This window comes from Vibrio chagasii, from assembly GCF_002954585.1.
Lineage (GTDB): Bacteria > Pseudomonadota > Gammaproteobacteria > Enterobacterales > Vibrionaceae > Vibrio > Vibrio chagasii_A.
In genome coordinates this window covers 116,608-231,950 of sequence record NZ_MSCI01000002.1, presented here as the reverse complement: position 1 = coordinate 231,950, position 115,343 = coordinate 116,608, and the positions used below count along the sequence as shown (strand labels likewise).

The 115,343-nt window shown below is 45.6% G+C and carries 93 protein-coding genes, 1 other RNA gene and 1 other annotated feature (2 of these 95 only partly in view); of the genes, 32 read left to right on the top strand and 62 right to left on the bottom strand.

What is annotated here, in order from left to right:
• The 3 genes from recJ to xerD all read right to left on the bottom strand — a co-directional run.
• Nucleotides 1-1,385, bottom strand: partial view of a single-stranded-DNA-specific exonuclease RecJ gene (recJ, locus tag BTO10_RS09150; RefSeq protein ID WP_105024356.1) — the 5' portion only. The gene continues 352 nt to the left of window position 1, outside the view; 1,385 of the gene's 1,737 nt are visible here — the first part of the coding sequence; its start codon is at nucleotides 1,383-1,385; its stop codon lies off the left edge, out of view.
• Nucleotides 1,386-1,498: 113 nt separating this feature from the next.
• A complete protein-coding gene (locus BTO10_RS09145) occupies nucleotides 1,499-2,278 on the bottom strand; it encodes a thioredoxin fold domain-containing protein (protein WP_004739556.1) in 780 nt (259 codons plus the stop codon).
• A gap of 26 nt (nucleotides 2,279-2,304) precedes the next feature.
• Complete coding sequence (gene xerD, locus BTO10_RS09140) at nucleotides 2,305-3,219, bottom strand: site-specific tyrosine recombinase XerD (protein WP_004739557.1); 915 nt, start codon at nucleotides 3,217-3,219, stop codon at nucleotides 2,305-2,307.
• Between the two features lie 150 nt (nucleotides 3,220-3,369).
• Here xerD and fldB point away from each other — a divergent pair, with 150 nt between their 5' ends.
• Nucleotides 3,370-3,891, top strand: a complete 522-nt coding sequence (gene fldB, locus BTO10_RS09135) for a flavodoxin FldB (RefSeq protein ID WP_105024355.1) — start codon at nucleotides 3,370-3,372, stop codon at nucleotides 3,889-3,891.
• A 123-nt stretch (nucleotides 3,892-4,014) separates the two neighbouring features.
• Here the strand turns inward: fldB and brnQ are convergent, their stop codons facing one another.
• On the bottom strand, nucleotides 4,015-5,328 hold the full coding sequence (gene brnQ / locus BTO10_RS09130) for a branched-chain amino acid transport system II carrier protein (RefSeq protein ID WP_004739560.1): 1,314 nt from the start codon (nucleotides 5,326-5,328) through the stop codon (nucleotides 4,015-4,017).
• Nucleotides 5,329-5,642: 314 nt separating this feature from the next.
• Between brnQ and BTO10_RS09125 the strand changes: the two genes are divergently transcribed.
• On the top strand, nucleotides 5,643-6,371 hold the full coding sequence (locus tag BTO10_RS09125; protein ID WP_105024354.1) for a tRNA1(Val) (adenine(37)-N6)-methyltransferase: 729 nt from the start codon (nucleotides 5,643-5,645) through the stop codon (nucleotides 6,369-6,371).
• Between the two features lie 107 nt (nucleotides 6,372-6,478).
• Nucleotides 6,479-7,744, top strand: a complete 1,266-nt coding sequence (srmB, locus tag BTO10_RS09120; RefSeq protein ID WP_004739563.1) for an ATP-dependent RNA helicase SrmB — start codon at nucleotides 6,479-6,481, stop codon at nucleotides 7,742-7,744.
• A gap of 114 nt (nucleotides 7,745-7,858) precedes the next feature.
• On the opposite strand, the gene yaaA is transcribed toward srmB, so the two are convergent.
• Both yaaA and BTO10_RS09110 read right to left on the bottom strand, forming a co-directional pair.
• Nucleotides 7,859-8,635 (bottom strand): peroxide stress protein YaaA, encoded by a 777-nt coding sequence (gene yaaA, locus BTO10_RS09115; RefSeq protein ID WP_063523373.1) that lies wholly within the window; start codon nucleotides 8,633-8,635, stop codon nucleotides 7,859-7,861.
• Between the two features lie 223 nt (nucleotides 8,636-8,858).
• Nucleotides 8,859-10,286, bottom strand: coding sequence for an alanine/glycine:cation symporter family protein (locus BTO10_RS09110; protein WP_105025580.1), 1,428 nt, complete (start codon nucleotides 10,284-10,286; stop codon nucleotides 8,859-8,861).
• 711 nt (nucleotides 10,287-10,997) lie between these two features.
• Here BTO10_RS09110 and BTO10_RS09105 point away from each other — a divergent pair.
• Nucleotides 10,998-11,186, top strand: a complete 189-nt coding sequence (locus BTO10_RS09105) for a DUF3545 family protein (RefSeq protein ID WP_004739567.1) — start codon at nucleotides 10,998-11,000, stop codon at nucleotides 11,184-11,186.
• A 145-nt stretch (nucleotides 11,187-11,331) separates the two neighbouring features.
• On the opposite strand, the gene BTO10_RS09100 is transcribed toward BTO10_RS09105, so the two are convergent.
• The 3 genes from BTO10_RS09100 to nfo all read right to left on the bottom strand — a co-directional run bounded on the left by BTO10_RS09100 (nucleotide 11,332) and on the right by nfo (nucleotide 13,951).
• A complete protein-coding gene (locus BTO10_RS09100) occupies nucleotides 11,332-11,883 on the bottom strand; it encodes a hemerythrin domain-containing protein (RefSeq protein ID WP_105024353.1) in 552 nt (183 codons plus the stop codon).
• Nucleotides 11,884-11,969: 86 nt separating this feature from the next.
• Entirely contained in the window at nucleotides 11,970-12,650 is a 681-nt protein-coding gene (gene ung, locus BTO10_RS09095) for a uracil-DNA glycosylase (protein WP_004739571.1), read from the bottom strand.
• 392 nt (nucleotides 12,651-13,042) lie between these two features.
• Nucleotides 13,043-13,951, bottom strand: coding sequence for a deoxyribonuclease IV (nfo, locus tag BTO10_RS09090; RefSeq protein ID WP_181143971.1), 909 nt, complete (start codon nucleotides 13,949-13,951; stop codon nucleotides 13,043-13,045).
• Nucleotides 13,952-14,277: 326 nt separating this feature from the next.
• On the opposite strand from nfo, the gene grcA reads away from it, so the two are divergent.
• Nucleotides 14,278-14,655, top strand: a complete 378-nt coding sequence (gene grcA, locus BTO10_RS09085) for an autonomous glycyl radical cofactor GrcA (protein WP_004739575.1) — start codon at nucleotides 14,278-14,280, stop codon at nucleotides 14,653-14,655.
• 94 nt (nucleotides 14,656-14,749) lie between these two features.
• Here the strand turns inward: grcA and BTO10_RS09080 are convergent, their stop codons facing one another.
• The 4 genes from BTO10_RS09080 to thrA form a co-directional block, all read right to left on the bottom strand.
• A complete protein-coding gene (locus BTO10_RS09080; RefSeq protein WP_105024352.1) occupies nucleotides 14,750-15,409 on the bottom strand; it encodes an NADPH-dependent FMN reductase in 660 nt (219 codons plus the stop codon).
• 176 nt (nucleotides 15,410-15,585) lie between these two features.
• Nucleotides 15,586-16,872 (bottom strand): threonine synthase, encoded by a 1,287-nt coding sequence (gene thrC / locus BTO10_RS09075; protein WP_004739578.1) that lies wholly within the window; start codon nucleotides 16,870-16,872, stop codon nucleotides 15,586-15,588.
• The gene (thrB, locus tag BTO10_RS09070; protein WP_105025578.1) at nucleotides 16,869-17,825 is read right to left on the bottom strand and encodes a homoserine kinase; all 957 of its coding nucleotides are present in this window, start codon (nucleotides 17,823-17,825) and stop codon (nucleotides 16,869-16,871) included. The genes thrC and thrB overlap by 4 nt, the downstream gene beginning before the upstream one ends.
• Before the next feature lie 17 nt (nucleotides 17,826-17,842).
• Nucleotides 17,843-20,302 (bottom strand): bifunctional aspartate kinase/homoserine dehydrogenase I, encoded by a 2,460-nt coding sequence (thrA, locus tag BTO10_RS09065; protein WP_105024351.1) that lies wholly within the window; start codon nucleotides 20,300-20,302, stop codon nucleotides 17,843-17,845.
• A gap of 29 nt (nucleotides 20,303-20,331) precedes the next feature.
• Nucleotides 20,332-20,450, bottom strand: a sequence feature (Thr leader region).
• 317 nt (nucleotides 20,451-20,767) lie between these two features.
• On the opposite strand from thrA, the gene BTO10_RS09060 reads away from it, so the two are divergent.
• Entirely contained in the window at nucleotides 20,768-21,226 is a 459-nt protein-coding gene (locus BTO10_RS09060) for a ribonuclease regulator (protein ID WP_105024350.1), read from the top strand.
• A 28-nt stretch (nucleotides 21,227-21,254) separates the two neighbouring features.
• Here the strand turns inward: BTO10_RS09060 and BTO10_RS09055 are convergent, their stop codons facing one another.
• Nucleotides 21,255-21,740, bottom strand: coding sequence for a putative 4-hydroxy-4-methyl-2-oxoglutarate aldolase (locus BTO10_RS09055; RefSeq protein ID WP_004741535.1), 486 nt, complete (start codon nucleotides 21,738-21,740; stop codon nucleotides 21,255-21,257).
• Nucleotides 21,741-21,793: 53 nt separating this feature from the next.
• Between BTO10_RS09055 and BTO10_RS23945 the strand changes: the two genes are divergently transcribed.
• Both BTO10_RS23945 and arcA read left to right on the top strand, forming a co-directional pair.
• A complete protein-coding gene (locus BTO10_RS23945; RefSeq protein ID WP_105024349.1) occupies nucleotides 21,794-21,946 on the top strand; it encodes a ribonuclease activity regulator protein RraA in 153 nt (50 codons plus the stop codon).
• 372 nt (nucleotides 21,947-22,318) lie between these two features.
• The gene (arcA, locus tag BTO10_RS09045) at nucleotides 22,319-23,035 is read left to right on the top strand and encodes a two-component system response regulator ArcA (protein WP_004741534.1); all 717 of its coding nucleotides are present in this window, start codon (nucleotides 22,319-22,321) and stop codon (nucleotides 23,033-23,035) included.
• A 129-nt stretch (nucleotides 23,036-23,164) separates the two neighbouring features.
• Here arcA and BTO10_RS09040 read toward each other — a convergent pair whose 3' ends face one another.
• From BTO10_RS09040 to BTO10_RS09025, 4 genes are all read right to left on the bottom strand, one after another.
• A complete protein-coding gene (locus BTO10_RS09040; protein ID WP_105024348.1) occupies nucleotides 23,165-23,608 on the bottom strand; it encodes a hypothetical protein in 444 nt (147 codons plus the stop codon).
• 7 nt (nucleotides 23,609-23,615) lie between these two features.
• A complete protein-coding gene (gene arcB / locus BTO10_RS09035; RefSeq protein WP_105024347.1) occupies nucleotides 23,616-25,967 on the bottom strand; it encodes an aerobic respiration two-component sensor histidine kinase ArcB in 2,352 nt (783 codons plus the stop codon).
• A 150-nt stretch (nucleotides 25,968-26,117) separates the two neighbouring features.
• A complete protein-coding gene (locus tag BTO10_RS09030; protein ID WP_105024346.1) occupies nucleotides 26,118-27,869 on the bottom strand; it encodes a sensor domain-containing diguanylate cyclase in 1,752 nt (583 codons plus the stop codon).
• Nucleotides 27,870-27,960: 91 nt separating this feature from the next.
• Entirely contained in the window at nucleotides 27,961-28,914 is a 954-nt protein-coding gene (locus tag BTO10_RS09025) for a TIGR01212 family radical SAM protein (protein ID WP_105024345.1), read from the bottom strand.
• Nucleotides 28,915-29,444: 530 nt separating this feature from the next.
• Between BTO10_RS09025 and gltB (BTO10_RS09020) the strand changes: the two genes are divergently transcribed.
• The 11 genes from gltB (BTO10_RS09020) to BTO10_RS08970 all read left to right on the top strand — a co-directional run bounded on the left by gltB (BTO10_RS09020) (nucleotide 29,445) and on the right by BTO10_RS08970 (nucleotide 47,397).
• Nucleotides 29,445-33,992, top strand: coding sequence for a glutamate synthase large subunit (gene gltB / locus BTO10_RS09020; RefSeq protein WP_105024344.1), 4,548 nt, complete (start codon nucleotides 29,445-29,447; stop codon nucleotides 33,990-33,992).
• Nucleotides 33,992-35,461 carry a glutamate synthase subunit beta gene (locus tag BTO10_RS09015; RefSeq protein WP_102425685.1) on the top strand — a complete coding sequence of 490 codons (1,470 nt, stop codon included), beginning with the start codon at nucleotides 33,992-33,994 and terminating at the stop codon, nucleotides 35,459-35,461. The genes gltB (BTO10_RS09020) and BTO10_RS09015 overlap by 1 nt, the downstream gene beginning before the upstream one ends.
• A 426-nt stretch (nucleotides 35,462-35,887) precedes the next feature.
• Nucleotides 35,888-40,351 (top strand): glutamate synthase large subunit, encoded by a 4,464-nt coding sequence (gene gltB / locus BTO10_RS09010; protein WP_105024343.1) that lies wholly within the window; start codon nucleotides 35,888-35,890, stop codon nucleotides 40,349-40,351.
• A 16-nt stretch (nucleotides 40,352-40,367) separates the two neighbouring features.
• Complete coding sequence (locus BTO10_RS09005) at nucleotides 40,368-41,780, top strand: FAD-dependent oxidoreductase (RefSeq protein ID WP_105024342.1); 1,413 nt, start codon at nucleotides 40,368-40,370, stop codon at nucleotides 41,778-41,780.
• Between the two features lie 164 nt (nucleotides 41,781-41,944).
• Nucleotides 41,945-42,373: a DUF1499 domain-containing protein gene (locus BTO10_RS09000; protein WP_105024341.1), complete on the top strand. Its 429-nt coding sequence runs from the start codon at nucleotides 41,945-41,947 to the stop codon at nucleotides 42,371-42,373.
• A gap of 126 nt (nucleotides 42,374-42,499) precedes the next feature.
• On the top strand, nucleotides 42,500-43,195 hold the full coding sequence (mtnN, locus tag BTO10_RS08995) for a 5'-methylthioadenosine/S-adenosylhomocysteine nucleosidase (RefSeq protein ID WP_004741524.1): 696 nt from the start codon (nucleotides 42,500-42,502) through the stop codon (nucleotides 43,193-43,195).
• 10 nt (nucleotides 43,196-43,205) lie between these two features.
• Nucleotides 43,206-44,159, top strand: coding sequence for a cobalamin biosynthesis family protein (locus BTO10_RS08990; protein WP_105024340.1), 954 nt, complete (start codon nucleotides 43,206-43,208; stop codon nucleotides 44,157-44,159).
• 1 nt (nucleotide 44,160) lies between these two features.
• Nucleotides 44,161-45,015 carry a vitamin B12 ABC transporter substrate-binding protein BtuF gene (btuF, locus tag BTO10_RS08985; RefSeq protein ID WP_105024339.1) on the top strand — a complete coding sequence of 285 codons (855 nt, stop codon included), beginning with the start codon at nucleotides 44,161-44,163 and terminating at the stop codon, nucleotides 45,013-45,015.
• A 74-nt stretch (nucleotides 45,016-45,089) separates the two neighbouring features.
• Nucleotides 45,090-45,707: a TRIC cation channel family protein gene (locus BTO10_RS08980; RefSeq protein WP_032554377.1), complete on the top strand. Its 618-nt coding sequence runs from the start codon at nucleotides 45,090-45,092 to the stop codon at nucleotides 45,705-45,707.
• 200 nt (nucleotides 45,708-45,907) lie between these two features.
• Nucleotides 45,908-46,489 carry a flavodoxin family protein gene (locus BTO10_RS08975; RefSeq protein WP_105024338.1) on the top strand — a complete coding sequence of 194 codons (582 nt, stop codon included), beginning with the start codon at nucleotides 45,908-45,910 and terminating at the stop codon, nucleotides 46,487-46,489.
• Between the two features lie 62 nt (nucleotides 46,490-46,551).
• Entirely contained in the window at nucleotides 46,552-47,397 is an 846-nt protein-coding gene (locus BTO10_RS08970) for a LysR family transcriptional regulator (protein WP_105024337.1), read from the top strand.
• Here the strand turns inward: BTO10_RS08970 and BTO10_RS08965 are convergent.
• From BTO10_RS08965 to rsmI, 22 genes are all read right to left on the bottom strand, one after another.
• Nucleotides 47,348-48,127, bottom strand: coding sequence for a TSUP family transporter (locus tag BTO10_RS08965; RefSeq protein ID WP_105024336.1), 780 nt, complete (start codon nucleotides 48,125-48,127; stop codon nucleotides 47,348-47,350). The two genes, BTO10_RS08970 and BTO10_RS08965, sit on opposite strands and share 50 nt — an antisense overlap.
• 205 nt (nucleotides 48,128-48,332) lie before the next feature.
• Complete coding sequence (gene carB, locus BTO10_RS08960; RefSeq protein WP_102424575.1) at nucleotides 48,333-51,563, bottom strand: carbamoyl-phosphate synthase large subunit; 3,231 nt, start codon at nucleotides 51,561-51,563, stop codon at nucleotides 48,333-48,335.
• A gap of 16 nt (nucleotides 51,564-51,579) precedes the next feature.
• Nucleotides 51,580-52,719 carry a glutamine-hydrolyzing carbamoyl-phosphate synthase small subunit gene (gene carA, locus BTO10_RS08955; protein WP_004740731.1) on the bottom strand — a complete coding sequence of 380 codons (1,140 nt, stop codon included), beginning with the start codon at nucleotides 52,717-52,719 and terminating at the stop codon, nucleotides 51,580-51,582.
• A gap of 502 nt (nucleotides 52,720-53,221) precedes the next feature.
• A complete protein-coding gene (gene dapB / locus BTO10_RS08950) occupies nucleotides 53,222-54,046 on the bottom strand; it encodes a 4-hydroxy-tetrahydrodipicolinate reductase (RefSeq protein ID WP_026084086.1) in 825 nt (274 codons plus the stop codon).
• A 92-nt stretch (nucleotides 54,047-54,138) separates the two neighbouring features.
• Entirely contained in the window at nucleotides 54,139-54,537 is a 399-nt protein-coding gene (gene mutT, locus BTO10_RS08945; RefSeq protein WP_105024335.1) for an 8-oxo-dGTP diphosphatase MutT, read from the bottom strand.
• 296 nt (nucleotides 54,538-54,833) lie between these two features.
• Nucleotides 54,834-57,560 carry a preprotein translocase subunit SecA gene (secA, locus tag BTO10_RS08940; protein ID WP_105024334.1) on the bottom strand — a complete coding sequence of 909 codons (2,727 nt, stop codon included), beginning with the start codon at nucleotides 57,558-57,560 and terminating at the stop codon, nucleotides 54,834-54,836.
• 388 nt (nucleotides 57,561-57,948) lie between these two features.
• The gene (lpxC, locus tag BTO10_RS08935) at nucleotides 57,949-58,866 is read right to left on the bottom strand and encodes a UDP-3-O-acyl-N-acetylglucosamine deacetylase (RefSeq protein ID WP_004740735.1); all 918 of its coding nucleotides are present in this window, start codon (nucleotides 58,864-58,866) and stop codon (nucleotides 57,949-57,951) included.
• A gap of 96 nt (nucleotides 58,867-58,962) precedes the next feature.
• Nucleotides 58,963-60,192, bottom strand: a complete 1,230-nt coding sequence (gene ftsZ / locus BTO10_RS08930) for a cell division protein FtsZ (protein ID WP_004740736.1) — start codon at nucleotides 60,190-60,192, stop codon at nucleotides 58,963-58,965.
• 31 nt (nucleotides 60,193-60,223) lie between these two features.
• Entirely contained in the window at nucleotides 60,224-61,492 is a 1,269-nt protein-coding gene (ftsA, locus tag BTO10_RS08925; RefSeq protein WP_004740737.1) for a cell division protein FtsA, read from the bottom strand.
• Nucleotides 61,485-62,264, bottom strand: coding sequence for a cell division protein FtsQ/DivIB (locus tag BTO10_RS08920; RefSeq protein WP_004740738.1), 780 nt, complete (start codon nucleotides 62,262-62,264; stop codon nucleotides 61,485-61,487). Before BTO10_RS08920 ends, ftsA begins: the two co-directional genes overlap by 8 nt.
• 191 nt (nucleotides 62,265-62,455) lie before the next feature.
• A complete protein-coding gene (murC, locus tag BTO10_RS08910) occupies nucleotides 62,456-63,916 on the bottom strand; it encodes a UDP-N-acetylmuramate--L-alanine ligase (protein WP_105024333.1) in 1,461 nt (486 codons plus the stop codon).
• A 13-nt stretch (nucleotides 63,917-63,929) separates the two neighbouring features.
• On the bottom strand, nucleotides 63,930-64,991 hold the full coding sequence (murG, locus tag BTO10_RS08905; protein ID WP_004740739.1) for an undecaprenyldiphospho-muramoylpentapeptide beta-N-acetylglucosaminyltransferase: 1,062 nt from the start codon (nucleotides 64,989-64,991) through the stop codon (nucleotides 63,930-63,932).
• Nucleotides 64,992-65,003: 12 nt separating this feature from the next.
• Nucleotides 65,004-66,200, bottom strand: coding sequence for a cell division protein FtsW (gene ftsW / locus BTO10_RS08900; RefSeq protein WP_004740740.1), 1,197 nt, complete (start codon nucleotides 66,198-66,200; stop codon nucleotides 65,004-65,006).
• Between the two features lie 22 nt (nucleotides 66,201-66,222).
• Nucleotides 66,223-67,539 (bottom strand): UDP-N-acetylmuramoyl-L-alanine--D-glutamate ligase, encoded by a 1,317-nt coding sequence (gene murD / locus BTO10_RS08895; RefSeq protein ID WP_105024332.1) that lies wholly within the window; start codon nucleotides 67,537-67,539, stop codon nucleotides 66,223-66,225.
• A gap of 58 nt (nucleotides 67,540-67,597) precedes the next feature.
• Nucleotides 67,598-68,680 carry a phospho-N-acetylmuramoyl-pentapeptide-transferase gene (mraY, locus tag BTO10_RS08890; protein WP_004740742.1) on the bottom strand — a complete coding sequence of 361 codons (1,083 nt, stop codon included), beginning with the start codon at nucleotides 68,678-68,680 and terminating at the stop codon, nucleotides 67,598-67,600.
• Nucleotides 68,677-70,050, bottom strand: a complete 1,374-nt coding sequence (locus tag BTO10_RS08885; RefSeq protein WP_004740743.1) for a UDP-N-acetylmuramoyl-tripeptide--D-alanyl-D-alanine ligase — start codon at nucleotides 70,048-70,050, stop codon at nucleotides 68,677-68,679. Before BTO10_RS08885 ends, mraY begins: the two co-directional genes overlap by 4 nt.
• The gene (gene murE, locus BTO10_RS08880) at nucleotides 70,050-71,534 is read right to left on the bottom strand and encodes a UDP-N-acetylmuramoyl-L-alanyl-D-glutamate--2,6-diaminopimelate ligase (protein ID WP_105024331.1); all 1,485 of its coding nucleotides are present in this window, start codon (nucleotides 71,532-71,534) and stop codon (nucleotides 70,050-70,052) included. Before murE ends, BTO10_RS08885 begins: the two co-directional genes overlap by 1 nt.
• Before the next feature lie 18 nt (nucleotides 71,535-71,552).
• A complete protein-coding gene (locus BTO10_RS08875; RefSeq protein WP_008223684.1) occupies nucleotides 71,553-73,310 on the bottom strand; it encodes a peptidoglycan glycosyltransferase FtsI in 1,758 nt (585 codons plus the stop codon).
• Entirely contained in the window at nucleotides 73,307-73,624 is a 318-nt protein-coding gene (ftsL, locus tag BTO10_RS08870; RefSeq protein ID WP_004740746.1) for a cell division protein FtsL, read from the bottom strand. The genes BTO10_RS08875 and ftsL overlap by 4 nt, the downstream gene beginning before the upstream one ends.
• A 3-nt stretch (nucleotides 73,625-73,627) precedes the next feature.
• Nucleotides 73,628-74,578, bottom strand: coding sequence for a 16S rRNA (cytosine(1402)-N(4))-methyltransferase RsmH (gene rsmH, locus BTO10_RS08865; RefSeq protein WP_105024330.1), 951 nt, complete (start codon nucleotides 74,576-74,578; stop codon nucleotides 73,628-73,630).
• A gap of 228 nt (nucleotides 74,579-74,806) precedes the next feature.
• Nucleotides 74,807-75,246, bottom strand: an RNA gene (gene rnpB, locus BTO10_RS08860) — RNase P RNA component class A.
• A 250-nt stretch (nucleotides 75,247-75,496) separates the two neighbouring features.
• On the bottom strand, nucleotides 75,497-76,363 hold the full coding sequence (gene rsmI / locus BTO10_RS08855) for a 16S rRNA (cytidine(1402)-2'-O)-methyltransferase (protein WP_004740748.1): 867 nt from the start codon (nucleotides 76,361-76,363) through the stop codon (nucleotides 75,497-75,499).
• Between the two features lie 61 nt (nucleotides 76,364-76,424).
• On the opposite strand from rsmI, the gene BTO10_RS08850 reads away from it, so the two are divergent.
• From BTO10_RS08850 to BTO10_RS08835, 4 genes are read left to right on the top strand one after another with little or no spacing between them, the layout of a single operon-like run.
• Nucleotides 76,425-78,242, top strand: coding sequence for a penicillin-binding protein activator (locus BTO10_RS08850; RefSeq protein WP_105024329.1), 1,818 nt, complete (start codon nucleotides 76,425-76,427; stop codon nucleotides 78,240-78,242).
• Entirely contained in the window at nucleotides 78,229-78,627 is a 399-nt protein-coding gene (locus BTO10_RS08845; RefSeq protein WP_061033384.1) for a YraN family protein, read from the top strand. The genes BTO10_RS08850 and BTO10_RS08845 overlap by 14 nt, the downstream gene beginning before the upstream one ends.
• Before the next feature lie 2 nt (nucleotides 78,628-78,629).
• Nucleotides 78,630-79,220 carry a phosphoheptose isomerase gene (locus BTO10_RS08840; RefSeq protein ID WP_004729817.1) on the top strand — a complete coding sequence of 197 codons (591 nt, stop codon included), beginning with the start codon at nucleotides 78,630-78,632 and terminating at the stop codon, nucleotides 79,218-79,220.
• 16 nt (nucleotides 79,221-79,236) lie between these two features.
• Nucleotides 79,237-79,842 (top strand): BON domain-containing protein, encoded by a 606-nt coding sequence (locus BTO10_RS08835; protein ID WP_105024328.1) that lies wholly within the window; start codon nucleotides 79,237-79,239, stop codon nucleotides 79,840-79,842.
• A 97-nt stretch (nucleotides 79,843-79,939) separates the two neighbouring features.
• Here BTO10_RS08835 and sspB read toward each other — a convergent pair whose 3' ends face one another.
• The 8 genes from sspB to zapE all read right to left on the bottom strand — a co-directional run bounded on the left by sspB (nucleotide 79,940) and on the right by zapE (nucleotide 86,281).
• On the bottom strand, nucleotides 79,940-80,434 hold the full coding sequence (gene sspB, locus BTO10_RS08830) for a ClpXP protease specificity-enhancing factor (protein WP_032554311.1): 495 nt from the start codon (nucleotides 80,432-80,434) through the stop codon (nucleotides 79,940-79,942).
• 5 nt (nucleotides 80,435-80,439) lie between these two features.
• Nucleotides 80,440-81,075, bottom strand: a complete 636-nt coding sequence (gene sspA / locus BTO10_RS08825; RefSeq protein ID WP_004740754.1) for a stringent starvation protein SspA — start codon at nucleotides 81,073-81,075, stop codon at nucleotides 80,440-80,442.
• Nucleotides 81,076-81,172: 97 nt separating this feature from the next.
• Complete coding sequence (locus tag BTO10_RS08820) at nucleotides 81,173-81,910, bottom strand: cytochrome c1 (RefSeq protein ID WP_105024327.1); 738 nt, start codon at nucleotides 81,908-81,910, stop codon at nucleotides 81,173-81,175.
• Nucleotides 81,907-83,172: a cytochrome b gene (locus BTO10_RS08815; RefSeq protein ID WP_105024326.1), complete on the bottom strand. Its 1,266-nt coding sequence runs from the start codon at nucleotides 83,170-83,172 to the stop codon at nucleotides 81,907-81,909. The genes BTO10_RS08820 and BTO10_RS08815 overlap by 4 nt, the downstream gene beginning before the upstream one ends.
• The gene (gene petA, locus BTO10_RS08810) at nucleotides 83,172-83,762 is read right to left on the bottom strand and encodes a ubiquinol-cytochrome c reductase iron-sulfur subunit (protein WP_004740757.1); all 591 of its coding nucleotides are present in this window, start codon (nucleotides 83,760-83,762) and stop codon (nucleotides 83,172-83,174) included. The genes BTO10_RS08815 and petA overlap by 1 nt, the downstream gene beginning before the upstream one ends.
• Nucleotides 83,763-84,093: 331 nt before the next feature.
• Nucleotides 84,094-84,486: a 30S ribosomal protein S9 gene (rpsI, locus tag BTO10_RS08805; RefSeq protein ID WP_004740758.1), complete on the bottom strand. Its 393-nt coding sequence runs from the start codon at nucleotides 84,484-84,486 to the stop codon at nucleotides 84,094-84,096.
• A 15-nt stretch (nucleotides 84,487-84,501) separates the two neighbouring features.
• Nucleotides 84,502-84,930, bottom strand: coding sequence for a 50S ribosomal protein L13 (rplM, locus tag BTO10_RS08800; RefSeq protein WP_004740759.1), 429 nt, complete (start codon nucleotides 84,928-84,930; stop codon nucleotides 84,502-84,504).
• Between the two features lie 247 nt (nucleotides 84,931-85,177).
• Nucleotides 85,178-86,281, bottom strand: coding sequence for a cell division protein ZapE (gene zapE, locus BTO10_RS08795; RefSeq protein ID WP_105024325.1), 1,104 nt, complete (start codon nucleotides 86,279-86,281; stop codon nucleotides 85,178-85,180).
• Between the two features lie 219 nt (nucleotides 86,282-86,500).
• Here zapE and zapG point away from each other — a divergent pair, with 219 nt between their 5' ends.
• The 3 genes from zapG to degS all read left to right on the top strand — a co-directional run bounded on the left by zapG (nucleotide 86,501) and on the right by degS (nucleotide 89,664).
• The gene (gene zapG, locus BTO10_RS08790; protein ID WP_004740761.1) at nucleotides 86,501-86,956 is read left to right on the top strand and encodes a Z-ring associated protein ZapG; all 456 of its coding nucleotides are present in this window, start codon (nucleotides 86,501-86,503) and stop codon (nucleotides 86,954-86,956) included.
• A gap of 127 nt (nucleotides 86,957-87,083) precedes the next feature.
• On the top strand, nucleotides 87,084-88,439 hold the full coding sequence (locus BTO10_RS08785) for a DegQ family serine endoprotease (RefSeq protein WP_105024324.1): 1,356 nt from the start codon (nucleotides 87,084-87,086) through the stop codon (nucleotides 88,437-88,439).
• A gap of 160 nt (nucleotides 88,440-88,599) precedes the next feature.
• Complete coding sequence (degS, locus tag BTO10_RS08780) at nucleotides 88,600-89,664, top strand: outer membrane-stress sensor serine endopeptidase DegS (RefSeq protein ID WP_105024323.1); 1,065 nt, start codon at nucleotides 88,600-88,602, stop codon at nucleotides 89,662-89,664.
• Between the two features lie 118 nt (nucleotides 89,665-89,782).
• Here degS and parC read toward each other — a convergent pair whose 3' ends face one another.
• The 6 genes from parC to nudF form a co-directional block, all read right to left on the bottom strand.
• Nucleotides 89,783-92,041 carry a DNA topoisomerase IV subunit A gene (gene parC, locus BTO10_RS08775; protein ID WP_004740764.1) on the bottom strand — a complete coding sequence of 753 codons (2,259 nt, stop codon included), beginning with the start codon at nucleotides 92,039-92,041 and terminating at the stop codon, nucleotides 89,783-89,785.
• Between the two features lie 3 nt (nucleotides 92,042-92,044).
• Complete coding sequence (gene parE / locus BTO10_RS08770) at nucleotides 92,045-93,925, bottom strand: DNA topoisomerase IV subunit B (protein WP_004740765.1); 1,881 nt, start codon at nucleotides 93,923-93,925, stop codon at nucleotides 92,045-92,047.
• A 240-nt stretch (nucleotides 93,926-94,165) separates the two neighbouring features.
• Complete coding sequence (gene yqiA, locus BTO10_RS08765; RefSeq protein WP_004740766.1) at nucleotides 94,166-94,771, bottom strand: esterase YqiA; 606 nt, start codon at nucleotides 94,769-94,771, stop codon at nucleotides 94,166-94,168.
• Nucleotides 94,772-94,786: 15 nt separating this feature from the next.
• Nucleotides 94,787-95,611, bottom strand: a complete 825-nt coding sequence (cpdA, locus tag BTO10_RS08760; RefSeq protein ID WP_004740767.1) for a 3',5'-cyclic-AMP phosphodiesterase — start codon at nucleotides 95,609-95,611, stop codon at nucleotides 94,787-94,789.
• Nucleotides 95,612-95,670: 59 nt separating this feature from the next.
• Nucleotides 95,671-96,111, bottom strand: coding sequence for a DUF1249 family protein (locus BTO10_RS08755; RefSeq protein WP_004740768.1), 441 nt, complete (start codon nucleotides 96,109-96,111; stop codon nucleotides 95,671-95,673).
• Between the two features lie 4 nt (nucleotides 96,112-96,115).
• Nucleotides 96,116-96,745 carry an ADP-ribose diphosphatase gene (nudF, locus tag BTO10_RS08750; protein ID WP_105024322.1) on the bottom strand — a complete coding sequence of 210 codons (630 nt, stop codon included), beginning with the start codon at nucleotides 96,743-96,745 and terminating at the stop codon, nucleotides 96,116-96,118.
• Between the two features lie 227 nt (nucleotides 96,746-96,972).
• Here nudF and tolC point away from each other — a divergent pair, with 227 nt between their 5' ends.
• Nucleotides 96,973-98,292: an outer membrane channel protein TolC gene (gene tolC / locus BTO10_RS08745; protein WP_105024321.1), complete on the top strand. Its 1,320-nt coding sequence runs from the start codon at nucleotides 96,973-96,975 to the stop codon at nucleotides 98,290-98,292.
• Nucleotides 98,293-98,381: 89 nt separating this feature from the next.
• Here the strand turns inward: tolC and hldE are convergent, their stop codons facing one another.
• The 3 genes from hldE to BTO10_RS08730 form a co-directional block, all read right to left on the bottom strand.
• Nucleotides 98,382-99,812 (bottom strand): bifunctional D-glycero-beta-D-manno-heptose-7-phosphate kinase/D-glycero-beta-D-manno-heptose 1-phosphate adenylyltransferase HldE, encoded by a 1,431-nt coding sequence (hldE, locus tag BTO10_RS08740; protein WP_048658013.1) that lies wholly within the window; start codon nucleotides 99,810-99,812, stop codon nucleotides 98,382-98,384.
• Nucleotides 99,813-99,932: 120 nt separating this feature from the next.
• Nucleotides 99,933-102,782, bottom strand: coding sequence for a bifunctional [glutamate--ammonia ligase]-adenylyl-L-tyrosine phosphorylase/[glutamate--ammonia-ligase] adenylyltransferase (gene glnE, locus BTO10_RS08735; RefSeq protein WP_105024320.1), 2,850 nt, complete (start codon nucleotides 102,780-102,782; stop codon nucleotides 99,933-99,935).
• Nucleotides 102,783-103,155: 373 nt separating this feature from the next.
• Entirely contained in the window at nucleotides 103,156-104,412 is a 1,257-nt protein-coding gene (locus BTO10_RS08730; protein ID WP_004740773.1) for a methyl-accepting chemotaxis protein, read from the bottom strand.
• A gap of 96 nt (nucleotides 104,413-104,508) precedes the next feature.
• Here BTO10_RS08730 and BTO10_RS08725 point away from each other — a divergent pair, with 96 nt between their 5' ends.
• Nucleotides 104,509-105,258, top strand: coding sequence for a potassium channel family protein (locus BTO10_RS08725; protein WP_032498675.1), 750 nt, complete (start codon nucleotides 104,509-104,511; stop codon nucleotides 105,256-105,258).
• A 39-nt stretch (nucleotides 105,259-105,297) separates the two neighbouring features.
• Here BTO10_RS08725 and BTO10_RS08720 read toward each other — a convergent pair whose 3' ends face one another.
• A complete protein-coding gene (locus tag BTO10_RS08720) occupies nucleotides 105,298-106,815 on the bottom strand; it encodes a CYTH and CHAD domain-containing protein (protein WP_105024319.1) in 1,518 nt (505 codons plus the stop codon).
• A gap of 207 nt (nucleotides 106,816-107,022) precedes the next feature.
• On the opposite strand from BTO10_RS08720, the gene BTO10_RS08715 reads away from it, so the two are divergent.
• From BTO10_RS08715 to BTO10_RS08705, 3 genes are all read left to right on the top strand, one after another.
• The gene (locus tag BTO10_RS08715; protein WP_008222549.1) at nucleotides 107,023-107,703 is read left to right on the top strand and encodes a TIGR00153 family protein; all 681 of its coding nucleotides are present in this window, start codon (nucleotides 107,023-107,025) and stop codon (nucleotides 107,701-107,703) included.
• 128 nt (nucleotides 107,704-107,831) lie between these two features.
• Complete coding sequence (locus BTO10_RS08710; RefSeq protein WP_105024318.1) at nucleotides 107,832-109,094, top strand: inorganic phosphate transporter; 1,263 nt, start codon at nucleotides 107,832-107,834, stop codon at nucleotides 109,092-109,094.
• Nucleotides 109,095-109,299: 205 nt separating this feature from the next.
• Nucleotides 109,300-109,911, top strand: a complete 612-nt coding sequence (locus BTO10_RS08705) for a TIGR04211 family SH3 domain-containing protein (protein ID WP_004740777.1) — start codon at nucleotides 109,300-109,302, stop codon at nucleotides 109,909-109,911.
• A gap of 124 nt (nucleotides 109,912-110,035) precedes the next feature.
• Here BTO10_RS08705 and BTO10_RS08700 read toward each other — a convergent pair whose 3' ends face one another.
• A complete protein-coding gene (locus BTO10_RS08700; RefSeq protein WP_105024317.1) occupies nucleotides 110,036-110,956 on the bottom strand; it encodes a general secretion pathway protein GspB in 921 nt (306 codons plus the stop codon).
• Nucleotides 110,956-112,626, bottom strand: coding sequence for an ExeA family protein (locus BTO10_RS08695; RefSeq protein WP_181143970.1), 1,671 nt, complete (start codon nucleotides 112,624-112,626; stop codon nucleotides 110,956-110,958). The genes BTO10_RS08700 and BTO10_RS08695 overlap by 1 nt, the downstream gene beginning before the upstream one ends.
• A 36-nt stretch (nucleotides 112,627-112,662) precedes the next feature.
• Here BTO10_RS08695 and BTO10_RS08690 point away from each other — a divergent pair, with 36 nt between their 5' ends.
• A complete protein-coding gene (locus tag BTO10_RS08690; protein WP_105024315.1) occupies nucleotides 112,663-113,979 on the top strand; it encodes a multifunctional CCA addition/repair protein in 1,317 nt (438 codons plus the stop codon).
• Nucleotides 113,980-114,053: 74 nt separating this feature from the next.
• Here the strand turns inward: BTO10_RS08690 and BTO10_RS08685 are convergent, their stop codons facing one another.
• Both BTO10_RS08685 and folK read right to left on the bottom strand, forming a co-directional pair.
• Entirely contained in the window at nucleotides 114,054-114,857 is an 804-nt protein-coding gene (locus BTO10_RS08685) for an undecaprenyl-diphosphate phosphatase (protein WP_105024314.1), read from the bottom strand.
• Between the two features lie 15 nt (nucleotides 114,858-114,872).
• On the bottom strand, nucleotides 114,873-115,343 hold the 3' portion of the coding sequence (folK, locus tag BTO10_RS08680) for a 2-amino-4-hydroxy-6-hydroxymethyldihydropteridine diphosphokinase (RefSeq protein ID WP_004740782.1). Its footprint extends 12 nt past the window's final position; 471 of the gene's 483 nt are visible here — the last part of the coding sequence; its start codon lies off the right edge, out of view — the gene reads right to left on this strand; its stop codon occupies nucleotides 114,873-114,875.

Genomic DNA, 115,343 nt, shown 5'->3' with positions numbered 1-115,343 from the left:
ATGCCCTTAAGTGCCGTTTCTCCGAGTTCTTGTTTCACAACATCGTTGAACAGTTTGCTAAAGCGCTCAAAGTCCTTTTCCATGATCGTTAAGCCAGCCGCCATTGCGTGACCACCAAACTTAATAATCAAGCCTGGGTTTTGAGTGTCGATACGGTCTAGTGCATCGCGCATGTGCAAACCTGGTATCGAGCGGCAAGAGCCCTTAATGCTCCCTTCTCCACCATCGGCGAACGCAATCACAGGGCGATGGTATTTGTCTTTGATACGCGAAGCCAAAATACCAATCACACCTTGGTGCCAGTCACGTTGGAATAGTGCCAAACCCGAAGGTAGATCGTCTTTACCAAATTCAAGGCGCTCACAAAAAGCCATCGCTTCTTGTTTCATGCCCTCTTCAATCTCTTTACGAGTCTGGTTCAAACCATCAAGCTCGCTCGCCATGCGACGGGCAGCGTGGATGTTGTTGCTCATTAGCAGCTCAACACCAAACGACATGTCGTCAAGTCGACCTGCGGCATTGATACGAGGGCCCAGTGCAAAACCAAAATCCGAAGCGACCAAACGCTTTGCATCTCGCTTGGCAATCTCAATCAAGGCTTGAATACCCGGACGAGCCTTACCCGCTCGAATACGTTGCAAGCCTTGGTGTACCAAGATTCGGTTGTTTTCATCAAGTGGCACCACGTCCGCAACCGTACCTAAAGCGACGAGGTCAATCAGCTCCATCAACTTAGGCTCTGTCATGCCACGTTCAGCAAACCAATTTAGTTTACGCATGTGCACACACAGTGCCATCATCAGGTAGAAAGCCACGCCAACACCAGCGAGCGCTTTAGACGGAAATGCACAGCTCTCTAAATTCGGGTTCACCATCGCATCAACCATAGGTAATTCACTGCCCGGTAAGTGATGGTCAGTGACCAGAACTTCTAAACCTTTCTCTTTGGCAAAACGCACCCCTTCAATAGAAGAGACACCGTTATCAACCGTCATGATCACTTCCGCACCAATCTCGATTGCTTGTTCCACCACTTCAGGGCTGAGGCCATAGCCATCTTCAAAACGGTTTGGTACAAGGTAGTCAACATTTGAACTGCCAAGCATTCGCAGCGCAAGTACCGACAGCGCAGAGCTGGTTGCTCCATCGGCATCAAAGTCGCCAACCACAATAATGCGTTTTTGATGCTGAATCGCCTTAAACAACAATTCAACGGCAGCATCAATGCCGCCCAGTTTTTGATAGGAGTGTAGACCTTTCGCTGCAGTCTCAAGTTGGTCTGCACTGTTGACTCCGCGGCTCACATAGATGCGTTTTAGCAGATCTGGTAAATGAGCAGGTAAAACGGAAATGTCGACCTCAGGACGGCGTTGAATCTCTATCATATAAAAATGGGCCTGATATCAATCAGGCCACTCCTTAAATCAAAAACATGGGAATAAATGAGTAATAAAGTCGCCATATTAACTGATGGCGACTGTGACAGCTCTGCTAGAGGCTACTGCTCTAGACGCTGAAGCAACTGTGCTGGAGGTAAGTAACCGCTCACCAACTCACCGCTTGCCAATACGATTGCAGGTGTACCATTAATACCAAGCTCACGGCCTAGTTGGTACTGCTTAGCGATGATCTGTTTCTTCTCTTCAAGGTCTTTGCTTGAAGCTGGCATCTTACGCTCTACCTTAGCATTGTGCATTGCAGCTTTTGGATCGTCAGAAGCCCAGATAGCCGCCATTTGGTCTGCCACTTGGCCTGTACCACCTTGACGTGGGTATGCCATGTAACGCACCGTGATACCGAGGTCATTGTAGCCCTGCATCTGGCTGTGTAGACGAACACAGTAGCCACACGTGATGTCAGTAAACACTGTCACAACATACTTTTCGTTATCTGCTTTGTATTCGATAGCCGTATCAGACAGTGCCGCTACTTTCTCAGCATTGATAGGCGCTTGACGCTCTGCCAATACATCGCTGAATTTGCCGTTCTCATCCAGAGAGTAAAGTGTACCCGCTAAAAAATGATCGCCCGCTGGAGATGAGAAGATAATGCCACTGTTGGTTTGAATCTCTAGCAGGCCATCAATATCCGAAGGAACAATCTTATTAACCTTGATGCCGATTTTTTCAAAACGCTTGGTTAGCGCTGCGGTATCAATGTCTTGAGCTGAAGCAACCTCTGCAGCTGTTGTGGTTTGTTCTACTTTCGCTTCTGATGCATTACATGCAGTGATCATCAGCGGTAGCGCTAATAGAGGAAGACGGCGTAATACGCTCATTAAGTTCACCTTAAAAATAAATGGATTTAAGCACGTGGGTGATGCTGAGTATGAATTTGCTTCAGCCTTTCGGTCGCCACGTGAGTATAAATTTGGGTTGTCGATAAGTCACTATGCCCAAGCAACATCTGTACGACCCTAAGATCGGCACCATAGTTCAGTAAATGAGTAGCAAAAGCGTGTCTTAAAACGTGCGGGGACAGCAATTCTGTGTCAATACCCGCGACAATCGCGTAATGCTTAATACGATACCAAAACGTCTGACGGGTCATTTGCTTAGCTCGCTTACTTGGAAAAACCACATCTGAGCTGTTTTCACCAAGCAGTTGCGGTCGCCCTTGTTCGATAAAACTCTCAATCCAGTCCACAGCATTTTCGCCCATTGGCACCAAGCGCTCTTTACCGCCTTTACCAATAACACGCACCACGCCCTGTCTTAGGCTGATGTTTTCCATCGTCAGGCTGACCAGCTCCGTAACACGCAAACCGGTTGCATATAATAACTCAAGCATCGCCTTATCGCGAAGTTCAATCGGGTCATTCGGATCGGGCGCATCGAGCAAAGCATCCACTTGCTCTTCACTTAGGTCTTTTGGCAGACGTTGTGGCAGCTTAGGGCTGATCAACAACGCACTCGGATCATCCGCTCTGACTTTCTCACGATGCAGGTATTGGAACAAACGACGAATCGCCGACAACATCCGTGCACGGGAGGTCTGCTTAAAATCCGCATCAACCAACCAGCTTTGGTAATCCTGTAACCCAGACAGACTAATAAAGTCGAGGCGATAATTATTCTGTTCCATCCAAGTTAATAGTTTGGATAAATCAGTACGATACGAGACAAGAGTATTCTCTGATAACCCTCGCTCCATCCACATAGCATCTAAAAACTGCTCAACTAGACCGTGGTCTGCGCTCTGCCCTTGCGGCGACTGCATAGTGTTACTCACAATATTGGAAACTGTTTTGAGAGTATGCCAGAGCAAATATGAATGCCATAAAAATTACACCTTGAGCGGATAATCGCTGCAATCGAAGTCGATTTATGGTTAGAATTCGCCATCTGAAATTAAAATCGAAAGTTTGCTATGAAAATTGGATTATTTTACGGCTCAACCACCTGCTACACAGAAATGGCAGCAGAAAAAATTCGCGGCATTATTGGTGAAGACCTAGTTGATATCCATAACGTGAAAGAGACTCCGCTTTCATTAATGGCAGACTACGACCTATTACTGCTGGGTATTTCTACGTGGGACTTTGGCGAAATCCAAGAAGATTGGAATGAGCTTTGGGACGATATCGCGACGACACCAGTAAAAGGTAAGGTTGTGGCACTGTTTGGCTTAGGTGACCAAGAGGGTTACGGCGAGTGGTTCTTGGATGCAATGGGTCTATTGCATGACGAACTAAAAACGGCCGGAGCTCAATTTGTTGGCTTCTGGCCAAACGACGACAGCTACGAATTCGAGGCGTCTAAAGCGCTCACTGAAGACCAATCACATTTCGTCGGCTTGGCGCTTGATGAAGACTCACAATACGAACTGAGCGACGAGCGTATAGCGAGCTGGGTTGAACAAGTTCTGGTTGAGTACAGCGAGAAGCTGTAAGTACAAAAGCTCTCCACAAGCTACTCAGTTCAAAACTGACAGAATACAAAAAGGCCTCACTACTGCGAAGTAATGAGGCCTTTTCTATGTCATCCAGAATAACTATCTAATCTCAATCAGAGATTAAATCGTCTCTTCTGCTATCTCTTGCTCTGCTGACTTACCAACAAAGAACATACAGATGATTGCTGCAGCCGTTGGCAGTAACCAACCCATACCGATCTCGAACAGAGGGAGCATCTTCAGTGCTGATACATCAACACCCGCTACTTTCGCACCATCAATAAGAGCAAACATCAATGACACTAATACCACAACGCGGTACGCCACTTTTGGATTAGGGAAACGGCTACGCAAGAACGTCAGTGCTACCAATGCGATCGCTACTGGGTACAGCGCAAACAGTACAGGAACAGACAGAGAAATAAGCTGAGAAAGACCAACGTTCGCTACCGTTGCACAAGCAACACCGTTGATGATTACCCAAGTTTTGTAAGACAGCGGCGTTAGTGAACTGAAGTAGTCAGAACACGCAGACACAAGGCCAATCGCTGTTGTTAGACACGCTAGTAGTACGATGACAGAAAGCACTAGCTGACCTGAAGGACCAAACAGTGATTGAACGTATAGGCTTAAGATCGCACCGCCGTTGTCAGCACCCGCAGCTACTGTTGCGCTAGTTGCGCCCAGGTAGAACAGAGAAATGTAAACGAATGCTAGACCCGCCGCAGCAATACAACCTGCGCTGATCAGGTACTTAGTCGTTGCTGCACGGTCAGTGATGCCTTTGCTGCGGATAGAGTCCACAATCAGCATACCAAACATCAGTGAAGCAAAAGTATCCATGGTGTTGTAACCTTCAAGGAAACCTTTTGTTAATGGCTGAGTGATGTATTCACCGTGAGCACCAAGAATATCGCCCTGAGGGTTAACAAATACAGCAACCGCCAGTACAACTAAACCGATGAAAAGTGCTGGTGTTAGAACCTTGCCGATAACGTCAATTAGCTTACCTTGAGACCATGAGAAGAACATGGCAACCACAAAAAATGCGATAGAAAAGAATGTTAGGTGAGCTTGAGAGGCATCAATGAAGAACGGTTTCACCGCCATCTCATAAGCAACAAGGCCGGTACGTGGTGCAGCAAATGCAGGACCGATGATAATGAAGATCAACACAGCCATGATAGTCGCTGCTTTCTTAGGAAGATCTTTAGTTAGATGATCCCAAGAGCCACCCGCAAGTGCAACGGCTACGATAGTGATTAACGGCAGACCAACGGCAGTCAGCAGGAAACCAGACATCGCTGGAAAAAAGTGATCACCAGCCAATTGGCCAGCTAGAGGTGGGAAGATGATGTTACCCGCACCCAAGAAAAACGCAAAAAGCATAAAGCCCAATGCCATTATATCTGTTAGTTTTAGACTCTGTTTCACAGATAATCCTTAATTATATTTATGAATTTATGTTGTGCTTACGTGAATGTTACAGCGAAAAGCTGCCACTCAATCTATAAAATAGTCGCGCATAATGACGAAACACTTGGCTAGCTGCAAGTCACCACACAAAAACACCATATAAATTTGCATATATCAACCAAAAGCAGTGGATTCCACTGGATATAAAAAAATAGCCACAATTATAAACTAACCATAATTCACAACAATAGCTTATCAAGCAGAACATTGATCCATACGAATGGTTAACATTAGAGCTAATCACTTAAAATATCTCGATACTCAGAACATTCATGAAAGACAAAATCGTGCAGACTAAAAGCTTCAATTTTAAGCAATTCTCAATTTACGGTGGGCAAAGCGGTATGCAAGTCAGTACCGATGGTGTACTACTTGGCGCATGGGTAAGCATTGCGCCTAAGTCCTTGGCACTCGATATTGGAACAGGCACCGGGCTTTTGGCTTTGATGGCCGCGCAGCGTTTTACAGACGTCTCGATCTCCGCGATCGATATTGACCCACACGCGATTGAAGCTGCGACCATTAATATTGAGCAGTCTCCATGGCAAGATCGCATCACTCTGCATGATGGCAGCGTGCTCACCACCGACTTTCCGAAAAAGTTTGACGCGATAATCTGCAACCCACCCTACTTCAACTCAGGAGAGCAATCACAGCAGAGCCAAAGAGCAACTGCTAGACACACTGACAGCTTGGATCACCTGCAACTTGCCAAGCGATGTTTCGAGATCACAACCGAAACTGCGACGGCCAGTTTTATACTGCCAACGCCTGAGGGAGAAGGTTTCATCAAGCTTGCTAAACAGTGCGGTTGGCACTTAGCTAAGCGTCTTGATGTCAAAACAACAGACAAGAAACCCGCAAGTCGAATTCTTTTTGAGTTATCGAAAGATCCTGCATGCGAGCAAGATTTGCAGTGTGAATCGCTTACCATTCACCATCAAGGTGGTTATAGCGAGGCATTTATTGCACTTACCAAAGATTTTTATCTCAAGATGTAGCAAATACCATGTGATCCTAATCACTAATGCTTCTATAATGTCCGACTACTCTTTTTTATCGTCTGCTTTTTGAGGCAGAAACATTTATTGCTTGTGGAGAAACAACAGTGATCAGAACCTTTGCAGAACTCGATCTAAACCAAGAGCTGCTTAAAGCAATTGACGAAATGGGCTACGAACGCCCAACACAGATACAAGCTGAAGCAATCCCACAAGCGTTAGATGGAAGAGACGTTTTGGCATCTGCGCCAACAGGTACAGGTAAAACAGCATCATTCGTACTGCCAGCACTGCAGTACCTTCAGGATTTCCCTCGTAAGAAAGCGGGCCCTGCTCGTATGCTTATCCTGACACCAACGCGTGAGCTAGCAATGCAGATCACTGACCAAGCTCGTGAGCTTGCGAAATACACTGCACTGAACATCTTCACCATCACTGGTGGTGTGATGTACCAAGAGCACGCAGACATTCTTGGCACTACCCAAGACATCGTTGTTGCGACTCCAGGCCGCCTAATGGAATACATCGAAGCTGAGCGCTTTGATTGTCGTGCAATTGAATGGCTGATCCTAGATGAAGCAGACCGCATGCTAGACATGGGCTTTGGTCCTGTTGTTGATCGCCTATCTGCAGAGTGTCGCTGGCGTAAGCAAACTTTACTTTTCTCAGCAACGCTAGAAGGTAAAGGTGTTGAAGGTTTCACTGAAGACCTACTGAACAACCCAGCAGAGATCGATGCAAAATCATCACTGCGTGAGCGTAAAAAGATTACTCAGTGGTATCACCGTGCAGACACAGCAGAGCATAAGCTCGAGCTGCTAAAACACATCATTACTAAAGAAGCTGAGCGTAGTATCGTCTTCTTAAAGACTCGTGAGCGCTTAGGTGACCTGCGCGCACTACTAGAGAGCGCTCAGATTCCATGTGCTTGGATTCAAGGCGAGATGCCTCAAGATCGTCGTAACAATGCGATTGCTCGTTTCCGTGATGGCACTGTAAACGTACTGCTAGCAACTGACGTAGCGGCTCGTGGTATAGACCTTCCAGATGTAAGCCACGTAATTAACTACGACATGCCACGCACAGCTGATGTGTACCTACACCGAATTGGCCGTACGGCTCGTGCTGGTAAAAAAGGTAATGCGGTTTCTCTAATCGAAGCGCACGATCAATTGATGATTGAACGCGTTGCTCGTTACACCAAAGAAGCAATCAAAGAGCGCTTCGTTGAAGGCATGCGTCCAACGCACAAGAAAGCCACGGTAACGAAGAAAAAGAAACCAAAGAAAGAAGATAAGAAAGCATTAGAGAAGCAGAAGCTCGCGAAGAAGAAAAAAATCGCCAAGAAAAAGAAAGCTGCAAAGAAAAAGTAATCTGCTAACTTTTGAATGATTCAACAAAAAGCCCCACGCAGCGAACTGCATGGGGCTTTTCTATATCTAGTTGGTATCTCGCCTTAAAGCGCGACTACCTCGAATCAATAACGCCTAGTTTTGCTCTTCACGCTTGAAGACAAGCTCTTTCGCATTCGACTCTTCTTCTACGAAGTAGTAACCCGCGGTATCAAACTTAGTCAGTGCTTCAATTGAGTCCACTTTGTTCTCAATGATGTAGCGAGCCATCATGCCGCGCGCCTTTTTCGCGTAGAAACTGATCACCTTGTATTGACCGTTCTTGCAGTCTTTGAATACCGGTGTAATCACTTGGCCATCCAAGTTCTTTGGTTTTACCGCTTTGAAGTACTCGTTAGATGCTAGGTTGATCAGCACATTGTCGCCTTGAGCATTCAGCGCTTCATTCAGCTTGTCTGTGATGATATTGCCCCAGAACTGGTACAAGTTAGTACCGCGAGCATTCGCTAAACGCGTGCCCATTTCTAGACGGTAAGGTTGCATCAAATCAAGTGGCTTTAGTAAGCCGTAAAGACCAGAAAGCATACGCAGGTGGTTCTGCGCATAGTCAAAATCTTCATCCGACAGTGTTTCAGCGTCTAGGCCTGTGTATACATCACCTTTGAAAGCAAGGATGGCTTGACGTGCATTCTCTTGGGTAAAAGTTTCGCTCCACTGCTCAAAGCGCGCTACGTTCAACCCTGCGATCTTATCGCTCACTTTCATCAATGCAGAGACATCTACTGGTGTCAGCTTGCGGCACTCTTCAATCAGTTCAGCAGAGTGTTCAACAAACTCAGGCTGACTAAAGCGTTCTGTCGCTAATGGTGATTCGTAATCAAGTGTTTTGGCTGGAGACACGACAACTAACATAACTTTACCCTAATCGGTTATCTAACTGGATGCTGCTAGAGTATAGAAAAAACATCAACTTGTCTTTATGACTCTTCCTATTACTTTGATAGATGATTATAACCACCCACTTTCAATCATCAAAAGCCGCTGAGAACGAAAAAGTAGGCAAAGAAAAAGGCTAAGGTCGAAACCTTAGCCTTTGCAGTTGTTTTAGGATAAGCGCTTTATCGCTCCAACAAGATTACTTCTTTTGGTTGTCCCAAATACCATCTTCCAGTTGAGACTTAAGCTCAGGGAAGTCATTTGCATCAAATGTCGGTACTTTACCCGCGTCAAGTTGGCGGTTGTAATCCTTCGCTAGCTTAATAACGATACCTGACAGCAAGATAATCGCCACCAAGTTAACAATCGCCATTAGACCCATCGATACGTCAGCCAGTGCCCATACCGTAGGTAGCGTCGCAAGAGAACCAAACATAACCATACCCAGTACAATAATACGGAATAGCACTAGACCTTTCTTATTGTTGTGCTCTAGGAAAATCAGGTTCGTTTCAGCGTACGAGTAGTTTGCAATGATTGAAGTGAAAGCGAAGAAGAAAATCGCTACCGCTACAAAGATGCCGCCCCAAGAGCCCACTTGTGCTGTTAGTGCACGTTGAGTCAGCTCGATACCGGTTACTTCACCGTGTGGTACATACTCACCAGACATCAGGATGATTGCTACTGTTGCAGAACAGATAACGATCGTATCCATGAATACACCTAGCATTTGTACATAACCTTGTGATGCTGGGTGCGGTGGGTAAGGCGTAGCAGAAGCTGCTGCGTTTGGCGCAGAACCCATACCCGCTTCGTTCGAGAACAGACCACGTTTGATACCGTTAATCATCGCTTGTGCAATTGCGTAACCTAGACCACCCGCAGCCGCTTCTTGCAGGCCGAATGCACTCTTGAAGATAAGAGCGATCACTTCAGGTACTCTCTCAATGTTCGCAAACATGATGAACAGCGCAATAGCAAGGTAAGCCAATGCCATGATTGGAACAATGATTTCTGCTGTACGTGCGATCTTCCTGATACCACCGAAGATAACGAATGCAGAGATAATTACGATACCAACACCTGTGTAGCTTCGTTCAAAGTCAAACGCTGTATTCATTGCACTTGCGATTGCGTTCGCTTGAACCGCGTTGAATACAAGGCCGAACGCGATGATTAGGAAGATAGAGAATAGAACTCCCATCCAACGCATGCCTAGGCCTTTCTCCATGTAGTATGCAGGGCCACCACGGTAGTTACCGTCGTTATCGCGTGTTTTGTATAGCTGTGCTAGCGTACTTTCTGCAAAAGATGTTGCCATACCCAGCATTGCAATTAGCCACATCCAGAAGATAGCGCCAGGGCCACCAGCGGTAAGTGCTACAGCAACACCTGCCATGTTACCCGTACCAACACGAGCAGCAAGGCTAGTACAAAGAGCTTGGAAAGAAGAGATACCAGCACTGTCTGCTTTGCGGCTGTTCTTTAGAACAGAGAACATGTGGCCGAAATGGCGGAATTGAATAAAGCCTAGTCGTACGGTGAAGTAGATACCCACACCAACCAGTAAATAAACTAAGATAGATCCCCAAAGGAGATCGTTCATCAAATTGATTAAGTCTGTCACGTGAACCTCGTAATTGAGTTTAAGCACCGATCATGCTTCCAAGCCTTCCTCTAGATCACCTATGCCAGTGTCAATAGTTGTGTCGGCATTAGTTTTATATTTATTTGTTGCGATCTAGATTGTAAATGTCGCTTCATGCATCCATTTTACGTATCGGTGTATTTTTGACGGGCGGATAATGCAGCGAGACGATCTAAAAATCAATATGCAAATTAATTTATATCAAAATGACATTTCACTAATATCACACCTTTTGTTAACACAATTTTCAACAATCCAGCTCAATAAAAGTCACATTATCGGGACATCCTATCAACATCCACAGTCGCCCTCCCCTAACAAGAACACCATCCTATAAAAATGACTCCAGCCTAGGTTTTACAAGGAATAGTGAAGTTCTGCGTTTTTTTCTAGGACGATAAGATGACTCTCCAATAAAGCGTGGTACGCAGTTAAATGCATTGTCGATAAAGTGCTATTCCTTTCGCACAATGAATTAACATTCAACAACCTGTAATTTAATCGTTCACTTCGGTTTGTTTGCTCACTTTTTATACATAAAAATCACCACAATGTGTGAGCATGCATAGAAAACGAGAACAAAACCTTCATGGATTTGAAACAAATGAGAAACAAATCAAGGTTATGGTGAACCTAATTATGATATTTAATAGTTCGTAAGAACTAGTCCCACGGAAGGAGATATGGCTTATGGATAACTTTCAATTCGATGAAATATCAGAACTAGAAATGCCACGTGCAACTCAGAAAACACGCTCTAAACCACTCAAGCGTAAGTGGCGTGAAATTGAGGCAATCAATGACCGTAGACAGCTTGAGAAAGAGCTGCGAGAGATGAACCTAGGACTTGATTTCAGCCTTGACGATATAAAGCTTTAATCAGCACGATAAGAAAACAGATAGCAAAAGGCACCTATGAAGGTGCCTTTTTTGTTTCATCAAGTGACGTTTCTACCTACAAACCCCTTTATATACCCCCTGAATAAAGGGGCCTCTCGAATACAAAGAGAGCGATATCGAGCTGCTAAACGCACTCTTGCTCATTTTGTCGCACACGAGCGGCAAGTTGACGATACTGGTCAGCAATCGTATCTCCAAACACAGGATCATCTTCTGGCTGAAGCCATTGCGATTCAACTTTTTGCCAATCCTTCACCGTAAATGCTTGCACGATCATTGGCAGTATCTGCTTCTCTTCATACTCCATGTGTTTTCGTTGCACTTTCACAAAGGATTCAAGTTGGTCGATAAAGACCTGTTGCGGCACCACTGCATCTTGGAGAATCATATCGACAACACCGAGAAAATCAGCCGTTTTCTCAGATAACAGCTGATGTTCTAGCTCCAAGTCCTCGATCGCTTGAACACTGCCATATTGCTTCAGGTAATAGCGGTAAATGACGTCTTCTTTAGGGTGATGAACTTTGTCTGAATGGTTCATCAAGTAATGAACCACCTCCGCGATCAGGCTATAGTTTATCTCTCGCTCCTGCTTTAGCAGCTCTAACTTATTGTTGAGTATTACGAGTAACCGAGCCATATAACCATGCTCTCGTCTTATCCTTTCAATCATCATAGTATTGCATCCCATTACACCTACTATTTATAAGTGTATACGAAGATGCCGAGTTATGATTTGACCCTGCTCAGAAAACAACCTACCTATACTTCTACCGGTAGACGCCAGTCGATAGGTTGCTGACCCATAGAAGAAAGCAGTTTATTAACCATTGAAAAATGCTGACAACCAAAGAAACCGCGACGTGCAGATAACGGTGAAGGGTGTGGCGCGGCTAACACATGGTGCTTCTGGGCATCAATTGCTTGTCCCTTCTTCTGGGCATGTGCGCCCCATAATAAGAAAATGATCGGCTCGGATCGCTGGTTCAGTTCAGCAATGATCGCATCAGTAAAGGTTTCCCAGCCACATTTGGCATGTGAGTGTGCTTGTGCCTCTTCTACTGTCAAAACAGTATTCAACATCAACACCCCTTGTGACGCCCAAGCTTCAAGGTAACCATGGTTAGGTGCTTCAAAACCTTCGATATCTTGTGCCAGTTCTTTGTACATGTTGCGTAGAGAAGGCGGGATTTTAACGCCGGGCAATACTGAGAAAGCCAAGCCGTGTGCTTGATTAGCACCGTGATAAGGGTCTTGTCCTAGGATAACGACTCGCACAGACTCAAAGGGCGTCATATCAAAAGCGCTGAATACCTGCTCCTGAGGTGGGTAGATGGTTTTCCCACTATTACGTTGCTGTTCGACGAAAGCGAGAACACTCTGGAAGTATTCTTTTTCTCGTTCGTCATTAATAATGGATTCCCAAGTCTTTGGTGTGCTCATCGTTTACTTCCCGATCATCATGGTTTCTAGGTTTCGCCAGTCAAAAAATAGCTGTATCGGCTAACTGTCCTAAATAAGGGTCTAGTTATACCTCATACAGCTATCAATAAACATGATGTGTAGGGTTCATTTGTTGATGAATCATAATAATCAGTTCAAGTCGTGTTGATCTCGATTAACCGCTTTTCTGCTGAGTACGATGGTGACCATGGCTATGCACGTGGCGATTTGGAGTCGGTAAACGACGAGCAGCAGAAACAATTGAAGTTTGGGCTTTTGAATACATAAAGGCACCTCCTATAAGACATCGTGAACTACATATTCACTTAGTAGCTATGAAAGAAAGGTGCCAATTCTTATGAAAAGAAGAAAATTAATTTTCCCCTCTATTATTACGCCTCTTCCGTCGCTAGCGTTGCTGAACGATGAAACATTCTAAGTTGTTGAATTTCATCTTTCCAAATCGTCGAATCAATCGTTTCTAAAATAAGAGGGATTCCGTTAAAGCGGGAATCTGAGGCAATATACTCAAAACAATCCCAGCCAATCTCGCCTTTTCCTAAAGAATGGTGTCTATCAACTCGGCTCGCGAACTCAGCCTTTGAATCATTGATGTGCATTGCTCTGAGATAGTGCATACCTACGATGCGGTCGAACTCAGCAAAAGTGTGCTCGCACGCCTCTTTTGTTCTTAGGTCATAACCTGCTGTAAAGGTATGACAAGTATCCAGACATACGCCAACACGAGACTTATCTTCTACTTGCTCGATGATCTCTGCTAAGTGCTCAAACTTCCAGCCCAAGTTAGTACCTTGACCTGACGTATTCTCGATCACCGCAATCACATCTGGAACTGCTTGATGGGCGAGGTTAATCGACTCTGCGATTTTAGCTAGACACTCAGTCTCAGAGATCTTTTTAAGATGGCTGCCAGGATGGAAGTTCAAAAGCGTTAACCCAAGCTGATTACAACGCTCCATTTCATCAATAAAGGCAGCGCGTGATTTCTCTAGTTTCTCTTCTTCTGGTGCGCCAAGGTTAATCAAGTAGGAGTCGTGAGGAAGAATGTGCCCCGCTGAAAAGCCCAACATTTTGCAGTTGGCTTTAAAGGCGCTAATAGTTTTCGCCTCTAACGGCTTTGCAGCCCATTGCCTCTGGTTTTTAGTAAACAGTGCAAATGCATTAGCACCTATCTCTCGAGCTCTCATTGGAGCCTGATCAACACCACCGGCTGCCGACACATGAGCGCCAATAAACTTAATATTTGTTTCAGGTTTTGACGATGAAATTTTGTTTGTCATTAAATCACTTCACACTTTCAGAATGCATCATAAATAAAGGGTCGTATCAGTTGCTGCTCAATAAAAGTGCAATAAATGTGGTAAAATTACAACAAACCCGATCTTTAAATATTTTTTATACTTTAAAATATTTTGTAATTACTTTGTTTTCAAATGTTTTATTGATTTACCTCAAAATAATCACCTTTGTAAAAATATGGTTTTTGGTTGTTTTTTGACTTAAATCAATGTTAACCTCACAAACATTAGGTATATATTACCCAGCTCAATAAAAATCGAAAGTTAACACCATAATCAAACCACATTCAGTGGACTAGGAGATAGTTATGATCCAAGGTATTCAAATTACTAAAGCAGCAAACGACGACCTACTAAACTCAATCTGGCTACTAGACAGCGAAAAGAATGAAGCTCGTTGTGTTGCAGCTACTGCTGGTTTCGAAGCTGACCAAGTTATCCCAGCTGCAGACCTAGGTGAATACGAGAGCCGTGAAGTTGCTATCGAAGCAGCACCACGTATCGAAGGTGGTCAACACCTAAACGTTAACGTTCTTAAGCGTGAAACGCTAGAAGACGCAGTTGCTCACCCAGAGAACTACCCACAGCTAACTATCCGTGTGTCGGGTTACGCTGTACGTTTCAACTCTCTAACAACTGAACAGCAGCGTGACGTTATCGCACGTACGTTCACTGAGTCTCTATAATCTCAGAAACTAGGTGTTAAAGATTTAAAAAGCTTGGTCAGAGATTACCAAGCTTTTTTCGTTTTTATTCTGCTCACATTTTCCTATACACCGGCTACGGCGCATTTCGCTGAGAAGGGTCTTTAGTAAAGGCTTTTGCCAGCGTAGTTGGATCCACTTTGTCTCTCTGTAACGCTGCACCTTGTGCCCACCACATCAATTGATGGAAGGTTCGGTTCATGTATTCATCCCATTGAGCTTGCTCTGACTCTTGGGCAACGCAACCCTCTTCATCAAAGACTTCTTGCGCTTTAGGTAGATGAATCATCGTAGAAACCGGTAAACAACCGAGTTCAGATAAGAAGGTACGCATCGAAACCGATGCTCTTGCCCCGCCCCACTGCCCCACCGAGTACGTCACAATCGCACTCGGCTTATACGAAAATAGCGAGCTACCAAAATGATTGAGAATATTGGCCAATGCCGGGCTCATTGAATGATTGTACTCCGGGCTTACCATCACGTAGCCATCAGCTTTGGCAATCTTCTCCGCTAACTCAGCAAGGTGTGCAGGTACTTTGGAGCGATGGTAAGAAAATTCAGGTTTAAACACCTCGCCAAAGTCGTAATCCAGTGGATCGATGATCTCAACCGTATGCTCAGAGTGCTTATCCGTTAGTAGTTTTGCACACGCCTTACTGACTCTCATCCCTAATCGAGCTGGTCTTGGCGGTGTACTCTCACGTACAGAGCCAAGGAAAATCAAAAAATTCATACTATCCCTTTCCATTGAGCTTGGATTAAATCTATTAACCAGATAAACCATTTAACCTTAAGCGATGACCTAAATAAAGTTAACTTGATAAACTACCGGGCAATAAAAAAGGTGAATGATTGCTCATTCACCTTTCTTGTTATGGTCTAAAATCTGCTGCTTTTATCTATAACAGATTACGCAGGTTGAACACGACGAAGTACTGCTTTTAGCGCTTCAAAATCGTTATCTAAATCTTCAGACAATAGCTCCATCGCAGCATGTTTTGCTAGCGGGCCTGGCAATTCAATATCTGAACCTAGGATATCGTCGACCACTTCTTTGAACTTAGCAGGGTGAGCTGTACATAGGAACAAGCCTGTTTCACCCTCTTGCAACTGTTCATCCAATAGGCGGTAAGCGATAGCACCATGTGGTTCACAAAGGTAACCTTGCGCTTTAAGGTCACGCACCGATTCAGCACTCTGCTCATCAGATACTTTACCTTTGCCTAGAGTATCTAAGCCCCAACCTTTCAGTTGGCAAAGCTCTTCGATACGAGGCCAGTTGTTTGGTTGGCTCACGTCCATCGCGTTCGATGTTGTCGCAACCGTCGGCTTTGGAGCCCACTCGCCTGTTTCTAGGTAGCGTGGAACCGTGTCATTTTCATTGGTAGCAGCAATGAAACGCTTCACTGGTAAGCCAAGCGCTTTCGCCAATAGACCCGCAGTTAGGTTACCGAAGTTACCACTTGGTACAGAGACAACCAGGTTCTCACGCTGCTCTTTGGTTAGCTGAGAAGCTGCTTCAAAGTAGTAACAGATCTGAGCCATTAGGCGGCTGATGTTGATAGAGTTTGCTGAGTTAAGACCAATCTCTTCACGCAGTGCTGCGTCATCAAATGCATCTTTTACTAGTGCCTGACACGCGTCAAAGTCGCCATCAATCGCTACCGTGTGAATGTTCTTACCCAGCGTACAGAATAGTTTTTCTTGTAGCGGGCTGATCTTGCCTTTCGGGTACAGAATCACAACGTTGATGTCTTCCATACCGTAGAAAGCATGCGCAACGGCTGCACCAGTATCACCTGATGTTGCTGTCAAAATAGTTATTTGACCACCATTCGAAACTGCCGCTAGAGATTGCGCCATGAAGCGGCCACCAAAATCTTTAAACGCCAGTGTTGGGCCATGGAAAAGCTCAAGTGCGTACACACCATCTTTTACTTGGTTGATAGGCGCAGGGAATTGGAACGCTGCATCCACCATTTGGTCGATTTGCTCTTTCGGTAGTTCATCACCGATAAGTGCCGACAAAATCTTTGCGCTACGAGGGACAAAATCCTCTGCTAGCAGCGCATCGATATCATCAAACTTTGGCAGCTCAGATGGGAAAAATAGACCTTGATTACGACCTAAGCCTTGACGAACGGCTTGGCCAAAAGAGACTTGTTCATCATTTTCTTTGATGTTGTACAGTTTCATAACTCACTTCCTGTAACGATCGAACCTTGCTTATCTAGGCGACAAACGTGAACGAATCCTTCTTCATTTTGTACGTAATTTTGTTCTAACCAGCGTGCAACACGCTCGGCGACATCTTGTTCTTTGCAAATGCTAAATAGAGTTGGGCCACTACCAGAAATACCAGTAGCCAATGCACCAGCCGACAACGCATATTTACGTGCGTCAGCAAACCCTGGAAGCAGTTTCTCACGATACGGTTCAGCGATCACGTCTTTGATCATCTTCGCTGCCAGTTCAGGTTGGCCTGAGTGACACGCGTGGATAAAGCCTGCTAAGTGACGACCATGCGCAATGATATCTTGGCGACGGTACTGAGACGGTAAGATCTCTCTCGCTTCTGCCGTTGAAACCTTAATGCCCGGGTAAGCCATTACCCAATACCAGTCATCAAAGCATGGGACTTCTTGGCTAATGATGCTTAGCTCTTCAAGCATCAATTGCACACCGCCTAGGTAGCAAGGTGCTACGTTATCGTAGTGCACGCCGCCTGAAATTTTACCTTCCATTTCACCCATTAGGGCAAGCAGTTCAGTTTCATTCAATGGCTGGCCATGAAAACGGTTTAGCGCATCAAGCGCCGCTACGATTGAACATGCACTTGAACCTAAGCCGGAACCGATAGGCATATTCTTTTCTAGCGTCATTTCCAGTGGCTTAAGCGCAACGCCTTTCTTATCTAGCTCTCTAGAGAACACCACCCAACAGTAGTAGACGATATTTTCCTTCGCTTCAGTGGGCAGCTTAGAAACAAAGCTGCCTGCTGTTTTAAGTGAGAATGGTTCATCACCTGCTTTAACCATAACTCGGTCACCCAGCAGTGTGCCATCCACTGGAGACACAGCGGCCCCCAGTACATCAAAGCCTACACTGACGTTACCGATTGATGCAGGAGCATAAACGACAACATCCATATCACTTGAACTCATTCCTAAACTCCTAATTTCCAACCAAGAGTACGCATCACATCAGAGAATACGCCTGCTGCAGTTACTTCAGTACCGGCACCGTAGCCGCGTAGAACAAGTGGGATTGGTTGGTAGTAACGGCTGTAGAATGCTAGCGCGTTCTCGCCATCTTTAATCTTGAACATTGGGTCGTCGCCATCAACAGCTGCGATACGAACCTTACACTTACCTTCCGCGATTTCACCAACATAACGAAGTACTTTGCCTTCTTCTGCTGCGATAGCTGATTGCTCTTGGAAGTAAGCGTCCGCTTCAGGTAAGCGAGCCATGAACTCTTCAACCGTACCTGAATCATCAAAACCTGGTGGTAGGGCTTGGTCAACTTCTACATCTTCAAGCTCAAGTGCCATGCCAGCTTCACGAGCAAGGATAAGTAGCTTGCGCGCTACATCCATACCAGATAGATCGTCACGAGGATCCGGTTCAGTAAAGCCGTTGTCTTTAGCAATATTAGTTGCTTGGCTTAGCGTCATGCCTTCATCAAGCTTACCGAAGATGTAAGAAAGAGAACCAGACAGAATGCCGTTGAATTTCTCAAGCTCATCACCTGCAGAGATTAGGTTCTGTAGGTTTTCGATTACTGGTAGACCTGCGCCTACGGTTGTCTCGTACATCAGCTTACGGCGTGAGTTACGTGCAACCTCACGCAGCTGATGGTAGTAAGACATGCTTGCTGTGTTTGCTTTCTTGTTCGGTGTGACTACGTGGAAACCTGCCGCTAGGAAGTCAGCATACTGCGCTGCAATATCTTCGCTAGACGTACAATCAACCAATACTGGGTTGATGATGTGGTTACGTTGAACAAGGGCAGCCAAGCGAGCTAGGCTGAACTCTTCTGTCGCGCTCGACATGCGATCACGCCACTGTTCTAGTGGTAGACCTTCACTGTCTAGCAATAAGCCTTTACTGTTGGCTAAACCACATACGCGGATCACGATGCCTTTTTCAGCCAGTTTGCCTTGCTGACGTTGGATCTGGTCAACAAGTTCGCCACCAACACCGCCAACACCAACAACGAATACGTCAAGGAAGTGCTTAGAGTTAAATAGATTCTCGTGGCACGCTTTGATTGCTTCTGAAATTTTGTCTTCAGGAATCACCGCCGAGATAGCACGCTCAGATGAACCTTGTGCAATCGCTACAATGTTAACGTTCACTTCAGCTAAAGAAGAGAAGAACTGAGAAGCAACGCCGCGTGAAGTACGCATGCCATCGCCCACCAGCGTCACGATAGCAACGTCGTCCATAAACTCAACTGGCTCTAACAGGCCATCTTTCAGTTCAAGTTCAAACGCCTCTGATAGTACTTGCTTAGCTTTTAACTTGTCAGCCGATTCGATACAGAAACTGATGCTGTATTCAGAAGACGATTGAGTAATAAGAACAATAGACACGCCAGCTGAAGACATCGCGCCAAATACACGGCTCGCCATACCAACCATGCCTTTCATACCAGGGCCAGATACGTTAACCATCGTTAGGTCACTTAGCGTCGTAATACCTTTGATCGCTAGGTTATCTTCGCCAGTGTCTTGACCAATCAAAGTACCAGCACCTTGTGGGTTAAAGCTGTTTTTGATCAGACAAGGAATGTGGAATTGTGCGATAGGAGCAATGGTTTTAGGGTGTAGAACCGAAGCACCGAAGTAAGAAAGCTCCATCGCTTCTTGGTAGCTTAAAGACTTAAGCAGACGAGCATCATCAACTAAGCGCGGGTCACAGTTGTAAACGCCATCTACATCCGTCCAGATTTCACAGCAATCCGCGCGTAGACACGCCGCTAACACAGCTGCTGAGTAGTCTGAGCCATTACGACCAAGCGTGACTAGCTCACCTTTCTCATTACCAGCAGTAAAGCCAGGCATGATGTTAACGTGACCTTTCGGAAGTGGGGACTGTTGGAAGTTCTGAGTAGAAACATCCACATCGACCATAGCTTCTAAGTGATCACCTTTAGCATATAGGTATTGAACAGGGTCAATCAGGCTTGCAGGTTGGCCTTTCGCTTCCAGTACCGCTTTCATTAACTGGATAGAGATTCGCTCACCTTTACTGATGATACGAGCATTGACGTGATTCGGACACATACCAAGTAGGTTGATGCCATTCACGAACTGCTTTAACTGAGTAAGAGAGGTATCGACCTGCTCTTGGAACGCTGAACCATCAATTGAAGGCACAACCGCTTTGATCTCTGCAAACAGAGCATTAAATGAAGATTCGATCTCTGTAATTTGTGCTTCCGCTTCACCGTTTTTCAGTGCAGCTTCAATAACAGCGACCAACTTATTGGTTGTTTTTCCTGGAGCCGATAGTACAACGGCTAGCTCTTCTTGCTGGGCATTATTAGCGATGATATCAGCCGCTCGTAAAAAACGATCTGCATCAGCTAATGATGAACCTCCAAACTTTAAAACGCGCATCCCTTTCTCCATAAGTCATAAAAATGGTACAAAAAAAGGCCTGTATCTTGTTGGATACAGGCCTTTTTTTTAAAATCCGTTACTTAGCAGCCTGCCCCAACAATGTTAATGTCGGTAATAATAATGGTTGTGGTCATTACTAGGTGGCTTACGTGCTGCATATCAAATTCTCTGCTTGTGCTTTACTCTACGTGTATCAATTTTTACCACTAGACGTCAATGAAAAGTTGCGTTTTTTTTACATTCGAAGCGTTTTTCAGAGCAAACCGTCATTTCAGTGATAAAACATCCAGTGTGCACCGACAATTCGAAGATGCAGTTTGATTAACGAACAGATAAAGCAATCAATTTCATATAAGGTCATAACAAAATGCTATATCGATTGTTCAGCAAGCATACAAGAACTGTGCTTTAATTGAACGATAACGTTCAAAGAACAATAATAAATGACATCAGGAGTGGGAAGTGAAGAGATTACTTATTCTTTTAGCCTTTGCTATGCCTGTTGTTTGTTCAGCGAATAGCTTGCCCTTATTGCCTGGTCAAATTGATCGTTCGGCACACAAGTTCTTTATTTCATCTCAAAACGCATCCAACGAAAGTTTCGATACTTGGAAAGTCGACAGCGGTTACGCGTACAGCTTATTCGATGACGTGGATCTTTACGTCGGTACACGAATCAACAATGCGTCATTGAAGCATGAAAGTGGATTCTTGAGTGGTGTCAGTTACCAGTTCTCAGAAAGGGTCTCGTTCAACAGTTCTTTGCACACCTATAAAGATGAAACAGAAGACAGTGACAAATCTGTTGCGGCTGAGGTGTCAAGCCGAGTGCAACTGACCGACAACTTGGATTTGCATGCCACCCTTGATTACGAAGAGTGGCAGCAAGGTGTCGAAGTAGGACTAGGATTTCGCTTCTAACCCAATAAGCTTCATATAGCTAAATAGCCTAAGATTCGAGCAACAGATCAGATGAAATTAACACACCATTCCAATCGGCATAAATGTAATCACCAGGCTGAATCAATTGATTGTGCACTGTCAATGTTACATTCACTTGGCCCACACCTCGCTTCTCTGTTTTGAATGGTGATGCACCTAACGCCTGAACACCCAAGTCCATTTGTGACATCATTCCAACATCACGTACAGCACCGTTTACAATCACGCCTTCCCAACCATTCTCTATGGCAAGAATCGCGAGTTGGTCACCAAGCAATGCTTTTTGACACGAGCCATTTCCGTCAACGACCAATACTTTGCCGCTGCCGTCAGTCTCTAAAACTTCGCGAACCTTCGAATTATCGTGATAACAACGAACTGTTACAATTTTTCCCCAGAACGCACCACGTTGACCGAAGTTCTGTAATGGAAGGTTAAGTAGAGTGACTTTGCTTTCAAACTCATCACACAAGTCGGGTGTTATATCGTGCATATATCCTCCGTGAGTAAGGCGTACCTGAAAATCAGGCGAGCTCCTATGCTTTTATATTGTTATTAAAAATTATTCCTTTGTTTTCATTGTTCTATGCTCAATTTAATACTGAATCAAGGTTGATTGAACATATTTATCTACTAGACTCTAAGGACAGCGTTCAGCTTCCTTGGTTCATAATCAGGCCTTTAGCGGGCGAGATGTGATCACTATCTTGAATAATCATTCTGGTTTTCCTGCTAAATAGTCACCATAACACTGGTTAAGTTGTAGCCATACTATTAAAGTTTGTTGCGATACGGCAATTGATGTAAATCAACAAAGTGAATGGAATTAACATTCTCGCGTTGTTAGCATGCTGTTAACATTATAGAATCCGGTGCAATCACTAAAAGAATGATTGAAAGGCGTACTGGATCTACGTTATTGGGCAATACTTCAAGGAAGGCAGATAGCTGGAAGTAAGTGTTTTTTTGAAAACTTTAAGTTATCATCAAAAATACATTACCTGTATGTTATGTTTTTGCCTAGAATTTATTCTATTAGCACAGTTTCGTCACAAATTTAGGTACCGCCAAATGCAAACCCCGCAGATTCTTATCGTTGAAGATGAGCAAGTAACTCGTAACACTCTAAAGAGTATTTTTGAAGCAGAGGGATATGCTGTTTTTGAGGCTAGCGACGGTGAAGAGATGCACCAAGTGCTATCTGACAACCAAGTTAACCTTGTAATTATGGACATCAACCTTCCAGGTAAGAATGGCCTACTACTTGCGCGTGAACTACGCGAGCAAGCAAATGTAGCGCTTATGTTCTTAACTGGTCGTGATAATGAAGTTGATAAGATCCTAGGCCTAGAGATTGGCGCTGATGATTACATCACTAAGCCTTTCAACCCTCGTGAACTGACTATCCGTGCACGCAACCTTCTGAACCGTTCAATGAGCACAAGCTCTGTTCAAGAAGAGAAGCGCAGCGTTGAGAAGTACGAGTTCAACGGTTGGGTACTAGATATCAACAGCCGCTCTCTGGTTAGCCCAGACGGCGAAGGCTACAAGCTACCTCGTTCAGAGTTCCGTGCTCTACTTCACTTCTGTGAGAATCCAGGTAAGATCCAAACACGTGCAGACCTTCTTAAGAAGATGACAGGCCGTGAGCTTAAGCCACACGATCGTACTGTAGACGTAACAATCCGTCGTATTCGTAAGCACTTTGAATCTGTTTCTGGTACACCAGAAATCATCGCAACGATTCACGGTGAAGGCTACCGCTTCTGTGGTGACCTAGAAGACTAATTCGATTGGCGTTTCTAATCGTGTAGCACTGAGTGTTTTATTAGAGTAGAAGCGCAATCAATAGTTATTAAAAAGGGAGAATGCCAACGCATTCTCCCTTTTTTGTTGTTCTGGATTGAATAAGGTTTTTTAGTAAACCGTATCAACCTTAACGTCTTTCTCCACCAGCCACTTCACCGTTTCACCGTCTTTCAGTTCAACCGCAACATCAACCGGCTTTTCACTGTCGATCTCTAGCTGCCATACAAACGCAACTTCCCACTGAGTCTCGCTGTGCGTTCTTAGATCAAGATCGTCAGCCGTTACTAACAAGGTATCTGCACCTTGCTTAACGGTCACACTCTCCACAGCCAGTGTTGCTGGCAGTTGTGAATCTGACTCTAGGTAAATAGCGCCATGCAGAGTCTTATCTTGAGTCTCTCCGATCGTTGGCATCTTGTTGTGCCAAAGGTTGCTTTTCATTGTGACTGTCGCTGCAGAGACTTTAACTTGGTTGTCCTGCTGCCACTCAACTTGTGGTGCAGCACAACCCGCTAATGCCACTACGCATGCGGCGAATGCTAATTTTTTCATTATTCTTCTACCTTTGGTTTAACCAACTCTTTAAGACTTCAATGTCATTCTGGTATTCGTTATTAATCTCATCGACCCAATCTGAAATGTTTTCCCACCAAGCTGGTAGGTCTGGAGATTGAGCTTTCTGAGCCACTTGCTGGATGCGCTTCAAACCAATTGAACCAGCAGCACCTTTAATCTTGTGTGCCTCAGAGACAATACTGGCTTGGTCTTTCGCGACCATGTTAGAGTTCAATATTTCCATATACTCCGGCATCATATCTTCAAACATCACGATGCTATCTAAAACCGGCTTCGGTCCAACAATGTCAACATAAGACTCTAGCATATCAATATCAAGCAAACTGGTATCAATAGAAGAAATCGTCGGCTTACTCTCGTCAACCTTTTCGGTCACTTCAGCATCTTCAACAACCTCTGGTGCATCCTCAATGAGTTCGCTGATCACATCTTGAATCGCTCTCACGGATAACGGTTTGCTGATCGCCTCATCCATACCTTTCTGGAAGTACTCTTGCTTGTTGCTAAGTACATTCGCAGTCAATGCCACTAATGGCGGTAGTTTGCTGTACTTCTCACGATAGTACTGAGCAATATCGAAGCCTGTCATATCTGGCAGTTGGATATCCAACAATACCAAGTCATAATCTTCAGGATTAAAGGCAATTTGCGCCTCTTTACCTGTCATCACCACAGTCACTTCATGACCTAAGCTCTCCAACAGCGAGCGCGCAACCGTGATATTGAGTTCGATATCTTCAACCATGAAGATCTTAAGGTTCGACTGTTTTCTAGGAGTCTTAATCAAGGCTTGAGTATCATGATTAACCGGCACACGAATCGAAACCGTAAAGGTACTACCAAAGCCCTCTTCACTGGTCACTTCAATGTCGCCATCCATCATGTTGATCAACTGTTTAGAGACAGCAAGGCCGATACCAGTGCCCACAGCGTGCAAGTTATCGGTGCCCGATTTCACCTGGTAGTACATCGCGAAAATCTTCTCGAGTTCGCTTTCAGGTATACCAATGCCTGTGTCTTCAACTTCCATGGTGATGTTGGCAAAGTCACCATCAATATCGGCGCTAACCGTCATCACCACGCCACCATCTTTGGTGAACTTCATCGCGTTGCTGACAAGGTTCCACAGCACCTGTCTTAGACGAGTGCCATCAACCTCAACAGCCACTGGTAGATCAGACAATCGTTCTAAGTCGAACCTCAATCCTTTCTGTTCAGCCATTAGTGCGGAAATACTTTCAATCTCCACAACAAAGTCTTCAAAGTTGATTGGGGTTGGGAATAGCTCAAGCTTACGACGGTCAAACTTATCCATATCGATAATATCGTTAAAGATATTACCTAGTGTTACAGCGCTCACTTTGATGGTTTGCATCTGCTTACGCTGCTCAGTGGTCAATTGACTATCGAGCAACATACGGCTTAAACCAATGATGCCATTAAGCGGCGTTCTTAACTCGTGGCTAATGGTAGAGATAAAGGTGGTCTTATCGCGACTGGCTTTCTCGATAGACTCTTGGTGCTCTTTACGCTCGGTAATATCACGACCAAAGCCCACCAAACCAAGGTGGCGGCCATCTTTGCTGTAGAAAGGCACTTTACGCAGTTCGAAGTAGCTCTTACGTCCATCTGGGTATTCGAGCCATTGGTCGTAGGTCAGAGCCTGGTTGTCAGCAAAGACTTTCTTATCGGTTTCTACAACTTGCTGAGCGATTTCTTTACTGTAGACATCCCATGGCGTCAAACCCACCAAGTCTTTTTCTTTCTTGCCGGTTAGCTCTTCGACTGCTCGGTTACAACCCGAGAACACGCCATCTTCATTGCGATAGTAGATAAGGTCAGGCGAAGCATCGATAAACGAACGTAGCAGCGCTGTTCGCTCTGCAAGTTCAAGCTGAGTTCGCTCACGCTGAAACACCTCATTTTCGAGGTCATGCATCGCTTCAGCACGTGCTTCTTCAGCTTTTTCACGCTCTTCAATTTCTTGATTGAGCTTCTCGATATTGAGCTGCAGCTTGTTATTCAACTCTTGGTCGCGCTCACGCATATCACCAAGCTTGGAGACTAACTTAGCTAAACGCTGACGAGACTCTTCAAGCTGATCAACCACCACAGAAAGGAAATAAACCGCCCAAGGTGTAATCACTAGACCAAAGAAAACAGAACGGACAATATCGATGTCATCAACATTGCCCTTAAGTGCGAGCGTAATACCGACTTGTACAACAACGGCGAGGGCAACAAGCGCTAGGGCGAGTAAGATAGAAAAGCGGACAATCCCCAGTTTTACGAGTAGATCCACGTAATACTGGGCGAGATTTTTCATGGGTTTCATTTAGCGCTCCATGCGATAAGACTAGCAACATTCTACCCTGTTTGAAGATAGGAGGTAAGCTAGCTACATCACATGCAGCAAGAGAGCTGGGTTATATTGTTTAAAACAGATAACCCAAGTAAATAATGGCTTAATCAGTAATAGATTGGCTTAGCGGATCGATGATGGGTGCACACTAGAACGGTTTCGGCCATCAGACTTAGCTTGATAAAGCGCACTGTCGGCTAACGCTACCGCAGACTCCATCTCATCATTAGGGGTAGGCACGTAAGAGATAATGCCAATACTGACGGTGATGAACTCAGAAACGGTCGACTTTTCATGAATCAGCCCAAGCTTGAGCACTTCATCATGAATGCGTTGCGCCACCATTAATGCCCCGTCAGCAGTCGTGTTTGGCAAGATAAAGCCGAACTCTTCACCGCCGTAACGAGCCACACAATCAGACGAACGATTCAGTACCTGCTTAAAGGCTTGCGAAACCTGAATCAAAGCATCATCACCCTGTTGGTGACCATAGAAGTCGTTGTAGCCTTTAAAGAAGTCGATGTCACAAAGCATAATGGTCAACGGCAACTTCTCTCGTACATGGTAATGCCACAATGTCGACAACTGTTCATCAAAGCGGCGTCGGTTAGAAACCTGAGTCAAACTGTCCATAAAGCTGAGACGTTCAAGCTCTAGGTTCGCCTCTTCAAGTTTCTGCTCTGCAAGATAACGCTCGGTGATATCACGAGCCATGATCAACACCCCATTGGTGCTAGATGCAGGGTCTCTAAATGGCGACTTCACCACGTCATACCAAGTGTATTCACCATCACTGGACATCACTTTATCGATATAGCGCAGTGATTTACCTTGATGAAGAACCTGGTGGTCAGTTTCAGAGATCCGTACATACATACTGTTTGGCACGACATCTTGTAGTCGCTTACCAATCAAATCACTGACTTCAGAGATCCCGAGCGCTGTAACAAACGGCTTATTACACGCTTGATAAACCATGTTTTCATTAAAGATACCGATCGAATCTGGGCTAGCTTCCAAGATGTTTTGTAAGATAGTGTCTCTTTGCGCAAGTGCCACCTCGGTGTCTTTCCGCTTCTCCATTTCGCCACGTAGTTGTTGCTGCATGTCATGCCAATCGGTCACATCATGACTAATAGAAAGTGTCCCTATATTTTCCCCATCTTGAGAAAGTAAGACGCTTTGGTACGTTTCGAGTAGGCAGCTTTTACCATCTTGGTCAGTTGTCCATGAACGCTCACTAACGCGCCCTTTCAGTGCACCACCTGAAACGCTCAATGTGCCCTCTTCCGGGCGGCCATGCCAAAACTTTTTAAACGAGCGATTACTCGCGAGCAGTTCACCCTTTTGATCTTTTACGTAGATCAGTTCAGACAAAGAGTCCAAAGCCGTTCGTGCAACGTTCAGTTCACGCAGCTCTTGAGACAACTCTTCATTAGTATTCTTATAGGGGGATGCGTGAATCATCCAAGACTTTTTGCTTCTAAAGCGGATCTTACGCCCCACAAGATTGATCTTAAATGATTCAAATTCAGACAGTGCCCATAATGAGTTCTGCTCAAATACTCGGGAGTTGATGTGGTTGGTAAGATAGTGGCGAAAGCTGTTCTCGCTCTCCACTGTTGGGAAACGAAAGTGAATACCAATCTGACGAATACCAAGCAATTGCATCGCTTGGCGGTTGGCGTACAAGATCTCGCCGGTTCGGACATCAACGAAAAAGAGAGGGGATGGCGTAGAGAGTAGCAGTTGTTCAATGTGCGACTGATAACGAGCATAAAGATGCCAGCAGATCAGGGCAAACAGCAATATGAGAACGATATATATACCGTAGCCATACGCTCTATCCCACAACCAAGTCATTACCAGTTCCATCTACTCTCAATCTATACCATAAAATCTGTGAGGGAAATGTTACCACTATTTGTTGGTTTTATCTGCTGTTACCTACTCTCACTCATTTCTATCAATCAGTTGCGTTTAAAACAGGTAATGTGTACTCGAATGCAGAGCCTGTTTTCATGCCTTGAGCACCGGTTTTATCCAGTGATCGACCTATCTCTGTCATCGCTAGCCAACGGTTCTCACACCATAACGGAGAGAGTAATGTAGGGCGTCTTGCCGCAGATGAAACACGATGGTAAACCACGTTCGCAGGAGTGCGTTGGATGATATCAGTAGCAATGTCGACATACTCTTCAAGGCTTGGTGCTTCTAGCTTGCCGGCTTTCCATGCTTTGGCCATAGTGCTTCCCTCTACTATATGAAGGCCATGAAGCTTGATGCCATCTGTACCGACTGCTAATACCTTGTCTAACGTTTCAAGGTTATCGGCTTTGGTCTCTTTTGGTAGTCCAACAATAAGATGAGTACACACCTTAATTCCGAGAGCGCGTGCACGCTGGGTGATCGTTTCATACACCGCAAAATCATGGCCGCGATTGATGCGCTTAAGAGTATCGTTATTAGCCGTTTGTAAGCCGAGCTCTAACCAGATCTCGTACCCTTTCTCAACATAACCAGCCAATAATTCCAAAACAGAATCAGGCACACAGTCTGGTCTTGTACCAACACAGAGCCCCACAATATCCGCACCCGGTGCTTTTAGCGCTTCTTCGTACATATTCTTGAGCACTTGCACCTCAGCATAAGTGCTGGTGTACGCCTGAAAATAAGCCAGATACTTCTTAGCACGAGCGATTTCACCCGCACGATCTTTTAATTGGTCGGCAATACTTTGAACCTGAGTTTGCTCGTCGGCAAAAGACGCCACATTACAAAAAGTGCAGCCTCCGCGACCAATGGTTCCATCTCGATTTGGACAGCTAAAACCACCGTGCAGCGTTAGCTTGTGAACCTTTTCGCCATAACGGCGTTGAAGATCTTGGCCGATAGTATTGACCAACTCATGTAATTGCATATTTTCAAAGCGCTCAAGTAAATAAGAATGAATATCAGTCTTTTTTTGAAAAAAAATTACATCCCTGCAAAATTCGACCAATTAGTTTACTCAAGGCTTTTTGCGAGCAACCTATCAAATATCAATAAACATGCAAAAAAGTCGCTCTATTTGCCTAATGTTGCACATTTGTTAGACATAAAATTCAAAATAAAACGAAAAAAATGGTCTACACGGTTCAACTTTCATTGCAATTCGCCTAGACAAAATTGTAGGATACTTACACATATTGGCTATTTTTGTGTAATTTCTTACAACGAAAACTTGCTAATAAGTCGGTGATATCTAACTCCCACCTATATAAACCACTAGTTTGTGGCTAAAAATAAACGGATATCACCAAGGATTGTTTTTCTCGCAATACTTTTCCTGCGAGATACGGAAAGGATTCAAACCGCCAACACAGGCCGGTTTAGACTCATAAATATAAAAGGACAAGGCTGACTTTATACAAAGAAGTTGCGCCTAGATTTAACTGGAAGGATGTATCTATGGTAGATCAAGAGCAGAACTCACAGGGTCTGTATACTCCTGAACTGGAGCATGACGCTTGTGGTATCGGTTTTGTTGCGCATCTAAAGAATCGCAAATCTCATGATGTAGTAACTCAAGCACTCGATATGCTTGCACGTATGGAACACCGTGGCGGCCAAGGCTGCGATCCATGTTCTGGTGATGGTGCAGGTATCCTGCTACAGAAGCCGCACGAATTCTTACTTGAAGAAGCCGTTAAGCTTGGAATTAAACTGCCGTCTTTTGAAAAATATGGTGTTGGTGTTGTACTTTTCCCTAAAGATGAACACAAACGTGCACAGTGTCGCGACATTCTAAAACGCAATGCACAACGCCTAGAGTTAGAAGTAATCGGCTACCGTGAACTTCCGACGGACAATTCAATGATTGGTGCTGACCCACTAAGCACTGAACCTCAATTTGAACACGTATTTATCTCTGGCGGCCCTGGTATTACTCCAGAAGAGCTTGAGCGTAAACTTTACGTTCTACGTAACTACACCGTTCGCGTGTGTCTAGAAAGCGTTTCAAATATCGGTGATGACTTCTACATCAACTCTATGTCTTACAAGACATTGGTGTACAAAGGTCAGCTAACAACAGAACAAGTTCCTCAGTACTTCCTAGACCTGCAAAACCCAACTATGGTGACGGCTCTAGCACTAGTACACTCTCGCTTCTCTACCAATACATTCCCACGTTGGCGTCTAGCTCAGCCTTTCCGTTACATCGCCCACAACGGCGAAATCAACACGGTTCGCGGCAACCTAAACTGGATGAAAGCTCGTGAAGCTATCCTAGAATCGGATCTATTCACACAAGCTGAAATCGACATGCTACTGCCTATCTGTCAGGAAGGTAGCTCGGATTCATCAAACTTCGACATGGCATTGGAGCTTCTGGTTCTGTCTGGCCGAACTCTGCCACACGCACTGATGATGATGATCCCTGAAGCATGGCAAGAAAACAAAAACATGGACCCAACTCGTCGCGCGTTCTACCAGTACCACGCGAACGTAATGGAACCATGGGATGGCCCAGCTTCGGTATGTTTCACTGATGGTGTTCAAGTAGGTGCAACTCTTGACCGTAACGGTCTGCGCCCTTCTCGCTACACAGTGACAAAAGACGATTTCCTAGTGATGGCGTCTGAATCTGGCGTTGTTGAAATCGCACCAAAAAACGTTGAATACCGTGGTCGTCTACAACCAGGTCGTATCTTCGTTGCTGACCTTGAGCAAGGCCGCATCATTTCTGATGAAGAAGTGAAAGATGGCATCGCGAAATCTCAACCTTACGAGAAATGGGTTGAAGAAAACCTTCTGAGCCTTAAAAAGCTACCAGACGCGAGCAACGAATTTAGCCAACCTTCTCCAGAGAAACTTCTCCACAAACAACAATCGTTTGGTGTGAGCTCTGAAGAAGTGAACGAAATCATTCTACCTCTTGCGAAAACCGGCTATGAGCCACTTTCTGCAATGGGTGCTGACTGGCCGCTAGCGATTCTTTCTCACCAATCGCAGCACCTTTCAAACTACTTCAAGCAGCTGTTTGCACAGGTAACTAACCCACCGATCGACCCGATCCGTGAGCGTATGGTTATGTCTCTGAACACTTACCTAGGTAAAGATCAGAACCTGCTTTCAGAAACACCTGAACACTGTCAAAAGGTAGAGCTTGAGTCTCCAGTACTGTCTAACTCTGAGTTAGAAAAGCTGCGTGCTATCGATAACGAGCACCTTCAAGCGAAGACACTGGATATCGTATTCCAAGCAAATGGAGACCAAGGTAAGTTAGAGCGTGCACTAAAACGTATTTGCCAATACGCAGAAGATGCCGTGATCGATGGTTACTCTATCATCCTACTGACTGACCGTGCGGTTAACTCTAACCACGCCGCTATCCCAGCAATGCTGGCAGTTGGCGCGGTACACCACCACCTAATCCGTAAAGGCCTACGTGCTAAGTGTGACATCGTGGTTGAAACGGGTGATGCTCGTGAAACACACCACTTCGCAACGCTTCTGGGTTACGGTGCTAACGCAGTTAACCCATACCTAGTGATTGAAACGATTGTTGAACTACAACGTACTAAGAAACTAGACCCTAACGTTCACCCACGTGAATTCTTCGATAACTACCGTAAAGGTGTTAACGGCGGTCTACTGAAAATCTTCTCTAAGATGGGTATCTCGACACTGCAGTCTTACCACGGTGCGCAAATCTTTGAAGCGCTTGGTATCAGCAAGTCTGTGGTTGAAAAATACTTCACAGGTACGGTTTCGCGTATTCAAGGCCTAACGATCGATGACATCGCTCGTGAAGTGCTTGTTCGTCACCGTGTTGGTTACCCTGCTCGTGAAATCCCAGCTCAAATCCTTGATGTCGGTGGTGTTTACCAGTGGAAACAACGTGGTGAGAAGCACTTATTCAACCCAGAAACCATCTCTCTACTTCAGGAGTCGACGCGTAACAAAGATTACGGTCAGTTCAAGAAGTACGCAAAAGCAGTTGATGACCAAGGCGACAACGCAGCAACGCTACGTAGCCAACTTGATTTCATCAAAAACCCAGCAGGCTCTATTCCTCTAGCGGAAGTAGAACCAATCGAGAATATCCTTAAGCGTTTCGCTACTGGCGCAATGAGCTTTGGTTCTATCTCGCATGAGGCTCACTCAACACTGGCTGTTGCAATGAACCGTATCGGTGCGAAGTCAAACTCAGGTGAAGGTGGTGAAGATCCAGCACGTTTCGAACGTAAAGAAAACGGTGACTGGGAGCGTTCAGCAATCAAACAAGTGGCTTCTGGTCGCTTTGGTGTGACGTCTTACTACCTATCGAACGCTGATGAGCTGCAAATCAAGATGGCTCAAGGTGCGAAACCTGGTGAAGGTGGTCAACTACCTGGTGATAAGGTTGATGACTGGATCGGCGCGACGCGTCACTCGACTCCAGGCGTAGGTCTAATCTCACCACCGCCACACCACGATATCTACTCAATCGAAGATTTGGCTCAGCTGATCTACGATCTGAAAAACGCGAACCGTAACGGCCGTGTCAACGTGAAGCTAGTATCAGAAGCTGGCGTAGGTACGATTGCCTCGGGTGTAGCAAAAGCGAAAGCTGACGTAGTACTTATCGCAGGTTTTGATGGTGGTACGGGTGCATCTCCGATGTCTTCTATCCGTCACACAGGTCTGCCTTGGGAACTGGGTCTAGCGGAAACGCACCAAACACTACTGAAAAACGGCCTACGTAACCGTATCGTTGTTCAGTCTGATGGTCAGATGAAAACACCACGTGACCTTGCAGTAGCAACACTACTTGGTGCTGAAGAATGGGGCGTAGCAACAGCAGCATTGGTTGTTGAAGGTTGTATCATGATGCGTAAGTGTCACAAGAACACCTGTCCTGTTGGTATCGCAACACAAAACAAAACTCTGCGTGAGCGTTTCGACGGTCGCGTAGAAGACGTAGTGACTTTCTTCCAATACATGGCTGAAGGTCTACGTGAAGTAATGGCTGAACTTGGCTTCCGCTCTATCGATGAGATGGTTGGTCAATCGCACAAACTTAAAGTTCGTGATGACATCGGCCACTGGAAGTACAAAAACCTAGATCTAACACCTGTACTGCACATTGAGCAGGCTCGTGAAGAAGATGGTATCTACAACCAGACACAACAAAACCACAACCTAGAAGATGTTCTAGACCGCAAGTTGATCCAAGCTGCGATTCCTGCACTTGAAAAAGGTGAAGCTGTAAATGCGACCTTCCCAATCATCAACACGGACCGCTCTGCGGGTACCATGCTATCGAACGAAATCTCGAAGGTTTACAAAGACCAAGGTTTACCACAACCAATGAACGTTAAGTTCCACGGTAGTGCCGGCCAATCTTTCGGTGCGTTCCTTGCGAAAGGCGTTAAGTTCGAAGTAGAAGGCGACGCGAACGATTACTGGGGTAAAGGTCTGTCTGGCGGTACTTTGGTACTGTACCCAGATGCGAAATCTTCTATCGTTGCTGAAGATAACATCGTGGTTGGTAACGTATGTTTCTACGGTGCGACCTCAGGTGAATCTTTCATTCGCGGTATGGCTGGTGAACGTTTCTGTGTTCGTAACTCAGGTGCGAAGGTTGTTGTTGAGGGCGTTGGTGACCACGGTTGTGAATACATGACTGGCGGTGTAGCCGTTATCCTTGGCTCAACAGGTCGTAACTTTGCTGCGGGTATGAGTGGCGGTGTCGCTTATGTTTGGGATAAAGGCGGTGACTTCGAAACCAAGCTTAACCCTGAACTTGTAGACCTAGATCCAATTGAACAAGAAGATAAAGATCTTCTACTAGATATGCTAACCAAGCACGTTGAATTCACAGGAAGTGAAGTTGCTCAGTCTTTCCTAGACAACTTTGAAGCAAGTGTTGCATCACTAATTAAAGTAATGCCACGCGACTACAAAGCAGTTCTTGAGAAGCGTAAAGCTGAAGCACAACAGGCACAAACGGAAGAAGTGGAGGCAGTATAATGGGTAAGCCTACTGGATTTTTAGAACACGGTCGCGAGCTTCCAAAGAAGCTCGATCCATCGGTTCGTATTGAAGACAACAAAGAATTCGTACTTAACGAAGAGTTTGGCGACAAGATCAATACTCAAGCATCTCGTTGTATGGACTGTGGCGTACCTTTCTGTCACAGCGGTTGTCCAATTGGTAACATCATCCCAGAATTTAATGACGCGGTTTACCGTGACAGCTGGGAGGAAGCTTGGAACATCCTAAGCTCGACCAATAACTTCCCTGAGTTTACAGGTCGTGTGTGCCCTTCTCCTTGTGAGAGTGCTTGTGTACTAGGTATTAACCAAGACCCAATCACCATCTGTAATATCGAGAAAACGATTGTAGAAACTGCGTACCGTGAAGGGTACGCAAAACCAAAAACACCTCGCTCTCGTACAGGAAAAACCGTAGCGATTGTTGGCTCTGGCCCTGCAGGTCTAGCCGCAGCTGAACAGCTAAACAGCGCTGGTCACTCGGTAACGGTATTTGAACGTGACGAGAAAGTTGGCGGTCTACTGCGTTTCGGTATCCCAGATTTCAAACTGGGCATGGACGTGATTGATCGTAAGATCAACCTAATGGCTGAAGCTGGCGTTGAGTTTAAAGTGAACCAACACATTGGTGTTGACGTTAACGCTCAGCAGCTACGCCAAGAGTTTGATGTGGTATTGCTAACCGGCGGTTCTACGGTTCCTCGTGACCTACCAATCCCAGGTCGTGAATTGAAAGGCGTTCATTTTGCGATGGAATTCCTTGGTCAAAACAACCGCCGTGCAAACGACATGGACCTAAAAGGTGAAGAGATTCACGCTAAAGATAAGCACGTTGTGGTTATCGGTGGCGGTGATACTGGCTCTGACTGTGTGGGTACATCAAACCGTCACAAAGCAGCGAGCATTACTCAGGTTGAGATCATGCCGATCCCACCAGAGAAGCGCCCTGCAAACATGCCTTGGCCTCAATACCCAATGATCATGAAGACCACGACTTCTCACGAAGAAGGCTGTGAACGTCACTGGAACATCTTGACTAAAGAGTTCATCGGTAACGATCAAGGCGAAGTGACCGGTCTACGTATCGCCGATATCGTGTGGAAAGATGCAGCGCCAGGTGAGCGCCCTACTTTTGACGAAGTAGCAAACTCAGAGCGTGTGATTCCATGTGACCAAGCATTCCTAGCGATGGGTTTCCTACACCCAGAGCCAACCGGTGTACTTGCTCAACTTGATATCAAACTGGACGAGCGCGGTAACGTTGCTTCTGAAGGTTACGCAACCAACCAGAAAGGCGTTTTTGCCGCTGGTGATATGCGTACAGGTCAGTCTCTGGTCGTTCGCTGCATTAACGAAGGTCGTGAATGTGCAATTGCGATTGATGACTTCTTAATGGGCAACTCAAACCTAGAAGCGAAAGCCGATTCACTCATGCTTTCCGCATAATATTTCTCGGGCTAACGTCAATGACGTTAGCCTAGAGGAAAAGCAACACCCTTCCTAACTTTTATATTTGGCTAGCACTCGATGCTAGCCTTTTTTCTATCTAGCATTCTGTCACTACAGATACGCCCTCACTATAAATGTTAAATATCATTAACATTTCCTATTTATATCTAATTGATATCAATCGAGTATTTTAGATTATTACGTGGTTAATCGCGTTTATGCATGATAATTAACCATGAACTTGACCTTAAACACAATTAGCTATACGTTGTAAAACTGGTGAAAATAAAGCCACTGGGTTTTGTTAACACAAAGGATAACGTTGAACTAGCTAAAAAACGGTAAGTTTATAAAAAATAACAAGTACATGAATAGTTAGTCATTTACTGTCTGGATGACAGAGAAGCAAAAGGGAGAATTGCAATGGCTCTATATGATCCTAGTCTTGAAAAAGACAACTGTGGATTTGGTTTAATAGCGCAAATGGAAGGCCAACCTAGTCATAAGTTGGTAAGAACTGCTATTTCAGCCCTAGATCGCATGACACACCGTGGTGGTATCGCCGCGGATGGTAAAACTGGAGATGGCTGTGGCTTACTACTACAGAAACCAGATTCCTACCTAAGAATTATTGCAGAAGAGAATAATTTTAATCTCGGTAAGCAATACGCTATTGGCATAATTTTCTTCAGCCAAGACCCAATCAAAGCTCAATCAGCACAAGAGATCGTCAATAAAGAACTCGCCCAAGAGACATTGACCGTTGCTGGTTGGCGTGAAGTTCCGACCAATACCGAAGTATTAGGTCCTATCGCCAAAGATTCTGTTCCAAACATTCAGCAAGTATTTATCTCTGCGCCAGCCGGTTGGCGTGAGCGTGATATCGAACGCCGCTTATACATCGCGCGTCGCAGAATTGAAAAACAGATCACCGAAGACAAAGATTTCTATATCTGTAGCCTTTCAACACAAGTGATGGTCTACAAAGGCTTGTGTATGCCTGCCGATCTTCCGCGATTTTACCTCGATCTTGCAGACTTACGTATGGAATCAGCGATATGTCTGTTCCACCAGCGTTTCTCGACTAACACACAACCACGTTGGCCGCTCGCTCAACCATTCCGTTATTTAGCGCACAATGGTGAAATCAATACCATCGAAGGTAACCGTCAGTGGGCTAAGGCTCGTGCCTATAAATTTGCTTCACCACTGCTACCAGATTTGCAGACCGCAGCACCTTTCGTGAATGAAACGGGCTCTGACTCCTCAAGCCTAGATAACATGCTCGACCTTTTCCTAGCCGGTGGTATGGATGTGTTCCGAGCGATGCGTATGCTGGTTCCGCCCGCTTGGCAGAACCACCCAGATATGGATCCAGATCTGCGCGCATTTTACGACTTTAACTCCAAGCACATGGAACCGTGGGACGGCCCTGCTGGCATCGTTCTGTCTGACGGTCGTTACGCTGCATGTAACCTAGATAGAAATGGCCTGCGTCCTGCGCGCTATGTCATTACCAAAGACAACCTAATCACGCTGGCATCAGAGGTTGGTATCTGGAACTATGCGCCAGATGAAGTCGCAGAAAAAGGCCGTGTTGGGCCAGGTGAGCTACTGGTGATCGATACTCGCCGCGGCAAGCTATGGCAATCTAATGAGATCGACAATGACCTCAAAGGCCGTCACCCATATAAGGAGTGGATGGAAAAGAACGTCCACAAGCTAACACCATTTTCTGAACTCGATGATGATCAAGTGGGTAAGCGTAGCTTCGACGATGACACGCTCAAAACCTATCAAAAACAGTTTGCGATGAGCAACGAAGAGTCCGATCAAGTATTACGCGTGCTTGGTGACATGGGACAGGAAGCGGTCGGTTCGATGGGCGACGACACGCCAATGGCGGTACTCTCCTCGAAAGAGCGACTGGTCACTGATTATTTCCGTCAGAAGTTTGCCCAAGTCACCAACCCACCGATTGATCCTCTACGTGAAAAGCACGTGATGTCGCTCGCCACCAGCATTGGCCAAGAGATGAACGTGTTCTGTGAAACAGATGGTCACGCCTATCGTGTGACATTTGATTCTCCTGTTCTGCTTTACTCAGACATGCAGCAACTTCTGCAACTGAATCAAAAGCACTATCGCCATGCGATCCTAAGCATGCACTACGATCCAGCTCAGCAAGATCTCAAACAAGCCATCAATGACGTATGTGATCGTGCGGAACAAGAAGTGCGTGATGGTGCGGTTTTGGTTGTGTTATCGGATAAAGGTTTAGAGAAAGGTAAACTGCCAATTCCAGCAGCAATGGCGGTTGGTGCAGTGCAGACTCGCCTTGCTGATACCAACCTACGTTGTGATGCCAACATCGTAGTGGAAACAGCAACCGCTCGCGACCCACACCAATTCGCGGTACTACTTGGCTTTGGTGCAACGGCGGTTTATCCGTACCTTGCGTATGAAACGTTAGGCAAGATGCTCGATGATGGCTCTTTAGACAAAGACTATCGCGCAGCGATGCAGAACTACCAAAACGGCATCAACAAAGGTCTGTATAAGATCATGTCGAAGATGGGGATTTCAACCATTGCTTCTTACCGCTGTTCGCAGCTTTTCGAAGCCGTTGGCCTACATTCTGATGTCGTTGAGCTCTGTTTCCGCGGAGTTACCACTCGAATCCAAGGTGCAAGCTTTAGCGATTTCCAGCAAGATATTTACAACTTATCGCGTAAAGCATGGACCAAGCGGAAGCCAATCGAGCACGGTGGTTTACTGAAATACGTCCATGGTGGTGAATACCACGCTTACAACCCAGACGTGGTTGGCACACTGCAAACCGCAGTAAAAACTGGCGAAACATCGGATTACCTCTCTTTTGCTAAGCAGGTAAATGCTCGCCCTGCGGCTATGTTACGTGACTTAATGAGCCTGAAGAAAGCCGATAAACCATTAACTCTTGAGGAAGTCGAGCCAAGCAGCGATCTATTCAAGCGCTTTGACTCCGCAGCGATGTCGATTGGTGCCCTAAGCCCAGAAGCGCATGAAGCTCTGGCAATGGCTATGAACCGTTTAGGCGGTTATTCAAACTCAGGTGAAGGCGGTGAAGATCCAAGACGTTTTGGTACCGACCGTAACTCGCGCATCAAACAAATTGCGTCTGGTCGTTTTGGGGTAACACCACATTACCTAACCAATGCGGATGTTCTGCAAATCAAGGTAGCACAAGGTGCGAAGCCAGGTGAAGGTGGTCAGCTGCCAGGTCATAAGGTCACGGCAGAGATCGCTAAACTGAGATATTCGGTTCAGGGTGTCACTCTGATTTCCCCTCCTCCACATCACGATATTTACTCGATCGAAGATTTGGCTCAGCTGATTTTCGACCTTAAGCAAGTTAACCCTAAAGCCTTGGTTTCTGTGAAGTTAGTGTCTGAACCAGGTGTTGGTACTATCGCGACTGGTGTGGCAAAAGCCTACGCCGATCTGATCACCATATCTGGTTACGATGGCGGTACCGCAGCAAGTCCACTGACCTCGGTAAAATACGCGGGTTGCCCTTGGGAACTTGGGCTAGCAGAAACTCAGCAAGCACTGGTTGCAAACGGACTTCGTCATAAGATCCGCCTGCAAGTCGATGGTGGTCTGAAAACCGGTCTCGATGTAATTAAAGGCGCGATTCTCGGTGCTGAAAGCTTTGGCTTTGGTACTGCACCGATGGTGGCAATGGGTTGTAAATTCTTACGAATCTGCCACCTCAATAACTGTGCAACAGGTGTTGCAACTCAAGATGAAACATTACGCCGCGAATACTTCAAAGGGCTACCAGATATGGTGGTGAACTACTTTACAGGCTTAGCCGATGAAGTTCGCCAACACCTTGCTGACCTTGGTGTAGAAAAACTCACTGACCTAATCGGACGCACAGATTTACTGGAGGCTGTTGAAGGCCTGACTGCGAAACACAGTAAACTGGATCTCTCATCGATACTGGAAGCTCCGGTATCACCAGAGGGGCATCCTCTGTATTGGACCGAACCAAACGCACCATTTGATAAGGCTCAGCTCAACCAGCAGATCCTAGACGATGCACTCGATGCGATTGAGAAAAGACAGTCCACCAGCCTTTACTACAACGTTATTAATACGGACCGTTCTATAGGCGCTCGTATCTCTGGCGAAATTGCTAAGCGATACGGCAACCAAGGTATGGCTGGTTCGCCAATCAAATTGTACCTAGATGGTACCGCAGGCCAATCTTTCGCTGTTTGGAACGCAGGCGGCGTTGAGCTGTATCTAACAGGCGATGCCAATGACTATGTTGGCAAAGGCATGGCTGGCGGTAAGGTAGTCATTAAACCTCACCAAGGCACCGCATTTACTTGTAACGAAGCGACCATCATAGGTAACACCTGCCTGTATGGTGCAACCGGAGGCAAGTTATTTGCAGCAGGTACTGCTGGCGAACGATTCGGCGTACGTAACTCAGGCACGGTTGCTGTAATTGAAGGCGCAGGTGACAACGCTTGTGAATACATGACCGGCGGTATTGTTGCCATTCTTGGCGCAACTGGCGTCAACTTCGGTGCGGGTATGACAGGTGGCTTCGCTTATGTCATGGATAAGAATGAAGACTTCCAAGGTCGAGTGAACAACGAGTCAGTTGAGGCGCTTTCCTTATCTGATTTATATATCCACCAAGAACATCTGCGTGGCTTAATTGCAGAGCACTTAGAAGAGACGGGCTCAGTACATGCTGAAGCTATTCTGGCAAACTTTGATGAATGGATTCCGAAGTTCTATCTAGTGAAACCAAAGATGGCGGATCTAAACACCTTGCTCGGCCACCAAAGCCGCAGCTCAGCTGAACTTCGTGTTCAAGCGCAATAATTGGAAGGAGCCAATAATGAGCCAGAATGTATACCAATTTATTGATGTGAATCGCGTAGACCCAGCGAAGAAACCAATCAAGATACGTAAAATTGAGTTTGTAGAGATATACGAACCGTTCACTAAACAGCAAGCCAAAGCACAAGCAGACCGCTGTTTAGATTGTGGTAACCCTTATTGTGAATGGAAATGTCCAGTTCACAACTACATCCCTCAGTGGCTTAAGCTTGCCAATGAAGGGCGCATTATCGAAGCAGCTGAACTATCTCACCAGACCAACAGCCTGCCAGAAGTATGTGGCCGTGTGTGCCCTCAAGACCGCTTGTGTGAAGGCTCTTGTACCCTCAATGACGATTTTGGTGCTGTCACCATAGGTAACATTGAAAAGTACATTACCGATAAAGCCTTTGAGATGGGTTGGAAGCCAGACATGTCTCACGTTGAATGGACCGATAAAAAGGTCGCAATCATCGGTGCGGGTCCAGCTGGTCTTGCGGCGGCTGATATCTTAGTACGTAATGGTGTGAAAGCCGTTGTGTTTGATCGTTACCCAGAGATAGGTGGTCTCCTCACTTTTGGTATTCCATCGTTCAAGCTTGAGAAAGGCATCATGGAGAATCGTCGCCGCATCTTTAGCGAGATGGGCGTTGAATTCCGAATGAATACCGAAGTTGGCAAAGACATTCAACTTCAAGAGCTGGTCGATGATTACGACGCTGTTTTCCTGGGTGTAGGCACTTATAAAAACATGCGTGCCGGTCTCGATAATGAAGATGCTCCGGGTGTTTATGATGCGCTGCCATTCTTGATTTCGAATACCTACAAGGTCATGGAGCTGGAAAACCCAACCCCATTCATCGATATGCAGGGTAAGAGAGTCGTTGTGCTTGGTGGTGGTGATACCGCGATGGACTGTGTTCGAACTTCTATTCGTCAGAATGCGGCTGATGTGGTGTGTGCCTATCGTCGAGATGAAGCCAACATGCCAGGCTCTCGCCGTGAGGTGAAGAATGCACGTGAAGAAGGCGTGAAGTTCAAGTTTAACCTCCAGCCTATCGGCTTAGAGCTTGATAGCTCAGGGCATGTTGCTGGCGTTAAAGTCGTGAAAACCGCCTTAGGTGAACCTGATGAAGCAGGCCGTCGTCGCCCAGAACCGGTTGCAGGCAGTGAGCACATTCTTGAAGCCGATGCCGTGATCATGGCATTTGGTTTCCAACCTCACGCTATGGAATGGTTAGAACCTTTCGGTGTCGAGCTTGATCAATGGGGCCGCATTAAAGCGCCTGGTCAGCAAGAGTTTCAGTACCAAACCACCAACAGCAAAATCTTTGCCGGTGGCGACGCGGTTCGCGGCTCTGACTTAGTGGTAACCGCCATCGATGAAGGCCGCAAAGCCGCTGAAGGAATATTAGATTACCTAGAAGTGTGATTAGTCTTCGGTTTCCTTTATTGTTCAAGCCGTTACTATAAAAAAGGATCCATATATGGATCCTTTTTTGAATTAGATACGTTTATCACAAGCACAACAAAAACAGCAAACAAGCCAATACCGATAACTACAATTAGAATTAAAAACAAGCCATAGGAAACACTATGAAAAAAGCCGCTCTCCTCTCGCTATCACTTTTAACATTAACCGCTTGCAGCCAAGGAATCACGGATATGAAAGACAGAACCTCATCACCTTGTGGTGATAAACCTAATTGCGTATCAACACAAGATTACCGTGAACAACATGCTTTGGCTACGTACGAACTATCCGATTCAGCAAACCTTGATGCCATTGAGCAAGTCGCTCTAACTTTGCCGGGCGCGAAAACGGCCAACAAAACCGATGATTACCTGCGTGTTGAGTGCACCTCACGCATCATGCGCTTTGTCGATGACCTTGAGCTAAAAGTCGATGGAGACAAGCTCATCGTTCGTTCCGAGTCTCGTACGGGCTACTCTGACTTTGGTGTGAACCGTAAACGAGCAGAACAACTCCGTGCTAGCTTGCAAAGCGAAGGTCTAATCAAATAGACAAAGAATACTGGAGTAAATCCACACTATTCGGATGAGAAGTGCTTCTGGGCAGTCGCTCGACGCTTCTTATCCATGCTACAATTTCGCTCTAATGTTTAAATATTTTTAATTAAGAGACTACACATGAAAATCGGCATCATTGGCGCAATGGAGCAAGAAGTTGCGATCCTAAAAGCAGCTATTTCAGACATTACTGAAGTTAATAAAGGCGGTTGTACCTTTTTCTCTGGTCAGCTAAATGGTGTTGACGTTGTTTTGCTTCAATCAGGCATTGGTAAAGTAGCAGCAGCTGTTGGTACTTCTATCCTACTAAGCGAATACCAACCAGATGTCGTTCTAAACACTGGCTCTGCTGGCGGTTTTGATTCAACTCTAAACCTTGGTGATGTGGTTATCTCTACCGAAGTACGTCACCACGACGCAGACGTAACAGCTTTCGGTTACGAAATCGGTCAAATGGCAGGTCAACCAGCTGCATTCAAAGCAGACGAGAACCTAATGAAAGTCGCTGAGCAAGCGCTAGCTCAAATGGAAGACAAGCACGCGGTTCGCGGTCTTATCTGTACTGGCGACGCGTTTGTTTGCACTGCAGAACGCCAAGAGTTCATCCGCAAGCACTTCCCATCAGTAGTAGCTGTAGAAATGGAAGCTTCTGCGATTGCTCAAGCTTGTCACCAGTTCCAAGTACCATTCGTGGTTGTTCGTGCAATCTCTGATGTTGCAGACAAAGAATCACCAATGAGCTTTGAAGAGTTCCTGCCACTAGCAGCACAAAGCTCTTCTGAAATGGTTATCAAAATGGTTGCCCTACTAAAGTAAGCGACTAAGCATGCAAACACTGTTTGATCAGGTATTTGCAAATGGCGTGCTCCTTGTAATGTGGGGAGCACTGCTTTTTCATTTGATTCTACCTATCCCTCACGCCGCACACCCTACGACCTTATGGCATAAGTTTGCTGAACTACTAGCAACTAAGGTCAACAACAATCAAAGTTACTCTCAAAGCCTTATCTCCGGCACCTTAGCCTGGGGGTTAATGGTACTTCCAACTCTGATTATTCTCTTGGCACTGCAACCTCTGGTTTGGCAGACTCAACTGTTCCAACTGGCTTTGTTACTGCTCGCTATTGATTGGCGTAACAATGAAAAGCTAGCCAACCAACTCATCAAAACACTTAGCCGAGAAGATAAAGCGACAGCACGTCAATTACTGGCTCCGATTGTCAATCGCCAAACCGATTCACTATCATCATTAGGGCTTGGGAAAGCTGGGGCTGAAACTATCATAATGGGCTACGGTCGCAATGTGGTTTGTGTCCTATTTTGGTACGCCACCGGAGGCGGAATCGCTGCGTTGATGTATCGCCTGATTGTCGAATTAGCTCGAGCGTGGTCACCGAGTCGAAAGCAGTTCTCACCTTTTGGCGCAACGGCAATCAAGATTGTCGCTGTCCTCGAATTTATCCCAATGCGTTTATTTGCCTTGATGATCGTCTGCGGTGATAAAGCATCTCACACCTTTAAGATGATGCTTGCTCAAAGTCGGTCTTGGCCTCTACCTGGCCCTGCGTGGTTGATTACTGCAGTGGGCAACAAGCTTGAGCTATCACTCGGTGGCCCGGCTATTTACAACGACACCAAAGCTATTCGCGCAAAATTAGGTGGCAGAATCGCACCATCCGCACTGCACTTAGCGCAGGTTCAAAAGCTGTTATTTGGACGCATTGCGATCTGGATATTGTTACAAAGCCTAGCCCTACTCATTATTCACCAAGGGATTTAAAGTGAAACCCTCTCAACTTGTTACATCATGTGCAACTTTCGCGATTAGCTTTAGCTTATGGATACCAAGCACGCTTGCAACCGAAGTAACCACAGCAAAACGTGTGGTCAGCCTAGCTCCTCACGCCACAGAGCTCGCATACAGTGCGGGTTTAGGTGATAATTTAGTTGCTGTAAGTGAACGCAGTGATTACCCACCACAAGCCGATAAGCTAGAAAAAGTGGCAAATTATCAAGGCATCAAGGTTGAGAAAATCATCGCGCTGCAACCAGATCTTATCCTTGCTTGGCCTGCGGGAAACCCACCAAGAGAACTGGCGAAACTAGAGCAGTTTGGTTTTAATATTTATTACTCGAAAACCAAAAGCCTAGACAGTATCGCGACCAATATTGAACAGCTTAGCCAATACGCCAGCGATCCAAGTATCGGTGAGAATAATGCTAAGCAGTACAAAGAACAGCTCAACGCATTAAGGCTAAAATACAAAGATGCGGAGCCGGTCAGCTACTTCTACCAGCTGAGTGAAAAACCGGTTATCACCGTGGCACAAGGACACTGGCCAAGCGAAGTGTTTGAGTTTTGTGGCGGCCGAAATATTTTTGAAGACAGCGCTTCCCCCTACCCGCAAGTCGGTATTGAACAAGTTGTACTGAATAAACCGCAAGTGATTTTCACTTCTCAGCACGCTATTGAGAATGGGACCATGTGGCAATCGTGGGAAGAAGAGATCCCAGCCGTCGCTAAAAATCAGATATGGTCACTCAACTCAGACTGGATTAATCGCCCAACCCCCCGAACTTTGCAAGCGATCCAACAAGTGTGCGATTACTTCGATAGAGTCAGAGAAAATCACTAACTTTTTAGTCTGTTTTTTCGTACAATTCGCCACCGACCTGTCCCTACAATTTTAACAATAAGAGCACCAGTATCATGGATTCCATGCTGCTTTATATTATCGATTTATTTGGCACTGCCATCTTTGCTATCTCTGGCGTATTTGTCGCTGGCCGCCTAAAAATGGACCCTTTTGGTGTCGCTGTTCTCGGCAGTGTAACCGCTATTGGCGGTGGTACAATTCGAGACATGGCACTGGGCGCGACTCCCGTATTTTGGATAACCGATACCACCTATCTTTGGGTCATTATCGGCACCTGCTTACTGACCATGATTATCGTAAGACGCCCCAAGCGTTTGGCATGGTGGATCCTACCCGTCTGTGATGCTATAGGTTTAGCTGTGTTCGTTGGTATTGGTGTTGAAAAGGCATTAGCGTACCAAGATTCAGCATTGGTTGCCATTATCATGGGCGTAATTACAGGCTGCGGCGGCGGTATTATTCGTGACGTACTTGCCCGTGAAGTACCGATGATCCTACGAAGCGAAGTTTACGCGACCGCTTGTATCATCGGCGGTGCATTCCACACTATGGCTATTCGGATGGGCCACGATTCAGAGACCGCATTCCTAGCTGGCGTGTTCTCTACATTGTTGATTAGACTTGGCGCCATTCGTTGGCACTTATCTTTACCAACTTTCGCGATTAAATAAGCTATCGCTAAAAAGAAAAGGGCTCCACTTAGGGGCCTTTTTTAATCTTGCCACCTCAGACTCCTGCTCTGCTTCTCCGCCTCAAGTCACTTTCACCTCGGCTTAGTAATGTTTTTTATTTACTTAATTAATTGACGAGCTATATTAGTACACGAATGACTTTATAAACATATTCATTTACTAACAATGAGGGCTCTAGGATGAGCAGTAATAAAATTGGAATTGTTTTTTTCTCTAAATGCGGCGCAACTAAGCAGGTCGCCGAACTGCTCGCAGAGGGCGTAAACACGCAACTACCTGACTCAGCCCTACTCATCGAAGTGCTACCTTCGGAGATCATTGAAGGCCGATATGACAATGACGAAAAGCTCAAACTCCTAGACAGTTGTGATGCGATCGTTTTTGGCGCTCCAACCTACATGGGTTCACCAGCCGCTCAGTTTAAAAGCTTTATGGATGCGAGCAGTGACAACTACTGCAAGAAGTTATGGCGAAATAAACTCGCTGCTGGCTTCACCACTGGAGGCAGTCTTAACGGAGAGCAACAACAAACCCTGCTTAGCTTTTTCACTCTAGCTTGTCAACACGGCATGATTTGGGTTGGCTTAGACGCATCAAGACACACAGATAATTTAGGGTTAAACCGCACTGGTTCAAATATTGGTTTAGTGTCTAGTATCGATGATGGTCAAGATAGCGTAAACCGCAATGACTTGCTTACGGCTCAATACTACGGTTCAAGAATCGCCACCTTGGTTCAAGAACTCGTAAACAAAAGCTAGAGTAACGGCCTTGATTGAGATAAGTTGGACGTATCATTCCCAACTTTCATGAATATCATCAAATGCTACTCGAAGGAATCGAAACTCTCTTGGTTTTGAGTAAAGCCAAAACCATGAGCCGCACTGGCAGCTTGCTGTATATCAGCCAATCAGCGGTAAGCAAACGGATTGCTAACTTAGAAAAGAAGTTGGGGAAAAAGCTTATTGAGCCGAGCGGTCGGCAGATAAAACTCACACCAGACGCGATAGCACTGATCGAGAGTATTGGTCCTACGTTCAATGAACTTCGTGGTCTTATTTATGAACAGCAAGAGTTAGAAGATACGACTTTCATTACCTTAGACAGCTCTAAGTCTCTGATAGCGGGCTATTTAGGTGAAATGATGGGGCAGTTTATCCAACAAGATAAATACATCACCATAACCACCAACCACACGCCCAGAATCATCGAGCGAGTTCAGTCCGGTAAGGCAACCCTAGGGTTATGCGCAGGCTTGTTGCCACCACATCATGGATTGATGACGTTTCACCTGTTCGACGAGCCCTTTTTCATTGTAAGTAAATTGCCGCTGAACGGGCTTCCCCCCAAAGTCATCACCAATGACATGACTAACCCAGCCAACTCTTACCAACTTTCAGTATTAGAAAAGTTTGGCATTAAACCTTTGATGGAGATGGACGCTTACACCGCAGCGGCGCAGCTTGCATTAGGTGGGACAGGGCCAGCTTTGATCCCACTGTCTATCGTAAAAACACTCAATATTGAATCTCAATATCTGTATAGCTTCCAAGAATTAGCGGGCTTAATTCGACCGATTCATATCTGCGTGAGACCAAATAGCTATCAGTCTCCACGGGTTAAAACACTGATAGAATCCATTGTTGATGCTGTTCCCAGAGCAATTTAGACGCCATGAGCATCGACATCACAATCACTAGGGGGCGAATCCACTTCTGCCCTTTTGTCACCACCACTTTAGCGCCTAGCTGAGCCCCCATAAAGCCACCAATTGCCATCACTAAGCCGAGTTCCCAAATTGGCAAGCCTGCCAAAATAAAGAAGATCAGTGCAGCGATGTTAGAGGTAAAGTTCAACACCTTAGTACGAGCGGTCGCATCGACTAAAGAGAAATGACCAATTGCGACAAAGCAGACAGTGAAAATAGAGCCGGTACCTGGCCCAAAGAAGCCATCGTAAAAGCCAACACCACCACCGACACACAAAGCAAACATGGCTTCAGAGACCTTCTGCTTACCTTCAGAGGCTTTAGTTTGTGGTGCTAATAAGAAGTAGAGTGAGATAGCGATCAGCAGCAGTGGGATCACGCTGGTCAATAAGCTCGCATCAATGAACTGAACGAGTTCTGCACCAATCGCCGAGCCAATGAAGGTGCAAAAAATAGCGAGGCGCATCTCCTTGATACTCACGATACCGTTACGCACGAAGTACCAGCTTGCGGAAAAACTGCCGAAAGAGCTTTGAAGCTTGTTAGTTGCTAAGGCTTGTGTCGGTGGGACTCCCGCTGCGAGTAATGCTGGTAAAGTCAGTAGCCCGCCACCGCCAGCCATCGCATCGATAAAGCCAGCTGCTGTTGCGACAACAAACAAGATAGCCAATATTTCCAGAGTGATTTCCATATGCCTAACGCCTCAAAGTCTCGTTTAGCGACAACTTACCATCCTGAGCAGGGGATCAATAACGAAACACAAGATTTTAACCTATTCCAAATATTCATCATTTAACTAACGCTGTATTACAGACATAAAAAAGCCCACTCCGAAGAGTGGGCTTTAAGCATTTATATCCGCTAACTTAAGTTCAGTTAGCTAAGGCTAAGACAAATTAAGCTTGAGAAGCTTTAACCTGCGCGTGTAGCTCTTGAACAGAAGTTACTGTCGTCTTCGCGTCAGCTGTGTGAGCCATACACGTTGCAAACGCTGCGTTTAGCGTTGTTGTGTAGTTCACTTTCTCAGCAAGTGCACCACGACGAAGAACTTTAGAATCTTCAATCGCTTGACGGCCAGCTGCAGTGTTCACGATGTAGGTGTACTCGTTGTTCTTGATACGGTCAAGAATATGAGGACGGCCTTCGTGTACCTTGTTTACTAGACGTGGGTTGATGCCCGCTTCGCCAAGAATAACTGCTGTACCGTGTGTTGCGTCTAGCTGGTAGCCAAGCTTAGATAGCTTAGATGCTAGGTCTACAACGCGCTCTTTGTCGCCTTCACGAACAGAAAGAAGTGCACGACCGCCTTCTGGATAGATGTTGCCACAACCCAATTCCGCTTTAGAGTAAGCTTCTGCGAACGTTGCGCCAACACCCATAACCTCACCAGTAGAGCGCATTTCTGGGCCTAATAGTGGGTCAACACCTGGGAACTTGTTGAATGGAAGTACCACTTCTTTCACTGAGTAATAAGGTGGGATGATTTCTTTCGTAAAGCCTTGAGACTCTAGCGATTGGCCCGCCATTACACGTGCTGCAATCTTAGCAATTGGTGCGCCAGTTGCTTTAGATACGAACGGTACCGTACGTGCTGCACGAGGGTTTACCTCGATTAGATACACTTGGTTGTTCTTCACAGCAAACTGCGTGTTCATCAGACCACGAACACCCAACTCGAACGCCAGCTTTTCAACTTGCTCACGCATTACATCTTGGATTTCTTGGCTTAGCGTGTATGCAGGAAGAGAACATGCTGAATCACCTGAGTGAACACCCGCTTGTTCGATATGCTCCATGATACCGCCGATAACTACGCGCTCACCGTCACAGATAGCATCGATATCCACTTCAACTGCGTCGTCTAGGAAGCTATCAAGAAGAACTGGAGATTCGTTCGATACGCTTACAGCTTCGTTGAAGTAGCGACGTAAATCTTGCTCGTCGTATACGATTTCCATCGCACGACCACCAAGTACGTAAGAAGGACGTACAACCAATGGGAAGCCGATTTCGCGAGATTTCTCTACCGCTTGTTCCATTGTTGTTACTGTCGCGTTCTCTGGCTGTAGAAGACCTAGACGGTCAACTGCAACTTGGAAACGTTCACGGTCTTCTGCACGGTCGATTGCATCTGGGCTAGTACCGATGATTGGCACGCCAGCCGCTTCAAGTGCGCGAGCTAGTTTAAGTGGTGTTTGACCACCGTACTGCACGATAACGCCTTTTGGCTTCTCAACACGAGCGATTGCTAGTACATCTTCCAGAGTTACTGGTTCGAAGTACAGACGGTCAGACGTGTCGTAATCCGTTGAAACTGTCTCAGGGTTACAGTTAACCATGATAGTTTCGTAGCCATCTTCACGTAGAGCTAGTGATGCGTGTACACAACAGTAGTCAAATTCAATACCTTGGCCGATACGGTTTGGACCGCCACCAAGAATCATGATCTTGTCTTTGTCTGTTGGGTTTGCTTCACATTCGTCATCGTAAGATGAGTACATGTAAGCCGTATCTGAAGAGAACTCAGCCGCACACGTATCAACGCGCTTGTACACTGGGTGGATATCGTATTGGTCACGTAGACGACGGATTTCGCTTTCTGCTACACCTAGAATCTTAGATAGGCGCGCATCAGCAAAACCTTTACGCTTCAGCTTGTTAAGCTCGTCTTTGTTCAAGCCAGCAAAGCCTTTCGCTTTAAGTTCTTGCTCAAGTTTAACGATGTCTTCGATTTGAACTAGGAACCAACGGTCGATTTGCGTTAGGTTGAATACGCCATCTACAGACATACCCGCACGGAATGCATCCGCGATGTACCAAATACGCTCTGCGCCCGCTTCTTTTAGTTCGTGACGAATTGTTGTTAGTGCGTCAGGCGCATCTAAGTCAACCATTTCGTCAAAGCCTGTCGCGCCAACTTCTAGGCCGCGAAGTGCTTTTTGTAGAGATTCTTGTTGGTTACGGCCGATAGCCATAACTTCACCAACAGACTTCATTTGCGTCGTTAGACGGTCGTTAGCACCTGCAAATTTCTCGAAGTTAAAACGAGGAATCTTAGTTACTACGTAGTCGATTGTTGGTTCGAATGATGCTGGTGTTGCGCCACCCGTGATGTCATTTTGCAGTTCATCTAACGTGTAACCCACAGCCAGTTTCGCTGCAATCTTAGCGATTGGGAAACCTGTCGCTTTAGACGCTAGTGCAGAAGAACGAGATACACGTGGGTTCATCTCGATGATAACCATACGGCCATCTTTCGGGTTGATACCAAACTGTACGTTTGAACCACCTGTTTCAACACCAATCTCACGTAGTACCGCTAGAGATGCGTTACGCATCAGTTGGTATTCTTTGTCTGTTAGAGTCTGTGCTGGTGCAACTGTGATTGAGTCACCCGTGTGGATACCCATTGGGTCGAAGTTTTCAATCGCACATACGATGATACAGTTGTCCGCTTTGTCACGAACCACTTCCATCTCGTATTCTTTCCAACCAATTAGAGATTCATCGATTAGAAGTTCGTTTGTTGGAGAAAGGTCTAAGCCGCGACGACAGATCTCTTCGAACTCTTCTTTGTTGTATGCGATACCACCACCAGTACCACCCATGGTGAATGATGGACGGATGATACAAGGGAAGCCAACCATATCTAGAACAGCGTAAGCTTCTTCCATGGTTTTCGCAGTGTCAGCACGTGGACACTCAAGGCCGATAGACTTCATCGCTTTATCGAAACGAGAACGGTCTTCTGCTTTATCGATAGCGTCAGCCGTTGCACCAATCATCTCTACACCGAACTCTTCAAGAACACCGTGTTTCTCTAGGTCTAGTGCACAGTTAAGTGCTGTTTGGCCACCCATTGTAGGTAGAACTGCATCTGGCTTCTCTTTCGCAATGATGTTGCGAACCACTTCCCATTGGATAGGCTCGATGTAAGTTGCATCAGCCATATCAGGGTCAGTCATGATGGTCGCTGGGTTCGAGTTTACAAGAATAACTCGGTAACCTTCTTCGCGAAGCGCTTTACAAGCTTGAGCACCAGAGTAATCGAACTCACATGCTTGGCCGATAACGATCGGGCCAGCACCTAGAATTAGAATACTTTTAATGTCAGTACGTTTTGGCATTGTCTACTACTCCGAATTACGCTGTGTGCTTTTTAATTAGTTCAATGAAGTGGTCGAATAACGGCGCTGCGTCTTCTGGACCTGGGCTTGCTTCTGGGTGACCTTGGAAGCTAAATGCTGGTTTATCTGTACGGTGGATACCTTGCAGAGAACCATCAAATAGAGACTTGTGCGTTGCACGTAGGTTTTCAGGAAGTGTGTCTTCGTCAGCAGCAAAGCCGTGGTTTTGCGAAGTAATCATCACAACATCACGATCTAAATCTTTAACTGGGTGGTTTGCACCGTGGTGACCAAACTTCATCTTCACTGTCTTAGCGCCTGACGCAAGAGCAAGAATTTGGTGGCCTAGACAGATACCGAAGATTGGTAAGCCTTTTTCTAGGAACACTTTTGTCGCTTCAATTGCGTAAGTACATGGTTCTGGGTCACCAGGGCCATTTGAAAGGAATACACCGTCTGGGTTTAGTGCAAGCACTTCTTCAGCAGAAGTTTCAGCAGGAACAACCGTTAGGCGGCAGCCGCGGTCAACGAGCATTCGTAGGATGTTTCGTTTTGCACCGAAGTCATAAGCAACAACGTGGTATGGCAATTCTGAGTCTGCTTTCGCTTCAGGAAGTCCACCCGTAAGCGTCCACGAACCTTGTTTCCATTGATACGCTTCTTTTGTTGTAACTTCTTTCGCAAGGTCCATACCTTTCAGGCCAGGGAATTCTTTTGCTTTAGCTAGAGCCAAAGCTTCGTCTAGGTTGTTACCCGCTACAATACAACCGTTCTGTGCGCCTTTTTCACGAAGAATACGCGTCAGCTTACGAGTATCGATATCAGCGATACCAACAACGTTTTGCGACTTAAGGTAATCAGAAAGGGATTGTTCATTACGGAAGTTAGAAGCGATTAGAGGGAGATCGCGAATCACAAGGCCTTGTGCGTGGATTGAAGAGGATTCTTCGTCTTCGGAATTGGTTCCGGTATTGCCAATGTGAGGGTAAGTAAGGGTAACGATTTGTTGAGAATAGGAAGGATCAGTGAGGATTTCTTGGTACCCCGTCATCGAGGTATTAAAAACGACTTCACCAACTGCAGAACCTACAGCGCCAATGGCTTCACCGTGAAATACTGTCCCGTCTTCTAGGACAAGTAGTGCTGACTTTTTCAAGACAACCTCCAGAAATAAATATGCATTAAAATTGATTTAATTTGCAAATCTACCTTCCTGTAACACCAGAAACTGCGTGTTTATGGAAATTAGACAAATTGGCGGTATTTTAGTGACGTGCGTGATACGTGTCAACATTTAACGCAAAAGAAATTAAAGATTTGTACGTACTAATTCAATTTACCCTTCCAAAGCTCCAAAAGTTCAACTTTCATGGTCAATTAAGCACGATATTGAGATTTTCCAATTTTATCCCATTACTTTTCTCAGTCTTTAAGTACTAAAAACATCACCAACAAAAAGCAATCGATAAATACAAACAGAAAACATGAAGATTTAAAGATCTAATCCAAAAACAAGACCAAGATAACAAAACAACAAGAAAAGTGAGGTAAAAACGATGTTAAAAGGTAGATTTAAGAGAGAGGTGATAAACAAGAATACAGCGTTAAAGGCAGCAAATAAAGAAAGCGCCGGCAATTGCCAGCGCATAATTATCTATTTATAGGTCATTCAAACCAAGGACATCTGTCATGGTATAAAAGCCCGCTGGTTTGTCATTGAGCCAAACTGCTGCTTTGATCGCACCATTCGCAAAAGTCATTCGGTCCGTCGCTTTATGAGTAATCTCTACTCGTTCACCGATATCTGCAAACATCGCAGTATGCTCTCCAATGATGTCACCAGCACGAATCGTTGCGAAGCCAATCTCATCTTTCGTACGTTCACCCGTGATGCCCTCGCGTGACCATACCGCTACATCATTCAGCTCATTACCCATAGCACCGGCGATCGCTTCACCCATACCAATAGCAGTACCTGATGGTGCATCTACTTTATGACGGTGGTGAGCCTCAACGATTTCAACATCACAGTAATCACCCATCACTTTAGCGGCCTTTTCTAGCAGCTTAAATACCAGGTTAACGCCTACACTGTAGTTTGGTGCCATTACGATAGGCATCTCTTTTGAGGCTGCATCAATTACCTGCTTCTCTTCTTCAGAGAAGCCTGTCGTACCGATGATGAGTTTTTTACCGTGGCGTTTACAAAGTTCAATATTCGCTAACGTGCTAACAGGTGCGGTAAAGTCGACGATCACATCAAACTCTTCGATGGCTTTAGACAAGTCATCCACAAGAGCAACATCAAAACGACCTTCCCCACATAACTCGCCAACATCAACGCCAACTAATGATGACTCAGGACGTTCAGAGCCAGCGCCAACACTAGCTTCTGAATTATGATGCGCGGCTTTCACCAAGTTGCGGCCCATACGACCCGCTGCTCCTGCTATTGCAATTCTTACCACTGCGAATATCTCCATTGTTTTGGTTTCCGTCACCACAGTTCTCTTGTGGCAACGTTCATTCGATTAATCTCTTTAAACTAACAACAATCTCAAACTCAGGCTAGCAATTAAGAAAACTCTTTTACCACTCGCTCTAAAATTGGCACATTTGCTTCAGGGAAGGCGTACTGATTCAATGATTGAAGGCTGACCCATTCACCCTGCTGACCTTCTTTGCCATAAGGCTGTTCTTCAAAATCAGTCACGAGAATGAAATCGAACTTAAGTGACTTATCCGTGTAATCAAATTCAAGGTGCTCAAACAGAGACAGCTCAGTCACCTTGATACCGATCTCTTCATCGAGCTCACGAGTCATCGCTTGCTCAATGGTTTCACCCTCTTCAACCTTGCCACCTGGAAATTCCCAGAAACCGCCCTTGTGCTTATCATCTGGACGCTTTGTGATAAATACCTGCGACTTATCTTGATTGAAGATGATACCCGCTACGATATGAATTCTTTTCATTGATGATGTTCCTTCTATGTCTCTACCGTCATTCCCTACAATTAGGAACGAATTAGCTAGGGAATCTGCTCTTTTGTTAGTTCGAAAGATCCCCGACTCGCTCGTCCCTCACTCTCGAGGATGACGCTATCGAAACCTTATTATTTTCACATACAAAAAGAGCCGCCTAAGCGACTCTTGAATAAATAAAATTATATTTAGGCAAAGCTGTAATGGTTGAGAACAAGGAGGCGACGCGGAGTTTACAAGTGTAAATGAGCATCGCCGACGCAGTTATCAGCCTTTACAGCAAAGCATCAATTAATTTTACCGTGGCACTGTTTGTACTTCTTGCCACTACCACATGGGCAAGGCTCGTTACGGCCAACTTTACGCTCATCACGAACTACAGTTTGTGGCGACGCTGCTTCTGCTTCATCATCACCTAGCTGGTTTTCTGCAGTTGCGTGTTGTGCTTGTGCACGACGCGCTGCTTCTTCAGCTTGAGCCTGACGCTGCGCTTCCATCTTTTCTACTTCTTCTTGCTGCTGAACGCGAACTTTCGAAAGGATAGTAATAACGTCTGACTTCAATACATCCAGTAGACCTTCAAATAGTTCAAACGACTCACGCTTGTACTCTTGCTTCGGGTTCTTCTGAGCGTAACCACGTAGGTGGATACCTTGACGAAGGTGATCCATCGCAGCCAAGTGTTCTTTCCATAGACCGTCTAGCGTTTGCAGCATTACAGACTTCTCGAAGTTACGTAGCACTTGTGCACCAACCACCTCTTCTTTCTGTTTGTAAGCATCAACAGCCATGCCTAGGATACGTTCACGCAGTGCTTCTTCGTAAAGCTTGTCGTCTTCGTCCAACCAACCTTGGATATCAAAGTCTAGGTCGAAGTCGTTCTTCAGGCGATCTTGTAGACCAGCGATGTCCCACATATCTTCAAGCGATTGAGGAGCAATGTACTCATCGATAACCGACGTAAACACATCTTCACGGTTATGTTCGATCATTTCGCTGATGTCGTCAGAGCCCATTAGCTCATCACGCAGCTCGTAAACCACTTTACGTTGGTCATTCGCTACATCATCGTACTCTAGAAGTTGCTTACGGATATCGAAGTTACGGCCTTCAACTTTACGTTGTGCTTTTTCGATAGAGCGAGATAGCATCTTAGATTCGATCGCTTCACCTTCATCCATACCACTTTGGATAAGACCAGCCATACGATCAGAAGTGAAGATACGTAGCAGAGAGTCTTCCATCGATAGGTAGAAACGTGAAGAACCTGCATCACCTTGACGACCAGAACGACCACGTAGCTGGTTATCGATACGACGAGATTCGTGACGCTCTGTACCAATGATATGTAGACCACCTGACTCTAGTACTTTGTCGTGAACCACTTTCCAATCCGCTTTGATCTTGTCGATCTGCTCTTGAGTTGGATTTTGTAGTTTCTCAACTTCAGACTGCCAGCTACCACCTAACACGATATCGGTACCACGACCGGCCATGTTAGTTGCGATGGTTACTGCACCAGGTGTACCTGCTTGCGCTACGATTTCCGCTTCTTTCTCGTGGAACTTCGCATTTAGTACGTTGTGCTTAATTTTTGCTTTTTTCAGTGCGTTAGACAGTAGCTCTGACTTCTCGATAGAAACCGTACCAACCAATGATGGCTGACCAGCAGCAACACGGTCTTTAATGTCTTCAATGATCGCATTGAACTTGTCTTGTTCTGTACGATAAACCACATCTGGCATATCGTTACGAACCATAGGTTTGTTAGTTGGGATAACAACCGTTTCTAGGCCATAGATAGACTGGAATTCAAAAGCTTCAGTATCAGCTGTACCTGTCATACCTGACAGTTTCTCGTACAGACGGAAGAAGTTTTGGAAGGTAATTGAAGCTAGCGTTTGGTTTTCATTCTGAATCTTCACACCTTCTTTTGCTTCAACAGCTTGGTGTAGACCTTCAGACCAACGACGACCTGGCATTGTACGACCAGTATGTTCGTCAACGATAACCACTTCGCCTTCTTCAGTCACGATGTAGTCTACGTTCTTCTCAAACAATACGTGTGCACGAAGTGCAGCATTAACGTGGTGCAGTAGGCTGATGTTGGTTGGAGAGTAAAGCGTATCGCCCCCTTCCATCAGGCCATTTTTAACCATTAGCTCTTCAACAAATTCTTGACCGTTTTCAGTCAGGTGAACTTGCTTAGATTTTTCGTCCATGGTGTAGTGACCTTCACCACGGTACTCTTCAGAATCTTCTTTATCTTGACGCTCAAGATGAGGAATCAATGTGTTAATACGCGTGTAAAGTTCTGAGCTATCTTCAGCAGGGCCAGAGATAATAAGAGGTGTTCGCGCTTCATCGATTAAGATTGAGTCAACCTCATCGACAACAGCAAAGAAACGTTCACGTTGAACACGATCTTCAGCACGGAAAGCCATGTTGTCACGTAGGTAATCAAAACCAAACTCGTTGTTTGTTCCGTATAGGATATCCGCTTGGTATGCTTCTTTTTTCTCTGGTGGAGCCATGTTTGGCACGTTCACGCCAACCGTCATACCAAGGAACTCAAATAATGGGCGGTTCGTTTCCGCATCACGCTTAGCTAGGTAGTCGTTCACCGTTACTACGTGAACACCTTTGCTTGGTAGAGCGTTGAGATAAGCTGGTAGAGTTGCTGTAAGAGTCTTACCCTCACCAGTACGCATCTCTGCAATTTGGCCAGCATTTAGAACCATGCCACCAATCAATTGCACGTCAAAATGACGCATGCCGTAAACACGCTTAGACGCTTCACGTACCGTAGCAAATGCTTCAGGTAGAAGTTGGTCTAGTGATTCACCTTTATCTAAGCGCTCACGGAACTCAACAGTTTTGGCTTTTAGCTCTTCGTCAGAAAGCGCTTCAAACGTTGGCTCGTAGTTATTAATTTCTTTTACAATTTTTCTAAGGCGGCGCAGTGTTCTGTCATTGCGACTGCCAATTACCTTTGTCAGCAGCTTAGTAATCATGTGCTTGGAATCTCTTCGTTCTCAGATCGTCCGCGATCTATTTTAAATGCCGTCAGTCTCTACTAGCGATGAACCAGTCTTCAGTTACTAACCAAGGATACTGAGATAAATCTAGTATTTCTGATATTGTACTTGAGAGTAGAGTTTTCAAGGCTTGAGTTAAAATTATTGCCCCTTAGTGTAAGTAATTTTCACACCAACGACCATTTATAACCCCATTTGTTTGATGTGCTTGGAACTTTTCTTTCTAATTGCTGATGGATTAGCCAGACTGGCGCCCATTAGTCGATGACTTTCGGATGTTGATGACACTGTATCTGGAAAATAGATACAAAAAAACCAGGCCGATAGCCTGGTTTTCGAAATCTTACATTGTTGAAAACAACAATTACGCTAGAACCATTCCTGGTTCAGCAAAAGCCACTGGCGAGCCAGCTTCTTCTTCAAATGTAGCCCATTCCCAAGCTTCTGCGTCAGCAAGTACTGCTCGTAGTAGTTGGTTGTTTAGGCCGTGACCTGATTTGTATGCACGGAACTCACCGATAATAGCGTGTCCACACATGTATAGGTCACCAATCGCATCTAGCACTTTATGAGTTACGAACTCATTGTCGAAACGTAAACCTTCTTCATTAAGAATTCGGTATTCGTCTAGTACGATTGCACAATCAAAGCTACCACCCAAACACAAGTTTTGTGATTGAAGGTATTCGATATCACGCATGAAGCCGAAAGTACGAGCTCGAGAGATCTCTTTCACAAAGCCTTGAGAAGAGAAATCAAACAATAGATGCTGTTCGTCAGACTCAATTGCAGGATGGTTGAACTCGATTTCAAAGTCCATACGGAAGCCGTTAAATGGAACAAACTCTGCCCACTTATCACCGTCTTCAAAACGAACTGGCTTTTTGATGCGAATGAAACGTTTTGGTGCATTCAGTGTTTCAACACCCGCTTGCTGAAGCAAGTATACGAATGGGCTTGCGCTACCATCCATAATTGGGATCTCTGGTGCATCTACTTCAACAATAATGTTGTCGATGCCCATACCCGCTAGAGCAGCGTTAAGGTGTTCCACTGTAGAAATACGTACGCCTTCGTCATTCACAAGAGCAGTACATAACATAGTGTCACGAACTGATGCTGGATCAGCTGGAAAATCTACAGGTGGATTTACATCAGTACGACGGTAAACAATACCTGTATTTGCAGCTGCAGGGCGAAGAGTAAGTGTGACTTTACGACCAGAGTGGAGGCCCACACCAGTTGTTTTCACAATTTCTTTCAGAGTACGTTGTCTGATCATCTGCTTGCCTCGTTATCAGTGCTACAAATCACGGCCAGTATTTACCGACCGCGAATTTTACCATTAATTCGACGATAGTCAAATTTTGGGTAATTGTTAATCAGCCTGACGTCGTAAGAATGCTGGAATATCTAAGTATCCGCTCTCTTTCTCAGCTTTAGGTGCTGCACTTTGGCTAGCGCCTGTACCTGATGAAACAGGCGACGTTGTTGGCTGCGGCTTAACTTGAGGTTTTACCTCAGTTTTTTCTTGCAATGGCTGTGCCACTTTCTCTTCCACTTTTGGCGCAGCTTGTGCCGCTACTTGTGGTTGAGGAGTTGGTGCAACCTTAGCTTTACCACCAGCAACTAATGTAATGTCTGGCTTTCTCTCTGTACCGATACCTGTTGCAACAACAGTTACACGGATTTCGTCCGTCATATCAGGGTCTAGAGAAGTACCAATCACAACTGTTGCGTTATCAGAAGCGAATGCCTTAACTGTGTTACCTACTGTTTCGAACTCATCTAGACGCATATCTAGGCCTGCTGTGATGTTCACAAGAACGCCACGCGCACCAGCTAGGTCGATGTCTTCTAGTAGTGGGCTAGAAATTGCTGTTTCAGCAGCTTCTTCAGCACGGTCTTCACCTTTTGCGATACCGCTACCCATCATTGCATGACCCATTTCCGACATTACGGTGCGAACATCCGCGAAGTCGACGTTGATCATACCTGGGCGAGTAATTAGCTCAGCGATACCTTGTACAGCGTTTTTAAGTACATCATTTGCACTTGCGAAAGCTTCTAGCAGTGTAACGCCACGGCCTAGTACTTTAAGTAGCTTTTCATTTGGAATCGTAATTAATGAATCCACATGTTTAGAAAGCTCTTCGATACCTTGCTCAGCAAACGCTAGACGCTTTTTGCCTTCAAAGCTAAATGGCTTAGTTACAACAGCAACGGTTAGCACACCTAGTTCTTTCGCAACTTCAGCAATAACTGGAGCAGCACCTGTACCAGTACCACCGCCCATACCGGCTGCGATAAATACCATATCGGCGCCAGTTAGAACTTCTTTAATTCTTTCTCGATCTTCGAGAGCTGCATCACGGCCTACTTGTGGGTTTGCACCAGCGCCAAGACCTTTAGTGATATCACCACCAATTTGGATCACGCTGCTCACGCTTGTTTTACGAAGTGCTTGCGCATCAGTGTTAACACTGATGAATTCTACGCCTTCGATTGATTCACGTACCATGTGCTCAACAGCGTTACCGCCACCGCCACCAACTCCAACGACTTTAATTACTGCATCGTCAGACATTTCCATCATCGGTTCAAACATGTGTTATCTCCGTTTTTTCCTGCAACTCAGGTTAAAACTCTTTTTGTATCCAATTACGCAATTTACCAAATAAACCAGACATCGAAGGTGCTGAACGCTTAGGTTCGCTGTAATCACCTTCATCACTGATCTGACAATCTCTTGCGTAATGAAGTAAACCAACCGCCGTAGAATGATACGGCTCTTTAACATAATCAGTTAAGCCACTAACTTCTAATGGCTTACCAACTCGAACTTGATTGCGGAAAACACGTTCCGCACACTCTACCAATCCGTCAATTTGTGCCGCTCCACCAGTGAGGACGACGCCAGCTGCAAGGTGGTGTTTAATACCTTCGTCTCGTAGCTGTAATTGAACCGTATCGATAGTTTGGTTAACGAGGCCCATAAGTTCAGTGTAACGTGGTTCAATCACTTCCGACAAAGTTTGTCGTTGCAAACTTCTTGACGGGCGACCACCAACACTTGGGACGTTAACAGAGTCATCCTTGCTAACGAGTTCACTCAGAGCGCAACCATGGTTTACTTTTATCTCTTCAGCATCGCTCACTGGCGTACCGAAAGCGAAGGCAATATCACTGGTTACTGCATTTCCTGCATAGGAAAAGACTTCTGTATGTCGTAGTGCGCCGCCAGTCCAAATGGAAATATCCATTGTACCCGCGCCGATATCCACCACACACACTCCGAGCTCTCGCTCATCTTCAGTAATTACCGCATTACTTGAGGCAAGTCCTGAAAACACGATTTGTTCTACTGTAAGACCACATCGTTCAACAGCTTTAATAATGTTTCTCGCCATGTCGCTATGACAAGAAATTAGATGAACGCTTACTTCCATTCGAACACCAGATAGACCAAGTGGGTTCTTAATCCCTTCTTGATAATCAATGGTAAATTCTTGTGGGATAACGTGCAGAATTCTCTGCTCTTCACCTATTTTAATTGATTTCGCGGTATGGATCGCTCGATCCATATCGTCTTGAGACACCTCTTCATCAGAGATAGTGCCCATGCCTTTTTCAATTCGGCTTGCGATATGTTTGCCTGATAGCGAGATAAACACATTGCTGATTTGGCATTCCGCCATCAACTCTGCTTGATCAATTGCTCGCTGAACTGACTTAACTACCGACTCTAGGTCGTTCACACCACCTTTATCCATACCTCTGGATGGGCTTTGCCCAGAACCAATGATATTGATTTGACCATCAGGCAGTATTTCACCAACCAGAGCTGATATGGTCGCAGTGCCTATATCAAGACCAACGATTATGTTGTCATCTGCGGTCTTAGTCATCTGTGCTCTCTTCTAACTCTTGCTCTGGAAACCAGCCTACAGCGGCTCCCGTATCATACCTGAGGTCGATGTAGCTCACTTGATTCGCCTTACTACCGAGTTCGTTGTAAAGCGAAATGAAGCGTTCAACACGCTCATCTAAAGAATCTTTACCTAGCTCTAAACGGATACCGTTATCTAGGATTATTTGCCAAGCGCGACGTTCGTTGAGAACAAGTGAGGTAACCGTTAACCCCAGACTGTTAATCAAAGGGGTTACCTTTCTCCACTTTTCGATCACTTCTTGGCTGGTGCCATCTGGGCCGTAAAGCTTAACTCTATCGCCTTTCAGAAGGCCGATATCGCCATTAAACACCTGACCATCATCATTCAACAGCATGTTGCCGTTCCAGATTGCTGCCGCATGATACTCAGTCAAAAATACTTTTATTGTGTCTGGCCACTGCTTACGAATAGATACGACTGACACCCAAGGCAACGCTTCTAAACTGTCTTGCAACACACCGATGTCTTGCGACATGAATGTACCAATATGCTCAAGTTTGCCAAAAGCATGCTGAACATCACTAGCGGTTACATAAGTTAAGTCACCCTGAATGACTATTTTGGAGAGAGGCAATCGTTGATCGTCCCACATCCAAGTCAGGGTGGTATAGAAAAGAAACCCAATGAATAGCAATACCATGACAAAAAATGACCCGCCTAAGGCGTGTTTCTTGAGCGATGGTAAACTGAATAGGTGGCGGTTTTCGCTAAAAGTACTTTCTACCAAAGCCCGCTTTCCCTGTCGTTGGTTCGCAATTCTATTCCCTATCTTCGTAATAGAGGTAAAAGCACTTACTTTAACCTATGAATTATACTGAGCAAAATCAAACTATCAAACGTTGATAATAAGATTTTTGGTCAATTTTAGGTCAATCGCAAGAAGTGAGCGATTGACCACAGTATGTAGACAGTATTCTGCTACACGTCCTTCATTTTATTAATGTCTAACTGTAATGATTCTAGTTGCTTAGCAACACGACCAACATCGCCTGCACCCTGCGTCAGTACAAGGTCGCCGCCTTGAATTACGTTAGCTAAAACCGATGGCAGAGTATTAATATCAGCGACAAAGATTGGGTCAATCTTACCACGCCCACGAATCGTTCGACTTAATGAGCGTCCGTCTGCCCCAGCAATAGGTTTCTCACCAGCAGAATAAACATCCAGTAAGATTAAGACATCAACCTGCTCAAGAACGTTCGCAAAATCATCATATAAATCACGTGTTCGGCTATAACGGTGTGGTTGGAAAATCATCACAAGACGCTTATCAGCCCAGCCGCTGCGAGCAGCCTGAATTGTTACATCAACTTCCGTTGGGTGATGACCATAATCGTCCACCAACATAGCGACACCATTACCCGTCTCGTACTCACCTAGGTGATCAAAACGACGTCCAGTACCTTCGGTACCTGCCATCGCTTTTAGGATCGCTTCATCGCTGATGTCATCTTCTGTCGCCACTGCAATGGCTGCCGATGCATTCAGTGCGTTGTGACGACCTGGAATGTTCAACGTGATATCAAGATTCGCTTTACCTTCACGAACTACCGTGAACTTACCTTGCTGGCCTTCTTGTATGTAGTTCTCGATACGGATATCCGCATCTTCTGAGAAACCGTAAGTAATCACTTGGCGGCTAACTTGAGGGATTAGCTCACGAACAACAGGATCATCCACGCACATCACAGCCTGACCGTAAAATGGCAGGTTGTGTAAGAAGTCGATAAACGTCTGCTTTAGTGTTTCGAAGTCACCGCCATAGGTATCCATGTGATCGGCTTCGATATTGGTTACGATACTCACCATAGGTTGCAGGTGTAAGAATGATGCATCACTCTCATCAGCTTCAGCGATCAAGATACGGCTCGAACCCAAGCGTGCATTGGTACCTGCACTTTTCACTAAACCCCCGTTTACAAACGTTGGATCTAGGCCAGCTTCAGAGTAAATCTGTGTAACCAAAGCAGTCGTTGTTGTCTTACCGTGCGTACCGGCCACAGCAATACCGTGACGAAAACGCATCAACTCAGCCAGCATTTCTGCACGACGAACGATAGGCGTGCGCGCTTCACGAGCGGCAATAATCTCTGGGTTCTCTTCATTGATAGCGGTTGATACCACGACCACACTTGCATCAGCAACGTTACTTGCTTGGTGACCAATGAAAACAGTCGCCCCCTTGCTAACTAAACGCTCTGTCACTGGATTTTGAGCAATATCAGAACCAGTGATCTGGTAGCCTTCATTTAGCAAGACTTCAGCAATCCCGCTCATTCCAGCACCACCAATACCAATGAAGTGGATAGATTTAACACGGCGCATCTCTGGCACCATTGCACGGATTTGCGCTAAGTCTTGGGTATGTTCAATCGTCATCAATTCAGTCTCATTATTTTGCTAAAGCTTTAATCGCTTCAGCGACGGTAACGTCAGCATCAAGCTTGGCTGCTTGACGCGCTTTTGTTGCCATCATTTTTAATTCATTTCTATCAAGCTCAGCGATGGTGTTCGCTAACTTTTCAGCCGTCAGTTGTGGCTGTTCAATCATTAACGCCGCACCACATTCAACTAAATGATCGGCATTCAGTGCTTGCTGTCTATCTTTGTGCATGAACGGAACAAAAATAGAACCAACACCGGCTGCAGACACTTCTGATACCGTTAACGCGCCGGAGCGACACACTAGTAGATCTGCCCACTCATAAGCTTGCGCCACATCATCAATAAATTCAGTTACTTGAACATTATCTACAGAATGTGATTTGTATTGTTCAATCACTTGCTGTTGATTATTCTTACCCGCTTGGTGCATCACAGTGAAGCCTTCTCCAAGCTGTGCCATCGCAACAGGTAAAGTATCGTTGAGGATTTTGGCCCCTTGGCTGCCACCCATCACTAAAATGCGGATATCGCCATCACGCTCAGCCATGCGCTGCTCAGGCTCCGGTAAAGCAACCACATCCTCACGAACTGGGTTCCCCACTACCTCTGCAGTAGGAAATGCACCAGGGAAGGCTTGGAAAACCTTTTTCGCAATCTTAGATAGCCACTGGTTGGTTAGACCCGCCACTGCATTTTGTTCATGCAAAACCACTGGAATGCCTGATAACCATGCCGCAATACCACCCGGGCCACTCACATAGCCACCCATACCAAGTACCACGTCAGGCTGCCACGCTTTGATATGCTGCTTTGCTTGAAGTATGGCATTAATAATTTGGAATGGGGCTTTAATTAGCTTGCTAATGCCTTGACCACGCAGGCCTTTCACTTTAATAAAGTCGATCTCAATGCCATGCTTTGGCACCAAATCCGCTTCCATTCTATCTGCTGTGCCTAACCAGCGAATTTCCCAACCTTGTTGCTGAAGCTTTTTCGCTACTGCTAACCCAGGAAAAACATGACCGCCGGTACCACCAGCCATCACTAAAAGTTTTTTGTTTTGTTTCATCGCGTTAGATTCTTATTCTACTAATTCGTTTGGATTATCAGCTTGTTCTTTTTGCTGCATTCGACATTCATGGTCAATGCGCAGCAGCATTGATACCGCTACCGACATAATAATTAAACTCGAACCACCATAACTGATTAGCGGTAGGGTTAGACCTTTAGTTGGAACGATGCCAGATGCAGCACCTACGTTAACAAGCGTCTGAAACGCAAACCAAATACCAATACCAAAAGCCAGATAGCCGCTGAACACCTGATCATGTTCAAAGGCTTTTTTGCCAATCAGAATGGCTTTTAACACCAAGCTAAAGATCAACATTAATACTAAGGTAACACCAACAAAGCCAAGCTCTTCAGCCAAGACCGCAAATACAAAGTCGGTATGCGCTTCTGGTAGGTATTCGAGTTTTTGAATCGAGTTACCAAGACCTTGCCCCATCCAATCACCACGACCGAACGCCATCAATGACTGAGTTAATTGGTAACCACTACCAAATGGGTCATTCCAAGGTTCCCAGAATGAAGTCACACGTCGAACACGGTAAGGTTCTATAACAATCAAACCAACGACGGCGGCAATACCAGCGACCATCAAGGCAATAAACTGTGACAGCTTGGCACCAGCAATGAACAGCATGCCAAACAGGGTCACCAACATTACAACTACGGTACCCAAGTCGGGTTGACCAAGTAGCAAGACGGCAAAAGCACCAAACACCATGATGGGTTTTGCAAAACCACCGAAGAAGGTTTTTCTCACTTCGTCTTGTTTACGAACCAAGTAGCCCGCCATGAAGATAAACAAGGAAAGCTTAGCGACCTCGGCTGGCTGTAAGTTAAATAGCCCCAGAGGAATCCAACGTGACGCACCGTTAACTGATTTACCGACAGCTAGTACCACAACAAGCAAGAAGAAGGATAATCCCAACAGGTACATGCTGTATTGAAACCAGCGCTTCATCGGGATTTGCAATATCACACTGGATACACCCAATGCGAGTAACAGGAAGATCGCGTGGCGGAACATAAAGTGAAACGGCTGATCGGTTAAACGAGCACTGATGGGGAACGAAGCAGACGTCACCATCACCAAACCTGTCAGCATTAGCCCAAGAGCAATCCATACCAATTGACGATCGTAAAGCGCCTCAGGAGTAGCACGGTTTAGCCACTGCCAGATGGATTGATTAATCTCTTTGACTCTTTGCACTGAATGTTAGTCCTTCAACACGTTAAGCATACTCATGAGCAAGTTGAGTGAACGCGTCACCCCTTGCCATGAAATTATTAAATTGATCGAAGCTTGCGCACGCCGGAGACAGCATCACCATATCTCCAGCCACCAGTTGTGGTGAGATGGATTCGATTATCTGCTGCATGGTATCGAACTTTTGTGCCGATGGGTGTAGTGGCATGAATTGATCTGCATCTTCACCGAAACAACACAATTGAACACGTTCAAGTTGCGCTAATACTGGTTCCAGCTCGCTAAAATCAGCACCTTTACCCACGCCGCCAACCAGAAGATATAGCGTACCTTGATACTCCAAACCAGACAGAGCCGCCAATGTGCTGGCTACGTTGGTTGCTTTGGAGTCATTAACCCATTTGATTTCGCGCTTGTCAGCCACCACTTGGCAACGATGCGTCAAACCGTTATAGGCTTTCAAAGCATCAAGACTTTTGTTGTAGTCGATACCAACTTGCTTCAATAGTGCAAGTGAGACTAACGCATTTGCCACATTGTGACGTCCAACCAATGTTAAATCTTGAGTAGTAAGGACAGGTTTACCGTTATCGACCAGCCACTCACAACCATCAATCGTTGATACACCAAACTCTTGGTTATCTAGGCCAAAAGTGACCAATGGCATTGTTTGGTCAGGGTAAGTCTCTTTGTCTTCACGATTTACAATCGCACACTGCGCGTTATTAAAGATTCTTAACTTGGCCTCGCGGTAATCAGTCATGCCCTGATAGCGATCCATATGATCTTCTGATAGGTTTAAGAATGCCGCAGAAGCAAGTTTTAAATTCGATGTGGTTTCTAGCTGAAAACTTGAAAGCTCAAGAACATATAAGTCGGCATCAAGTTCTAGGAGGTCTAGGGCAGGAATACCAATATTGCCGCCAACACCAACATTAAGCCCAGCAGCTTTAGCAAGCACACCAGTCAAATCCGTCACGGTACTCTTACCGTTTGAACCAGTGATTGCCACAACAGGTTTATCGACTGCCCAGCCAAACAGCTCAATGTCACCAACGACAGGCGTTCCTGCTTGAAGTACATCTTGAATTTCCGGCGTCGCTAAAGCAATGCCTGGGTTAGCAACCACCAAATCAGCCTCAGCTAGCCATTGGCTATTCCAGCTTCCAGAATGCAGCTCTACCGATTCAGGCAAAGATTCCTTTCCTGGTGGCAGCTCTCGCGTATCAATGACCTTCACATGCGTATGAGGCTGATATTTTACGAGATGTTTAACGACAGAGAGCCCGGTAATACCGAGCCCCACAACCACTACATTTTGAATATTTTGCCAACGTTCCATTTAAACAAGATGCTCTTAATAGTTTTAAAGAACCTCTAATACAGAGGCTCACATAGGATTAACGAACTTTCAGTGTCGCTAGGCCAATCAGTACCAATACCATTGAGATGATCCAAAAGCGCACGATAACACGCGGTTCTGGCCAGCCTTTCAGCTCATAGTGATGGTGAATCGGTGCCATACGGAAAATACGCTGGCCACGTAATTTGTAAGAGCCCACCTGCAGGATTACTGACAAGGTCTCCATTACAAACACACCACCCATGATCACTAGTACCAACTCTTGACGAACGAGTACCGCAATCACACCTAACGCACCACCCAGTGCTAGAGAGCCAACATCGCCCATGAATACTTGTGCTGGGTAAGTGTTAAACCATAGGAAGCCAAGGCCTGCACCAACGATAGCAGTACATACCACAACCAGTTCAGAGGTGTATGGGATGTATGGAATGTGTAGGTATGCTGCAAAGTTAACGTTACCTGTCGCCCAAGCGATAACAGCAAAACCCGCTGCAACCATAACCGTTGGCATAATCGCCAAGCCATCTAGGCCATCAGTTAGATTTACTGCGTTACTGGTACCCACAATAACAAAGTAAGTTAGAACAACGTACAGTAAACCAAGTTGTGGCATCACATCTTTAAAGAAAGGCACCACCAATTGTGTTGCTGCCGTGTCTTGCCCATGAGCATACAGAGCAAATGCTACTACCAAAGCAATAGCCGACTGCCAAAAGTACTTCCAACGAGCAATCAGACCATCAGTGTTCTTACGAACGACTTTACGATAATCATCAACAAAACCAACAGCACCGTAACCGCCTAGCACGACAAGCACCGCCCAAACGTAAGGGTTTGATAAGTCAGCCCAAAGCAAAACTGTTATAATAATCGCAGCAAGGATCATCACACCACCCATGGTTGGTGTACCACGTTTGCTGAAGTGAGATTCAGGGCCGTCGTTACGGACAACTTGGCCAATTTGCAGCATTTGCAGACGCTCAATTAAACGAGGTCCCATCCACAGCGACAGACATAGAGCCGTCAAAATGCTCGCGATTGCACGAAACGATAAGTATTCGAACAAACGGAAAAAAGAAAAGTGTGGCTGTAGTAGCTCTGCAAGCCAAATTATCATGAAAAGTTCTCCTTTAAAGCAGCGGCTATTTTACTCATTCCTGCACTATTAGCGCCTTTTACCAACAAGGTATGTGGCGCGTTTTCTGGCAAGCTCAAGTGCTGCTCTATGTGCGCGATCATCGCTTCGTGCGTTGCAAAGTGAGTGCCATTACACACTTCACTAATCACCTTGGTGTCATCACCGTAAGTGAGTACATACTCAAAAGCGAATGGGGCAGCATATTCACCGACTTGACGGTGAAGTGCAAGGCTTTCATCGCCTAATTCAGCCATATTGCCTAAAATCAACCAACGCTGACCAGTGAAGCTCGACAGCAATTTAGCTGCAGCCTTCATTGCCGGTACGCTGGCGTTGTAACTGTCATCTATCAGCTTGATATTCTGACTTAATTGTTGAACCTCAACTCGGCCTTTAACAGAGATTAGATTCGCTAAACCGCTTTTAATTTCTTCAAGCGTGGCACCGAATTGAATACTCAGTGCTGCTGCGGCTAATGCGTTTGCTACATTGTGCTGACCAATAATGCCAAGTTCGACATCGATAGCACCTTGCGGAGTCTGCATATCAAAGCAAGCTTCACCCTGCTCATTGATGCGAATATTCGTCGCAAAGTAATCTGCAGCATCATCACTTTCAGAAAAAGTCAGCACGCTTTTATCTGCAAGCACATCATTCCAGAAATCACCGCCATTGCTCTCTAGGTTAACAATAGCAGTATCACCAGCAGCAAGCCCCTGAAAAATTTCGCCTTTAGCTTGCTTCACACCATCGATAGAACCAAAACCTTCTAAGTGTGCTGCCGCGACATTGTTCACCAACGCAACCTGTGGTTTAACAAGCTGAGTGGTGTAGGCAATTTCACCGATGTGATTGGCACCCAATTCGATCACCGCGTAATCATCACTTGACTCACTGCGTAACAGAGTTAACGGTACCCCAATATCATTATTGAAGTTGCCTGCTGTAAACAGCACCTTTCCACGTTGCTGCAAAATGCTCGCAACCATCTCTTTTACAGTTGTCTTGCCGCAGCTTCCTGTAATCGCCATAGTTGGAACGTTACATTGCTCATGAATCCAAGCACTTAGCTGACCTAAAGCAAGTTTAGTGTCTTCAACAACAACTTGAGTAATATTTAGGTCAAGTTTTCGTTCGACTAATAACGCACTCGCATTAGCCTCAACAGCCTGACCGCAAAAATCATGCGCATCAAAACGTTCACCAACAAGAGCAACAAACAATGCACCTTCTTCAACAGTGCGCGTGTCGGTAGAAACCGCATTGATCAAACTATTGCTCGATTTGCCAGCCTCTATCAGCTGGCCGTTCACCGCTGAGCAGATCTGCTCGAGTGATACATCAATCATTATGAAATACCTAAAAGTTGTAGCGCAGACTCTCGATCCGAATAGTGGATAGTTTCGTCTTTCAATACTTGGTAATCCTCGTGGCCTTTACCTGCCAGAAGAATAATGTCGTTATTACCCGCCTGCTCTAAAGCAAACTTAACCGCCTGATAGCGATCGTGCTCAACAAAGGCGACTTCAGGCTCACTTAAACCTGCCAGCATGTCTTTAACAATCAATGCAGGATCTTCGCTGCGAGGGTTGTCATCTGAAATAATAATTTTGTCGGCGAACTGCTCTGCGGTCACTGCCATCATAGGGCGCTTGCCGGTATCTCGATCACCACCGCAGCCAAAGATTGCCCATAGCTTTCCAGAGCAGTGAACTCGTAGTGCTGCTAATGCTTTCTCTAGTGCGTCTGGTGTATGCGCATAATCGACCACTACTTTGGCTTTGTTTGGTACTTGGAACAATTCCATGCGACCAATAACTGGTTGCAGTTGAGGTGCTGTGTCGATCAAGGTTTGCTTGTCGATGCCTAGTGAAAGTAATGTCGCGAAAGCAACCAATACATTTGAGGCGTTGAACTGGCCAATTAAAGGAACAGACAGTTGTCCCTGCCCCCAGCTACCATCAAAAGCGAGTTTGATACCTGTCTCAGCATAAGCAACATCCGATGCCCACACTGACTGCTGGTAGCCCGCTAATGGAAGCAATGAAACCGCTACTGCATTAGACAGATCTGCCATCCAAGCTTTACCGACTTCATCGTCCACATTAATCACAGCATGCTTACACTTATGCTGAGTAAACAAGCTCTTCTTAGCTAGAGCGTACTCTTCCATCGTGTCGTGGTAATCCAAGTGGTCACGGCTCAAGTTGGTAAATACACCAACCTCAAAGTCCAACGCCTTAACTCGGCCTTGAACCAAACCATGAGAAGAGATTTCCATCGCGGTGTAGACGGCGTTTTCTTCAGCCAACTCACTCAGTGTACGTTGTATTTCAATCGCACTACCGGTCGTATTAGCCGCCGTTTTAAGGTTGTCTAGAAAGCCATTACCCGTTGTGCCCATTACCGCAGAGCGTTGGCCGACTAGGTCTAGCCACTGAGCAATCAATTGAGTGATAGTAGTTTTGCCATTGGTGCCAGTAACGCCAATAAGCTTGGTTGCTTGAGAAGAGTAAATACGACCCGCCAGTTCTGAGAGGATTACATTTAGCTCCGATACATAAACCACCGGCACTGCATCTAACCATTCAACCGAGCCGTGCACTTTGTCATCGCTGGCTTGTGCAATAACCGCCTTTGCGCCCTGAGCAACGGCTTTGTCGATAAAGCGACGACCATCGACGGCATGCCCTACAATGGCAACAAAAATATCACCGTCCTTGATGGCACGACTGTCGAGCTCCAATTGCTCAACCGCAATCGACGCTAACTCGGGAGCACTAAAATCTCCCCAAGGAGAAAGTAAAGATGACAGCGTGAGGCTATTACTCATATTGAATCCTGATTAGCTCTATTCTTGAAACTTGTTTTCATCAGCAGGGACGTTCAGAATTTGCAGTGCGCCCTTCATGATTTCAGAAAAAACAGGGGCTGCGACCGAGCCACCATAGTAGAGGTCACCTTGAGGTTCATTGATCATCACAACCAAAGAGACTCTTGGATCACTCACCGGAGCAACACCAGCGGTATAGGCGAAGTACTCGTCTCCATAACCACCGGAAATCGCTTTTCTAGATGTACCTGTTTTTGCTGCTACTCGGTAACCCGGCACGGCAGCTCTTGTCGCTGTACCGCCCTTTTGGGTTACGCCTTCTAACATGTTCAAAACCAACTCAGCATTTTCGCGCTTGATGATCTGTTTTGAGAAATCTTGGTCGTTGCTTTTAACGATATGAATAGGTTCGTAAACACCATGATTCGCTAACGTCGCATAGGCATGAGCTAATTGAAGCGGAGTAATCGCTAGGCCGTAACCAAATGATAAGGTCGCGATTTCAAACTTAGACCAGCGTCGACGGTTCGGGAAAATACCGGCGGTTTCACCGACTAGGTTCAGCCCAGACATCTCACCAAGACCAACTGAACTGTACATACCCAGTAGCGCTTCAAGCGGCATATCCAGTGCTAATTTCGCCACACCGATGTTACTCGACTTCTTAAGGATTAACGCCAAGTCTGCCTTACCAACCTTGGAAGTATCACGTACACGGCTACCACCGATTTGCATGATGCCGTTCCCCGTATCAATCACAGTATCAGCATCTGCGGTGCCATTTTCGAGAGCCGCTAGAACGACAAAAGGCTTAACCGTCGAACCAGGTTCAAAAGCATCGGTGATCACGCGGTTACGCATCTTAAAGCTTTGTAAATCAGCACGATTGTTTGGGTTGTAAGACGGCGCGTTGACCATGGCCAAAACCGCACCTGTTTTCACATCTAACAAGATTGCAGAACCAGATGTCGCCTTGTGATCGGCTACCGCCTGTTTAATCGCTCGATAAGCGATGGCTTGTAAGCGCTGATCGATAGTTAATTCGAGTGGTTTACCTTCTTCACGCTCTTCTAGTGCAATGTTTTCAACTACTCGCCCGTAACGGTCTTTACGGATTGTACGTTTACCTGCTTCACCCGTTAGCCACTTATCGTAGCTGCGCTCGACACCTTCTAGGCCGTGTCCGTCAATTCCGGTCACACCAATAAGATGCGCGCTGACTTCACCGGCAGGATAATAACGACGAGATTCTGCTTTAAGACCAATACCCACCAGCTTTAAGTCGCGGATGTATTTCGCCATCGCGGGGCTAACTTGTCTTTGTAGGTAGATAAAACGACGGGATTTGTCGCTGGAGATCTTGTTGATCATTGATTGTCGATCTAAGCCGAGTACATCAGCTAGTGCATACCAACGATCAATTTGGGCCATGCCATTTTTATCGAAGATGGTTTTCGGGTCAGCCCATACCGCTTCAACAGGCACACTCACAGCAAGTGGTTCGCCATTGCGGTCAGAAATGATACCGCGGGCAGAAGGAATAGCCTTAACACGTACAGAACGAAGGTCGCCCTGACGAATTAAGTTATCTGGTTCAATGACTTGGATGTAAGCCACACGACCGACTAGTACAGAAAAGGCAACCAACACAAAAGCAATAACGACGTTGAAACGCCATTTAATCAGAATTGGATCCGAGTCCTTTTCGCTCTTCACTCGCTCTTTCGTTGGTTTCTTAACGGCTTTCGCGGGTGCTTTTTCCTTTTTTCCGGTCATTTCAGTGTGATCACAACTTCTTTGTCGGAGTCTGGACGTTTCATGTCTAGCTCTCGTTTTGCCGATGCTTGAACGCGACTGTGTTCAGCCAGAGCCGTCTCTTCAAGCATTAAATTTCGCCATTCATTATCAAGCTGCTCACGCTCACTCAATGCCATGTCTTTTTGCGTGATTGCCTGACGTGACATGTGTGTCGTGAGAACGACCCCCATCGCGCTCGCGAAGATACAGATAAGCAACACCAATGGGAGTTTACCCACGGAGATCAAATCAAAAAATATTATCTTGGCTAAGTTCGGCTTGGAGGTCTTCATTGACTATAGCTTTTCTGCGATTCGTAATACTGAGCTACGTGAACGAGTGTTCTCATCCACTTCGCCTTTCGATGGTTTTATCGCTTTGCCTACCGGCTTAAGAACAGCACTGCCTAGTGCTTTGATCTGCTCTTCCGTTAAAGGGAGACCGTGAGGCACTTGCGGGCCTTGGCTCTCTTTACGGATAAAACGCTTCACCATACGGTCTTCAAGTGAGTGGAAGCTAATAACAGACAGGCGACCTTCTGGAGCAAGAATGCTTGCTGCACCTTTTAGTGCCGTATCGATCTCTTCCAGTTCACTGTTAATGTAGATACGGAATGCTTGGAAAGCACGTGTTGCAGGGTGCTTTTTCTCTTTGAAGCTTTTTGGTGCTACATCAGAGATAAGCTTAGCTAACTGACCAGTGCGAGTTAGCGGCTCACTCTCTTCGTTTTCTTGATAAGCAATGATGCCTTTTGCGATACGACGAGCGTGCTTGTCTTCACCGAACTCACGAATCACCCAAGTGATGTCATCAAGATCGGCTTCTAGTAACCACTGAGATACAGGGATGCCCGAAGTTGGGTCCATACGCATATCCAGCGGGCCATCTTTCATGAAACTGAAGCCACGTTCAGCGTCATCAAGTTGCGGAGAAGAAACACCTAAATCCAGTAGAACACCGTCAACCTTACCCACTAAATCATAACGCTCAGCGTACTCAGCCATACCAGAGAATGGGCCGTGGATGATAGTAAAGCGAGGGTCATCAATTTTTTGTGCTTCTGCAATCGCTTGTGGATCGCGGTCGATACTAAATAGTCGTCCATTCTCGCCCAGTTTAGACAGGATTGTACGGCTGTGACCACCACGGCCAAAAGTACCATCGATGTAGGTACCGTCAGGTTTGATCGCAAGTCCGTCAATAGATTCGTTAAGCAATACTGAAATATGTTTGAATGCTTCTGTCATAGTCTTCTCAGTGAGTGGATTGAGCCATTAGTTCGGCAATAATTTGTTCTGTTAACGTTTTAGTGTACTGATTTCACGCTGTATCTCCACCATATTGTGTACAGGCTTTGGGAATTTTTGACCCAAGCTCATACCAAGATGACGGATTTTAAGGAAATCTAAATAATTTACGTCAATATAAAGCAAAAAACCCATCACTACCGTTAAGTAATGATGGGTTCTTAAAATGGGTGGAGTTGACACATACGCCGGGTTCTGTTCCGCTTGCGCGGCGGTAACCATTCGTCTAGGCCTGCAATCGCTCACAGGCTCAAGCAATCTACCCGCCCCCATACGCGAGCAACGCAATGTGAGGGCCTATTTGATCTTGCTCCGGGTGGAGTTTACCTTGCTACGAACTGTTACCAGTCGCACGGTGCGCTCTTACCGCACCCTTTCAGCCTTACCTGTGCCCCTTCCGAAGAAATGAGGCCATCGGCGGTCTTCTCTCTGCTGCACTTGTCGTGGGCTCGCGCCCCCCAGACGTTATCTGGCACCCTGCTCTATGGAGCCCGGACGTTCCTCCCCTCTGCCAGTCTCCCGAAGGACTTCAACGTCAGTTTCCCGAAGGACCTCAACGTCAGTCTCCCGAAGGACATCAGCAAAGCAGCGATTACCCGTTCAACTCCGAGGGCGGATTGTATAGAGATTAGTGTGCAGTGTCTAGCGAGATCACAAATATGCTGCAAACCAATGATTAACTGATGGGGAATTGACCTAAAGAGCGGATGCGAGTGGCGAGATTCGAGATGAGAAAAGAGCTAAGAGCTAAGAGCTAAGAGCTAAGAGCGGATTAGAGTGCTGTGATAAGAGATACAGATAAAAGATATTCATTGCGGGCTCTTTTATCTGCATCAGCGTTAGATCACTATAGAAGCATTAGCCATCCAAGTGCTCTAGGCCCCATTTGTACAGTGCGTTCTTTTTCAGGTTATAGATTTCTGCTGTCATTGCCGCCGCTTTTTTAAGAGGCAGTTCTTTGGTCAGAATTCCCAGCGTGCGAGTCGCTTCATCTGGTAGTTCTGTGCTCGCTTCTTCACGGTGGCCATGAATCAAAAGAACCATCTCGCCGCGCTTACGGTTTGCGTCCTCTTCAATCCAATCAATCAGCTCACCAAGAGGCAGGCCTTGAATAGTTTCGAAAGTCTTAGTTAACTCACGCGCCAACACAACTTCACGGTCAGGGCCTAAAATCTCAAGCATATCTTGAAGAGAGTCAGAAATACGGTGCGGTGATTCGTAGAAGATGCACGTGCGCTCTGCTTTTGCGATCTCTAGGAACTTATCTTTACGACCTTTACTCTTAGGCGGTAAGAAGCCTTCAAAGCTAAAGCGATCCGACGGTAAACCTGACGCACTTAACGCGGTAATCACCGCACATGCACCAGGAAGTGGCACAACTCTCACACCCGCTTGACGACATTGTGATACAAGATGGTAACCTGGGTCACTGATTAAAGGTGTACCCGCATCAGAGACTAATGCGATAGACTGACCTTCTAATAACTTTTCGACTAGAACTTGAGCTTTAGTTTGTTCATTATGATCATGTAAAGCGAACGTTCTGGTTGATATATTGAAGTGAGCAAGCAGCTTACCCGTGTGGCGTGTGTCTTCGGCTGCAATAACATCGACACTTGATAAAATTTCAATTGCTCTTTGAGTGATATCTCCCAAATTTCCGATTGGGGTAGGCACAATGTAGAGAGTTGGGCTCTCTGTGAGCAAGGTTTTGTTATCTGTCATTTGTTTACCATCACTTCAACGATTAATATAGATACAAATTTATACGGAATTTAAAGAACTCATGGCAACGATGAACCATAAGAGACTCAGTGTACCACGCTTACTAACTCCAATTGCATTGGCAATTACATTGGCGGCTTGTTCTTCAGGTCCGCAAGCACCAACAAGCGTTGATATTACACTAGATCCAGTGCAATCCACTGAAAGTTACATGATGCAAGCGGATAGTAGCAAAGGAAGCCTACAAAACGACTGGTTAATCATGGCGCTTAAAGCTTCTGTGCAAGCTGGCAAAACTGACCAAGCGACTCTGCTTATTAAACGCATAGCAAAACAAGAGCTCACTGAAGTTCAGCAAGCAGAGTGGCAACTCGCTCGAGCTCAACTGTTGGTGAACAACTCACAGCCGGATCAAGCGTACAGCCAACTAAACTTCCAGCCTTGGTGGAAACTGCCAAACGAGCAGTGGAAAGATTACCACGAGCTACGCGCGAATATTTCAGATATGCGAAGCGAGTATTTCGAAGCAAGTCGTGAACTTATTCTTTATTCTGAGTACGCAGAAGATAACGACGAGATCCAACAGCAAACCGCTGATCGAATTTGGCAAAATCTAAATAGCTACTCTCAATATGAGATTCTAGAGCTAAAAACGTCGCCGACGGAAGACGTTTTAGCCGGTTGGTTACAGCTCGCTATTTACATGAAGACGCTTAACTCGAACCTTCCAAACCTACAGGAAACCCTGTCTGATTGGTTAGCCGAAAACCCTCAGCACCCTGCTGCTACTTACACACCGCAAGCAATCACTGACATCCTAGCGTTAGAGATCAGCAAGCCAACCAGTACTGCACTGCTGCTACCGCTAACGGGTAAATATGGCAAGCAAGCACAACTGGTACGTGATGGTTTCATCTTTGCGATGATGAACGACAAAGAGCGCGAAGAAGATGCAACACTAACGGTTATGGATACCAATGTTCAAAGTGCCGCTGAGATTAAAGCAACGCTAGAAGAGAACAATGTTGATTTTATCGTTGGTCCTCTGATTAAGAGCAACATCACTAAGCTTCAGCAAGCACAGAAAAACCACGAGAATTCAATCCCAGCTCTAGCTCTTAATATTCCAACTCAGCTAGAACCTGATACCAATATTTGTTACCTCGCTCTATCACCAGAGCAAGAGGTTGCTCAAGCAGCGAAACACCTGTTTGCTCAAGGCTATAAATACCCACTGATTATGGCTCCGAAGGGACGCCTTGGTGATCGTGTTGAGCAAGCGTTTAAAGAAGAGTGGAAGAAATACAGCAACAACGATGTGGCAATCAGCTTCTTCTCTGACAAACGCCAACTTCAACGCAACGTAAATCAGGTATTCGGTCTACAAGAGAGCCAACAGCGCATCGCGCAAATGGATAACCTACTTGATCTAGACCTAGAAACCGAGCCACGCAGTCGTCGTGATATCGATTCTGTCTACATCGTGGCGAAGAACTCAGAGCTAACGCTGATCAAGCCTTTCATTGAAGTTGCGATCAACCCAGACGCGAGCCAACCTGCTCTGTTCTCTAACTCACGCAGCAACAGTGGTGATAAGCAGTATGAAGACCTAACAGGTGTATTCTACAGCGATATCCCGTTGCTGGTTGAAAACAAAGGCGAGCTGAACAAAGAGCTTAACGAACTATGGCCTGCACATTCAAACGGCCAGAAACGTCTGCAAGCGTTAGGTATGGATGCATACTACCTAATGGATGCGCTACCACAGATGAAAGCCGTGCAAGGTTACAGCATTCCGGGTGAAACTGGCGTGTTAACCATCGACAACAACTGTGTAGTACAACGTGAAATCAGCTGGGCAGAGCATGGGGCTTTTTAGCCGAACGTTCTTATCCAAAGCAACGGTCACCCATAAACAAGTGGGTGATCAATACGAGGCCGTGGCAAAGGCCTATCTGACCCGCCACGGTTTATCGTTAATTCAACAAAACTTCATAGCAAAATGTGGCGAGATTGATCTTATAATGCGCCATAACAATACGATTGTGTTTGCTGAGGTAAAATACCGTAAGCAAACTCGCTACGGACATGCCGCTGAGATGGTGACAGCGAAGAAGTCACAACGGCTACTCAAAACAGCCCAAGTGTGGCTGATGCAGCAAGGCTTGTCGGTACACTCCACAGATTTCAGGTTTGATATCATTGCCATTGAAGGGCCAGATGATCATATCAACTGGATTCAAAACGCGATTACCCAAGGATAAACATGCTAGACAGCATTAAAGAAAGTTTTACAGAAAGTATTCAAATCCAAATTGCGGCTGCAGAAGCACTACCAGACGCAATCACGCACGCCGCTCAAGCTATGGTTGCGACCTTACTCAACGGAAACAAAATCCTATGTTGTGGTAATGGTGGCTCTGCATCAAACGCTCAGCAATTTGTATCGTGCCTACTTAACCGTTTTGAAACCGAGCGCCCTAGCCTACCAGCAATGGCTCTTACCGCTGATAACACCACGCTTACTGCGGTTGCAAACGACTACCACTACGAAGAGATCTTCTCTAAGCAGGTTCGTGCGTTTGGTCAAACGGGTGATATTTTACTGGCTATCTCTACTAGCGGTAACAGCAAAAACATCATCAAAGCGATGGAAGCAGCGGTAACTCGTGACATGACGATCATCGCTTTTACCGGTAAAGACGGTGGTGAAATGGCAGGTTTGCTTGGTGAGCACGATGTGGAGATTCGCATCCCATCACACCGTACTGCACGTATTCATGAAGTGCACATGGTGACACTGCACTGCCTATGTGACCTTATCGATCAAGTACTCTTCCCTGCGCACGAAGAGTGATATACGGAGCATCACAATGAAATTATTTACCTCTAATACGCTATTCAAGCTGATTAGTGTTTCGCTACTTACACTATCTTTGTCTGGTTGTGCTGGCATTTTCATTGCTGGTGCAGCAACCACAGCAAACATTGTCACTGACACACGCACCACCAAAGAGATTTGGAACGACAACAATATCGAATTTGAAGTCGCAGCTATCACCAATAAACAGCCATACCGTGGTAGCGTTCGTGTCACTGCCAGCTCTTACCGCGGCTCGGTGGTATTAATGGGTCAAGCTACAACAGATGCTGAACGCCGCTCTTTTGAGAGCCAAGCGAAAGATGTACCTGGTGTAGAAACGATTCACAATCAGATTCGCGTGAAAGAGCCTCTCTCTGTTAGTGCTATCAGCAAAGACAGCTGGATTACCACTAAAGTGAAATCAGCTCTGCTGGCTAACTCTGAGCTTAACGGCATCAAAGTGAAAGTGATCACTGAAGATTCAGAAGTATTCTTACTGGGCTTAGTATCTCGTGAACATGCAGATATCGCGACCGAAGTAGCACGCAACATTTCAGGTGTGAAGCAGGTAATCCGAGCATTTGAATATGGTGAAGAAGAGACAGCCGTAAACTAGTGATTTAGCTGAAGCTACAGAAAGCAGCAGATAACAGAAAAGAAAAAAGCAGCGATGAGTCGCTGCTTTTTTATTGAGTCGTTATTTATAACTAACGTTATTTGATGACACGAAGGCTTGGACGACCTTTCGCTGGGCGAGGTGGCTCAGGATCTGAGTCTGGCTCTTCAGCTTCTGGTTCAGCCGTTGCAACACTCAAAGATGGGCCTTTTTCTGGCTCTTCGAAAGGACCTTCCTCAATCCCTTCTTCAAGCGAAGTCATGTAAGCCTCTTCAGGTTCAAACATGGTACCAGCACCATTCTCACGAGCGTAAATCGCTTGTACAGCATAAAGTGGAACGATCACAGAGTGAGGGCGACCACTAAAACGAGCACTAAACGTGACTGCTTCGTTACCCAGCTCAAGTTGCCCAACCGCTCGAGGCGCGATATTCAGAATGATCTGACCATCTTGAACAAACTCTTCTGGAACTCGCACACCAGGTAATGTTGCTTCAACAACAAGGTGCGGAGTTAATTCGTTATCAACCAGCCAATCATAAAATGCACGTAGCATGTATGGTCGGCGTGGTGTCATATTTGAAATATCCATAACGCTTAGCGAACTAGTCGCATCTCGCGCTCAGCTTCTGTTAGAGAAGCAAGGAATGAATCACGTTCAAATACGCGGTTCATGTAAACTTTCAGTTCTTTAGAACCAGGGCCAATTAGCTCGATACCAAGCTCAGGTAAACGCCATAGTAGCGGAGCAAGGTAGCAATCGATTAGGCTGAATTCTTCGCTCATGAAGTACTCGTACTCAGCAAAGATAGGAGCAAGAGTTAGTAGATCGTTACGTAGTTTAGTACGTGCTGCTTCAGATTCTTCAGCATTGCCTTTAACAATCTTCTCTGCAACTGAGTACCAGTTACGCTCAATACGGTACATCATTAGACGGCTGTTACCACGAGCAACCGGGTATACAGGCATCAACGGTGGATGAGGAAAACGCTCATCTAGGTATTCCATGATGATCTTAGAGTCGTAAAGAGCAAGCTCGCGATCAACAAGAGTTGGTACTGATTTGTACGGGTTCAGTTCAACAAGCTCTGCTGGAAGATTTTTTTCATCAACCAACTCAACTTCAACACTTACGCCTTTTTCAGCAAGAACGATGCGCACCTGATGGCTATACATATCAGAAGCACTTGAGAAAAGAGTCATTACAGAACGTTTATTGGCAGCTACAGCCATGGAGCCCTCCAGTACACTTTAAATAAAAACAATGGAGGCCTAAAGCCTCCATTGAACATTAACATAATTTGGGAATTAGCACGGTATTATAGCACAATTAGTGCACATCACGCCAATACTCTTTCTTCAGTAGAACCACGATGATCGTGAAAAATACTAAGAAAGCCATTACCCACCAACCCATTGCGTGACGCTCAAGTTTCACAGGGTCACCTGAGTAAACAAGGAAGTTTACTAGGTCACGAACTGCGTCGTCGTACTCACCGGCACTTAGCTCACCAGAACCGTCAGTTTCAGTACCAACAACCACTTCAACCTCTTCACCATCTACGATATGAGTTTCGTAGATTGGCGTTGGGATACCTTGTAGTTCTTCAAGTACGTGCGGCATACCTACGCTTGGGAAAACAATGTTGTTCACACCAAATGGACGAGATGGATCTTCGTAGAAAGTACGAAGGTACGTGTATAGCCAATCTGCACCACGAACACGAGCAACCAAAGTTAGATCTGGTGGCGGAGCACCAAACCAACTTGCCGCTTGCTCAGCTGGCATAGCATTAACCATCAAGCTACCAATTTTCGCTTCTGGATCGAAAATCAGATTTTCCTTCATAAGATCTACAGGGATCTCTAAGTCACTCGCAACACGTTCATAACGTTGGTACTGCGTCGAGTGACATGCGAAACAGTAGTTCATGAACATCTTAGCGCCATTTTGCAATGAAGCTTTGTCCGTTAAGTCATTGTTCGCTTTGTCTAATGGTACGTTTGCACCCGCTGCCATCGCCAAAGACGGCAACATAGCAAATAAAATTACAATCCACTTTTTCATTTGAATGTCACCCTTTCTGGTAATGGTTTCGTCGCTTCATTTTTACTGTAGAACCACAGTAGAACGAAGAACATGAAGTAACCTAAGCTAAAGATTTGTGCTAGTAGCGTGTAAGTTGGCGTTGCTGGAAGCGCACCAAGTACACCAAGCGCAATAAAGCTTATTGTGAATTGGATGATATTAATCAAATGCAATTTGCTACGGTAACGGTACGAACGTACTTTACAACGATCAAACCACGGCAGTAGGAATAGCACAACAATTGATGCGCCCATCGCTACAACACCTAGCAGTTTATCTGGAACCGCACGTAGGATTGCGTAGAACGGCGTGAAGTACCATACAGGAGCGATGTGCTCAGGTGTCTTCAGTGGGTTCGCAGCTTCAAAGTTAGGCGGCTCAAGGAAGTATCCACCCATTTCAGGGTTGAAGAACAGCACGTAACAAAACAAGAATAGGAAACCAGCAACACCTACCATATCTTTCACAGTCCCGTATGGATGGAAAGGAATAGAGTCGATGATATCGTATTTCTTAGTGTAATCCTTGTGGAATGGGAACTGAGTTTTGTAGTCGTCGCCCATTGTTCCTTTAGGAAGTTTAGTCTCGATACCGTCTGGGTTATTCGAACCAACCTCGTGCAGTGCTAGTACGTGAAGTACGATAAGCAGTAGAAGTACGATTGGTAGCGCAATAACGTGCAGTGCGAAGAAACGGTTCAGCGTTGCACCAGAGATGATGTAGTCACCACGGATCCAAAGCGTTAGGTCATCACCGATAACAGGGATCGCACCAAACAGAGAAATGATTACCTGAGCACCCCAGTAAGACATTTGACCCCATGGTAGTAGGTAACCCATGAAAGCCTCAGCCATAAGCACCAAGAAGATCAACATACCGAAGATCCAAAGTAGCTCACGAGGTTTTTGGTAAGAACCGTAAATTAGTCCACGGAACATGTGCAGGTAGATAACGACGAAGAATGCCGAAGCACCCGTCGAGTGCATGTAACGTAGTAGCCAACCGAATTCCACATCACGCATGATGTATTCAACAGAAGCAAACGCACCCTCACCAGACGGTACGTAGTTCATTGTTAGCCAAATACCCGTCAGGATTTGGTTAACCAATACCAACATTGCCAAAGAACCGAAAAGGTACCAAAAGTTAAAGTTCTTAGGCATTGGGTATTCAGATAAGTGCTTTTTGTAAGCATTCATCGCGGGTATGCGTTTTTCAACCCAGTCTAGTAGTCCTTGCATTATGCATCTCCCTCGTCAATACCGATCAGGATCTTGGTGTCGCTTAAATACATATGCTTTGGCACAACAAGGTTCAGTGGTGCAGGTACGCCTTGGAATACTCGACCAGCCATATCAAACTTCGAACCATGACACGGACAGAAGAAACCAGACTTAACACCTTGTACTTGTTCTGCGAAAGAATCAGGTAGGTAAGTCGGAGAACAACCTAGGTGCGTACAGAAACCAACAGCAACGAAGAATTCCGGCTTAATTGAACGGAATTCGTTCTGTGCGTATTCTGGTTGTTGTTCAGCTTCAGATTGAGGATCACGAAGTTGACCACCGATAGATTTTAGGTTTTCTAGTACCGACTCAGCACGGCGTACAACCCATACAGGTTTACCTTGCCACTCGACACGAACCATTTGTCCCGGTTCTAACTTGCTGACTTCCACTTCCACCGGTGCACCCGCAGCTTTCGCCTTGGCACTCGGATTCCATGATTTAATAAAAGGCACGGCTACAGCAGCAGCTCCCAAACCACCAACAACGGCTGTTGTTGCGGTTAAGAAACGCCTGCGACCGTTATTTAAAGGCGCGTTGCTCATCCAAACATTCTCCCATTTGCTCCTTGTGGATTGAAATTATTCCGATTAAAGAGCATGGCTAACAAAATATGTATTTAGTTCTATTTATTGACGGCAAATGATAAATAAAACCCTACTTTTTGACAAGATAAAGCTACCTTTTTGTAACAATCATGAGGCAAAGCGCACATTGAGTTACAAAAGCTTTCAAAATACAAGAATTTGGAAATAAAACGAGAGGGGAAAAGCATTTAGCGGGGGGTAGAAAAACAAAAAGCCCGGCATATAGCCGAGCTTTGAACCACAATTCCAGTAGTAAAACTGGGAGCGTGTACTTTTTCGTAAAGAAAAATTAACGCTTAGAGAATTGAGGTTTACGACGTGCTTTACGTAGACCAACTTTCTTACGTTCAACGCAACGAGCGTCACGAGTAACGTAGCCAGCTGCACGTAGAGCAGGACGTAGAGTTTCATCGTACTCCATAAGAGCGCGAGTGATACCGTGGCGGATTGCGCCAGCTTGACCAGAAATACCACCACCAGAAACAGTGATGTAAAGGTCAAGTTTCTCAGTTAGTTCAACTAGCTCAAGAGGTTGCTTAACAACCATACGAGAAGTTGGACGACCGAAGTAAACATCAAGGCTACGCTTGTTGATTACGATCTCACCAGAACCTGGTTTGATGAAAACACGAGCTGCTGAGCTTTTGCGACGACCAGTGCCGTAGTATTGATTCTCTGCCATTTTCATAATCCCCAATTAGATGTCTAGTACTTGTGGTTGTTGAGCAACATGGTTGTGCTCAGCACCAGCGTATACTTTTAGCTTACGGTACATAGCGCGGCCTAGAGGACCACGTGGTAGCATACCTTTAACAGCTAGTTCTAGAACCATTTCTGGCTTCTTGTCGATCAGCTTTTCGAAAGTGATAGACTTAAGACCACCTGGGAACTCAGAGTGACGGTAGTAAACCTTACCCTTAGCTTTGTTACCAGTTACAGCAACTTTCTCAGCGTTAACAACGATGATGTAATCACCAGTGTCTACGTGAGGAGTGTATTCTGCTTTGTGCTTACCACGAAGGCGAGAAGCGATTTCACTTGCTAGACGACCAAGAGTTTTACCTTCAGCGTCTACAACATACCAGTCGCGTTTTACAGTTTCTGGTTTAGCAACGAAAGTTTTCATGCTAATAATTACCTATTTAAAAAATTTACACTTAAGGAATACTCGCGTATTCCCACTGTCTAAGAGTCACCATTCATCACCCCTTCGAGTGTTGGAAAACTCTTGGCATAACGTGATTTAACTCATCGTTAGAGGCCCGCAGTAACGGTAGGTCGCAGGATTATAGAGAAGAGCGAAGAAAAAATCACCTCTTTTTGAACAAAATCACGATTTTTTTATTTCTACTTCTCAATCGAGATAATCCTATCTAACTCAAGTGCTCTTTTGCTAAATATTCATGGCTCTGCATTTCTATTAAACGCGACTGACAACGTTTAAATTCAAACTCTAGCTGGCCGTGAGTATATAAATTTTCTAGCTCTACTTCGGCGGAAATAATCAGCTTTACATTGCGCTCATAAAACTCGTCCACTAATGCGATAAAACGTCTTGCGGCGTCATCAGAAGTCGCGCCCATTTGCAGAACATCAGCCAAGAGAACCGTGTGGTAAACGCGAGACAGTTCAATGTAGTCGTTCTGGCTTCGGGCAGACTGACAAAGCTGAGCAAAAGTTCCATGCAACACGCCATCGCTTGCTTCGATAACATCTAACTGACGATGATTCACTTCAATCTGCTTGAGTCTCTCTTTATCTTCCCCAACCAGTTGGTTGTAGTATTTTTCAAGATTGATGTTCGCTTGGCTATCGAGTGGATAATGATATATCTCAGCCTGCTCTAGGGTACGTAGACGATAATCAATGCCGCTGTCTACATTAAGAATATGGCAGTTATCTTGAATCAGCTTAATCGCAGGTAAGAAACGCGCACGTTGCAGACCATTGCGATACAGGTCCACAGGAGGAATATTTGAGGTCGCAACCAAGATAACGTTTCGTGCGAATAACTCTTGGAATAAGGTTCCTAGGATCATCGCGTCGGTGATATCTGAAACAAAAAACTCATCGAAACAGATAATATCCGCCTCTTGCTTCAACTTATCCGCAACCAAAGGCAGTGGATCACTTACATTGCCCAACGCCTTTAATTCGTCATGCACTCGATACATAAAGCGATGAAAGTGCACTCGCATTTTTTTAGTGGTCGGCAAGGCATCGTAGAACGTATCCATCAGATAAGTTTTACCGCGCCCTACACCGCCCCAAAAGTAGAGCCCTTTAGGTGGCGTTGGTAGCTCTGGCTTTTTACCGAGCAATTTCTGAAATCGAGTCAATTGAGGAATAGGAGTATTCACATAATCTTGGAACTGATGAAAAAGTTCATCTAAAGATTTAACGGCTTGCTCTTGTGCTGGATCTCTTTGAAATCCATGCTCTTTTATATCTTGTTCGTATTTTTTGACGGGATTCATGACGACATTTCCACAATGAAAGCGATATCAGACAGCGAATAAAATTAAGCTCAAACAGTAAGGGACGTGACATTATGCGGCGAATAATGCAGCATTAAACTGCTAAGTAGCGCACATGCATTTCTCTTTATACTGCGGCTTTCTCATAGTACCATGGAGCCGTAGCACGTGTAACTAAGCAGTAACAAACATGTTAAAAAACAATAATAAGGAGCTGTTATGCCTTGGATGTATGCCATTGCCGGTTTACTAGTCGGAGTTATTCTAGGGGTCGCTATTTCTCGTCTCATGACACCTGAATACAAGAAGCAAAAGAACGTACAGAAAGAATTAGATAGCGCAAAGTTTGCCCTTGAACAGCAGCGACAAGAGCTGGCTGATCACTTTGCGAAATCAGCAGAGATGTTGGACACCTTAGGTAAGGACTACACAAAACTGTACCAACACATGGAAAAAACCAGCTCGGAGCTGATCCCTAACCTGCCAGAGCAAGACAACCCGTTTGTGAAGACAGCGGCCGCTCATTCAGAAAAGCCACAAGAAAAGTCGGCAAACAAAGAAGCAGCACTGGAAGAGCAACCTAAAGATTACGCGAATGGTGCGACTGGTTTATTTACCGAGCAGAAGAAAGAAATCATTGATGCTCCTGATGTAGTCACTGCAAAAGCATCATAAACATTTAACACTTAGGTGAACTTTACAAAGGTTTTTGAGTCATAACTTTCACTCAGGTCATTTGAAACTTCTCACACGTATTAGACGTAATGAGAGGGGTAAGACCTTAACTAGAGAGGAGTTTATGATGAAAAAACCTTTGCTTGCTTTATCTGTACTGACTTTAAGCTTAAGTTCAATCATCACCCCCATTCAAGCAACCGCCGCACTCCCATTAAGTGTGGGTAATGAACAATTACCAAGCCTTGCGCCTATGCTTGAACAAGTGACCCCCGCTGTGGTTAGTATCGCCGTTGAAGGCAAACAGGTACAACGTCAGCAAATCCCTGAACAATTCCAATTCTTTTTTGGCCCAGAGCAAACACGTGAGCGTCCATTTCGCGGGTTAGGCTCAGGCGTGATCATTGACGCCAAGAAAGGGCATATCGTCACCAACTACCATGTAATTGATGGTGCAGACGATATCAAAGTAAGACTCCATGACGGTCGAGAATACGATGCTGAGCTTATCGGCGGTGACCAGATGTCCGATATTGCCCTCTTAAAATTAGAAAAAGCCAAGAATCTGACTCAGATAAAACTCGCAGACTCCGATAAATTGAGAGTCGGTGATTTCACTGTCGCGATTGGTAACCCATTTGGACTGGGCCAAACCGTGACATCAGGTATCGTTTCTGCACTTGGCCGAAGCGGCCTCAATCTCGAAAACTTCGAAAACTTCATTCAAACCGATGCCGCTATCAACAGCGGTAACTCAGGTGGCGCGCTAGTGAACCTAAACGGTGAGCTGATTGGTATCAACACAGCCATTCTTGGCCCCAATGGAGGTAATGTCGGCATCGGCTTTGCAATTCCATCCAACATGATGAAAAACCTGACAGAACAGATTATCGATTTCGGTGAAGTTAAACGCGGCATGCTTGGCGTTCAAGGTGGTGAGATCACCTCAGAACTAGCAGAGGCATTAGGTTACGAGTCTAGTAAAGGCGCCTTCGTTAGCCAAGTCGTACCAGACAGTGCTGCTGATGATGCTGGATTAAAAGCGGGCGACATTATTGTCTCTATTAATGGTAAGCGTATTGATACCTTCAGCGAGTTAAGAGCGAAAGTCGCAACGCTAGGTGCGGGTAAAGAGATCGAGTTAGGTGTCGTTCGCGATGGTAAGAATAAAAACTTTGATGTGACGCTTGGTGAGTCAACCAATAGTAAAACCAAGGCCGAGAAGCTTCATGAAGGGCTGACTGGCGCCGAGCTTACCAATACCACTAGCAATGACCCTGCAACAGGCGTGAAAGTATCAAGCGTTGCTCAAGGTTCACCGGCGGAAGCATATCAACTTCTGAAAGGTGACATCATCATCGGAGTGAATCGACAGCCGGTTAAGAACCTCGCTGAGTTTAGAGCGATTGTTGAAAAACAACCCGGCGTATTAGCACTCAATATACAGCGAGGTGATAGAACCATCTACCTCGTAATTCGATAGCTATTTCGTCAATACAAACAGAGAGAGACTTTGTAAGTTTGCTTTAAACTTACTCAGTCTCTCTTTTATTTAGCTGAATCAAAATGCTATGCTTCACAAGTAACTTAAACTAGTCACCCATGCGCGGAGGCTCAATACCTTACCTGTCGAAGAGGGAAACATGCTGTCCTTTCTATTTCGTTCTATTTCCCTTGGGCTTGTTTCTGCGGCGCTTATTCTTCTTGCCTTTCCAAGCTTAAGGCCAGCGATTGTCGCAGATGTGACTAACCCTAAAGTTGACAACATTGGCTCTCTGCAGATTTCATTTAACCAAGCTGTACGTCGCGCAGCGCCTGCGGTGGTTAATATTTATAGCCGTAAATACGCAGAAGATGATCGTAACAAACTCCTCACACAAGGTTTAGGCTCCGGGGTTATTATTAGCGAGAAAGGCTATATTATTACCAACTTCCACGTTGTGGCTCAAGCTGACCAAATTGTTGTGGCACTTCAAGACGGCCGTGTGGCTGCAGCACAATTAGTTGGCTCAGATAAACGTACTGACATCGCGATACTGCGAGTCAGCGGCGATAACCTCCCAGTGATTCCACTCAACCCAAACTACAAAGCTAACGTTGGCGATGTGGTACTGGCTATTGGTAACCCATATAACCTAGGACAAACCACTACCTTCGGCATCATCTCGGCGACAGGGCGCTCTTCGATTAGCCTAGACGGCCACCAAGCCTTTATCCAAACCGATGCGGCGATTAATGAAGGTAACTCTGGTGGTGCATTGGTGAACTCACAAGGTGAACTAGTCGGTATTAATACAGCCTCTTTCCAACAGGCGACCGACATGGAAACCTACGGTATTTCATTTGCTATCCCCTACTCACTTGCCAATAAAATCATGGAAAAGATCATTGCTGATGGTCGCGTGATTCGCGGTTACATCGGTATAGACGGGCAAGATATCAACTCAGTTACCTCACGCATGTTGGGTACGAAAAATATTGGTGGGATTGTAGTGTTGGGTATCGATCCGAGTGGTCCTGCTGCGGATGCAGGTTTTGAAGCTCAAGATATTATTGTCAGCATCAACAACAACCAGGTGAATGGACGTCAGAGCGTGATGGATATCGTTACTGATTTACGCCCAGGTACGGTGATCGATGTCGGTATCTTACGCCAAGGTGAAAGCAAGACCCTTAAAGTAACGATTGCTGAAGATACTCGCTTATAGAGAAGTCTCTGTGGCTAAGATATTCAAGCGATTAGATGTACATTGCTAATAAACAAATACAAAAAAACCCAGCTCACAGGCTGGGTTTTCTTTTATCAGAAGACAGTATCAAATGTCTTTACGATTCACTTGGCTCTTCGATGTCAATGCGAGTCACACGCTGTAGGCCTCTTGGCAGTAGACCACCACGACGACCACGTTCACCACGGAAGTTTTCAAGATCCGCTGGTTTCAAACCAAGCTTACGTTTGCCTGCGTAGATGGTCAGCGTTGCATTCTCAGGTATAGCCATCAAGTGCGATACAAACTCTTCACGCTCTTTGGCTTTCGCAGAAGGGATGTTGATGATCTTGTTGCCCTTACCTTTGCTCAATTGAGGTAGGTCTTTGATTGGGAACAACAACATACGGCCTTGGTTGGTAATCGCTAGAATCTGGTTACTTTCCAAATCAGCAATCGGACTAGGCGCCATCACTTCTGAAGATTGCGGCAGGTTAACCAGAGCTTTACCACTCTTGTTCTTCGACAGCAGGTCGCTACCTTTACAAACAAAGCCGTAACCCGCATCAGAGCCAACCAACCATAGCTGTTCATCCTCTCCCATCACTACTTGGCGAATAGAAGTGCCTGCGCTGATATTCAAGCGACCAGTAATTGGTTCACCTTGGCTTCGCGCAGATGGTAATGAGTGAGACTCAAGAGAATAGCTTCGACCATCACTGCCAAGGAACACCGCTTGTTGATTACTCTTACCCTTAGCGCTCGCTAGGAATTTATCACCCGATTTGTAGTTCAAGCCTTCAGCGTCAACCTCATGCCCTTTCGCATGACGAATCCAACCTTTTTCAGAAAGCACGACTGTGATTGGTTCACTCGGCACCAAATCACGCTCAGTCATCGCTTTTGCTTCAGCACGTTCAACTAATGGAGAACGACGGTCATCACCGTATTTCTCTGCATCCGCCTGAATTTCTTTCTTAATAAGTGTGTTTAGACGGCGCTCAGAACCCAGTAGCTTCTCTAGCTTCTCACGCTCTTTCTCTAGTTCATCTTGCTCGCCGCGGATTTTCATCTCTTCCAGCTTCGCAAGGTGACGAAGTTTAGTATCAAGAATAGCGTCAGCTTGGATTTCAGTAATACCAAAGCGCTCCATTAGAACCGCTTTAGGGTCATCCTCAGTTCGGATGATCTCAATAACTTCATCAAGGTTAAGATAAGCAACCAACAAACCTTCTAAGATGTGTAGGCGTGCTAGCACTTTATCTAAACGGTGTTGCAGACGACGGCGAACCGTTGTGCGACGGAACTCAATCCACTCTTTCAGGATTTGAACCAAACCTTTAACTTGAGGGCGGCTGTCTAGGCCAATCATGTTCAAGTTAACACGGAAGTTCTTCTCAAGATCCGTTGAAGCAAACAGGTGACTCATCAGCTGATCACAATCGATACGATTCGAACGAGGTACTACTACAATACGCGTTGGGTTCTCGTGATCCGATTCATCACGCAGATCGTCAACCATTGGCAGCTTCTTAGCACGCATCTGGTTAGCGATTTGCTCAAGTAGCTTAGCGCCCGATACTTGATGAGGCAGAGCTGTGATAACAATATCAGAGCCTTCCTTATGCCAAACTGCACGCATCTTGATGCTGCCACGGCCCGTTTTGTAGATCTTTTCGATATCCGACTTCGGAGAAATAATCTCAGCTTCTGTTGGATAGTCAGGGCCTTTCACGTGCTCCATCACTTCCGACAATTCCGCTTTCGGGCTATCGATCAGTTTGATAGTCGCATCGGCAATCTCACGCACGTTATGTGGCGGGATGTCTGTTGCCATACCTACCGCGATACCAGTGATACCGTTAAGTAAAATATGAGGTAGACGCGCTGGCAGCATTTGCGGCTCTTTCATGGTGCCGTCAAAGTTAGGTTGCCACTCAACCGTGCCTTGGCCTAATTCACCAAGCAGAACCTCAGCAAACTTAGACAATTTCGCTTCGGTATAACGCATCGCAGCGAATGATTTCGGATCATCCGGAGCACCCCAGTTACCTTGACCATCTACCAGTGGGTAGCGGTAAGAGAACGGTTGTGCCATCAATACCATGGCTTCGTAACACGCCGAATCACCGTGTGGGTGGTACTTACCCAGTACATCACCAACGGTACGTGCCGACTTCTTGTATTTTGAAGCAGCTGACAAGCCAAGCTCAGACATCGCGTAGATAATACGACGCTGTACTGGCTTGAGGCCGTCACCAATGTAAGGCAATGCACGATCCATGATTACGTACATTGAGTAATTTAAATAGGCATCTTCGGTGAACTTGCGCATTGGCAATTGTTCAACGCCATCAAAAGTAATTTCGTTAGACATTCATTATACCTCGGCCAAATCACCGTTGTTTTGTAGCCATGAACGGCGATCATCAGCACGCTTCTTACCTAGCAGCATGTCCATCATTTCGTTGGTCGCTTCACTGTCATCAATCGTTAGCTGAACCAGACGACGAGTATTTGGATCCATGGTGGTTTCGCGTAGCTGAAGTGGGTTCATCTCACCCAGACCTTTGAATCGTTGTACGTTGATCTTGGCTTTCTTCTTCGATAAGCGCTCTAGCACACCATCTTTCTCATCGTCATCAAGGGCATAGAACACTTCTTTGCCACAGTCGATACGATACAGAGGCGGCATAGCCACATAGATATGACCCGCTTCAACCAAAGAGCGGAAATGACGAGTAAACAGAGCACAAAGCAGCGTCGCAATATGTAGACCATCCGAGTCCGCATCGGCAAGGATACAGATCTTACCGTAACGTAGGCCAGATAGGTCATCGTTGTCTGGGTCGATACCCAAAGCCACTGAGATATCGTGAACTTCCTGAGACGCCAATACTTGGTCAGCCGACACTTCCCACGTGTTAAGAATCTTACCACGCAGTGGCATCACGGCTTGGAACTCACGATCGCGAGCTTGCTTAGCAGAACCACCCGCCGAGTCCCCTTCCACGAAGAAGATTTCAGTGCGATTCAGGTCTTGAACTGAACAGTCGGTTAGCTTACCCGGCAGTGCAGGGCCAGACGCGACTTTCTTACGTACGACTTTCTTACTCGCACGCATACGACGATGCGCGTTGGCAATACAAGCTTCTGCTAACTGCTCTGCCAGCTGTGGCTTTTCATTCAACCATAGGCTGAAGGCATCTTTTACAACGCCAGAAACAAATGCAGCAGTTTGACGAGAAGATAAACGCTCTTTTGTTTGACCTGCAAACTGAGGGTCTTGCATCTTCACTGATAGCACGTATGAACAGCGGTCAAAGATGTCGTCACCCGTTAGCTTTACGCCACGAGGTAATAGATTACGGAATTCACAGAACTCGCGCATTGCATCCAATAGACCTTGGCGTAGACCGTTTACGTGTGTACCGCCTTGCTTAGTCGGTACCAAGTTCACGTAACTCTCGGTGATCATGTCGCCGCCTTCTGGCTGCCAGATGATCGCCCAGTTCGCCATTTCCGTTTCAGCAACAAATTCGCCAACATAAGGTTCTTCAGGCAGTAAGGTATAACCTTTTACGCCTTCAGCAAGATAGTCTTTTAGGCCATCTTCATAGAACCATTTGTGTTCTTCGTTGTTCACTTTGTCGCTGAAGGTAATTTCTAACCCCGGGCAAAGTACCGCTTTCGCGCGTAGATTGTTGATCAGGCGAAGCGTTGAAAACTTAGAGCTATCGAAGTATTTAGGATCAGGCCAGAAGTGTACTGAAGTACCGCTGTTGCGATGACCACAAGTACCAGTAACCGTCAGTTCAGTCACCGCTTTACCGTTTTCTAGTGCGATCTCGTGAACTTGACCTTCACGTCGAACCGTAACTTCAACACGTTTAGATAGCGCGTTTACTACCGAGATACCTACACCGTGCAAACCACCAGAAAACTTGTAGTTGTTGTTCGAGAACTTACCACCTGAGTGGAGCTTGGTTAGAATCAGCTCAACACCTGAGATGCCTTTTTCAGGGTGGATATCGACAGGCATACCACGACCATCATCGGTAACTTCTAATGATTGGTCTGCATGAAGCACAACTTTGATTTTCTTAGCGTGTCCCGCTAGTGCTTCATCGACCGAGTTATCAATGACTTCTTGGGCAAGGTGGTTCGGTCTTTCTGTCTCGGTATACATACCTGGGCGGTGTCGCACAGGATCGAGACCTTCAAGTACCTCGAGGTCTTTTGCATTATATTGTTCAGTCATAATACGGAGTTTACTCAAAAAGTTTGCGTCAGTTCGCTGGCTCCAGTTTCACTAAAGCAGAATCATTACTATGAACCGTCATAGCAGAGCGAACGAGCGAAGTATTGGGGAATATAGTCTGGAAGCTGACTAATGATGTCAAGCTAGTTCAAAAACTAAGACATCAAACTATGATATTTCACCATTGATAGATGAAATAACAGGCAAAAAGAGAGACAACGACTCAGTGAAGAAAACAGGTTATAGGTTTAGAAAGGTGATGATTTGCTGTGGGTAGCGTTCAAAATCAACAAAGCTATGATCCCCACCCTCTTCTACTGTTTGGGTTGCACCTTGAAACTTCTCTACCGCTTGTCGGTAATCCAGAACTTCATCTTCCGTTTGTTGAAGTAACCAGAAGTCACTTGGCTTTGTGATAGCCGGAACATCTAGTGCCTTCAACTCATCGATATGCTTAGTCTCTAAGACATATCGTTCATTTGTGTATGGGTTTACTTGCTCACCTAAGTAGTCGACAAGTAACTCATATGGTTTCACTGCAGGGTTTACAACAACCGCTTTAAAACCATAGTGACTGTTGAGCCAAGTTGAAAGATAGCCCCCTAACGAGCTGCCAACCAGTGCGATCTCGTACTGATCTTTGTATTGTTCCACCAGCTGTTGGAGGTAAAGAGCAGCCTGCTGTGGGAAGCTAGGCAGTTGAGGTGTTAGTACCTTAATATCCGCACGATGCTCAGCACAATACTCAGCCATCACCGTCGCTTTGTGAGAGCGAGATGAACTGTTAAAACCATGAATATAGAGAAGCAGTGATGGTTTTGCAGTTTTCTCGATAGATTCAGACATCATTAGCTACCTAAATTAATAGCCAGCGGCTTCAAAATCAGGCAAGAACTGCCCGTTAGGCAAGCGACGAACTTGAGTACTCACCGTACCATCTTGGTGCAATTCAATCTCTCTCCAACCAGGAGATAAGGTATCTACAGCGAAATCATCTGAGTTCGGTTTGAACTGAACACAAGTCGACGGAGTTGCCATAACTTGTACACCATGGTGCTCTCGGTTCATGTCTTGATGAACATGGCCACACAATACCGCTTTGACATTAGAATGCTGTTGAACCACATCCCAGAACTGATCTGCATCTTTCAAATTGTGTTGATCGAGCCATGCACTGCCGACTAACAACGGATGGTGGTGCAACAAAACCAACGTATTGCGTTCAGGGTATTCCGCCAGCTTTTGTTCTAGTAAATCAAGTTGTTGATCGCTAAGACGTCCATGTGGAACGCCGACAACTTGCGAGTCCAACATGATCATTTGCCAGCTCTCGCCTAGCAATACATGTTCAACACACTGAATTTGTGGTGATGGTAAAACACTGCCCATATTAGGCTTAAAATCATGGTTTCCAGGTAGCCAGTAACACGGCTTCTCTAACGGTTGAATTCCTGATTCAAATTTCTGGTATGACTCTGCGCTGTGATCTTGAGAAATGTCACCAGTCGCTAAGATAGCTTGATAGTCAAAGCCTTGACTAACAATGCCATCGACTACAGCACGAAAGCTATCTTGAGTGTTGATGCTTAGTAAGCTGCCATTGCTCGGCGCAAATAAATGCGTATCCGTTAGCTGCACAAGCTTAATACTGCTCTCATCAAATTTTGAAGTGTGTGATAATTCCAAAATAACAAATCCAGATACGTTACTGTTTAGACGTTAAAAGTGTTCTTAAATAAGCTCAATTAAAAGGCAATAGGGCTACGGCTGATACCAGTTTTTAAACAAAACGTTAACCATTCTCCAAGAAATTTATTCAATTGAAATTTCTCATCCTTTTGCAGAAGCTTAGTGTTGGGATAGTCGTATTTCGCTTTAACTCGCGAAAAATCCCCGCTGGCGCACACTTCTGCAACTCGAGCGTCGTGATATAGCCTGACAGACATTTTTGGCAAAGGAAACACTGGCATCGCGTCACTCTGACATATATCTATTAATGTGGTGTATTTTGTGACCTCATTCACTGTCAATTGATACACCATATTAACGGCTTGGTAACAGCGGACATCACCAACCTCATGCCCAACCGGTAACAAAGCGTTTAGTTTGGCATAATTCGTCTCATAGACTCGCATCAATTCAGCAAGATCAACATGGTACGGTTTCTTGACCGCTATATTTGGCATAACGTTAAGCTACCCACTCTGACTGTAATTCTTGGTAGTTCAATTGTAGCCACTGCAGCGCAATGATTGTGGCCCCATTTTCAAACATACCATCTTTAACCAGTTGATAAGCCGCTTCACGACTCATCACTTGTACACGAATATCTTCACCTTCGTAATCCAACCCGTGTACCCCTTTGGCTGTCGTGGCATCGACACAACCAACAAAAACATCAAGCCTCTCTGAACAGCCGCCTGATGAAGGGTAATACGAAGTGATAGGCAGCACAGATCCGACTTCGACTCCTGCTTCTTCCATCGCTTCACGACGAGCCACATCTTGTGGTGATTCATCGGTATCAATAATCCCGGCAACAATTTCGTATTGCCACGGATGCTCATGCTCGAGAGCACCAACACGGATCTGTTCGACGATCACGACTTCGTCACGCACGGGATCATAAGGTAACAAAGCGGCAGCATGACCACGTTCAAACATTTCACGCTCAATTGGTTGGCTCCAACCTCCCTCAAACAGCTTATGCTTAAATGTGTACTTAACCATTTTAAAAAAACCACGAAACAGCGTCTCTTTTGAGACTATTTCCACATCTTGCGGAGTAAACTCATGTCGTTGATTGTCAGACTGTTGCATTTGGTACCTCACTAAGTGATCTTTATAGTTTACTCATTGTCCGAGTTAACTACCAAGGATAAGGTTCAACTTTTTATATAAAACTTACAATTAAAGTTAAGTTTTAAAAATAAAATATTGCACAAGTGGACAGTTAAATGTAAAAAAGTGCAAAGTTTCGAGTAAATTACCACCAAACTGGGTTAAACTCTTTTAAAGAAAATTCTATTAAAGGCAGGAATAGGAAAATGAAAAAACTGCTTCCACTATTTATCAGTGCAGCAATTGGTAGCCTGAGTTCATCGGCTTTCGCTGACACGCTAGCTGAAGTTTATGACCAAGCAAAACAGAACGACCCACAGCTTCTTCGTTCAGCAGCGCAGCGCGATGCCGCTTTTGAAGCAGTAACGTCAAGCCGTAGCTCTTTGTTACCGCAAATTAATCTAAATGCAAATTACGATATCAACCGTGGTGACAAAAATGATGAAAGCAATGACAACAATCAATGGAATGTTGGCATTGGGTTTAGCCAAGAGCTATACCAACGCTCTTCATGGATCACTCTAGATACCGCAGAGAAGTCGGCTCGCCAGGCTGATTCAGCATACGCGGCAGAACAACAAGCGTTAATTCTAAGAACAGCGACAGCTTACTTCGACGTACTTCGAGCTCAAGACAACCTAGAGTTTGTTCGTGCAGAAAAAGCAGCCGTTGCTCGTCAGCTTGAGCAAACTAAGCAGCGCTTTGAAGTAGGTCTTTCTGCAATTACCGATGTACATGATGCGCAAGCTCAGTACGATGGCGTTTTAGCAGATGAAGTATTGGCAGAGAACACACTGACTAACAGCTACGAAGGTTTACGTGAAATCACAGGCCAAGAGCACTCAGAGCTGAGCATCCTAGATACTGACCGCTTCTCTGCAAGCAAGTCCTCAGAATCAGCGGCAGCGCTTGTTGAACAGGCTGAGCAAAAGAACCTTAGCCTACTAGCTGCACGTATCTCTCAAGACGTAGCAAAAGACAACATATCTCTAGCAAGCTCTGGTCACCTACCAAGCCTAACATTAGATGGCAACTATGGACTTGGAGAACAAACTAACAGCTCGACCAGCGCTCTAGATTACGATGCTGATAACCTGAATATTGGTTTGAACTTAGTTGTACCGCTATACTCGGGTGGTAGCACAACTTCTTTGACTAAACAGGCTGAATACAACTACGTTGCAGCAAGTGAAGATCTAGAAGCAACTTACCGTAGCGTTGTTAAAGACGTACGTGCCTTTAACAACAACATCAGTGCTTCAATTGGTGCTCTACGCGCTTACGAACAATCAGTTGTTTCTGCTCAATCAGCTCTAGAGGCGACGGAAGCAGGTTTCGATGTAGGTACTCGTACTATCGTTGACGTACTAGACTCAACTCGCCGTCTGTACGATGCGAACAAGAACCTTTCAGATGCTCGTTACAACTACATCCTAAGTGTACTTCAGCTACGTCAAGCCGTTGGTACGCTAAGCGAGCAAGACATCATTGATGTAAACGCAGGTCTAAAAGTCGCAAGCAAGTAATTCTAAATTACGCTAGCTACAGCTACAAAAATGCCGCTCATTGAGCGGCATTTTTATTATCCATTAAACTGGGTAGCCAGAGCTAAAAATTAGCCTCGACCACCTTTGATTGCTTTAATAATTTCAGTTGTCGAACAACCATCTTCAAAGTTAAGTACTTTAACTTCACCACCCGCAGCAATCACTTCCGCACCACCAGCGATCTCTTCAGGTTTGTAGTCACCACCTTTTACCAAAATGCTTGGTAGCACTTCAGAGATCAAACGTTGAGGTGTGTCTTCAGAGAAAGGAACAACCCAATCAACCGCACCTAAACCTGCCAATACCGCCATACGACGATCGGTAGGGTTCACAGGGCGACCTGGACCTTTCAAACGCTTAACAGACTCGTCGGTATTAACCGCAACGATCAAACGATCTCCAAGTTCAGCCGCGTGGTTCATGTAAGAAACATGGCCGGCATGCAGAATATCAAAGCAGCCATTGGTCATAACCACTTTCTCGCCTTTGGCACGAGCGCGCTTCACCGCTTCAACCAGTGCCGCTTCCGAGATCACGCCGTAGTCTGTATCTTGGCTGCCGTGAATCGCCTCCGCTAGTTCAATTGTCGACAAGGTTGATGTGCCTAGCTTACCAACTACAACACCTGCGGCAGCATTTGCTAATGCACACGCTTCATCTAATGGCTTGCCTGCAGCAACAGAAGCAGCAAGAACGGAAATAACCGTATCACCAGCACCAGTCACGTCATACACTTCTTTCGCTTGAGTTGGCAGGTGGAATGGCGCCTGACCTTTGCGAAGCAACGTCATACCATTCTCACTGCGAGTCACCAATAAGGCTTCAAAGTCATACTTTTCGATCAAGGCGATGCCCTTCTCGATTAGATCTTCTTCTGACTTAACCTTACCAGCAACGAGCTCGAACTCAGCCATATTTGGCGTAAGTAAAGTCGCACCACGGTAGCGCTCTAAATCAGCACCTTTTGGATCGATGAATACTGGGACATTCGCTGCACGTGCTTTTTGAATGAAGCTCTGTACATGCTCTAATGCACCCTTCGCGTAATCTGACAAGATCACCGAGCGCACATTTGGCAGCGCTTGCTCCATACGAGATAGAATAAGCTCTGGATTGGTGTTTTCAAATTTGTCTTCAAAATCAAGACGAATCAACTGCTGACCACGGCTCATCACTCGTAGTTTGGTGATGGTCGGGTAGTCTTCTAACTCAACAAAATCACACTTAACCTTCAGCGCACCTAAGGTATTTTTCAACACCTCAGCTGGTTCATCTTTACCAGTTAAACCAACAACATGAGCATGACCGCCAAGCGAAGCAATGTTCATTGCTACGTTAGCAGCACCACCAGGGCGCTCCTCGTTATTTTCTACTTTTACCACAGGCACTGGTGCTTCTGGTGAAATACGGCCAGTTGGACCATACCAGTAACGATCAAGCATGACGTCACCGACAATAAGAACACCTGATTGGCTGTAGTCAGGTAGAATTGGTTTCATTGTTGAGCTCCAAAAATCGAATCTGGCTAGAGTCTAGCACACTGATTACAGTGGCTAAACCATAGAAAAATGAGTAAAGCCTATCTCGATAGGCACTGTGATAGTTAAGCGCAAGACAAGTTACGCTTCCATCCACTGCTTCCATGCTTGAACCACATGTTCTCTTTCCATTCCGAACTTATCAATCGCCACATCCGCGTCTAGGTTGAGGAGATTACGGTGATGTATTTCATCGCGTAGCGTTGTGTATGCATGAGTCAATGCCATGCCTTGTTGCTCATCCATGATTCCTTGTGATAACAAGCTCTCAAAGATTCTGACATTGTCACACCAACGTGTCAGTTTTGGCTTCTCGTGGCTGTAGCGTAACACCAAGTATTGCGCCAAAAACTCAACATCAGTAATACCACCAGCGTCTTGTTTGAGCATGAATCGATTGGCTTTTTTTCCGCCAAGGTGGTCGCGCATTTTTTCTCGCATATCCACCACCTCTTTTTTCAACGTGGCTTCATCACGTGGCAGACACAACACCTCATGACGTGTTTTATTGAATGCGGAAGCCAATTGCTCATCACCGTAGATCATACGAGCTCGAGTCAGTGCTTGATGCTCCCATGTCCATGCATCGTTATGTTGATACTCATCAAAGGCATCGGTTGGACTAACCAACAAGCCCGAAGCTCCCGATGGACGCAAGCGAGTATCGACTTCATACAGGATCCCCGACGCGGTTCTAGTCGAGAATATATGAATAATACGCTGCGCCAACCTAAGATAAAATTGGCGGCCATCAATCTCTTTCTTACCATCAGTATAGATGTGTACCGGGCAGTCGTGCATAAACACAATATCGAGGTCTGAGTTGTAACCTAGCTCCCAGCCGCCCACTTTACCGTAGCCGACAACCGCAAAGCCGCGACCTTCACGGTCTTTAAGGTGAATAGGCTCACCAAACTTAGCCGACACCTGTAACCAAGCTTGGTTTACGCCAGCTTCAACAATCGCTTCCGCTAAGTAAGTCAGGTGATCACTCACCTTCATAACTGGCAGCACACCCGCTATATCAGCCGCGGCAATTCTCAGGATACAAGTCTGCTTAAACTGACGCAGGCCTTCCATCTGCTGCTCCATGTCGTCTTCAGGAATACGAGCAAGGTAATCACGTAATTCTGTCTTATAAGACTCCAGTGGTACTGGATTATAGAGCTGTTGAGGGTCGATAAGTTCATCTAACAAAATTGGGTAACGTCCAAGCTGTTCTGAGATCATTGGGCTCGCCGTACATAAACGAACAAGTTGAGTCAACGCGGCAGGATGCTCATCGAGCAACTCTAGATAAGTGGTACGCGTGACGATTTTATGCAGTAGATGCAGTACACGCGATAAGCCAAACTCAGCGTCTTTAGCGGTATACAAGGCCTGAAAGACTTTCGGCATCAGTCGATTGAGAACTTCACGTCCACGCGGGCCAAGAGTTTTCTTAGCGATATCCGCTTTAAATTGAATGATGGTCTTCGCCGCTTCTGGTGGGTTGGCGATAGCAATATCATGCTGCAATACATGCTCGATAACATCCGGCTTGTGGGCCATATCCCACAACTCGCTGAAGTGACTCGCGATTGGATTAGCGTCCTCTTCATCAATCCCAATCAGCTCTTCGAATACACTATGTACATTCGCCATATGGGTTCTAGTTGCAGTAATCAAACTCTCCCAATCATTGAATTGCATAGCAACCGCAAGCTGAAGTTGTTCAAACTCGCCATCCGGTAGTGTCTGGGTTTGCTTGTCTGCCATCGCCTGTAACAAGTTCTCTAGACGACGTAAAAATAGGTAAGCATCGCGCAGGTCAGCTACTTCTTGCGGTTCTAGGAGATGCAGAGAGTCAATGGCAGTTAAGGTCTCTAAAAGCCCTCGCCCACGTAGGCTAGGCTCACGGCCACCACGAATCAGTTGAAAGACTTGTGCTATGAACTCAACCTCACGAATACCGCCTGAGCCGAGCTTGATATTATTGGATAAGCCACGACGACGTACTTCACTGCTGATCATCGATTTCATGCGGCGCAGAGATTGAATCGCGCTGAAATCGATATAACGACGGAATACAAACGGGCGTAGCATCTTGCGCAGCTCTTGATATTCTGGGTACATCTCACTGCCCATTACGCGTGCCTTAACCATGGCGTAGCGTTCCCAGTCTCGCCCTTGTTCTTGGTAGTAATCTTCTAGTGCAGCGTAACTCATTACCAAGGGACCACTCTCACCAAACGGACGCAGGCGCATGTCGACTCGGTAACAGAACCCATCAAAGGTTTGTTGATCGAGTGCTTTGATAATACGTTGCCCTAAGCGGGTGAAGAACTGCGCATTAGCGATACTGCGTCTTGCTCCTTGGGTTTCACCGTTTTCAGGATAGGTAAAAATAAGATCGATATCAGAAGAAAAGTTGAGCTCACCACCACCAAGTTTGCCCATGCCAATGATAAGCATCGGTTGTGCTTCACCTTGTTCATTACAAGGTGTGCCCCATTCTTTACAGCAAATATCGTACTGCCATTGATAGGTCTCGAAGATCATCGCTTCTGCCAACATAGAGAGATGGCTTAAGCTCTGCTCAAGCTCCCAAGAGCCCATAAAGTCACGCCATGCAATATAGGTCATTTCTCGGTTGCGGAATTGACGCAGCACTCGCTGGCCGCTCATTTCGTCTGTGCAACCAGAAAGCAGCTCAGCCAATCGTCCACGATACCCTTCTGCACGCTCCTCACATTCCAACATATCCGGTAGAGTCGTCGATAAGGTCGTGTCACGTTGTAAGCAATCACCAATAAAGCAGCTTAATCCTAAGACGCGTTTAAGGTCTTCAATTAGCGGCTCTGGCCAAGCATTAATGGCTTCACTTTGGTGCTCTAATAATTGCTCATAAGCTGACTGCGAATGAGTGACGAGTTGAGGAGGCAATGGCATGTTTCTTCCTTGTATAAGCTGCGCGCGAACAATTAATTTATCGGTTCAGTTTTTCAATAACGAGTTTTCATAGCTAATACCAATCACAGTAAGTAAGTGTTCAGAGATAGCGTAGGAAAAAAGCTTGAGAACAAGGCTGGATTTTTCGATAAGTAGTTATTCTACATTCAAAAATTCTAACGCTGTTATCGAGATTTTTAACAAGCTAGGGTGACCAGTTATTTACTACGATTGGTATAAGATAAGTTATACCAAAGTTACGCTAATAAAAAACGCCCACATAAGTAATGTGGGCGTTTTATCGGTTAACTTATCGAGTTAGACCTTTCTCTCTAGAAAACAGGCACTAACAACGGGGACTGAGCAAGTAACGCTATACCTTAAATTGCTTAATCTTACCGTCCAGTTCTTCTGCATTACTTTGCATGATTTGAGAAGTTTCTAGCAGCTCACCGACCACTACAACCGAAGCTTCAACAAGCTCACGAACATTGGTCAGGTTAACACTCATCTCTTCCGCAACGCTGCTCTGCTGGCCTGCAGCCGTAGCAATCTGGAAATTCATGTCATTGATTTGGTTCACTTGGCTTACGATACCGTCAAGCTCAGAGCCAGCATTAGTCACCAGATCTACACCTTCAGCCGCTTCAACAACACTCTTTTCCATCAGCTCTACCGCAGAGTTAGCACTGCTTTGTAGATGACTGATCATATCTTGAATCTCGACAGTTGCTTGCTGAGTGCGCTGTGCAAGGTTACGAACCTCATCAGCAACCACAGCAAAACCACGACCAGCTTCACCTGCACGCGCTGCTTCAATCGCTGCGTTTAGTGCCAATAGGTTGGTTTGTTCTGAAATGCCTTGGATAGTACCGACAACGCTACCGATTGAATCAACGCGCTCTTCAACTTGGTTTACCGCTGCTGCAGATGCTGCGATATCTGAAGAGAGTTCACTCATCTTAGATACAGAGCCCTGAACGAACTTCTGCCCCGTCAATGCTTGGCCTGATGCTTGTTCAGTAAGAGAAGAAGCGCTTTGTGCATGTTCAGCAACCGTTTGAACGGTAGAGGTCATTTCACTCATTGCCGTTGCCAGTTGGTCGATCTCGTTAAACTCTTCTTGAGCAGACTCTTTGGTCTCTGACATGCTGATGGTCATCACTTCTGTTAGAGCAAATAGCTCATCAGAAGAAGCCAATTGAGCTTTCACCATATCGTGTAGCTGCACTCGTGTTTTTTCTAGCTCACGTGCTACATCGCCGTACTCATCTTTACAATCCATGTGAATCGGCACAGATAGGTTTTTGTCTGCCATCGTTTTGATAGCATCACTGAGGTATTGAGTTTGACGCAGCATCACACGAGCCGCCGCTAATAGAAGAACCACAAACACAATGATCATCAAGCCTGTCTGCCAAGCGACTTGAACTAGGTAAGTCTCGTAATGCTGCTGTGCAACCTGAGCATTGTTCGTTGCAGCAAGCAATGAATCGTAAAACGTGCTCGCATCCCATAACTGCTTAGAAATGATCAAGATGGTACTGAACACCATTAGCATGATCATTTTCGGAACGAGACGAATATCAGAGATTACCCTTTCCCACGGCTTGAATGACAGTTTAGTCATTGTCAGTTCTCCATTAACTCTTATATATTGATGGCTTCTATACCCGCGAGATGGCTGATTTACTCAGGTTCGCGATTTATTTTGAGCCTCGTATGAATGTTAAATAGTATCAAAGACACACCTAAGCCGATGAGCTTATTATCACTGATTCTCTCTTTCTTAGCGTTATTTGTGATCTCTGGCTTGTTGTTTGCGCCGATTGATAAAGAATCGAAACAAGTCCTTATCGGCCTCGATTTTATAATCTGTAGTGTTTTTCTTTTTCAGCTCACGATTGATCTATTCAGATCACAAAATAAGAAAGAATACCTCAAAGTACACTGGATCGATTTCTTGGCAAGCATCCCAATGATCGAGCCGCTCCGTTTCGCTCGTATTTTTCAAATTCTGCGAGTCATCTTGGTTCTGCGTTCGAGCAAACGTATTTTCAGAGAGTTGTTTCGCAATAGGAAAGAAACCACTTTCGCTTCCATCATTCTGCTTTTGGTGATCTTACTGACGATCGGGGCTGGCACGATCCTGCTATTGGAACACAAAGATCCTAATGCCAATATCACGACTGGCCATGATGCATTATGGTGGGCTTTCGTCACCATCAGTACGGTTGGCTATGGTGACCACTATCCAGTAACCACTGCAGGTCAGTTAATCGCGTCAATTGTGATCATCTGTGGGGTTGGCGTGTTTGGTATGATCTCAGGTCTAATCACCTCGCTAATTACCGAGCCAACCGACCTTCAAAACCAACAGTTAGAAAACAAAGAACGCAAACTGGATAAGATTTTAGAACAGCAACAACAGATACTTGAACGGCTCGAGTCGCTTGAACGACAGACAAAAAAATAGGGCCGAAGCCCTATTTAACAATGGATATTAGTGTCGAGACTAGTCTTGCCAGTATGGCTCAACTTCAACACTGATTTGGCGAGTCTGCTCCATCGCATGCAGAATCGAAACTTCTTGTCGAGCAAGCCAACGTTCTAACTGGTCCTTCTCGTCACCTTCTAACTTTTCAGTGAGTGGCTCTAAGGTTCGCAGCATCAGCAAATCGTCAATACCTTGCACCATGTCTGCCCAAGGTAAACGGAAGCTATTACGCTCATCGTCATCGTACAAGCTCGCAAAGCCAACACCAGAGTAAAGGTTACGCATCAAACGATACTGCTGGTCGATGTAGGCTTGGCTCGTCATCACGCGCTCTGGTGGAAAGGCTTCCATCAGCTCCGCCCAGGTACGGTCAAGCTGCTTCACAGAGAACCATTCAATTCCGCGTCCCATTTGCTCACGCGCTTTGTCGTCCAAGAATGGCTGCCAGCCTCGGGTAAGAATCCACCGGCTTAAATCAAGCAAAAGACCGGTGTAGCGAGCAGAGCTCAATAGAGTCAGTAACTCTTCACGATCTGGCAATTGCTCTTGCATCTCTTTTAGCTCTGCCACTAAGAACTTACGAGCATCAAGCTTACGCAGAACGTGGCCTTTATCTTCTAGTAAATCCTCAAAATGATCATAGCTTTTCAGCCAATCTAACTCTTGCTCTAGCCATTTCAGCTCTTGGCGTAAAATGGCGCTGGCACGTCTTGGCACAATGCCGCCATAAATGGTGAAAGTCTGGCGGATAAAGCTCAATGAATGGCTGATCTCATGAAGGGCTTCAATCGATTGACGCTCGGTGAAAATTTGCTCGTGATAATGCCAATGAGCGAGAGCATGCTCTAAAGATTGAATGAAACACGATTCAACGGTATCAGTTTTGTCAGTATCAACTAAGGTCAAAGGAGTAACTTCATCGCCTTGATAACCTTGAGCAAGTCGGTAACCCTTAGCAGCTTTGCTTAAGTTACCTAAGCGCATACCACCTTGTTCGCAGAATTGGCGAGACAGTGTAAACAGAGCATCCGTTTGACCGGATTTAAGTTCGAGTTCAACCTCGCAAATCGGCTCTTGCTGATCGCCTGATTCAACGAAACCTTGGTCAAAGGCAACCTCAACTTGGCTACCATCAGGCATACCAATCAGCCACTGCTCTCGTGTGAAGTTAGTAGAGAAGAGTGGAGTAAGCTCGGCTTCCAGTGTTTCGATGTCTTTACCTTCAGGCCAGATATCTTCTGGATGCAAGGCAAGCTTAGGCTGATTGCTGTCGTGTTCTGCATTGTATTCAGGCCTTTGGTGTAGACCTGCAACAACGCGACCAGCTGTCTTTACCGTTTGTACAAATACGTCATCAAAGCGTCGAATGCGCAAGCCGGTATCGTGCTTGCGTAGCCAGTTGTCAGGGGTGTCAAAGTAGATGTTACCTAGCTCACGACAACTGTGCTGAAGTACTTTAGTTTCAGCAATTTTATTGCGTAAAGTCTCTGAAAAGTCAGGAGAAACAAAAAACTTCAGTTCTATCTCGGTTTCCATAGTTATACCTTTCTGTGAAGATAGGGACAGGATATTGCCAATTTTCAAAGTCGGCAAGTCAGAAATATCACCCTTATGATGATCTAAAACAGTTTTAATGAGAGATTGATTAGGTTAACATGCGCGACTTTGTAGCCATCGCTTAACATTTCACCATGAATATGGTGTATGTTGTTTTAAGGTTATTATTTATTAGGTTGGATGACCATGCCAGTAAATACAATTATGGGGTTATTTGCAAAGTCCCCAATTAAACCTTTGCAGCGTCACGTAGTATGCGTGAACGAATGTTGTTCTCACCTAGTTAATTTCTTTGAAGTTTCTTCAAAGGGTGACTGGGAAAAAGCAGCTGAAATTCGAGCTCAGATTTCTCACCTTGAGAAAGAAGCTGACGTACTAAAACGTGAAATTCGCCTTAAACTTCCTCGTGGTTTGTTTATGCCTGTTGATCGCACCGACATGTTGGAGCTATTAACTCAGCAAGACAAACTAGCAAACCTAGCGAAAGACATTGCTGGCCGTGTATATGGCCGTCAACTTGTCATTCCTGCTCCTCTACAAGAAAACTTCATCGCTTACGTTAAACGTTGTCTAGATGCAGCGAACCAAGCACAAAACGTAATCAATGAACTAGACGAATTACTTGAGACTGGCTTTAAAGGCCGCGAAGTAACACTCGTTGCTGAAATGATTCATCAATTAGATGTAATTGAAGATGACACGGATGCGATGCAGATCGAACTACGCCAACAACTAATGGCGATTGAAGGCGATCTGAATCCAGTTGATATCATGTTCTTATACAAAATTCTTGAATGGGTTGGTGGTATTGCAGATCAAGCACAGCGTGTAGGCGCTCGTCTTGAAGTAATGCTTTCTCGATCTTAAATCATACGTTAACCATATAACGAAGAGCATTTTTTGAACAAACCACTTATGCGTTGAGTATTTCTCTCGCTGAGCGGTTTTTTGCGTCTAAATTTGTTCCGCTTGTTATCAAACAACTAGGTATTACGATGGATATCCTTGCTAACTACGGCACTGTCCTGATTATTGTTGCAGCAGCTTTCGGTTTCTTGATGGCTATTGGTATTGGTGCAAATGACGTTGCGAACGCAATGGGCACCTCAGTAGGCTCTAAAGCTCTAACCGTTAAACAAGCGATCATTATCGCAATGATCTTTGAATTCGCTGGTGCATATCTTGCCGGTGGCGAAGTTACCGATACGATCCGTAAAGGTGTTATCGAGACGTCTCTATTCGCACATCAACCAGACGTACTTGTATTCGGTATGATGTCAGCGCTTCTTGCTGCTGGTACATGGTTACTTCTAGCTTCATACATGGGCTGGCCTGTTTCTACTACTCACTCAATCATCGGTGCAATCATCGGTTTCGCTTGCGTATCTGTAGGTACTGAAGCGGTAGACTGGGGCAGCGTTCAAGGTATCGTGGGTAGTTGGATTATTACTCCTGTCATCTCTGGTTTCTTCGCTTACGTTATCTTTGTGAGTGCTCAGCGACTGATTTTTGATACTGAGAACCCACTATTCAACGCTAAACGTTTCGTTCCTGTGTACATGTTCATCACAACGATGGTAATTGCACTGGTAACAATCAAGAAAGGTCTTAAGCACGTTGGTCTTCACCTAAGCAACACTGAAGCATGGGTTTGGGCTGCAGGCGTATCTGCTGTTGTAATGATTGGTGGTTACCTATACATCCAGAAGAAATTCGCTAACCGCGAAGAAGACCACGGCTTTGCTGGTGTTGAAGGCATCTTCTCTGTACTAATGGTTATCACAGCTTGTGCGATGGCATTCGCACACGGCTCAAACGACGTTGCAAACGCGATTGGTCCACTGTCTGCTGTTGTATCAACGGTTGAGCACATGGGCGAAATCACAGGTAAGAGTACTATCGCATGGTGGATTCTTCCTCTAGGTGGTTTTGGTATCGTGGTTGGTCTTGCAACTCTTGGTCATAAGGTAATGGCAACAGTTGGTACTGGTATCACTGAACTAACACCAAGCCGTGGCTTTGCAGCGCAACTTGCTACAGCATGTACGGTTGTTCTAGCATCAGGTACTGGTCTTCCAATCTCTACGACACAAACACTAGTTGGTGCGGTATTGGGTGTTGGTTTTGCTCGTGGTATCGCGGCACTGAACTTAGGTGTTGTACGTAATATCGTAGCTTCGTGGATTGTGACGCTGCCAGCAGGTGCTCTACTTGCTGTTGTGTTCTTCTACGGTATTCAGGCTATGTTTAGCATGTAATTGCCACTGCGTTAGGTAATGCTAGCGTCAGAGTTATGTGAGCTTCAGTAACGATATGTAAATGCCATGTCATTATTGCCTCAAACGCACAGAAAGGGAGGCTTTGCCTCCCTTCTTTGTTGCACCGCATAAAGAAACTAAATATTATTTGCTCATTGAGGCTGACTCATCCGCCTACCCAACTTGAATCGTTAAGGGATTTACTGTGAAAAAACTGATTAGCTTAGTTTTGTTCGCAATGCTTGCGGCTCCAGCTGCCTTTGCACAAGACCGTTATATTGCTGACAAACTATTTACTTATATGCATTCTGGCCCAAACAACACCTACCGTATCATCGGCAGTGTTGATGCTGGTGAGAAGATCACTTACCTGCAAGCAAACAAGAGCACAGGTTACACTCAGATCCAAGACAACCGTGGCCGTAAAGGTTGGGTTGAGAGCAAATTTGTAAGCACAAGAGAGAGCATGGCTCTGCGCATGCCTAAGCTTGAAAAAGAGCTGACGGAAGTGAAAACTAAGCTGGCTAATGCACGTCAAACGGCTGACAGCGAAAAGGCAGGCCTAGCAAGTTCTCTAGATTCTCGTAATAAGCAGATTGCTGAACTTGAGCAGAACTACAGCGAGATTAGCCAACAGCTAACAAGCTCTCAAACAGAAAACCGTGAGCTACGCGCTAAGCTAGACACGCAGAAAGATGACCTATTATTGAAGTACTTCATGTACGGTGGTGGTGTTGCAGGTATCGGTCTACTTCTAGGCCTTGTTCTGCCACACATCATTCCTCGTCGTAAAAAGTCACCAAACGGCTGGGCGTAAGCGTTTCGTTTGACTGTTTTGCGTTGAACAAAGTAAATTCAATATCGAACACCAAAAAGGAGCACCTAAGTGCTCCTTTTTATTTATCTCAGCATTTTATCAAAGTACTTGCTGTAGCCTTAGGTTAGCCCTTCCACTCATACAAAGCAGGAATTTCTATCTTCTGCTGGTTAAATTCAACAACTACAGATTGCGGCTTTATCTCTAGCAATTGCACATCGTTGCCAATCCAATCTCCCTGCGACACCTCTTGCCCATTCACTTTAACCCAACGCTTGTTCTCACTGCTTGAGTACATATGGGTTTGCAAGTCGAGCTTAGGTAATACACCAGACAAACTTTTAACGTGATTTTCGAGCTCAATAACTTGAGGTTCCATCTGGCTTGCTGGTCGCGAATCCATTGGCTCAGGCTCATTTGGCTGCTGTTCCATAATCGCTTCTAGCTTCAATGCTAAGTCAGGCGGTAACTCGGTCAAGTCTAGCCCTTGTAGTAGATCGCTGTCTGATTGCTGATAATTACTTTCATTGCTGACACCAGGTTCAACTTTCGGCTCAACGAATGACAGCTCCGAATCATCGGCCGTTCGCGCACTGCTCTCGGCAGTGACTACCGGTACGGTAACTCCACTAGAAAAGTTAGTGCTGTCAGAATTAACCTGAGCATAAACCTCTTGGCGAGGTAACGATTTTAGCGTCTTGCCGGTCGGCGCTGGACGCACCACAAATAGAGGCTCATCTTCGACTTCTTCTTCAACATTCAAATCAGCCGTTTCGATATCTTTGGCTTGAACAGGCTGGGTCTCTGATTCTAAACTCGAACTAATAGTAGCTTGGTTAACCGTTTGCTGTTGATAGTAAGATTGATACACCAAGGCACCACCTACCAATAGAGAAGGCACAAGTAAAACAAGCAACCCCATAGCCAACGACGAACCGCGTTTGTTGCTTATACCCTTAGCAGAACTCGGCACTTGATGGTTTTGGTAGCCCTTGAAGCTAGATTTGTCTGGGGACTGATTCAACTCATGCATAATGCGTGACATTAGCTCGCTCCTCCGCTTAATGACATTAACTTAGGAGAATCTAGCTGAGCTAATCTTTGTAACCTCGCTAAAGTTCGTTGACCAGCAATACCGTCGACCGACATGCCCTGCCAAGTTTGAAATGCTTCGACTTTCATTTTTAATTCGTAATCAAATACATCACTACCAGATACAACCTCTCCAAGAACCTCAGAAAGCAACAAATCAAGCAAAGCGACAGCTTCACCCTGATAGCCCTCTTTCAACGTCTCTCGCAGCGGCTGTTTCCAAATCGCGACATAATCGCCATGCCAAACCTTCTCTAGAGACTGCTTCGGCATGACTAACAGTTTTTCATTCACCAGTAACTCGACAGCGTCTTGTGATGCACCATAAAGCACCGCAAACACTGGCTCTTGCTCTACATCTAGGTTCAATACCACAGGAACGCCTAACTCTAGAAGGTGATCTAAGCTTGCTTGTTGTTGCTCACATACGAACACGCTTTGTGGCTCGCTCAGACATAAACCGTCACGTAGGGATGATTGGTATCCCCAAAGCGTATATAAGTCCTTGATCGCCAGTGAACGGTTAGTTCCTTGCATCAAGTGTTGCTGAATATGTGCTGGCAATGCGAACTTGTCTATCTCAGGCTCAACAACCACCTTAGGCATATCTGCGACTAACGACCGCTGCACCTTTGCTGAGCTTAATGCTTGGGCTTCATTCGAAGGCTGGATTGTTAGCCACGAATCAATGTAGGTTGGAGCGAAGTGAAAGGTCGCCATCGCAAGCGCGACACTCAAGGTAGTAGCACTCGCGTATTTAACTAGTTTTGGTAGCGCGCTCGCTACTCGAGGTTTATCGACATGGTAAACCTCGGCTTGAAAAGCCATGATCTGCTGACACGCTTTGTTGACCATGTCATTGCTCGGCGTTGGCTCTCCATCATGAAACGCTAGCTGCAGCGCCTTATCACACACCAAGTTAATCAATCTTGGAATACCATGAGTATATTGAGCAATCAGCTTAACGGAACGATTCGAAAACAGCATCTGCTCGCCACCAGCCGTCTCTAAACGAAACGCGATGTACTTAACGGTCTCTTGAATGTTGAGCGGCAACAAATGGTAGCGTCCCGTAATACGCTGAGCTAGTTGGCGCAATTGCGTAGTCTGCAGGTGCTGTTGTAATTCAGGTTGACCAACCAGCAATACTTTTAATAGCTTGCGGCTGTCAGTTTCCAAGTTCGTTAAAAGGCGTAGCTGCTCCAAAACATCAGCAGCTAAGTGCTGAGCTTCATCTATCACCAATAAGGTTTGAATACCTTCCGCATGGCTATCCAATAAGAAATAGTGAATCGCCTGACTCAGTTGCTTGAGTGATGCCTGCTGCGGATAGTCGATCTCGAACTCATCACAGATAGCTTCAAGCAAATCAGTATTGGAAAATGTAGGGTTGAGTATAAGGCCAGCTTGAGTGTGGCTATCAAGAGAAGACAACATCGCCTTAGCGACCGTTGTTTTACCGGTTCCCACCTCACCAGTGAGCATTGCAAAGCCCCCACCCTCGCCTAAACCAGCTTGCAGGTTCTGCATCGCCTCTTGGTGGCGCTGACTCAAAAACAAGTAGCGAGAATTTGGTACAATCGAAAATGGCATCTCAACGAAGCCAAAATATTCCTTATACATGTGCTGCCCTATAATTACGATTAATGGAAAGTACCATTGCTTGCCGTAAAGTCCAGCAGTGATAAAACATTTCGAGGTGATAAGTTGCAAATATACGATAGCCTACCAAAAGAGAATGGGCTACAGCGCTATCTAGTCGGTGGAGCGGTGCGCGATAAGCTACTCAATATTGATAGCTACGATAAAGATTGGGTGGTGGTCGGCAGTACGCCTCAAGAGATGGAAAGCCTTGGCTTCACTGCGGTAGGTAAAGATTTCCCAGTATTCTTGCACCCCAAAACCAAGGAAGAGCATGCACTGGCGCGCACAGAAAGAAAATCAGGCTCTGGTTACACAGGCTTCGAATGTTACTTCGCGCCAGATGTGAGCCTAGAAGAAGATCTCACGCGTCGCGATCTAACGATCAACGCCATCGCTCAAGATGATGCCGGCAACCTTCACGATCCTTACCACGGCCAGCAAGATCTCTCCGATCGTATTCTTAGACACGTATCCGATGCCTTTGTTGAAGATCCGCTTCGAGTACTGCGAGTTGCGCGCTTCGCTGCCAAGCTTCACCATCTCGGCTTTACCGTCGCACCGGAAACCATGGCCATGATGGCGACGATCGTTGAATCTGGAGAACTTGCTCACCTTACTGCTGAACGAGTGTGGCAAGAGTGGCACAAATCACTCAGCACGCCACATCCGGAAGTGTTCCTATCAGTGTTGAGAGAGTGCGGTGCATTAGCGGTTGTTTTGCCAGAGATTGACGCTCTATTTGGTGTTCCTCAACCGGAAAAGTGGCACCCTGAAATCGACACGGGTATCCATACTCTGATGGTGGCTCAGCAAGCAGCGCTATTAAGCCCATCACTGCCGGTACGCTTTGCCGCTCAAGTGCATGACTTAGGTAAAGGCGTGACACCACAAGCTGAATGGCCAAGCCATAAGATGCACTGCCACACAGGTGTTAAGATCATCAAGAAACTGTGTGAGCGAGTGAGAGTGCCCAATGAATTCAGAGACCTCGCACTATTAGTGTGTGAGCAGCACTCAAACATTCATCGTGCAGGCGAGCTCAAGCCGACAACTTTCCTTAAAGTTCTCAACAAGTTCGATGTTTGGCGCAAACCAGATCGCCTTAACGACATCTTGCTTTGTTGCCAAGCTGACCACGCTGGTCGCAAAGGGTTAGAAGATCAGCCTTACCCTCAAAAGGCTCGTTTTGAAGCGGCCTATCAAGCGGCGCTGCAAGTTGAAGTAAAAGCAATTATTGCCGATGGCTTTAAAGGTAAAGATATTCGAGAAGAGCAAGAGAAGCGCAGAGCAGTAGCCATTGAAGGCGCGCTATCAGAACTCACTCATAGTTGATCTTCAATCTGTTAGTAAGCACGTATTAAAAAGCCCGCAGTTAAGCGGGCTTTTTCAATTCTACGACGAGACTGTTACTGCATCATTAAGAAAGCAAACAGACCACAACCTAGGATTAGGCGGTAGATAACAAACGGTGCCATGCCCATACGTGAGATAAGCTTCAAGAAGAAGTGAATACAGATGTAAGCGCTGATGAAAGACACCGCAATACCTGTTAGCAATGTGCCCACATGGATTGGGTCGCCACTGGTCACCAGCTTAAGGCCTAAGTAACCACCAGCTAAAGTGATGATTGGGATAGACATTAGGAAAGAGAATCGAGCTGCTGCTTCACGAGTAAAGCCAAGGTAAAGTGCTGCTGTAATCGTGGCGCCTGAACGTGACGTTCCTGGGATAATCGCCATTGCTTGAGCAAGACCAATAAACAACGCTTTTTTCCAGCCCGCTTGGTACTCATCATCACGTAGGCTTGAGTTCTTATCTACCCACCACAACAACAGACCAAAGACGATTGTCGTTGTCGCAATCACCCATGCACTACGCAGGTAAAGCTCAACAATGTCCTTCATTAACAGGCCAAAGATACATGCAGGAATCGTCGCAAGGATGATCATCCATGCCAATTTCGCTTCTTTGCTGCGGTCGCCCTTAAATACTGAGCCGAAGAATGCGCTCAACAACGAAATCACTTCTTTACGGAAATAGATCACGACCGCGGCCAGAGTACCGACATGGACCGCGACATCAAAAGCTAAACCCTGATCTTCCCAGCCTAAAACCGCTGATGGAAGGATCAAGTGTGCCGAACTGGAAATAGGTAAAAACTCAGTAAAGCCTTGCACCAACGCCAATATAAACGCTTCAAAATAACTCATTACTTACCTTTAAAATTATAGTTTTATATCTACGACAGAGAGCGAGTCTAGTTGCTGCATCTTCTGCCATATTTCACTGACGGTTCTTCCGTCTTGCGGGATCACTCTCGCAGGACAAAGATCATAAAGTGGTTGTGTTACAAAAGGATATTTATAGATATCACTGCGCGGTAACTCTGGAGCAGACTCAGATATCTCATCGCCAAACAGTACAATATCAAGATCCAAATTTCGATCCTGAAGTTTGTGTGCATCTTGCGCACGCCCCCATTTGTACTCAATTTTACGAAGTTCTTGTGAAAATTCAGTCAATGAAAGTGGCGTGTCGAGCTCTATCACAAAGTTATAAAATGGATGGCTATTAAAACCAACAGGCTCACAGTGATAGATTTTAGAGCATTTAAGGTTAGTCCCTAACGATTGAAGCTCTGTCCATGCCACCCTTGCATGCTTGTCGCGGTCTATATTCGTGCCAACACCAACATA

Excerpts from the sequence above, each read along its gene's own strand:
- mutT (WP_105024335.1), bottom strand. The coding sequence starts at position 54,537 with ATGAAAAGAATTCATATCGTAGCGGGTATCATCTTCAATCAAGATAAG.
- rpsI (WP_004740758.1), bottom strand. The coding sequence starts at position 84,486 with ATGGCAGAGAATCAATACTACGGCACTGGTCGTCGCAAAAGCTCAGCA.
- nfo (WP_181143971.1), bottom strand. The coding sequence starts at position 13,951 with ATGACAAACAAAATTTCATCGTCAAAACCTGAAACAAATATTAAGTTT.
- BTO10_RS08715 (WP_008222549.1), top strand. The coding sequence starts at position 107,023 with ATGCCAGTAAATACAATTATGGGGTTATTTGCAAAGTCCCCAATTAAA.
- xerD (WP_004739557.1), bottom strand. The coding sequence starts at position 3,219 with ATGCAGTCGCCGCAAGGGCAGAGCGCAGACCACGGTCTAGTTGAGCAG.
- secA (WP_105024334.1), bottom strand. The coding sequence starts at position 57,560 with ATGATTACTAAGCTGCTGACAAAGGTAATTGGCAGTCGCAATGACAGA.
- BTO10_RS08725 (WP_032498675.1), top strand. The coding sequence starts at position 104,509 with ATGTTAAATAGTATCAAAGACACACCTAAGCCGATGAGCTTATTATCA.
- BTO10_RS08685 (WP_105024314.1), bottom strand. The coding sequence starts at position 114,857 with ATGAGTTATTTTGAAGCGTTTATATTGGCGTTGGTGCAAGGCTTTACT.
- thrB (WP_105025578.1), bottom strand. The coding sequence starts at position 17,825 with ATGGATGTTGTCGTTTATGCTCCTGCATCAATCGGTAACGTCAGTGTA.
- yqiA (WP_004740766.1), bottom strand. The coding sequence starts at position 94,771 with ATGTCTGAATCTATCGAGAAAACTGCAAAACCATCACTGCTTCTCTAT.
- BTO10_RS08990 (WP_105024340.1), top strand. The coding sequence starts at position 43,206 with ATGCAAACACTGTTTGATCAGGTATTTGCAAATGGCGTGCTCCTTGTA.
- BTO10_RS08980 (WP_032554377.1), top strand. The coding sequence starts at position 45,090 with ATGGATTCCATGCTGCTTTATATTATCGATTTATTTGGCACTGCCATC.
- BTO10_RS08820 (WP_105024327.1), bottom strand. The coding sequence starts at position 81,910 with ATGAAAAAGTGGATTGTAATTTTATTTGCTATGTTGCCGTCTTTGGCG.
- gltB (WP_105024344.1), top strand. The coding sequence starts at position 29,445 with ATGGTAGATCAAGAGCAGAACTCACAGGGTCTGTATACTCCTGAACTG.
- fldB (WP_105024355.1), top strand. The coding sequence starts at position 3,370 with ATGAAAATTGGATTATTTTACGGCTCAACCACCTGCTACACAGAAATG.
- petA (WP_004740757.1), bottom strand. The coding sequence starts at position 83,762 with ATGAGCAACGCGCCTTTAAATAACGGTCGCAGGCGTTTCTTAACCGCA.
- thrC (WP_004739578.1), bottom strand. The coding sequence starts at position 16,872 with ATGAAACTGTACAACATCAAAGAAAATGATGAACAAGTCTCTTTTGGC.
- BTO10_RS08730 (WP_004740773.1), bottom strand. The coding sequence starts at position 104,412 with ATGACTAAACTGTCATTCAAGCCGTGGGAAAGGGTAATCTCTGATATT.
- murE (WP_105024331.1), bottom strand. The coding sequence starts at position 71,534 with ATGAGTAATAGCCTCACGCTGTCATCTTTACTTTCTCCTTGGGGAGAT.
- BTO10_RS08965 (WP_105024336.1), bottom strand. The coding sequence starts at position 48,127 with ATGGAAATCACTCTGGAAATATTGGCTATCTTGTTTGTTGTCGCAACA.
- zapE (WP_105024325.1), bottom strand. The coding sequence starts at position 86,281 with ATGAATCCCGTCAAAAAATACGAACAAGATATAAAAGAGCATGGATTT.
- sspA (WP_004740754.1), bottom strand. The coding sequence starts at position 81,075 with ATGGCTGTAGCTGCCAATAAACGTTCTGTAATGACTCTTTTCTCAAGT.
- BTO10_RS08785 (WP_105024324.1), top strand. The coding sequence starts at position 87,084 with ATGAAAAAACCTTTGCTTGCTTTATCTGTACTGACTTTAAGCTTAAGT.
- BTO10_RS08885 (WP_004740743.1), bottom strand. The coding sequence starts at position 70,050 with ATGATTGATGTATCACTCGAGCAGATCTGCTCAGCGGTGAACGGCCAG.
- BTO10_RS08755 (WP_004740768.1), bottom strand. The coding sequence starts at position 96,111 with ATGCCAAATATAGCGGTCAAGAAACCGTACCATGTTGATCTTGCTGAA.
- BTO10_RS09030 (WP_105024346.1), bottom strand. The coding sequence starts at position 27,869 with ATGGAACTGGTAATGACTTGGTTGTGGGATAGAGCGTATGGCTACGGT.
- BTO10_RS09000 (WP_105024341.1), top strand. The coding sequence starts at position 41,945 with ATGAAAAAAGCCGCTCTCCTCTCGCTATCACTTTTAACATTAACCGCT.
- tolC (WP_105024321.1), top strand. The coding sequence starts at position 96,973 with ATGAAAAAACTGCTTCCACTATTTATCAGTGCAGCAATTGGTAGCCTG.
- BTO10_RS08695 (WP_181143970.1), bottom strand. The coding sequence starts at position 112,626 with ATGTATAAGGAATATTTTGGCTTCGTTGAGATGCCATTTTCGATTGTA.
- degS (WP_105024323.1), top strand. The coding sequence starts at position 88,600 with ATGCTGTCCTTTCTATTTCGTTCTATTTCCCTTGGGCTTGTTTCTGCG.
- BTO10_RS08970 (WP_105024337.1), top strand. The coding sequence starts at position 46,552 with ATGCTACTCGAAGGAATCGAAACTCTCTTGGTTTTGAGTAAAGCCAAA.
- lpxC (WP_004740735.1), bottom strand. The coding sequence starts at position 58,866 with ATGATCAGACAACGTACTCTGAAAGAAATTGTGAAAACAACTGGTGTG.
- BTO10_RS09080 (WP_105024352.1), bottom strand. The coding sequence starts at position 15,409 with ATGAATTTTTTGATTTTCCTTGGCTCTGTACGTGAGAGTACACCGCCA.
- BTO10_RS08840 (WP_004729817.1), top strand. The coding sequence starts at position 78,630 with ATGCTAGACAGCATTAAAGAAAGTTTTACAGAAAGTATTCAAATCCAA.
- nudF (WP_105024322.1), bottom strand. The coding sequence starts at position 96,745 with ATGCAACAGTCTGACAATCAACGACATGAGTTTACTCCGCAAGATGTG.
- parC (WP_004740764.1), bottom strand. The coding sequence starts at position 92,041 with ATGTCTAACGAAATTACTTTTGATGGCGTTGAACAATTGCCAATGCGC.
- mtnN (WP_004741524.1), top strand. The coding sequence starts at position 42,500 with ATGAAAATCGGCATCATTGGCGCAATGGAGCAAGAAGTTGCGATCCTA.
- gltB (WP_105024343.1), top strand. The coding sequence starts at position 35,888 with ATGGCTCTATATGATCCTAGTCTTGAAAAAGACAACTGTGGATTTGGT.
- glnE (WP_105024320.1), bottom strand. The coding sequence starts at position 102,782 with ATGCCATTGCCTCCTCAACTCGTCACTCATTCGCAGTCAGCTTATGAG.
- yaaA (WP_063523373.1), bottom strand. The coding sequence starts at position 8,635 with ATGTTAGTTGTCGTGTCTCCAGCCAAAACACTTGATTACGAATCACCA.
- arcA (WP_004741534.1), top strand. The coding sequence starts at position 22,319 with ATGCAAACCCCGCAGATTCTTATCGTTGAAGATGAGCAAGTAACTCGT.
- carB (WP_102424575.1), bottom strand. The coding sequence starts at position 51,563 with ATGCCAAAACGTACTGACATTAAAAGTATTCTAATTCTAGGTGCTGGC.
- BTO10_RS08845 (WP_061033384.1), top strand. The coding sequence starts at position 78,229 with ATGGGGCTTTTTAGCCGAACGTTCTTATCCAAAGCAACGGTCACCCAT.
- BTO10_RS09055 (WP_004741535.1), bottom strand. The coding sequence starts at position 21,740 with ATGCACGATATAACACCCGACTTGTGTGATGAGTTTGAAAGCAAAGTC.
- ung (WP_004739571.1), bottom strand. The coding sequence starts at position 12,650 with ATGAGCACACCAAAGACTTGGGAATCCATTATTAATGACGAACGAGAA.
- BTO10_RS09040 (WP_105024348.1), bottom strand. The coding sequence starts at position 23,608 with ATGAAAAAATTAGCATTCGCCGCATGCGTAGTGGCATTAGCGGGTTGT.
- BTO10_RS08975 (WP_105024338.1), top strand. The coding sequence starts at position 45,908 with ATGAGCAGTAATAAAATTGGAATTGTTTTTTTCTCTAAATGCGGCGCA.
- BTO10_RS09025 (WP_105024345.1), bottom strand. The coding sequence starts at position 28,914 with ATGCAATTACATGAGTTGGTCAATACTATCGGCCAAGATCTTCAACGC.
- murG (WP_004740739.1), bottom strand. The coding sequence starts at position 64,991 with ATGAAACAAAACAAAAAACTTTTAGTGATGGCTGGTGGTACCGGCGGT.
- BTO10_RS08815 (WP_105024326.1), bottom strand. The coding sequence starts at position 83,172 with ATGCAAGGACTACTAGACTGGGTTGAAAAACGCATACCCGCGATGAAT.
- ftsL (WP_004740746.1), bottom strand. The coding sequence starts at position 73,624 with ATGAAGACCTCCAAGCCGAACTTAGCCAAGATAATATTTTTTGATTTG.
- arcB (WP_105024347.1), bottom strand. The coding sequence starts at position 25,967 with ATGAAACCCATGAAAAATCTCGCCCAGTATTACGTGGATCTACTCGTA.
- BTO10_RS08710 (WP_105024318.1), top strand. The coding sequence starts at position 107,832 with ATGGATATCCTTGCTAACTACGGCACTGTCCTGATTATTGTTGCAGCA.
- BTO10_RS09125 (WP_105024354.1), top strand. The coding sequence starts at position 5,643 with ATGAAAGACAAAATCGTGCAGACTAAAAGCTTCAATTTTAAGCAATTC.
- mraY (WP_004740742.1), bottom strand. The coding sequence starts at position 68,680 with ATGATAATTTGGCTTGCAGAGCTACTACAGCCACACTTTTCTTTTTTC.
- hldE (WP_048658013.1), bottom strand. The coding sequence starts at position 99,812 with ATGAAACCAATTCTACCTGACTACAGCCAATCAGGTGTTCTTATTGTC.
- murC (WP_105024333.1), bottom strand. The coding sequence starts at position 63,916 with ATGACGATTGAACATACCCAAGACTTAGCGCAAATCCGTGCAATGGTG.
- zapG (WP_004740761.1), top strand. The coding sequence starts at position 86,501 with ATGCCTTGGATGTATGCCATTGCCGGTTTACTAGTCGGAGTTATTCTA.
- BTO10_RS08850 (WP_105024329.1), top strand. The coding sequence starts at position 76,425 with ATGGCAACGATGAACCATAAGAGACTCAGTGTACCACGCTTACTAACT.
- thrA (WP_105024351.1), bottom strand. The coding sequence starts at position 20,302 with ATGCGCGTTTTAAAGTTTGGAGGTTCATCATTAGCTGATGCAGATCGT.
- BTO10_RS08835 (WP_105024328.1), top strand. The coding sequence starts at position 79,237 with ATGAAATTATTTACCTCTAATACGCTATTCAAGCTGATTAGTGTTTCG.
- ftsZ (WP_004740736.1), bottom strand. The coding sequence starts at position 60,192 with ATGTTTGAACCGATGATGGAAATGTCTGACGATGCAGTAATTAAAGTC.
- BTO10_RS09005 (WP_105024342.1), top strand. The coding sequence starts at position 40,368 with ATGAGCCAGAATGTATACCAATTTATTGATGTGAATCGCGTAGACCCA.
- rsmH (WP_105024330.1), bottom strand. The coding sequence starts at position 74,578 with ATGACAGAAGCATTCAAACATATTTCAGTATTGCTTAACGAATCTATT.
- BTO10_RS09145 (WP_004739556.1), bottom strand. The coding sequence starts at position 2,278 with ATGAGCGTATTACGCCGTCTTCCTCTATTAGCGCTACCGCTGATGATC.
- sspB (WP_032554311.1), bottom strand. The coding sequence starts at position 80,434 with ATGGATATTTCAAATATGACACCACGCCGACCATACATGCTACGTGCA.
- BTO10_RS08720 (WP_105024319.1), bottom strand. The coding sequence starts at position 106,815 with ATGGAAACCGAGATAGAACTGAAGTTTTTTGTTTCTCCTGACTTTTCA.
- ftsA (WP_004740737.1), bottom strand. The coding sequence starts at position 61,492 with ATGACTAAGACCGCAGATGACAACATAATCGTTGGTCTTGATATAGGC.
- BTO10_RS08875 (WP_008223684.1), bottom strand. The coding sequence starts at position 73,310 with ATGACCGGAAAAAAGGAAAAAGCACCCGCGAAAGCCGTTAAGAAACCA.
- rsmI (WP_004740748.1), bottom strand. The coding sequence starts at position 76,363 with ATGACAGATAACAAAACCTTGCTCACAGAGAGCCCAACTCTCTACATT.
- murD (WP_105024332.1), bottom strand. The coding sequence starts at position 67,539 with ATGGAACGTTGGCAAAATATTCAAAATGTAGTGGTTGTGGGGCTCGGT.
- rplM (WP_004740759.1), bottom strand. The coding sequence starts at position 84,930 with ATGAAAACTTTCGTTGCTAAACCAGAAACTGTAAAACGCGACTGGTAT.
- BTO10_RS09105 (WP_004739567.1), top strand. The coding sequence starts at position 10,998 with ATGGATAACTTTCAATTCGATGAAATATCAGAACTAGAAATGCCACGT.
- dapB (WP_026084086.1), bottom strand. The coding sequence starts at position 54,046 with ATGGAGATATTCGCAGTGGTAAGAATTGCAATAGCAGGAGCAGCGGGT.
- parE (WP_004740765.1), bottom strand. The coding sequence starts at position 93,925 with ATGACTGAACAATATAATGCAAAAGACCTCGAGGTACTTGAAGGTCTC.
- BTO10_RS08700 (WP_105024317.1), bottom strand. The coding sequence starts at position 110,956 with ATGTCACGCATTATGCATGAGTTGAATCAGTCCCCAGACAAATCTAGC.
- grcA (WP_004739575.1), top strand. The coding sequence starts at position 14,278 with ATGATCCAAGGTATTCAAATTACTAAAGCAGCAAACGACGACCTACTA.
- BTO10_RS09015 (WP_102425685.1), top strand. The coding sequence starts at position 33,992 with ATGGGTAAGCCTACTGGATTTTTAGAACACGGTCGCGAGCTTCCAAAG.
- BTO10_RS09100 (WP_105024353.1), bottom strand. The coding sequence starts at position 11,883 with ATGATGATTGAAAGGATAAGACGAGAGCATGGTTATATGGCTCGGTTA.